We start from the raw sequence: 88,168 nt of genomic DNA, 5'->3' as shown, positions 1-88,168 counted from the left end.
AATAAATATAAGTACAACGGAAAAGAGTTGCAGGACGAGCTGGGGCTTAATGTATATGACTATAGTGCACGCAATTATGACCCTGCACTTGGTCGATGGATGAATATTGACCCATTAGCAGAACAAATGCGAAGATTTAGTCCTTATAATTATGCTTTTAATAATCCTGTTTATTTTATTGACCCTGACGGAATGGCTCCACGGGCGGGACAGTCTGGAATATATTATGATTATGATACAAATGAATATACAAATGAGAATACAGGAGAAATATCAGACCAAGCTTCTGCAATTGCTTATCATAGTAATTCCATTAATGGGAAACCACCAGTTTTTTTAAATGGTTTTCATAAGACATACTCAAAACGTACTGTAGCGGAACAAAGTTTGGTAAGAACAGCATATGCACTAATGGAGAATGTAACTGATGATGCTCTAAGATTTTTTGGACATGGATATAATGGACATTTAACTTATAGAGGAACCAAAAAAGATGGTACTAGAATATTTGCAGATGGTCTTGACAATTTTTTAACCAAATCATCAGTGGGTGAAAGATGGGTTGAAATAAAAAGAGATGGAGGAACTTTTATTTCTTATGCCTGTAGAAATGGAGCAAAAGGGGGCATTCTTGAGCAAGCTTCTGGTATTGAAGAATTATCGAATGTAATTTTTGTTGGACCAACTAGGAATGTTTCACCTTCAAGTGATAATGATTCTGGTATGTTTTTTAGTGGCTCAAATAAGCATGAAAAAGGAGTGTGGAATATATATAGAGGTGGTGAAAAGGTAGGTACTCGACCATGGAATTGGCAACCTGTAGAAATTGACCCAGTAACTTTAAAAGATATTGCAGAACCTAAGTAAGAAAAAATTAATTTAAAAAATCATGAAAAGAAAATTGTTTTTAAGCATTGCTCTTAGTCTAATAGTTTTAGTGATAGCATTAAAATACTATACTGATTATGTTACTAATTCAGCAGTTAGAGAATATGAAAAAAAGTATGTTGCTGAATTTAATGACACGCACCTAACTGAAGCACAAAGTGAGTACGATTTAAATCCAAAATTTAAAGAAAGGTTAATCGATAAGTTTGATAAAAACTTTTATGATAGTATAGTAAAGGTTGATACATATGATAATGTATTAATTTATTCAATCATCGTTTCAAACAAATGGAATTACTCAGAAGCATCATTAAATGTATTTATGGCATTAGCAGGATTGGATAAAAAAAATTCATCCACAAGCTTACCTGAAATTGATTTTTTAGATGAAGAGAGCAGAAAGATGGCTCTACATTATCTAGAAAAAGCTTCTGATAAGGAACATCCAAACGCCAAATATATTCTTGGTAAGTACTATTTAGAAGGTAAATATTTAGCTAAAAATGCCACACTTGGTAATTCCCTATTACAAGAAGCGAAGAAATTAAGTGGAGGAATTTTAGAATAACTCGACTTAAAGATAAACAAAGCCATTCCTAACGGAGTGGCTTTTGCTTTTATAACTTATATATGGAACATTGAAGCTTAAGATTAGCACGTATTTGTTCCTAAGTCCCCGAAAGAGACAAAATCAGAATTTACGAACCCTCCCTCTCCTGTATCGGCTATTTTAGTACTAAATTCCCTGATTTAAGTCTTCAGGTTACTTCCCCGTACTATAAATTGTACGCTTATTCTATTCAATACACTCGATGTGACAAACGATAATTCTGCTAATCTTCACGTCAGATTAACTCACTGTCTCATTTTGGAACACTGATTTACTCATCCAGAAAAATATTTTGAAAAAAAAAGTGCCAAAAAGCTACACTTTTGAAAGTTTGATAGTATTTATTGTAAAGATGCTTGATTAACCTCCTTGTATGGAGTTCTTGTATCTAAACAATAATTGAGATACTAATCAACTAATAAAAATGAAATATGAGAATTTAAAGAAATTTATAATAAGTACAAAATCAAGTAAAAGTACTATTTACAGATTCTACAAAAAAAATGAAGATTTATTCTTAGAAACTAAGCTAAGTACTGGAAAGAGAATGTTCCCTGTTGACCATGCAAGATATTTTGATTCTGAAATCATGTTTGATGAGAATAAAATCCTGAGACAAGAAAATAAATCCATGAGGAACCTCATAGACTGTTTAGCAGATAAAGAGAGCTTTCAGCATACATTCTGGCAGATGGACTGGAGTTTTTTCTTTACGGTTGCATATAAAGCAGACCGTCAGAAGATGAGCTGTTTTAAGCAGATGCACGGACTTTATGATTATCTGAATGAAAAGTATCAGGATTCTACTGAATTGAGAATGTTTTTTACAACGGAACCGTTCACAAATAGAAAAGGTTTTCATAATCACTTTGTTTTACATATTGAAGATAAAAAGCTCCATGAGAAGATTATAAATGATATTCAGGAGCATTTTAATTATGATAGAGTTGATGTAAGCGTTTACGACCGTTATAAAGCAGGATTGTTCTACATGTCCAAAGCTGGTCTAAACGGTGAGGACTGGGATTTTATCAATAACAGTACAAGCATCGCAGAAGATGAGAATTAAACTTAAACTTTCTCAATTGAAAAGAATTCTCAGTACGGAACCGCTGAAATTGCCTATTAGTTTTAAAATGGAAGATTTTACCGACCACGAATTTTCAGAGTTTCAAAAATTATTACAATCCAAAGAACGAGGCTAACATCTCGTTTTTTTGTGTTCCTCAAATTCAAAAAGCTTGTGAGCCCAGGAAAACCAGGATTTTTCTAGGATAATCCAAAATAGACCTGGACATTTGTTTCACTATTGATAAGAAGTGAAACAAACAGCAGAAACCCAACAAATACAAGGGTTCGCAAAGGTTGTTAAAATGACCGCTTTCATTTACATAGATATAGGTAGAAAAGTGAAACTTAAATTAAGCAAAATGGCATTAAAAGGACAAAAGACAACAAGTGATTTTTTAGAGTGGGACAAGATGCAAACTATCGTATTGAAATTGGAGCGGGACAATGACCTGAAATTTGCGCTACTCATTGCAACGGGTTCTTACATCGGTCTTAGGATTTCAGACCTGCTTCAACTAAGATGGAATCAGGTTTTGAATGAGGAGCATTTTACTATAACGGAGAAGAAAACCAAGAAAATCCGTAAAGTGACCATCAACCCAGAGCTACAAATTATACTTAAAAGATTATTTATCCAGCTGGAAGCCAAAGAAACTGACTTAATGTTTGTGAACCGTTTTGGAGATAAGCCGTTCAGCATCCAATACGTGAACAGCAAACTCAAAGATATATTCACAAAATACAATGTGAAAGGTCAGTATTCGAGCCACTTCATGCGTAAAACACTTGGAAGAAGAGTTTGGGAAGTAAACAAATACAGTGACCAAGCTCTATTATTGTTGTCTCAGATGTTCAATCATACGAGTGTATCTACTACAAAAATTTACCTAGGAATAAGGGAACAGGAGATAAGTAACCTATATTTGAGTATATAGCCAAAAAATTATTCGTAAAAATTTCATTGGTTTTAATGTTTTTTTTAAAAAAATATTCAAAAGAGTCAAATTTAAATCCATATAAATCTATATAAAATCCATAATATGTTGATATTTAATATGTTGACTTTTTAAATCCATATAAATCTATATGGGGTTATTAATTCAATAATTGTAGGTTTTTACGTATTTTTGAGTTGTGTTTAATTTCTCTACCTTTGTAAAAGAAATCTAAAAGGAAAAGATTCTTGCAAGGAAAATTTCGCCATTCTAATAGCTAAAGAATGGAAAAAGAGCGAGTTGTAAAGCTGAACAACTTGCTCAAAAATCAAATTTATATTTCAGATTACAGGTTCGGTGCAATATCCGAAGCAGGATTCTTGTGCCCAAAAATTACGTGTTAAACTTAAAAAAATGAAAGCTTATGCAAAACTTAGAATCGCTGTTCCAGTCTTTTGAAACTGGTATCAGAAGCGTAAAAGCGACCAAGCCGAAAGACTATCTAAACAAAATAGGTCTGGATTATGCGGAACTGAGAATAGGCTTTAATTCAGGACAGTTTCATCACAATAAAAGCCAAGAAGCCAAAGATGATTTTGAAGCTTTGGGAGTGCTTAAAAAGAGCGATGCGGGTGTAAGAAAGGAAGACCTGACAGCTTATACTGTTTTTGGAAGATACGGACTGATTTTTCCATTGTTGAGTGAGAAAAACGAGATTGTAAATTATTTCGCTTTACGGTTTGATTTGGATGCTCCTAAGGAAGAATACCTCAACAGCGAAGGCATTTATCCAGCTTATCCCAATGCTTTAACCAAACGGCTCTATATCGCTCCGACAGTTATTGACTGTGCAAGCCTGATTCAGTCCAAAGCGCTGGAGAATAGGGATGCCGTGATTGCACTGCACAACGGAGCGTTATTTCCCCAGCATCTGGAAGCTATTAAAACCCTGCACGAATTGGAAGAAATAATAATCATTAAACGTTAAGCACATGCAAAATATTAGAACACAAATACAAAATATAAGACCAGAATTGCCAGTAAGCATGATTCAGCTCCCAGAGGGTCACAGCATGAATGATATGTGGATAAACTACGGAACCGATGGAATTGTGGAGCTTTTACAGAATCCAGAAACAGAAAAAGCAGTCCCGACACTTGAAATCCACAGCGACTACAAAATCAGCTATAAAGGAAAAACAGGAACATTTTATGCCATTGGAAGTCTGCCAATGGATTTGGGGAACCTTAGAGTTTCACTACAGATTGTTGAAAAGGAGAGCCAGAAGAAACATCGAGTGAAAATTGACCTGTTTGATTTTACCAGTGTTGAGAACCAATGCAGGGAAATCAGCGAGAAACAAGGTTTTGACGGTAATTTGCTGGAAGCTGATTTGAAGCAGTTCACAGACCTGTTGGAAGATTATAGAGAAAACATCTTCAACGCTGAAATGAACCCCGTAACCGACCAATTTTCAGAAAAGGAACTCACGCCCCAAGCACATGAAAAAGCGATAGAATTCCTCTCCAAGCCGTGTGTTTTAGAACATGTAGATAAACTATTGGGACAAAGCGGAATTGTTGGAGAAGAAGACAACAGGCTTTTATTGTTTGTACTGGCATCCAGCTACAAAATGCCATATCTGATGCATGGACTCGTACAGGGAAGTTCAGGAGAAGGCAAGTCACACCTCATCAACGCTATAGCAGACTGCATGCCACAGGAAGATGTAATGAACATGACCAGAATTACCAGCAAATCGCTTTATCATTACAGAGATAAAGAGCTGATGAACAAGCTTATCATTGTTCAGGATTTTGACGGATTGGATGAAGAAGCGCAATTTGCATTCAGAGAAATGCAGACAGCTAAGTTTCTGACCAGTTCCACTGTGGTTAAGGATATGCAAGGCAATACCAGAGGAAAGATGAAAACGGTACAGTCACATTTTGCCAGTCTTATCGCTACTACAAGAGCAGAGGTCTATTATGACAATATGAGCCGTTCGGTAATCTTGGGAGTAGATGAGAGTCTGGAGCAGACACTTCGCATCATCAAGGCGCAGAACCTTAAAAACACTGGTCACAGTAGTACTGAAAGCGAACAGCACGCAAAACAGCTCCTTAGAAATTGTATGAGAGTTTTAAAGAGTTATGAAGTGGTTAATCCCTTTGCCGATAAGCTTATGTTACCGCTGGAGGCTAAAATGCTTCGAAGATTAAACAGCCAGTTTCAAAATTTTGTATCCCAGATAGCCATTTTAAATCAGTATCAACGAAAAAAAGACGATAAGGGAAGACTGATAGCTACCGAAGAAGATGTAAGAAAAGCCGTTGAGATATTCTTTAGTTCCATCATCATCAAAGTAGATGAACTCGATAAAAGTACCAGACAGTTTTTTGAAAATCTCAAAGGATTTGTCAGAAGCCAGCCAAACGGAACAACATGCCGATTCACAACCCGTGAGATACGGCAAGAGCTCAATATAAGCAAAACATCGGCTTTTAAATACATGCAGACCCTGCAGGAACTGGAATACATACAAGCTGTAGAAGGTTCCACAAACAAAGGATTTAAATATGTAGTGAGTTATTGGGACAATATGGAAAAGCTGAAAGCCAAGATAAAAACAGACATGGGAAGCCAGTTAGACCAGTTGAAAATCAGTTAAAAGAACACGTGAAGCCCTGTAAATACAAGTGATATAACACCAGTGTTCACAGTTTTGCCCAGTGCGCCTAAGGAACATTTACAGATGATGATTTTAAAACCTGCGAAAAGATGAAAAAAACAATACAGACCCCTGCATTTCAAAACCTTTTAAATGAGTTTGACAGCTATGTAAAAGTTAAGAATTACAAACAGGGAAAAGGCACAATGTACCAGAATGCCATATCAGAATTCCTTATCTGGCTGGAAGATTCGGGAATCACAAATATCAAAAGTGTAACTGGTAAAGAATCAGTAAGTTATTTTGAATATCTGATAAAAAGACCCAAACACCGAGGAAACGGAACACTGGCAGGAAAGACCATAAAATTTCATCTGTTTGCTTTAGGGCTCTTTGTTTTGAATCTACTGGAGAACAGACATATTGAAAACGCATATTACATTCCAAGTTATTCGGGAGAAATTGGAAAATCTCGAAATGCCCTGAGCGTTGATGAAGTCAGGAACATATACCAGCATTGCGTAAGTGATTTACAGCGGGCTTTGTTATCAGTTGCTTATGGATGCGGACTTCGAAGGTCAGAGATTACAGCTTTGAATGTAAGGGATATACAGCTATTCAAAGGTATTTTAATTGTCAGGAACGGAAAAGGAAGCAAAAGACGTGAGGTTCCTATGAGCAATATGGTCATTGAATATCTCAGAAAATACATAATTGATGAACGTTACCAGAAAGTAATAAGCAAAGATTTAATTCAAGATGCACTTTTTATCCACGATAACGGAAAACCGATGAATGGCGAATACCTCAACAATATGCTAAAGAAAATAATTGAACAAACCAATGATTATCAGCTTATACAGAAAGAGATAACGCTTCACTGCCTCAGACACAGCATTGCCAATCATCTAATGGAAAATAACGCAGGAATAGATTTTATACGTGGATTTTTAGGTCATTCGGGAATCAATACAACCTATATCTATGCGGTTCGGAATAAAAAACGAAAACCAGTAACAACCTTTTAAGTAATCAGCCTATGACTAAACTGACAATTGAAAACTACCTGCTTCAAGATTACAGCAGACAGACAGTAAAGAGTTATTTATTTGCAATAAACCATTTTTTAAAACGGAACCCCAAAGCTAAACGTTACAAATACAGGAACATCGTGCAGTATATGGAAGAAATCAGCCGAGAGCAACCCAATGGAAAATATCGAGTTGTCATTTTATCAGCAATCAAAAAATATTATGATTATCTGGTTATGAGCGGATACAGAACAGACCATCCGTGCAGGAAGCTCAATATCAAGGTTAACAGCAATCAGGCTGTTCAGGTTCAGGATTTGTTCAGCTCAGAAGAGCTAGAGCTTCTTTTGACCCGTGAGAATCGATACGAGAATTTGGACACCAGAAACAACGTTCTTTTGAATCTGCTGATTTACCAAGGTTTAACTAGTGACGAAATCATAAAGTTGAATGTTCAGGATATTGATTTGGACGCAGGAACAATTTATATCAAAGCATCCAGTAATTTGAATAGACGCAAATTATCATTGTTAGCTAAACAAATATTGCTATTTTCTAAATACATCAACGAAGTTAGACCCAAAATGCTCAGAGGAGCAACCGACAAACTGATTGTTGGCAAACTGGGCAAGCCTATTACTGTTAACAGTATTCATGCAATGATTGAGCCGTTAAAGCCGTTGTTTCCAGATAAGAACCTCAACCCCAGAACTATCCGAATGAGCGTTATTTGTAATTGTCTCAATGAAAAGAAACTGCCTTTGGAGCATGTTCAGGAGCTTGCAGGGCATAAGTGGCCTGGAACGACAGAGAAGTACATAAAAATAGATAGCTTAGAGCAACGGGAATTGATTAATAAGTTCTTTCCGTTATGACATGACAGTGACAAAAAATGATAACAATAAAAAAAGCTGTCAAAAAGACAGCTGTATAATGTAAAAATTTTAATATAATGAATTTGGTCTAATTTTTGTATTAATGAAATCTTAATCTTTTCCTAAGATTATCGAAAAAATGATTTTTAAATTTAATGTAAAATTAGAGCCTGTCAGAGGGTGCAAAAGTACATTTAATTTTTATAAATCAAAATTTTTTCAAAAGAATATTTTGTTAATTTAAAAATTAAAAAAGCATGACAAAGAAGAACGTACATGTAGTCAAGTCAAAAAGCGGAGATGAATGGTCCGTAAAAACAGAGAATAGCCAAAAGGCTTACAGGAATGTAAGTACTCAGCAAGAAGCTATTGAAATTGGTAAAAACGTTGCCAAAAATAACAGTTCTGAACTATTAATCCACGGTGTGAATGGTAAGATAAGAGAGAAGAATAGTTACGGTAACGATAATAATCCCCCAAGAGGCTAATGGTTAGAGGATGTAGTATCTCGTTAAATCAATTAGCTGATTTTTCGCAAAGCACACTTGCGAAGAAAAAAAGCATTATTAAACAGCAAAAAACGCCAAACTCTTTTAAAATTGCTTATTACCAATTAGCTAAGGCTAGAATTAAAAAGGTAATGGCTAATAAAGGAGACATCCAACCAGTGTTGGACGGTATGGAAATTTTGAAAAGTAAGACGTTAACGAAACCAAGGCAAATTAATGATAGAGTTGTTTCATTAGATGCTTTACAGCGATTCGTCAGTATTCAAATTCCTAGTTTGCTAAAAAACTATGATTACAAAGTTTTGAAAAATGTTGAATCAAAATCAATTGTTATTAAAGGTGTAGAAGTTATAGTATCGCCAGATTTAATTATTGAAATTGATATTGATGGAAAAAAATATTTAGGAGCAGTAAAGACGCATATTTCTAAAGGGAATAAGTTTGATAGAAAACAGCAAACGTATGTGGCTAGTACACTTCATAAATATTTAGAATCTCAAGTTGCCAAAAATGGAGAGATTGTTTTGCCTGAATTATGCATTTCAATTGATGTTTTTGGTGAAGGAATTGTTACCTCTCCTGTTAATATTACTGACAAGATAAAAGACATAGAAGTAATATGTGAGGAAATTAAAATGTTGTGGGACGCCACATAAATTATTAGGGAAAAGATTAATATTAAACCGAATCGTAAATGATTCGGTTTTTTTTATACATGATTATTTTAACTTTAGGATATTTCGCAAACTAGAGCTATTTTCGTATCAGTAACAAGTTCTTTGAATTATATCAATACTGGCACCCCAATAATTACGATTAAGGAAAATTTGTAAATCCTTATAAGTACAAGTACAACGGGAAAGAACTGCAGGATGAGCTGAGGCTTGGGATATACGATTATGGAGCGAGAAATTATGCCCCTGCACTTGGTCGTTGGATGAATATTGACCCTTTAGCTGAAAAAGCTTTTAATTTTTCCCCAAACACTTATGCTATTAATAATCCTGTTTATTTTATTGACCCTGATGGAAAAGAAATTGATATTAGCTTAATATATAAAAAAGATAAGAATGGAAAGGAAATTAGAGATAAAGATGGTAATAGAATATTAACAAATGTAAATATTACGATTACTGGAAAAATAATAAATTTTTCAGATAATAATGTTGACATGGATAAGGCTGTTTCTGATATTACAACATCATTAGAAAAATCATTTAGTGGAACCTTTGGTGATGACAAAGTCAAAGCAACTGCAAATTTTTCTGTTGCAAATTCTATGAAAGATGTCAAAGATAGTGACCATTTGCTGGTTTTAGCTCAAAAAATAAAACCACAATTTGATGAAAATGGACAGATGATAGGTGAGCCTTTTGGAATAAGTAATTTTTTTGATGGTAAAGTTGCTTTTGTTGATGCGGATTATTTTTCTGGCTTGTATGATAAATATATAGGAAATCAAGGAGAAAGAACTTCAGCTCATGAATTTGGGCATCTATTTGGGTTAGAACATGTAATGGGTGGCTTGATGCAAGGTGGTGGAGATGGAACAAATTTATCTCCGACGCAATTTGGTACAATCATTAAAAATTATAAAGAGGGTAAGCTTAATTATGGCACTAATTCAACAATTTTTGGGCTCCCAAATACGGGAATTATTGGTTCGGATAATGTTATATTGACAAATACCAATGGCAGAGAAAAGAAGAAAAGTTAATCATTAATTGTTTTTAATATTTAATTAAAATGAGAAAAAAAATTAAAATTATTTTATATTGTTTTATTATTCTAGGTCTATTTTACGAAGGCTATTATTATATTAGTTTCAAATCAAATTCTTATTTAGGTATTCGAGGAAGTGAGTTAAATAGTTATAAAGATGATTTTGTATTAATCGTTAACGACAAAAGAATAGATACTTTAAACATTAATATTCCTTTATCTTATTCAAAAGGACAAACATTATGTTTTGGTAAAAACATTATACAGCTAAAAGGTTTAAATTCTGCTAAAAGCTTTGAAACGAATATTTACTTTTATGGCTTATTTACTTGGAATATTTTAGAAGTAACCTCTAAAGATTTTATTTTCAATTCATACTATTCTGTACCTCCGATAGAATAGAAGTATTTATGTCAAAACAAAAAAAGGAGACCAAGTGAAGAAATATAAACAAGGAAAACCAAATAACCTTCGGGCTGCTTTTTCCTAGACATTCTAGATATGCAGTAATTACCTCGATTTGGATAGCGTAGTTTTGCAAAGGTGTCCACAAACGAGAAAAAGAAAACAAGTTAATACTACAAAAGCCACTTCTATAAATGGGGTGGCTTTTAGTTTTATAACATAAAAAAGGTTCAAAAGGTTGAATTTTGTGCTCAGATTATCCTGTAACCGCTGGATGACCCCGAAAATAATCAAAATCAAAACCCACGCCCCACCGCCTCCCTGTGTTGGCTATTTTGGTACAAAATTCCCCTCTATCTAGCGCGAGAATCTTGCTCGTGAACGCAAAGAGCATCGACAAACAATTATAAGTACAACGGTAAAGAGTTAAGCGGTTTTTATTAATAACCATCCTATCCATATTTTGCATTGAAAAAAAAGAAAGAAAAAAATTACACAAATATTGTAAATTGCCTATATTTGGAATGTATCAGAAAAAGGATCATCTTAAATCATTGAAGTTAACGTAAGAAATTCTGATGACAACAGAGCAATTCTAGGTTCAGGTTGGAGTCCAAGACCGATGGATGGATTATAATAGTTTGCTAATTACCTATAAAACATATTATTATATTTTAAATTAAAAAAATGTCACTAAAAAAAGCATACTATTATTTTTATTATCAATTATATAGATTTACAAATCCTTCTTCTATTTTTCCTCGTCAATTTGTAGCAATTCTATATTTAGGTATTTTACTAATATTTATAGGCGCTAGCATATTATATAACTATGGAACTTTTATTGATTTAAAATTTCAAATAGGAGATGGCAAATGGGCTACTATATTATATGTTGGTATAATATGTCTTCCTAATTTTTTTATTTTTGAATACAAAGACCAATGGAAAGAAATTGTAAATGAATTTGATAAATTACCTAAAAAAACAAATCGAATAGGTTCTTTTATAGTTTGGAGTATTGTAATTTTAATTATTGCAAATTTTATTTTTTCTATCTACTTAATGGATCAAAATGCAAAAGAAAATCATATAGGTCCTTATTCTAAAGAATATATTGAGAAACAAAAAGTAAAAGATAAAAAAAATGGTGGGTGGTAATGTTTTTTGTCTCTTGCATATGAGAAAAATTGTTTTATTATTTACGTGTTTGTGCTTGTTTTCTTGTGGTCCCAGATATAATTGTGATATACTTCAGCAGAAGATTTAAAAGGAGATGAATGTCTTTTGATTGTACATAAAATACCCAGTGATACAGATAGTAGGCTTGATTATAAAGGGATAAATCCAATTAATAATAAACAATGTGATTGCAATTCAGCAAGAAGTGGTAGATAATCGTGCCAATTATTTAAGAGCTAAAGAACAAAAAAATGCTAATAACCAAAAACTTCAAAGAAGACTTGATTACTATAAATAATAGTTATGAAAAATATAAAAATTACTTTTTTTACAATGTTGACATTTGTTTTTTTTAATTCTTGTAAAAAAGAGGTTGATAATAATAATAATAATAATAAAAGAAATGTCTTATATGCGGAAGCACAATTTAGTTTTGATTTTCCGGATACAGTTTTTGTTAATAAAATGTATGATGGAAACATTAATTACAAAAGTCATTTAGATACAATTACAACAAGTTTTGATGATACAAAAAAAAATAGATATATATATTACGCTTATACAAAACATCAAGATGTAAATTATAGTGAAGATTTTTTAAAGAAAAATACAAAAGATACATTTGGAGCACGAAACAATAGATTAATCCCTTTATATGGTATCCAATTTAATAAACTAGGATTGAACTACATTGATGGGATAATAATTGATGAAGTTATGATAGAAAACGGATCTAAAAATAGTAAAGGAGAAGCAATGACTAGAATAATAACTAATGAATTTAGAGCGACTCATAAAGTTGTTGTCATTGACAAACCCGCCAGACTAACAAAGTAAAGTGAAAAATCATTTCCTGCGGAATAAATGAGATCGACAAATAATAAAAAGTATTTTTAGAGACAGATTGTAAATATCACAAAAAGCCCCCTCTCCAAACAGTACAACTCAAAAGCTGCACAAATCTTTCTGGCCTTGAACCAATAAAGATTATCAATAAAAAAGAAACCTCGCATCCTAGCGAGATTTTGAGTTTTTAAAATGTCAGAAAGCAATTTTTTATTAATACCTCTATATCCATATTTTCCATTGAACAAAAATACTTTAAGATGTATTTTTTTTAAAATTATTTTTTTTCAAAAAAGAAAGAAAATAACTACATTGTATGTTTAATTCTCTATATTTGAAAGAAATGAAAAACAAGAAAGCGCATTTTTTGACAAAGCAATATAACGCTAGTCGAGAAGAAAAGTAATTTTAAAACCAATTGAGAATGATTTTTTTTGATTTAATTTTGATTAATATCTATAAGCTTTTAAAGATAACATATTGCAATATCTTTGAAAGAAATAATAGTGATATTAAAATTCATGCTTTTATAATATTTAGTGGACTTCAAAGCATAAATCTTTTTAGTATTATCGGTATAGTGTACTTTTTTCTTCTTGGAAAAGTTCAACCAGAAATTCTAATCTATATCGCTTTTATATTTCCCCTTATTTTTAATTATATTGTTTACTACAAAAGGAAAAGATATTATAAGATTATATTTTGAGTTTTTGAAACGTTAGAAAGTGGTTTTTATTAATAACCTTCCTATCCATATTTTACATCCAACCATAATGTTTTAAGAGGTATCTTTTTAAAATGAATTAATCATTTTTAAAATGAAAGTTATAAGATTAAGTCTTTTAAATAGTATTGCAATATTTTACTCTCTCTGAAGATTTCAATAACTAAATACTACTTTTTAAACAAAAAAAATCAGGTCTAGTAAATCATACTATTCCTGATTTTTCAATTATAACTAACCTATAATCTTATTTATCTTCGGCCTCTAAAGCCTCCGCCACCTCTAAAACCACCGCCACCTGAACGGTTTCCGTCACGTTGGAAGTTTTGAAAATTTCGGGTTTGAGATTCTCCGCGATCCCGGGATAAAGCAGAACGATCCAAATCGTTGGTAACATCAGGACGACCTGCCTCGCCAAGAGGTTTGTTGGGTTGACCAAGTGTTTGCTCCGGTTTTGGGAAATTATCGCGTTGGGTTCTGTCTCCCATTCGGGTTTCGCCTCCCAGATTTTGATTGGTTTTAGGCAGATTGTCACGTTGAATTCTTTCGCCTGCACCATTTCCGCCTGGCTTTTGATCCGGTCGCTGAATTGCTTCACCAGATTTTTTTGAAGAACCCAAAGTTCCTGCTTGTGTCCAGCCACCATTACCATTATTATAATGACTCCAGTTTCCGTTGGCATCCTTTTTATAAACATGTCCGTCATGCCCGGCATACACATTATTGTTGGTATGTATGGTGGTTCCTCCGCCTCTGCGATGTGTAATTACGCCTTTGTCACCGCCTGAAGTTTCATAACCAATTGCTGTTCCGCGTCTGGTGGTAACATGTCCGGTTTGTATCCATTGACTGCCATTTGTAGCGGCAGAATGTCCCCATTGCGCATACGCATTATGACCTTGGTTGGTTCTGGCATAATTTCCTGTCCACGGATTATAAGTACTTGCAGCCGTACGACCGCCATACCAGCCCTGAACACTTGCAGAACGTCCGTATCTTCCGGTTGCCGGATTATACCATGCCGATGTTCCCGCAGCTCCATAAGGTCCGTAAACCCTTCTTCCGGCAGCCCAGCCACCTGTCCACGGATTGTAAACTGCTCCGGCTCCATATGTATACGGCCACGGACGGTAAATTGGGTATAATCCGCCATAATAAACATAAGGCGGATAATAATATCCTGTACCATAAGTTAGTATAGCGCCTACTGTAGCACCAATAATAAAAGCACCTAAATAACCCGCTGTTGTACTGCTCTCTACAGTAGTATCGGTTGTGGTTTGCGTTACATAGGTTACATTATATACCGGAGAACTTGGCGGAATAGTATAGATTTCTTTTGGAACAGAATCAGCTGTTTTCCAGGGTCCGTTAGGGCTTGTTGACATAAACCAAACCGCCTGAAAACACAAATAATACAAATCGCCCACTTTTATCACTTTGTCCTGAGTATTGCTTGCATATTGCATTTTTGTACCCTCGATAGGTTTAAACTGTGGCGTTCCGTCATACGTCACTTTAGCTTTAGCTTCGGCATCAGCCTTCTTTATAATGGCTGTTGTAGGAACCTGAGACAGCATTACTGCATCTTTGGCTTCCTGTGTTCCCGGTACAGAGGCCAGCACATTTGCCCGTGGCGAATCTTTAGGGATTTTGGCAAAATCAGCAGGCAGGTTATTTCCTGCATACGTCCACGGTCCTGTTAGTCCTTTAGATCGAAACCATCTTCCTGACAGTAATACATAATACTGTCCATCAGCTTCATTGGCAAAAATATCATTTTCGGTATTGTCAATATATAACAATTTGGTTCCTTCTATTTTTACAAATTTAGGATTTCCATTTACTGCAATTAATTCTGCGGGTTTGTTGCTGTAGAAAACTTCCGGCGTTGTACCGTCAGACGGAGGCGGAATCATTTTTTTGACATCATCAAAATTTTGACCCGAAGGCAGATTATTAAAACCAGATGGCAGTTTGGTTGTTCTTGTCCATTTTTCATTTAAATTTTTAGAAGTAAGCCAGACATTATCCGCCAGTAAATAATAATCTTTTGCTGTTTTATCAAAAAACAAATCCCAATTGGTATTGACAACATATTGTATATCTGATTTTTCTACCGGTACTAAAACCGGTTCTCCTTGTATAATAAGTAAAACAGCGGGATTAGTGCTGTAAAAAATTACGGGAGGATCATTTTTAGCTACAATTCCTTTTGCCGGACTTTTGGTGTGGTTTAAATCTGCCAGAATACGATCTACCGAAATTGGATCTCCGCCTTTTGGCAGTGTTTCTTTAAACAATTTTTCCATTTCAGGGACTTTCTTTTCGTCAAGAGCAGGAAATCGTACATCTGTTACCTCAACGTTTTTAAAGAATACACTTCGGTTGTCTTTATCCACCAATGTTTCAGCCTTTAGCGAAGCTACGCCCAAAACTTGTTTCCCGTCTTTTGGAGTTAAAGAAAAGGCCAGTCTTGCGGTAAGATCTTTATAATCATTCCAGTCATCGACCTGAGGTTGGTAATAAACCAATTTTGCACCTTTATTTTCAGCTTCACGCGGCCAGCCATTATCGGCAATTAAAGTAGAATCGGATGCATTAGATTTTTCGGCTTCCGAATTTGATTGATCAGGGGTTTTCTCTTTTTTGCACGAGTAAAAAATGGAACTAACACAAACTACAATTATTAGAAGAGCTTTTTTCATAGATTTAAAAATTAGATTACTATTTATTGAAAGTTTATTTTTTTTCGGTTTCCTGTAAAAAATGTTTCGGATAAAATTAACTTTACAGAACATATAAAACTATTAATCAGCTACTTACTTGGTTTCAAATTCTAATTTGGAACAAAAAACAAGTCTACAGTTGTCTTATTTGCCTCTTTTTAATGATTTATTCGCTCAAAAAAGACAAAACTTTAAAAATTACCAGCCTTTTATTAAAATTCTGTAAATAATATTTATCCGGATAAATAAGACTTTCTTGTTGTTCCGATTGAAGTAAAATCCAGACCAGAGTCCAGTATCGAACGAGGTTACAGTTCATTATCACTTTAACATTATAAATTAATTTTATAACTACTAAAAATTATTAATTTGATTAATAACAACTGTCGCCATAAATTTGTCTCATCAAAATCAAACAACTGATTTGAGAATTTTAAAAAACAACTTAAAAAATAGAAATCATGAAATTTACAAGAAGAGCAAACGCAAACTGGAAAGGTACAGGAATGGAAGGAAAAGGAACTATTAGTACTCAAAGTACCACTTTAGACCATGCACAATTATCTTTTAAAACCCGTTTTGATCAGGGTGTAGGAACCAATCCTGAAGAATTAATCGCAGCAGCACATTCAGGCTGTTTTACAATGCAGTTGAGTTTTTTACTTTCGGAAGCAGGTTTTATACCGAAAGATTTAGATACGGTTGCCAAAGTAACTTTTGAAGACGGAACCATCACTTTAATTCAGTTAGAACTTACCGGAAAAGTTCCCGGAATCTCAGCAGAAGACTTTGAGAAAGCAGCACAAAAAGCAAAAGAAATTTGTCCTGTTTCTAAGTTACTAAATACAGAGATCACTTTAGCGGTTACTTTAAATTAAGTTCAAAATCAATTTCAATATTAAAAATCAATAACATTAAAACTTTAAAATTTAAAACAATGAAAACACAGTATTTAAGAGAACAATTGAATCGTTATTTCATGTTCGCAGCATTTATTTTTAGTTTGTTATTTGCAACAGCAAATGTTAATGCACAAAAAGCAGCCGCTACTGCTCCTATCAAAAATGTAGTATTGGTACATGGTGCTTTTGCAGATGGTTCCGGATGGAAAGCTTTATATCAGGTTTTGACCAAAAAAGGGTATAATGTTACGATCGTTCAGAATCCGTTAAGTTCACTGGAAGATGATGTAAGAGCAACAAATGTGGTATTAGACAAACAGGATGGTCCAACTGTTCTGGTAGGACACTCCTGGGGTGGCGCTGTGATTACAGAAGCCGGAAATCACCCAAAAGTAGCAGCATTGGTTTATGTAGCGGCTTTTCAGCCTGACAATGGTGAATCAGCATTACATTGGCTGCAAACTGCTCCTCCTGCGCCTGAAAATGGTGTATTAAATCCGGATGACAAAGGAATTGTATATTATGATAAAGCAAAATTTCATGCCGGTTTTGCTGCTGATATCAGTAAAGAAGAAGCTGATTTTATGTATGCTTCTCAAGGTGCATTTTATGCAAAAGGTTTTGCGACTCCAATAACCAAAGCAGCCTGGAAAGATAAACCTGCCTACGGAATTGTGGCGACTGAAGATAAAAGTATTGCTCCTGAAATTGAGCGTGCCATGTACAAACGTTCTAACACAAAAATTACCGAAATCAAAGGAAGTCACGTAGTTTTTATGTCTCAGCCTGAAGCAGTTGCCAAAGTAATCGTTGCAGCGTCTAAGAAACAGTAATTTATTACTTTCTAAATACTTAAAAAAGGCGTTTCACTTGTCTAAATACACATTGTTATGTGTACTAAATCAAGTGAAGCGCCTTTTGCTATGTTTTTGTGTATGCTAAAAACTGTATATCTGTTCTACATAAACTTACTAACAGACTTGACAAAATAGGGCGAATCATTCCAGCGTATTTTTCTGTAGGCAAAGTCTTTTTTAAGTGAATCCGGAAGACAGTTCCAGATTGCTTCATTCATTTTTTCAAGTAATAGTTTTTTCGAAAATGAATCTGAAACCACCAGACTAATTTCACGTACCGGAATTGGTTCTTTAAAAGGCTTAAAAAATCCCGATGCCGAATCATTCAAAATAGAAAGCTGCGGAATAATAGCAAATCCTAATTGGGCACGAACCAGATTTTTTAAGGTTTCGATCGAACTGATGTCATAAGTAAACTGTTCTTTTATTTTATCAGCTGTTTTTAATCCGCAGATATCCAAAAGTTGTGCATTATAGCAAAATTCATGATGTAGTAAAAGCAATTCAGTTTTATCACCCGGCTGCATCTCATAAAATTCATCATTTGCCATGGGATGCAATTCGTTCAGATAAGCCACAAAAGGTTCTTTAAAGATAGGATGTTCAATTAAATTAGGGTTTCCGGTGGGCGTTGCCATAATGACTACATCAAGTGCTCCGGTTTCTAAATCCTTCATTAATTGTCCTGTATTGGCTTCTCTTATAATAAAATGTACTTTGGGAGCAGCCTCTTTCATTGCTTTGATAAACAACGGAATAAGATAAGGCGATAAGGTTGAGATAATCCCTAATTTTAATTCTCCTTCTAATAGATTTTTTTCATTGACCACAAAATCCCGAATCTCATCTGCTTCACGAAGGATTTTTTTTGCTCTATTGATAATCTCCGTTCCAAGTATTGTAGGTGTTAGTGGTACTTTATTTCGGTCAAAGATTTTGATACCAATTTCTTCCTCCAGATTTTTAAGCTGGATCGTAAGTCCGGGTTGTGTTACCATACACACCTCAGCAGCTCTTGCAAAATGGCGTTCTTCGTCTAAAGCGACTATATATTTTAATTGCTGAATGGTCATGATTATAAATTTATTTTATAAAGATAAAGAAAAACCCCATTCTGCTTATAATTCAATTCTTTTATTTTAAATGCCCCTCAAAGAGATCCAGTTGGTTTGATAAGGATTTGCTCCAATATTCAGGATCGTGCGCGCCAGGAGACTCAATATATAAATGCTCCACCTTTTGCGCAGTCAGGAGTTTATGAAATTCGTTGTTCATATCAATCATCTGCGTATCTTCTGTTCCGCAATCCAGTATATAAAATTGATTTGACGAGATCATCTGATTGATTTTTTGGAATGTAAAATAGTCTTTCAGCAAACTTTTAAAATTACCCAAAACTTTATCTACCTGATAATTATGATAGTTTTCGCCAAAGCGATTAAAATCTAATGCTCCACAAGAACTTCCCACAATAGAGAAAGTATTCTGATAAGCAATTCCAATATTCATCGCTCCATATCCTCCCATACTCCACCCCAGAATTCCTCTCGAATTTCGGCTTTGTATGGTTGGATAATTGGCATCAATAAATTCAACCAGTTCTTTTCCGATAAAAGTTTGATATTGTGACGCTTTATCGACAGGACTGTCTACATACCAGCTGTTAAAATTTCCGTCGGGCAATATGTAAATGGTATTGTATTTTTGAGATTTTTCGGCAAGATTCGGAATATCCTCTTTGTAAGTCCTGTCAGGATTTCCGCTATAGCCATGAAGAATATAAACCGTTTTATAGTTTTTACCTTTAACGAATTTTGGGGTAACAATAACTGTGTTAATCTCCTTATTCATTTTTTTGCTGAATACTTTTTTATGAATAATATCCTGAGCCGAAACTGTTAACGTTAATACCAGAAAAATAGTGATACTGAATAATGTTTTCATTTTTATATATTTTAAAACTGATACAAAAGTCAGTCATTAAAAAAGTTTATGAATTTACATTTGTTGACTGAATAGTAAATTTATTTCCTTACAGGTATGAGATTATACCGTTTTTTGTGACTGTAAAAACGGGTCATTATATTGTAAATCAATCTTTTTTATCTGCTCTAAAATGATCTTTTGAATTTCATTTTTCAAAAAAATCAGTCAAAAAAAGTTACATTTTGTTACTTAAAATCTGATAAAAATCTTTAAATTTATGTTCTAAAATCTTAAAATATGAAAAATTACGTACTACTTTTCGTTTCAATTTTAGCTTTATCTTTTAACTCCTGTAAAACGATGAAAGACACTCCAAAAAATGCAGATCTTTACAATACAAGCTGGGAACTGGAATATATTACCGGTCCGCGTATTGCTTTTGAAGGTTTATATCCTGACAAAAAACCATTTATAAAATTTGACGAAGCTGCCAAACAGGTATTCGGAAATGCGGGCTGTAACGGATATAGCGCTCCTTATACCCTAAAAGGAAAATCACTTTCGTTTGGAGAACAAGGCCCGACTACTTTAATGTTTTGCGAAGGTGGCGGAGAGCAGACTTTTTTACAAACGATTAAAAAAGTTAACGCCTACTCTATCGATAAAGATGGCAAACTTAATTTATTGATGAATGAGGTGCCAATGATGAGATTCAAAAAAGTGAACAAATAATATTAATGCTGATAATTACCTAAAATTAAACATTTTACAAGCTATCATCATAATAAAATAATACAATAAAAAACTCCAAATTCAAATGAGAATTTGGAGTTTTTGTTTGATACAGTCTGTAATAAAAACTATTACGAACTCAATACCTTTATATTAGGTTAAGCCAGATCAAAGACATTTCCTAAATGATCTTCCATAATAAAATACGGATCATGAGTCTGGGTTACAGATCTGATATGAATTAAACTGGTTTTACTCATCATTCTGAGCATTTGACGGCGTTCGCATTTTACTATTTTTCCATTTTCTTCGCGCTGTCCGGCAACAAAAGCGCTACGGCCGTGGGCACATAAATGGTTGTTTACAAAAATCACATCGCCGGAATTAGGAATATAATCACTATTGATAAGTTCCTTTGCTTCGTTCCAGAATTCAGTCAGATTATAAAGTGCTTCAGGAGTTTGTCCGGCATTTTCGTTGAATATTTGTTCGGCAGCATCGAAGCGAATAAAAGGAAGTTCTTTATTTCCGTACAAAACAGAAGCCGTTGGTCCCGGAATAAGTGCTTCATCATCATAATTGGCATCTTTTGGACACTGATAAATCGGATCAAATAATTTTTCCATAACCGGATTTATCTTTCCATGCGAACGAATAGAATATAATGTTGATGGAACTCTTTCTTCATTTCTTAAATACAGAAAACTTAAAAAATCAGCCTGATTGAGTAAAAAAGCATCTTCTGTATGAACATACAAATCTGTTTTGGATCCTGATCCTGTTTGTGTTGTAGCCATTTTTTCATCAGGAATAACCGCATGCAAAAGCCCTCCTCCTTTTCTTTGAGCATAATATTGTACCGGTTTCGAAGGAACAGCACCATGAAGCAGCGAACAAATAAACCCGTATTTGTTGAGCTTTTCATGATCAGCGCCCTGCCAGTTTGGAGGCGTTGGTCCTAAATCTTCCTGATCTACCTCTAAAAGTCCCTTAAAAACAAGAGCCCCATATTGATTTGCTGAAAAATCTGTTCCAAACTGACTCAAGATTCGGCTGATTCGTTCCGGAAGCAATTGAAAGGCGTGCAAATGAAGTGCCGCTATGTAATCAGGGTTTTCATAATGCTCAAATGCTTTTACTAAAAGATTACCAACATTCGATAAAATATTCCTTTCCTGGGGTGTTATTTCTATAATTAATGGCTTTGTAGGAATATCGAAATTTAAAATATTTTTTACAGCTCTTTCTTCTGCAATTGTTGATTGTGATCTCATTTTTTTAATTCGTTTTTTAGTTATTAAAAGATGGGGTTTAAATTTAAATAAATTATTAAAAATCAATATAATACAAAAACAAACCCAAAAGATCAAATACCTATATGTACGGGCATTCGTATATTTTTTTTCGGATTTATTTTTTTTATTAAGATTAATTTATACATTTGTTCTGCACTATTTTTATTTGTTCTAAATAATAATTACTTACAAATATATTTTTTATTACTCTAAATAAAAAGATTTTTCTTAAAAAAATTTCAAAAATATATGAAAATTAAGAATGACCCCAGTAAAATCAAGGAGTCAGATTCATCTGATAAACTAAAAAAAATTTCGAGGAATATTCGGAACAGAAGAAGCATTTACGCCAATGAGTTTATCAGCAAAGAACTGCCCGAAAAATTACTCGAAGAAATACTGATTAATGCCACCTGGGCTCCAAATCATAAAATGACAGAGCCCTGGAGATTTATTGTTTTTAGAGGTAAATATTTAAAACATTATGGTGCCTATATGGCTCATTATTACAAAGACTTCTATCCTGATTTATCTATCGAAGCCCAAAAAGAGAAACTCAGTTATCTCGAAAACTATCCGTTAAATGCTGCTTGTCTTATTGGCGTAATTATGGTTCGCAATACCAAAATTAACCTGCCCGAATGGGAAGAAATAGCAGCCGTTTCATCTGCAGTGCAAAACATAGCCCTTACCTGCACAGCTCATAAGATTGGTAGTTATTGGAGTATCAAAGGAGTAGCAATCGATTATGTGGCTCAGTTTGATTTGGCAGAGAATGAAAAATCATTAGGACTTCTTTATCTGGGATATTACCCAAAAGATTTAAAAACGTCCCGCAAAAAGAGAACACCTTTATCCAAAAAGGTGACTTATCTCGAATAATAGTAACTAAACCCCTAAATACTTATTTTATGAATACCACATTGATCAATGAAGAAGTGTCTGACAAAGCGCTCTTGCCAGACCAGGATTTTTACAAAGATATTTTTCATCAAAATTCAGGTACAGAATATGCTCAGGCTGTTCAACTGGCACAGGAACGTGTATCTAATTTTCTGAAAAACAACCGCAAACCTTTTAGCGGAATCAAACCGGAAGCTATTAGATCTAAAGTCGAAGAAATAGATTTTAACTCTCCTCTGCCCGATTACGAAAGCCTGCTTAACGAAGTAGACGAATTGTATGTCAACCATGCTACTGCTTATCACCTGCCGGAATATATTGCGCATCTCAACTGTCCTGTCGTAATACCAGCATTGGCGGCAGAAGTTCTTATAAGCGCCATTAATTCCTCTCAGGATACCTACGATCAGAGCGCAGGAGGAACTTTTATGGAGCGTAAACTTATTGACTGGACAAGTGAGCAAATCGGGTATACACAAGGCGACGGAATCTTTACTGCAGGAGGTTCTCAAAGTAATTTAATGGGACTGCTGCTGGCACGTGATTTTTATTCTTTAGAATATAAAAAATGGAACATCAAACTTGACGGACTTCCACCGGATGCATCAAGATTCAGAGTTTTTGTTTCTGATAAAGCACATTTCAGCAATCATAAAAATGCGTGGATTTTAGGTTTGGGAGAACAGGCTATTGTACATGTTGGTGTTGACAAAAGGTATCGAATGGATCCTGAACAACTCGAAAAAGCTATTGCTCAGGAAATAGAAAAAGGCAATATTCCAATTGCAATTACGGCTACTGCCGGCACTACTGATTTTGGAAATGTTGATCCTCTAAAAGCTATTGCTGATATTGCCTCATGCAATAATTTATGGCTTCATGTTGATGCTGCTTATGGTTGCGGACTTTTATTGACCAATAAACACAGACATCTTTTAAACGGTATCGAACTGGCAGATTCTGTAACAATCGATTATCATAAATCATTTTTTCAGCCTATAAGCAGCAGTGCTTTTATTGTAAAAAACAAACTTCATCTTAACATTATCAAGCATCACGCTGATTATTTGAATCCAAAAGAGCAAAACTACGATGCACTTCCGGCTCAAATCAACAAATCGATTATACAAAGTACCCGCCGTTTTGATGCTTTGAAACTGTGGTTTACGCTTCGTTATCTGGGTAAAGAAAAGTTAGGTCAGTATACTGATACGATCATTGAAACCACTCAAAAAACAGCAGCATATATCGAATCTGATCAGAATTTTGAGCTTTTATGCCATTCTGATATGGGCGTTCTGGTGTTCAGATATCTTGATGGTCCTGCTGAATCTAACTCATGTAAAGTCAATCAGTATATAAAAGAAAAACTATTTTTTAGCGGCGAAGTCTTAGTAGCCAGCACTAAAGTAAACGGCGAATTCTACCTGAAGTTTACCATTTTTAATCCGCTTACAACCCTAAATGATATTAAAAACATTCTTAACCTCATAAAACAAAATGGAAATGAATACCACAGACTTAACTAATTTTAACCAACTGGCAGAACAGGTAAATTTTAAATCGCTGCTCAATTGTTATTGCAGGGAGTTTAGCAATTGGAGCCGCTACGAAGGTATTCCGAAATACGATCAGACTCTGGCTGATTTTATGCAAACAATAGAGCATAGCTCTTTTCTAAGGTTTGATTTTACTGCTATTGGTCAGGAAGTTTTTGCTCCTTTGACTTACTTTTCAGAAAGTGGTGTTCATTCTTTTAGTTTTCCGGTTGTAGCACGCAATACTGTTACAGATGAGTTTAAAGAACTAAATCCTATGGAGTTTCTTGAGCTTGTCAGTGCTTATGCCAAAGCAGATTATCCGGATATTGATGCAGTGCCTACGCAAAAAAGAATGCAAAACAGTATCGATAACCTCGCATTGTATCTCGAGCATTATCAAAATAGTGAACATACGGCAAATAGTCCGGAGCAAACCTTTATCGAATCAGAACAATCTTTGATTTTAGGACATACCGTTCATCCTTTACCTAAAAGCAGAGAAGGTTTTAGTAAAGAAGAACTTGTAAAATATTCGCCGGAAACCGGAGGTCAGTTTTCGCTACATTTTTTCCTGATTCACCCTGAAAATGTAATAGAAAAAAGTGCCGAAGATTATCTGATCACTCATTATTTACGAGAAGAAATCTCAAAATATGCTGATAAACACACTAAAGAATTACTGGATTTTTACACACAATACAAAGTAGTTCCTGTTCATCCATGGGAAGCGAATTATCTTTTAGACCAAAAGGAAGTAAAAGAAATGCAGGCAAAGCAACTTCTCTTTAGCTTGGGTCAGTTTGGTCCTTCGTATACAGCAACCTCTTCTGTTCGTACTGTTTATAATGCCGAAAGCGAATGGATGTACAAATTCTCTCTTCATGTTAAAATTACGAATTCGTTCCGTGTCAATTATCTTCATGAATTAAACCGTGGTTATGATGCTGCACAGCTCATGAAAACAGAATGGGGAGATAATATCCGTAAAGAATATCCTCAAATACAACTCATCACTGATCCTGCTTTTATTGCCGTTACGTATGAAGATAAAATTATTGACGGTTTTAGCACCAGTATACGACAAAACCCGTTTCATGGTGCAAATGCCAGCAAAAATGTAACAATGGTAGCTTCTTTATGTCAGGATGGAATTTTGGGCGAATCACCAAGAATCCTTAATCTCATTCAGGAAGCTGCCAAAAGACAAAATGCATTGGCAACAGATACTGCCCTTTCCTGGTTTAAACAATATCTAAATATTAGTATTACACCTTTGGTTGGTATTTTTAATAAATACGGATTTGGATCAGAGTTTCATCAGCAGAATATGCTTGTTGAATTTGATGACGATCTTTTTCCTTCAAAAATGTACTTCAGAGACAATCAGGGCTATTTTTTCCGTCAGGGAAAAGTCGAAGAACTGGAACAATTTATTCCTGATTTTGGAAAAGAAAGCAGGTCTTTTATAGCCGAAAGCAGAATTACTGATTTCTGGGGATATTATCTGTTAGTTAACCATTTGTTTGGAATTGTAAATGTTTTGGGCAAAAATAAACTTGCAGACGAAATCACGCTTCTTAATCTGATCTATGAAGCTATAAAAGAGCAGGAAGAATCAGATACAACAGGTCTAGTAGCTCATTTTACAAACAGTGTTAAGCTGGTCGTAAAAGGAAACTTGCTAACAAGCCTGAACAATATGGATGAAGCGAGCGCTCCGAGAACCAATCCGGCAGTGTACAAGAAATATCCAAATCCTTTAAACAAGCATTTTTTCTCTAAAAAACTAATTCAGCCAAAAGACCACAACACCGTATTCAGTCGTTTTTTTGAAAAAGAAAATGTAACCATAACACTGCGTCCGGTTGATATTGATAAAGATCTGGAGATGCTTCATGAATGGTTTCATCGTGAACATGCACTGAAAATATGGCAAATGAACTGGCCAATTCGCGAATTAGAAAGCTATTACAGAATGCTGCTTCCGGGAGATCATTCTCATAGTTATATCGGAGAAGCAAATGGTGTTGCCACTTTTAATATCGAGGTATATTGGGCAAGTCGTGATATTGTGGGCGATTATTATGAAGTATTGCCTTCAGATTACGGAACACATCAGTTTATAGCCCCTGTTGATCCTAAATTAAAATACGGTTCGCCTGCAACACAATCGATGATGGATTTTGTACTGGCAGAGCCAAAAGTTGGTAAAATGGTTGGCGAAGGTTCTGTTGACTCGATTGCATCAATGATGAATAAAGCGCATGTAGGTTTTAAAATCGAAAAGGTAATCGAAATGCCACATAAAAAAGCCAATCTAAACTTTTGTTACAGAGAATGGTATTGGGCCAAATTTCCTGCTGCCAAAGATTTTCAAAACAACACCGTTTCATCACCTCAACTTTAATTTATAACAAACAAAAATGAGTACAGAAAAAATATATTCAGTTATCGGAATCGGAATTGGTCCTTTTAATCTAGGGCTTGCCGCTCTTATCGAACCGGTAGAAGAGCTATCAGCTTTATTCTTTGATCAGGCAGAAGGTTTCGACTGGCATCCGGGACTTATGCTAAACAATGCCACACTTCAGGTTCCGTTTTTAGGAGATTTGGTTACGATGGCTGATCCGTCAAATAAGTATAGCTTTTTAAACTATATTAAACAAAGCGGACGTATCTATAAATTTTATATTCGTGAAAACTTCTTTATTTACAGAAGAGAATACAATGAATATTGCAAATGGGTGGCTTCGCAGCTTACCAATTGTAAATTCTCTCATAAAGTAGTTTCGGTTGACCATGTTGATGGTGTATATAAAATTATGGTAATCAATACTCAGACTTGTATAACCTCGACTTATTATGCACATAAAATTGTACTGGGAACAGGAACTTCACCGCATATTCCGGAGTTTATTGATGACGAAGCTTTACCAAATGTCATTCACGCTTCGAAATACCTTTATTTTAAATCCCATATTCCTAAAAATGCTTCGGTGACTATTATAGGTTCCGGACAAAGTGCAGCAGAAGTGTTTCGTGATCTTTTGCCTGATACTGAAAACGGTTTACAATTAAAATGGTTTACACGTTCTTCTCACTTTTTCCCGCTTGATAATAAATCCAAACTAACACTGGAGCTTACTTCTCCGGAATATGTCGATCACTTTTATAGTTTATCTGATGAAAAACGAAGACAGCTTTTGGCCAGACAACACGGACTTTATAAAGGAATTGATCAGGAATTAATAAACGAAATCTTTGATAGTTTGTATGAGATGAGTTTAGAAGATACGCCGCTGAATGTAGAATTGCGTTCGAATCTGCGCCTTACTTCTGTAAACGAAACAACTGATGGTTCTTATACTATGGATTTTATACATACTGAACTGGAAGAACCGTATGAAGATCAAAGCGATTATGTTATTCTGGCTACTGGTTATAAGTACAAAGAACCTGAAATTTTATCCGGAATTCAAGGAAAGATCAATCGTCTCGAAAATGGTTTATTGAATGTACACCGTAATTATACAATCGATAAAAACGGAACGGACATTTTTGTTCAGAATGCAGAGCTGCACACTCACGGTCTGTCTACTCCTGATTTAGGAATGGGTGCTTACCGAAATTCGATCATCATTAACCAGCTTGCAAATCGTGAAGTTTATAAAGTCGAAAAACGAATTGCTTTCCAGCAATTTGGGGTACAAAAAGAAACCGCTGCCTACGCTCCGGCAGATGTTATGGAACTTATAGACGAACAATCCATTTGATGCAATTCCCAAAATTTTTATTAAACACCCGGAAACATAGATTTTAAATGCAGAATAAAAAAGGAGATACATTTCTTTCACATAGCAAGATAAGCTCTGTGCATTTTAAATAAGTGAAACATCTTTTTTACAGTTCAAAACCTATGTTTCTATGTGTTAAAATCAATTACAGATTATGGAATTAAACAAGCAACTAAATAATTAGATTTTAATAACAACATTAGAATGACAACCCCAGAAAATACATTCAAAGACGCACAACATCTCTACGGCGCAATTTGGGATCAGGTAAACCGAAACCTGCTGGCCAAAAGTATTGCAGAATTAATGCGCGAAGATGTGGCAAAACCACAAATAATTAACCGTGAGGAAAATGGTCTTACTCATTTTATACTTGAAACTGATAAAGAGAATATTTATTACAGTTTTTCTGCTTATCCAAGATTCCTGAATTACTGGCATATTGTAAAAGAAAGCATTTATAAAATCGAAGACGAACTGAAACAGGACCGTATCGATGTTCCTAATTTTTTTATAGAACTTCAGGAAACTTTTGGCATCAATTCTTTTACTCTTGCTCATTATATTGAGGAACTATTGCATACTTTATATGCTGATGCTTTTATTCACTCTAAACGTCGTTTGTCTGCAGCAAAACTGGCAGATGCCGATTTTCAGACAATAGAACACAGCCTTGACGGACATCCGTGGGTAATTGTAAACAAAGGCCGTATTGGTTTTGACTCTAAAGATTATGAAGATTACACGCCTGAATCCGGTCAAAAAACTCGTTTGGTCTGGATTGCAGCCCATAAAAAAAGAGCCACTTTACGTTTGCAAACCAGTATGAGCGAACATTCTTTTTATGAAGATGAAATTGGTCATGAAAAAATAGCCGCATTCAAAGACAAGCTGTCACAATCAAAAGTTAATCCGGAAGATTATATTTTTATTCCTGTGCACTTATGGCAATGGCAAAACAAACTTGTTATGCAGTTTGCAAATGATATTGCCGCCAAAAATCTTATTCCTTTAGAATTAACAGAAGATATTTACAGTCCGCAGCAAAGTATTCGAACCTTTTTTAATCAGAGCAAACCCAACAAACATTATGTAAAAACATCGATGTCTATTTTAAACACAAGCCATATCAGAGGTTTATGTCCAAGGCAGTTATCGATCGCACCACGACTTACCGAATATCTAAAAGATATCCTTAAAAAAGACGAGCATTTACAAAAAATGGGCGTTGTTCTTTTGGGCGAAACCGTTTCTGTTACCTATACACATCCAAGTTATAGTAAAATTGTAAATCCGCCCTATCAGTACAATGAATATCTGGGTGCAATGTGGCGTGAGAGTCCGGTTAACTTTCTAAAACACGGAGAAAATTTAATGACCATGGCAGCATTGCTTTATGTAGACGATCATGGCAAAAGTCTTGTTGAAGAACTGATAGAAAAATCCGGACTTTCTACAGAACAATGGTTAAAAGCTTATATGACAGCTTATCTAAAACCTGTGCTTCAAATCTATTACCAACATGCTCTATGCATAGATCCTCACGGACAAAATGTGATTCTTATTTTAAAAGATTACATTCCAACACGCATCGCTTTACAGGACTTTGTGGGAGATATTTTAATTAATGAAGAAGGAAAGAAAAAACTTCCGCAAGAATTTATAGAGAATATGTTTGTAGCTTCTCCAAATCCGGAAAACGCACCATTAACCATTCTTATCGCTGTTTTTGATGCTTTTTTCAGGTATTTAAGCGATACATTAATTACAACTATGAACTATTCTGAAGCTTCTTTTTGGAATTGTGTTCATGATATCATTTTAGAGTATCAACAGGAACATCCGGAACTTAAGGATATGTTTGATAAATACAATTTATTCATTCCGGAATTTAAGCGTCTTATTTTTAACAGCCGACGTTTATATAATGGTTATGAAGAAACGGCCGGTTTTCCGCACATGAAAAAAAGTGGTTTTATTCCTAATCCCTTACATCAGTTAATAGCAGAAGAGTTACTAATAGAAAAAGAAAACTAATGAAAGAAGCAATTTTAAAAACACGCTCTTTCTTTAGCCTCTTAAGGCGTTCTTTAGCAGGAACTGAAAGTAATTTTACTTCAGGCAGCATCAATAAAACCATTATTTTATTGTCAGTGCCTATGGTGGCTGAGTTGCTGATGGAATCTTTATTTGTATGCTCCAACCTTTTCTTCGTAAGCAGATTAGGTACGAATGCTATTTCTATAGCGGGCGCTACCACAACATTTATCACCTTTTGTTATTCTGTTTCGATAGGTCTTGGTATTGCAGCATCAGCTATGATTTCGAGAAGAATTGGAGAAAAAAAATTCAAGGCAGCAGGTCAGACTGCAATGCAGGTTATTTATGTAACAACCCCAATTGCCATACTCATTAGTGTTGTTTGTTCCGTATGGACCACCGATATTATGAGTGCCATGGGACTTTCTGATGCTATGGTTCAGGAAGGAACTGATTATGGTGTCGTGATGTTTGCCTCCAGCGGATTCCTGATTCTAAGAATTGTAATAAACGGAATATTTCGCGGAGCGGGCGATGCTTCAACTGCCATGCGAATACTCTGGCTTTCTAACGCCCTGAATATCATTTTATGTCCTGTATTTATTTTTGGCTGGGGACCAATTCCCGCTTATGGTTTACTGGGTGTAGGATTAGCTACTCTAATTGCCAGAATTATTGGCGTATTGTATCAGGCATGGTTTCTTATAAGAGGCAAAACGGTGATGAAAATCGGAATGGCACAATTGGTTTTTCAGCTGGCTATTTTTAAACGAGTACTAAAACTAGCTTTTGGTGGTACGGTTCAGTTTATCATTCCTGCTTCAAGTTGGGTATTCATGATTAAAATTATGTCCCACTTTGGTCCTAATGCCCTGGCAGGATATATTCTCGCACAAAGAGTTACCTCTATTGCCACAATGCCCGCGTGGGGACTTGGAAATGCAGCCGGAATATTAACCGGACAAAATCTTGGGGCTAAACAACCTGAAAGAGCCGAAAAATCAGTCTGGAGAGCAGGAATGCTGAATATGGGTTTTCTGGTTTTGATTGGAATCTCCTGGATTTTTCTTGCCGTTCCGGTGGTTAAAATTTTTACAGATATTCCGGAAGTCATTTCTTTTAGTACCAGATATATTCATTTTATCTCCATGGCTTATATTCTTTTGGGTTATACCATGGTCATTTCAAGAGCACTTAATGCGGCAGGCGAAGTCAAAGTGGTAACCTGGCTTTATATCCTGATGTTTTATATTGTTCAGATCCCTCTTGCCTATGCCTTGGGAATTTCTTTTGAACTGGGATCAAACGGGGTTTTTACAGCCATTCTGGTTTCTGAAATTGTACTTGCAGTTGCCTGTATAATTGTTTTCCGAAAAGGAAAATGGAAACATACCAAAGTTTAATAAAAGTTATTCAACAGATAATATGTCACCCCGCTGGGGTTTAACGAAACAGCTACTTGATTTTCTATAAAGATTACGTCCCAATGGGACTTAACATGTATTAAAAGCTCCGGAGGAGTACCCTGTTTATAGAAAATTTATAATGCCATGTTTCCCAAAGCTCCAGCGGAGCGACAGCTATCATAATACATAATTTAAAAGTTTTTATTTCACGCAGATTTCAGAGATTACAGCAGATTTAATTTGAGATAATTATCTACATATATCTGCTTAAATCTTTTTAAAATCTACATGAAAAAACAAACACATACAAACATAATTACACCCTTAATCAATTTAATTTAAATAATAGAAAAATGAGTACAATAGAACAATTACACGGAGTATTTGCAAGAGCTTTTGAAATTCCTGTTGAAGCAGTAAACGATCAGTTAGAATATCAGGCTATAGCCGAATGGGATTCTATGAGCCATTTAGTGCTGGTTCAGGAACTGGAAAGTACTTATGATATTGCTATCGAAATGGAAGATATTCTGGAAATGGGAAGTGTAGCAAAAATAAAAGATATCCTTAAAAAATACGGATTTGAAATTAATTAGAATAGACCTTAACCTATGGAACTATACGATTTAATCAGGAAAAATGAAAAACTGACCTTTACAGATTCCAGTACAGGAGTTTCGAAATCTATTGCAGAAATGGATCAGTCACTGGATATCGAGAACCTGCGTTCGGTGGTTTTTATCTACAATGACAATCAGTTACCTGCAATTGAAGCTTTACTGAATTTTTATCAGAGCAGGTATACAATAGCCTTATTAGGAATGGGATTGCTGGAGGATTTTAAGGAGAATTTAGAGCAAAAATATACGCCTTATTATATCTATGATCCAACACGTACCAGTATTGAAGGTTACAGCGTGGTAAATGCCTCAGATACTATTGTTTTGTTCAAACGAAATGTAAATCTAATTTATCCGATACACGCTAAAATTAAACTTTTACTGAGTACATCCGGAACAACAGGTTCTCCAAAATTCGTCAGGCTTTCTGATGAAAATCTGGTTCAGAATGCAAAGTCTATTATGGAATATATGCCTATTCGAACAGATGATGTAGTACCATTGAATGTGCCCATTAATTTTGTGTATGGCTTATCTATTTTTACGACCAATTGCATAAAAGCGAATCAGATTATTTGTACTGATAAAGATGCTTTTCAGAAAGAATTCTGGTCAGATTTCAAAAAATACGGATATTCTACTCTGGGTGGTGTTCCTTATTTTTATGAAATGCTGTACAGTATTGGATTCTTCAAAAAAGATCACCCTTCACTCCGTTATCTTACGCATACCGGCGGAATGCTAAACCATAAACTCATCGAAGCAATTGCTGAATTTAGTAAAAAATTCGATAAACTATTCTTTGCTCAATATGGTCAGACTGAAGCTTGCGGAAGAATGGCTTATCTGCCTCCAAAGGATTTATTACGAAAAGGAACTTCAATTGGTTTGCCGGTAAAAAACGGACGTTTCGAAATCGACAATGAAACAGATGAACTAATCTATATTGGTCCAAATGTATTTGGTGGTTACGCTAACATCAGATCAGATCTTCAGTTTTTTGAACAACAGGAAAAACTCCATACAGGCGATAAAGCAAGAATCGACGATGAAGGTTATTATTATATTGTAGGCCGAATAAAACGAATTGTAAAATTATTTGGTGTCCGACTCAATCTCGATGAAACAGAATTGCTTCTAAAAGATGCTTTGGGCGGACAGACTTTTATTTGTTTAGGAATCAATGATAAACATTTAGCTGTTATGTATACAGATTCAAACCTGAACAAAGAATTAATTCTGAAAGTTTTAAAAGCCAAGCTAAATCTGCATGCCAGTTCTTTAAAAGTAATGCCTATACAAGATGTACCGCTTACTGCTAACGGAAAAGTAAATTACCCGATACTTAAAGAATGGCTTGAAATGGAAAGTCTTGTCTGATAACAATTTAAAAAGGCTGTCAAAATTTTGGCAGCCTTTTTTTATAATCACATTCGCAGCAAAAAAATATTTTGATAATTAGGATTAAAAAAAGGTTCCTGACAAAAAATCGCCAGAAACCTCTCAAATAAAAAAACAAAAAATCTTCTTTATTCTACCATCTTTTAAAAGCTATAACCAAGTGCGAGGTTAAATCTTGTACCGTTTCCTCTGGTATAATTTGCATTAGTTCCATAGAACTGAGAAGTTGTAGGATAATAATCTGTATTGAATATATTTTCGATTCCAAGTTTTACCCTGATACTATCTGTTACTTTATAAGCCGAAGCCAGATTCCATAAATTAAATGATTTTATTGGTCCTTCTCCAATCGCATAAGCACCTTTGGCATTAGGCTGAAAAAGATCACGATCACCAACCAGCATCCAGTATAATTCTACATTTAATCTCTTATCACCGTATTTAGCATAACCCGTTACTTTTACCGGAGGAATTCGGTTTGATTTTAAATATATATCATTATCTCCGTAAAAATGTCCGTCAGAATCTTTATCACCTCTACCTTGTACATAAGCATAATTTCCTCCTATTGTAAGTTGTTTGATGATTTGGTAATCTGCCTGTACTTCATATCCCCATACTCTTTCCGGTAAACGTTCAGCCACCAGATAACCATCAACCTGAACCAGATTTGTTCCAAGTTTAGAAGTACTGAAATAATAAGCAGCACTCAAATTAAATTTCCCTAACTGGCTGCTAAAACCTCCCTCATAATTATTTACAATAATAGGTTTTGTCTGTAATTTTGATATCGCATCTTCTTTAGCATTCGTAAGTACACGGCCCAGATCAAATACAGAGAAAGATTGAGAAAAACTCACAAAAGGATTAAAGAATTTAAATCTCGAATATCGAATACCGGTATTAAAAACAAACGCATCATAAGTAAGATCACCGCCTTTTACAGCAATACTTCCCGCTCCGTTTGCTCCTGTCGCAAGGGTATTATAATCGTCGATATTTATCTTTATATTCTCAGCACGCAAACCTGCTTTTACAGTCCAGTCGCCAAACAACTGAGTTGATAATTGTGCATAAGGAGCCAGATTAACCATATTTATATTAGGAACCCAAACTCGTCCGTCAACCAGTTTTTGGTTCGTTTTGTCATTAAGTAAATCAAAACCATACGTAACATCTCCGGTAAAGTTTGAAGAAACCGTAAATGGAGAATTCAGATAAACTCTTAAACCTTTTTTCGCAGATGCTGTCTGAGACTGGCCACTGCCGTAGAAAAAAGTAGAATTAGAAAATATCGTTAAGAAATCCTGAAAATAAACATTTGCCGTAAGTGACGTATTTCCAAAAATTTGTCGGTTTACATATTGCAGGTTCGCATTATGATTGTATCGTGTTCCTTCGTCAACCCCGGGTCTGTTTCCGAGAATTCCAATGGCAGGAGATACACCGTAAACACCATTTTTGAGGATAAAATCAGAATCCTGATTAGAACTGAAATAATTATACATCAGTTCAATTCTTTGTTTGTTTGTTAAATTGTAACCAACTTTAGTAAAAATATTATACGTTTTAGTCTCTCCTAGTCCATATTCCGGTGAGATCACCTGTCCTTCTCCATCACGAAAAACACCTGTTTTTTCATAAGTACCGGCAACCATATAATTAAAACGTTTAATTTTTCCGTAAAACTGCTGGTTAAATCTGTATCCAACTGTACTGTCTCCTTTTATGTTTCCTGTTGTTCCTGCTTCGCTGTATCCGGCAAATTTCTTTTCGGTTTTGCCTGATTTAGTGATATAATTAATCAGTCCGCCATCAGCTCCGTTACCATAAATAGCCGTTGCGCCTTTGATCACCTCGATACGTTCAATTACAGAAGGATCGATAGAACGAAGCTCTCTTCCTGCTGATTTTAGCGGAGTAGATTGCGGAATTCCGTCTATAAGAACCAGCGGATTTCTCCCTCGAAGAGTTTGTCCGTAATTCCCTGTATTATTAGTTGCAGATCCTAAACCCGGAACTGCATAAGCGACAACATTGGCAATGTTTGGACTTACTATAGATAAATCTTCAATATCTTTTGCGTTGATTACGGTTACCGAAGATGGCGTTTTTGATAATGTTTCTACTTTTCTGCTTGCTGAAACGATTATCTCATCCAGCTGATCGCCGCCTTTGTCTGAAGCTTCTTCTACTTCTTTTATATTGCCATTACCTGAAAATTTTAAAACTAAATTTACATTTGCCGTTTCATTATTTACAACAGTAATTTGCTGTTGGATAGTTTCATAGTTTGGCGAAGAGGTTTCTAAAGTATAAATGTTTTCAGCAACTTTATTAAATGTAAAACCTCCATTGCTGTTGGTTATGGTTTTGTAGTTGGAGTTTTTAAGTGTAATAGTTACTCCAGAAACTGGTTTTCCGTCAGAAGTTGTTATTTTTCCCTTTATTTTTCCGTTGGTTTGTTGTGCAAAAGAGAATGATATAGAAAATAAAAAACTCATAATAAATAAAAACCGTGGCGTTTTTAAACTAAAATATTTCATTGATTATTAAATTTGGTTAGTATTTGTTTTTATTTAGAATCAATAAAAACAGTGCAAAAATAAAAATTAATAATCGTTTAACAAGTAATATTTCTATTTATTCTATAGAATTGTTATTTGAGCATATCGTATAACACATACAAACTATCATTTTGAGTCTGTAAAAGATATTTAAAATTCACGTCAGTTTCTTTGTCAGCAAAAGATAAGGTCAAATGGTATGCTTAAAGTCATAGAAAAAAAATAGAACCCATTTTTAATTTCACCATTCCCTTGCAAATTTAATTTTCTATATGTTTATTCCTATTTTTTATCCTTTATCTTAAAAGCTTAACTAAATATTCCCTTAAGACTTTGCATACTTAGTCTAAATAAACATAAATTTGCGACGAAATTTTAGTGTTTCTATTATTAGGTTAAAAGAATCTTTACAGATCACTTTATAAGTTGTAATTCAGATATATTTTACGACTATAAAACAAATCTGCAAATTGGTATACATTATGAAGAAAGGATTTAAGAAAAATGTTGGTCTACTGCATTTATGGCTGGGGCTTGGTTCAGGTTTAATTGTTTTTATCGCTGCATTAACCGGCAGTATTTTAGTTTTTGAAAAAGAAATTGACAAAGCCATAAATCCAGAATATTATAATGTATCTGCCATAGGAACCACTAAAAAAACAATTGATTATTGTACAGATATCCTTCAGAAGCAATATTCCATAAAAAAAATAACCCGTATTTATACCTTTAATGATCCTGCGCGAACTATGCAGATTCTCGCAAAGGATTCTGACAAAAAAGCTCAGTTCTTTTCTATTGATCCTTATACCGGGAAAGTTCTGGCTACAACACCACAGGAAAGTCGCTTTTTTGTTGTTGTTTTATCCCTTCACAGACAATTATTGCTTGGTGATACAGGCCAGATAATTATGGGAACCTCATGTCTTATTTTTGTTTTTATGCTTATATCGGGTATTATTTTGTGGTGGCCAAAAAAGATAAAAAACCTAAAGCAAAGACTTACTGTAAAATGGAGCGGCTCTTTTAAAAGAGTCAATTGGGATTTTCATTCGACTTTTGGTTTTTACAGTTTCTTAGTATTATTAATTATCTCATTAACCGGATTATCTTTTGCTTTTGACTGGTTTCAGGACGGAGTTTATTTGCTGGCAGACGGAACAACAAAAAGACCATCAGCCAAAGTAAAAAATCCAACAAAAATAGATCCTAAGCTAAACAATACTGCCTTTTATCAAAGTATTTATGATAAAGCAGACAGTATTTTTCCGTATACCGGAAATATACAAATCAGAATGCCTGTTGATACGATTAACAGTATTTTGGTCCTGAAAGAAAATATCGAAAAAACGATTCCAAATCAGTCCAGTGCTGCCTATTTTGATAAATATACAGCTAAAGAAATTGAGGCAAGACCCTATGAAGCATTTTCTACAGGAGACAAATTAAAACGTCTTAACTACCCTATTCACACAGGAAGTATTTACGGATTACCGACTAAAATACTGGCTTTTTCAGTTTGTCTTTTTGCTTTGACATTACCTATTACAGGCTTATTAATCTGGTTAGGAAAGAAGAAAAAGAAAAAATCGTAATTGTTTCTTTTGACATTTTTTGAATGCTAAAATGCTTATAAACCAATTTATAAGCAAATTAGTTATTCCTGATTTTCACTTTTTAATTGCAAAGCACGCTGTAAAAAACTCTGATGTGTGATCTTCTTTTCGGCTTCGTTAATTGCCTGGAGTAAATTGTTCTCATTATCTGTAATCTCACTGAGAACAGTTGACATTACATCCCAGACCGGTTTCATTTTTTCAATAAGCTCCTGCCCTTTTGCAGTAAGCTGAATAAGTCTTTTACGCTCATCGATCTTATCTTTTTTAGAACGAATCAGTTTTTGTTTTTCCAGCTCTTTCAAAAGGCTAATAGTAGATGGATGTGTGTACCCTATTTCATTTGCAATTTCTACTACACTCAAAACTTCTTTATGATACAACGTATAAATGACCGGAAACCATTTGGGCTCAAAGTCAATTCCGTACGATTTATAAAACAATGCACCATCTTTTCGCAGCTGTTCGCTTAGACGCTGTAATCGTGTAGAAATAGCTAAAATTCCGGATTCGTCTATAATGTTCATCTCTATTATTTTAAGGTTAAATGACAAAATACATTGTCGGCACTCATTACCGGAAATGCAGCCGGAAGCGAGTCTTTTTCGATTCGCACAAAATGATTTCTTTCGTAAAAACGTAAAGCAGCTTCTAAAACTGATATTGTTCCCAAATATATATTATCAATTTTATTTACAGCGCAATAATCCAGTAAAGTGTCTAATAATTTTTGTGCAATACCAAACTCTTTTCCCCGGTATTCTTTCTTTACAAACATTTTTCTAATCGCAGCTTCTGTGTTGCTAAATTTAACTAAAGCAATTGTTCCTACCAGTTCATCATTAATAAAAGCACCCCAAAAATGCCCTCCGTCAGCATAATAAAAGTTAGTTATATTAAGTAAATCCGGCTGATCATTTATGGTAATGGCAATATTAAATTCTTTTTGCTGAATGTTTAAAATCAAATCAACAATAGCTTCTTCGTATTGATTTTCAATGGGAATAATAGTTGTATTCATATTCAATATTTTTTATTAAACAAAACTACGTAGTTAAATACATAAATAAAAATATTTTGCAGCAATTATGATTTCTTTTACATTTAATGCTTGTTTTATATCGGTCTTAAATGTGCATAAAAAACACATGAGAAACTTATTCATAGCCATTGAGTTAAGCGATTAGATTTACGTCTGGCTAAACCTGCAAAATCTGTATAAGAAAAGCAAAGAAGATATAAACACCTACAAACCAATAAAATAACTCAAAATAATCAACCTCAAAATGTGAAACTTATCATAAAAAATTAATTTAATTTGCACAAATGACCAATCGGTCATATATTTGTACCTGTAAAATGATATCGATCATGACAAAGGGAGAAGAAACCAAACAATTTATCATAGAAAAAGCAGCGCCAATATTCAATACAAAAGGGATTGCCGCTACTGCTATGAGTGATATTATGGAAGCTACCAAATTGTCTAAAGGAAGCATGTATGTTCATTTTGAAAATAAAGATGTTCTTGCCTGCGCTGCTGTCGATCATAATATGAAAATCCTGGGCGACAAACTTAAAGCTGAGTTAAGCAGATCAAAAACAGCAAAAGAAGAGTTATTTACGTATATAGATTTTTTCAGTGATCCTGTAAATCCGCCACTTGCCGGAGGTTGTCCGTTATTGAATTTCGGGACAGAGGCTGACGATACCAATCCGATTGTAAAGGAAAAAATTAATAAAGGCTGTAACTCTAATCAACAATTATTAGCTAATAGTGTAAACAAAGGAATTGCTCACGGAGAGTTTAAACCGGAATGGAATGCCAAAGAGTTTGCAGTCGTTATGTTTGCTATGATGGAAGGCGGTCATCTCATTTCGAGAGTATCAGGTAATAATGATAAAATGAAAATCATAATAAAAACATTAAAAAAAATTATAGAGGAAAACACACTCTAATTTTTTTTATTAAAAAAATGACCGATCAGTCACTTTTGTAAAACCCAAAACAACAAACAACAAACAACAAACAACAAACAACAAACAACAAACAACAAACAACAAACAACAAACACAATAATTTAAAACAAATAACACAATGTCAAAAACAATTTTAATTACAGGAGCATCTAAAGGTTTTGGAAAAGCCTGGACAGAAGCATTTTTAGAAAAAGGATATCAAGTAGCGGCAGCAGCCAGAAATGTAGCTACGCTTAATGATTTAAAAGCAAAATATGGTGATGCTATTTTGCCTTTAACACTAGATGTAAACAAGCGGGAAGATTCGTTTGCAATAGTAGAAAAAGTACGACAACATTTCGGAAGAATTGATATTCTGGTTAATAATGCAGGGTATGCTTTGAACGGAGCTGTAGAAGAAGCAAGCGAAAAAGAAGCCAGAGCACAGTTCGAAACCAATTTTTTTGGCACACTTTGGTTAACTCAGGCGGTTTTACCTATTATGAGAAATCAAAAAAGCGGTCATATCATACAAGTTTCTTCTATTTTAGGAATCACCACTTTACCTAACATAGGTCTTTATAATGCCTCTAAATTTGCCGTAGAAGGTCTTACAGAAACACTCGCTCAGGAAGTAAAACAATTCGGGATCAATGTTACTTTGGTAGAACCAAACGGTTATATTACCGATATTTGGGGTAACGGATTTAACAGCGAGCGTATTGATGCTTATGACGGAATCAAAAAAGCAATTGAAGAAGGCCATAATCCTGATTCTTTCGGAAAAATAAGCGCAACAGTTCCTGCAATTATTAAATTAATCGAAGCTGAAAACCCTCCCCTACGTCTGTTTTTAGGAAAAGTTGCCTTACCATTTGCCAAACAAACTTACGAACAAAAACTGGCTACATGGGAAGAATGGGCTGATGTTTCTGTAGCAGCACATGGTTAATTAATAAAAACATTGAATAAAATTAAAGCCTCCAAAATCAACTGACTTTGGAGGTTTTTAAATTTTAAATTCTATTCATATTTCAAATACTTCAAAACATTAATTCTGGTAGCCTGATAAGCTCTTGTAAGTACAACTAATAATGTTAATGTCAACAAAGCAACAAACCCAATTATAAAAGGATAAATTGAGATACTAATTCTGTAGGCAAAATTCTCCAGCCATTTATTTAGTAAATAATAGACCGGAAATAAAGCGATTAAAAAACCAATTATACTAAAGATCACATATTGTTTACAAAGTTCTTTTAATAAAACATTCGTTTCTGCTCCCAGTGTTTTTCGAATCGCAATTTCTTTCATTCGTCTTTCGATGGAATATGAAGCCAGCGCAAATAAACCGAAAAGGGCAATTATAATAACAATGACATTGAGTAAAGAAAAAAGATTCTTCTGTTTCACATAATTACTATAAGATCTTTTATAGCCTTTATCAACAAAATCATATGAAAACGGATATTCGGTATCTATTTTTTTTGTCCAGAGATTTTCTATATCTGTTAAAGTTTCCTGCATATTTTCAGAATCAGCTGTGATATAAATATTATTTAAAAGTGATGAAAACCAGGGCACTGTTTTAAAATGCAAAAAAGACATTGGCGGAATGGGTTCACCGGGATTTAAAAGATTAAAATCTTTTACTATTCCCACAATAATGACTTCTTTGCCGTTCCAGTTTACCTTTTTACCTATTGGATTTTTTTCATTTAATAATTTTAAAGCGGTCTCGTTAATCAACATGGTATTTATGGTATCCTGAGCAAATTTCGGACTCAGATAACGTCCTTTCACCATTTTAATTTTCAGCATTTCCAGCAACCCAAAGTCTATTGGTACATTGTTCCCGTCAATACTTCTATCCTTATATTGATAGGATATAATAGATCTTGAGCCATATCCTAAAACAAAACCACCACCAGAAACTTCTTTAACGCCTTTTATGTGCAATAATTGATTCTTGATAATATCATATTGGTTTAATCGATCTTTATCCGTAATGTTTTGACCATAAATATTTTTGTATGAAATATTTAGGATTTGTTTTCCATTAAAACCTAAATCCTTTGAGTTCATATGCTCTATTTGCTGATAAACAATATAAGATCCGATAATGAAGAAAGCCGCCACGCCAAATTGAAATATCAACATTCCGTTTCGAAGCCAGATCCCGTTTTTACTACGTCCAAAATTTCCTTTCAGTACTTTTAACGGCTCAAAATTAGCAACATAAACAGCCGGAAATATTCCTGCCATTACAACAATTATAAAAAATATAACCACAAGTTGCAAATAAAACTGACCACTTTGCAGAACAAGCGATTTCTCTAAAAAAGTATTATAATATGGTAAAGAAATCTCGACAATAACAAGCGATATTAAAATCGAAAACAACGAAATCAAAGCAGTTTCAAAAATAAATTGCTGGATTATAGAAAATTTTGAAGCCCCGATAATCTTTCGAACCCCAACTTCTTTGGCTCTTTTTATAGCATCTGCTGTAGCAGAATTTACATAATTTACAATAGACAGCAACAGGATTAAAACTGATAATCCAGCCATAATAAGTAAAAATTGCAGATTACCTTTTGCTTCTATTAAACCGCTCGTTTTGGTATGCAAACGAACTGATGATAAAGATTCTAACACAGGTTTTACTTCACCAAATTTTCGAATAAACTCTTTAGGAGTAATGCCTTGCTCTTTTGCCCGGCGAAGTGTTAAGTTTTCTAAATATAACTTCTCCAGATTGCCGGTTACTCGTTTTTGATCTTCAGTTTTTTTTAATTTTAGCAATAAAATAAAATCAAAATTTCCCCAAAACTGAATATTTGCCTGTATTCTTTCATCCATAAAATTAACTACACAAGAAGGATTATAGGCTGATTTTCCATCCAGTTTATATACGCCCCTGACCATCAAAACCTTCTTTTTCAAAATTACTTTTTTACCCAAAGCCGTTTCGTTTCCAAAAAGCTTATAAGCCAGATCTTTTGATAAACAAATACTATTTACATCCGGTAATGCATTTTTTTGACTTCCCTCGATAAACGTATAAGGAAAATATTCAAAAAAGTTTTTTTGAGCTATTGTTATCTTGTCAGACTGTACTTTTTTATCGTTAAAGTACAGTATATCGTCATCGTAATTGCCACTTAAATAACAAAACGATTCGACTTTAGGGCTTATTGTTTGTATAGCAGATCCTACTGCTGCTGAACTGACAGACCAATAAGTCGTGGGATTCATTTTATTTGCAACTAAAAAAATCTTATCCTTATTAGGATTCCACTGATCATAAGAGTGCTCATCATTCCAATACAAAGTGGCAAAAATTAATCCTGCAATTCCAATACTCAATCCTAAAACATTCAAAGCCGTAAAAAGCTTATTGTTTTTGATATGATAAATAAATATGTTGATCCAGTTCTTTAGCATGATTAATTTATTGAATTCGTTACTAAAACATCTACATTTCTATTGTTCATTTTCTCAGAAAGAATGATTCCGTCTTTCATAACAATTGTTCTTTGCGAAAACGAAGCGTCGTAATCGGAGTGCGTCACCATCAAAATTGTAGCACCGCTCGCATGAAGATCCGTTAATAATTCCATTACTTCATTTCCATTTTTACTGTCCAGGTTTCCTGTAGGTTCATCGGCAAGAATAATTTTCGGACTATTGATTAAAACTCTTGCAACAGCTACACGTTGTTGCTGTCCTCCGGAAAGTTGCTGCGGATAATGTTTCAAACGATGTGAAATCCCTAATATCGTGGCAATATTTTCTACTTTTTTCTTTCTTTCTGATGATGGAATATTATTGTAAATCAACGGCAATTCGATATTGTCATAAACTGATAATTCATCGATTAAATTAAAATTCTGAAAAATGAAACCTATATTCTCTTTTCTGGCTTTTGATTTTGATTTCTCTTTTAGCCCAATCATTTCCTGTCCTAATAATTCATAACTTCCGCCAGAAGCACTGTCTAATAATCCGATGATATTTAACAAAGTTGATTTTCCGCTTCCGGATGGTCCCATGATCGACACAAAATCGCCTTCGTTTACGGTTAATGAAATTTCGCTTAAAGCATTTGTTTCTACTTCTTCGGTCCTAAAAGTTTTTGAAAGCTTTTTAATCCTGATCATAATAATTTGTTTTTGATGTTTGTTTTCTTTCTGAGAATTTTATTGCCGAAGTAAAAAACAGATCCTAAATTAAGATAATTGATAACATAATCTATGAATATCTATTTTTGTTACATTTACCAGCAATAACGATTCTTCTATTTGATGATTTGCTAATGGTAATGTGATTTTCATGCCAAAAATTTAAAATTTGTAACTGTCTTATTTTAAATTTTTTATTATTGAATAGAATTTAAAAGTGTCCGGAAATGGACAGCTTTCGTCCAAAACTGAACAAAAATGAAAAAGACAAATGCCTCAATTTTAATCATAGACGATCAGGAAGACATCCTTTTTGCGTCGAAAGTGTTCCTGAAAAAGTATTTTGAAGACATTTATACACTCAATAATCCGAAAAATATTGTCGAATTATTGTCGAAAAAAAGCATTGATGTCGTTTTACTCGACATGAATTACAGAATAGGTTTTGAAGACGGAAAAGAAGGCTTGTATTTATTGAAAGAAATAAAAACGCTTTCGCCTAAAACCGTTGTCATTTTAATGACCGCTTTTGGCAAAGTTGAAACCGCTGTTGAAGGTTTAAAATCCGGAGCTTTTGATTATATTTTAAAACCCTGGGAAAATAAAAAACTACTGGAATCTGTAAAACAGGCTGTTGACAAATCACGCAAAGAGCAGAAGAAGGAAAAAAATATGGAGATAAAAGACGACTTTTTTATCGGTACTTCCGAAATCATAAAAAAAGCCTATTCTTTAGCCGATAAAGTAGCCAAAACCGATGCAAATGTTTTGATTCTTGGTGAAAACGGAACCGGAAAATTTGTTCTGGCGCATCATATCTACAAACAATCTGAAAGGAAAAACAATCCTTTTATAGCCGTTGATTTAGGTTCTTTAAATTCGAATATATTCGAAAGTGAATTGTTTGGCTACGTAAAAGGTGCTTTTACAGATGCCAAAACAGATACTCCAGGACGTTTTGAGATGGCACAAAACGGAACTATATTTTTAGACGAAATCGGAAATGTTCCGCTGCATTTACAATCAAAATTGCTGCAGGTTATCCAAACCAAAACAGTAACAAGATTGGGCGAAACAAAAGCAAGGCCTTTAAATGTTCGTATTATTACTGCAACCAACTTAAACCTGAAACTAGAAGTTGCGGACAAAAGCTTTCGGGAAGATTTATATTACCGCATCAATACCATGGAGATTGTTTTACCTGCACTAAGAGAACGCAACGAAGATAAAATTCCTCTGGCTGAATATCTTTTAAATAAAATGATCGAAAAATACAGCAGGGACGAAATTACTTTTGATAAAAAAGTGCCGGAACAAATCGAAAAACATGCCTGGAACGGAAACATTCGCGAGATGGAAAATAAGATTGAACGCGCTGTTATTCTTTGCGAAAACAATACGATTACGGTTGCTGATTTAGATTTGGAAAACATAACGGCTTATGAAGAAAATCCGGCTGATATTCAGCTTTCTTCAGTTGAAAAAGCTGCTATCGAAAAAGTATTACACAAGAACAATAATAATATCAGTAAAACTGCCGAAGAACTGGGATTATCAAGAGGTTCTTTATACCGTCGTTTAGAAAAATATAACATCAGCATTAATTAATATGTTTCAGTCTTTTAAAACATACAAACTTTTATTTCTGAGATTAATTCTTATTGTCGCAGCAATCGAAGTTTCGATTTTATTCTTTAAAAAAGATTTGCTTTTTACTGGAATATTTGGAATTTTCATTGTTTTTCTGCTGTTGCGCGAAATGTATTTTTATGTCCGGAATTTTGTTTTGGTTTATAACAAAACAATCGCTTCAATTTTACAAAATGATTTTAGTTCAGATTTTTCGAAACAGAAATTCAATAAAAACTATACTGATTTATTTCTTTTATATGAGACTTTAAAGGACAAACAAAACGAACAAACTTCACGGGATATTATTTATCGTTCGATCCTGAACAATATTGATATCGGAATTATCATTTTGCAAAAACAGGATAAAGAATGGAATGTTTTTTTAATGAACAACTATTTTTCGACTCATTTTAATGTTCCGAAAATATCGAAATGGAAATATCTAAAAAACCGATTGCCTGCTTTATGTGAGATTATCGAAAAAGATAATTTTGAAGAAATTAAAACTACAATTGAAATTCAGGCACACGAACAAAACAGACAGACTTTTGTTTTACAGGCATCCAGAACAGAAATTTTTGAACAGGATTATAGTATTGTTTTACTGGATTCGATTCAGAGTGTAGTCGAGAAAAAAGAAAAAGAAGCCTGGGTCAATTTGATGAAAGTTATCTCGCACGAACTTTTAAATTCTATAACTCCTATTCGTTCTATTTGCCAGAATCTGCAGGATTTAGTCGAACAGGATTCTATGTCTGATGAAGATTTAGAAGATGTTAAAAACAGCGTCGAAACGATGTTAAGGCGAAGTGATCATTTACAAAAATTTGTCGAAGGATATCGAAAACTTGCCATGCTGCCTTCTCCTAAAAAAGAAAAAACAGAATTACAGCAATTGATCGATAATAGTCTTGAGGTCATGCATTTGTTATTGAAACAAAAAAATATTGAGGTTATCAATACAATAGATTTCAAAAGATACATCAATGTTGATGCTCAACAAATTGAACAAGTCGTAATTAATCTGTTAACCAATAGCATGTATGCATTGAAAGACAGTTTGCACAAACAGATTTTTATTTCGGCGGAAGCCAAAGAAAACCGCTTCTTCATTAGAATCACCGATACCGGAAATGGTATAGAAAAAGAAATCGAAAACAAAATATTTCTGCCGTTTTTTACCACCAGAACAGAAGGTGCCGGAATTGGACTGACTTTATCAAAAAACATTATTGAAGCTCATGGAGGTTACATAAACCATAAATACGAGGACCAAAAAACAGTTTTTGAGATTTGTCTGATTGAGGACTAAATATTCATATTATGTCACATCTGAGTGAAATTCTATAACTCTGTTTTCCTGATTTTAAAATAATTAAAAGAATATTCTAATCCTTATTTAAAAATCTAAGACTCCTATATAGTTAAATTGGATTATTGAGAAGATATAAAGTAAAATCATTTTTGAGAAAATTAAATAAATTCTCATTACCAGATTTTTTCTTTTTGTTATTGCTTAACACTTTCCATTGATAAAAAAATTTCTTTATAAAATTTTGTTGAAAACATATAAAAATTAGTTAAATAAACTATAAAATTGAAACGAACAGCAGTCTAAAAACAATTAATTTATTAAGATTACATTAAATACTTTTTTTTATAAATTTTAATAAATGAATCATTTTTATTAAAATTTATGAAGTATTATAACATTAATCGCATTAAAAACAAAATAAGTTAAAAACCCCTTGCTCTATAAAAATGTTAATTTTTGGCATTAAAATTTAAATCAATTTATCATGAATTATTGTTCTTACGTGAAACCTCAATAAACAGATTGTTTCGATTACGAATTTTACATCATAACCCTAAAAACATAATCATGATAACTGGAAAATTAGAATACATTAGAATGATCCGCAAATTATATTTTGAAGAAAAAATATGTATTAAATTACTAGAAGCACTATTAATATTTGAAAAAGAATTACTTAACTAATTTTTTTTACCAAATATTTTTTTTTTACCAACAAAGAAAGCCCTTATCTATCTTCAGGTATTGGGCTTTTTTTTCTACAATACCAAAGTTCAATTATATTACAGGACATTTTTCAAAATCTTAACAGTAGAAATACTTGTAAAAAAACTGTACTCAATTATCTAAAAAAGCTACATGATGAGATTATCGAAGTTAACTTGCTTTACACTTTTGTAAAGCAATGGAACATAACTGTATAACCATCTTACATCTATTTTTTTAAGCCCCACTTTCGAGCAATCTTTGCAATCTTAAAAAGAAACAATAACTTAAATGAAAGATGAAAAAATCCCTGTTATTAAAGTTTACAGTTTTTTCCATTAAGAATAAAAAATAGAATTTCTTATAATAAACATTGAATGGAACAATTTATCTACCCAACTCTTACCGCATTTTTTGCTGCTTTTATCACCTGGTTATTCTCTATGAGAAAATCATTAGCCCAAGATCGGGCTGCAGAACTTGACAACGCTGTAAATGCTGTAAAATATTATCGCGACCTGCTTGATGATATTACAGCAAGATTGACAGCAGCAACAGAAACCATTAAAAAAATGGAAATACAGCATAGAGAACTAATGGTTGTAAATCAACAATTAGTTGATGAGTTACAAAAATTTAAACAATTAAACGGAAAGCAACAATGACATTAGCTCAAAAAACATTAGAAATTGCCATTGCGCAAATTGGCGTTCAGGAAATTCCGAAATATAGTAATTCAGGTCCTGAAGTTGAAATTTACTTAAAAAGTGTTGGTCTTACAAGAGGATATTCCTGGTGCATGGCCTTTGTATACTGGTGTGCTCAAAATGCTGCTCTCCAGACCAAACTTAAAAATCCTTTAAAGAAAACTGGTGGTGTATTAGATCAATACAATTCAAGTCCGCTTTTAGTTCAAAAAGTTCCTGAAATAGGCGACATCTTTATTCTGGACTTAGGAAAGGGATTAGGACATACCGGGATAATTGAAAAAATAGCAGGAAATATTATTCATACCATTGAAGGAAATACTAATGACACCGGAAGCCGTGAAGGATATAAGGTTTGCAGAAGAAAAAGAGAAATCAAAACAATAAAAGGCTTTTTAAGACTATAAATAATTTGACCATTTCTAATATAGAAAACTATAAAAGTATTTATGTGTTACTCAAGCCGAATCAGGGTGTAGATTAAAAAACCTAAAGATTCGTCTTGAGAACTATAAATTTATTATCAAAAAAATACTAAAAATTTAGGTATGGTGATTAATTGTGGCCACAATAAGGAGTGAAAAAAAATGATATTGAAAACTTCATTCTCTGTTCCTAATCGTACTATTCCCAGGAGCCAAATATAAAATCCTTATATACAGACGTAATCTTTTATCATTATGCTTTTCACTCCTTATAATCATCTATAAATTAAAAAATATATAATCTTTAAATCCATGTTTTAAAATCTGATTTTAAAGATATAATCAAAAAATGACAATATTGAATTACTGTAAGTTTATCTTAGAAAATCCATAGGTAGTTTAACCTATTTTAGATTTTGCGGCATCGATTTTGTTATAAAACTTAAAACTCATTGTGGTTTATTTGTTCCTGCAGGTAATGCAATAACAGTTGCCTCAGGAACAAAAACCAACAGAAAACCATTAAAATATATTATGTTTTTTTGTACAAATTATGATGATATATAGTACAATATTTATATCAAATTTTAGTTAGATATGCTACATAACATTATTTCTAAAAAACATAAATGAGCATTTTCGGGTTCTACTTTTCAATTAAAGTATGACCCTTTTTTGATATAAAATGATAGCTATAATGCTACTTTAAATTTGAATGAAAATGAAAGAACAAGTATTAAAACTTCCATTTATTTAAAAAAATGAAAAAGACAATTTTAGTATTCAAACTTACTATTCCATTATAACAGTAAAAAAATGGTTCAATTTCCATAAATTTTCTTTTTTCAATAAGACTTTAAATAACATTATCTCTCACTAATAAAAAATAAAAAATGCCTCAAAGAAAGCTGGAATATATTAAATTATTACGTAAATTATTTTTAGAAGGAAAAATAACAATTGAGTTATTAGAAGCTTTACTTATTTGTGAAAAAGAATCATTTAATTGATTTTCTCGATTTTTTTAATGAAATACTTTCAATTTCATCAATGATATTTAGCCCGCTCTCAATTTCTTTTGGACTCATAACCTTATTTACGGGATTTTGTGAAGTTAAAAAATCAATATTGTTTTTATAAAATTCAATTTGTTCCTGTTGAAACTTTAATCTTTCTTTTAGTAAATCGTTTTCTAAACTTAACAATTTATATTCTGCTGTTTCTATATCTAAACATTCAATTTTTGTTTTATCAGACGAAAATTCATCATTTTTATCCAGCAAAAGCCACTCGAAACTTATACCGAATACCTCATGCAACTTGATTATAAAGTCAAGTTTGGGTATAATACCTTTTCTGTAATTTCGAATATTAGCTTCACTTGTCCCCATAGCCTTTGCAAAAGCACTGTTGTTTCCTTTGTATTCTTTAATAGCCAGGTCGTCAATTTTTTCATTTATAGTACTCATATATAACACATTATAAATAATATCGAAAAAAGTTTCGTTTTTTATTTTTATATTCGAAATAAATTTCGATATTTGTTTTCGAATTTAAAACAAAGTTACTAAAAATTAATTGCCCATAATACTAAATAACAACCTAAAACTATGTTTAAAGATAACTGCATATCTCTGATAAACGAATAAAAAAACAAAGAAAGTGCTACAAAAAATCTATCAAATAAATCAGAAGCTTAACTTAAATCATAATTGTATCGTGAAAGTCTATAGCTAAAAACAAAAAACGAATAAATTGAATCATACTTAAACTTGCAGCAAAAAAATGACAAACTCTCAAATTAAAATCAAAATTCAAGAATTAGAAACCTGGCTAATAGAAAATCCAAATAATTCTGAACGCAATTTAATAGAATCAGATTTAAAGAAATTAAGAACTTTATTAGAAGTAAACCATGAATAAAATTCAAATAAACGATCGAATTAATCTACTATACTTATCTCTCCAATTTTGTACTGATCAAATCAAAACATTTACAGTTGGAGAAAGAATCTGTATCAATCAGGAGAGATTTCAATGGTTACATATACTTTCTAATCCTGAAGCAGAACCAAGGCTGGTTTCTGTTGTAATAGAAGAAAAAATAGAGCAAACTAAAAAACTAATTGCAATGTATAATTATAAACCAATACATCAAAATCCATTTGATTTTGAAAAAACAGAAACTGAATTTTAATATGGAACCAAATTACAACTTTAGCACAATACTTTTATTAGCTTTTTTACTTATCATTACTAATCTAAAACCCATACTAATATTTAGGGAATGGTTAAATTTTAAAATAAATACAACTTTTAAACAATACAAAAATGAACGTAAAAATAAAGTCAATTAAAATCTAAATAAACTTAAAATATTCCGCCTTCCTATCTAAACCTGTTGTTTTCTTTTGAGAAATTATGTTTTTGAAATAAATGTAAAAAAGAAGATTTTACAAGTAATTTCGCGATAAGGAATCCTTATCAAATCAAACTCTTTATCATAAAATCATTAAAACTGTTTTAAAAAATCTTTTTAAAACCTAAGGAATTTCTATGTCCAAAACTAAACAATAATCTAACTGTAAATACAAATTAACCACATGTCTATATCAACAAACAGAAGTCTTGGTACACAAAGAAATAAACTATTACGTTACAAACTTATTAAAGATCTTTATTACAAACACAAGACAGAAGATATTCCAACTACTGTGGTCTGGAGAAAATATATTTGTCCAGTTTATCCTATTTCACGCACCACTTTATATGAAATTTTATGCACTTCTGTAACTATAGAATTAAAAAAAATAGAAGAAGCTATTAGTAAACAAACCAAACTTTAATTGTACAACTAAATATTATTTTTTCACCTCATCAATTGTACTAATTTTTTAAATACTATATGTATAATTCAAATACTTTACAACTCTGTACAATCTTTGAACACAACCGTACAACCTCCTAGCATCTTTTTTTTTAGCAATCATTTTAAGTCAATCTTTGCTCTCACAAAAAAATCTCCGCAATACATACAAATTAGTAGTCCTCTCTTTTTCAAAATCATTAAAAACAAATATATCCTATGAGAAGAAATTTAAACAGTATTATTTTTTTGTTTTTTTCTGCCTTAGTTCTGGTCTCGTGCCGCAGCCCGAAACCGGTTCTAAGTGAAGAGAAGGCAAAAACTATTACTATCAAAGAAACAGTACACGATACTGTTTTTAAAATTCAGAAAGACAGCAGCTCTTATAGAGCATTTCTTGAATGTCAAAACGGAAAAATAGTTGTTAAGAATGTTACTCAGGCCGAACCAGGGCGTACATTAAAAAGCCCAAAGGTTCGTCTTGAGAACAACAAACTCAACGTAGACTGCGAACTCAAAGAGCAGGAACTCTATGCTCGCTGGAAATCTCAACAGGTTAAGGAAATCGAAGTAAAAACCATCAACACCACAAAATTTGTGAACTATTTGACTTTTTGGCAAAAGGTGCAGATTTGGCTGGGGAGGATTTTTCTTTTGGTGTTGGTTTATTATGTAGTCAAACCAATTGCAAGATTCTATAGGCTAGTCTAGAACCAGGTAAACAATTTTAAAAATAATTCATTCTAAAATTTTCAAATGGATTTTAGATTATAAAAATAAACACATGTCAAAAATATATTTTTTTACAAAAGAAAGTTCAATAGAAACGGATCAATTAGCAGAATTGGCTTTTGGACAACAACCTGAAGTAGGGAGTGTTGAAAAATACAATTTAGATAATAATTTTTCGGTATCTGAGGATGCTCCAGCCTATGCAATTACGAAATCTTTAGTATTTGCAATGCCAAGTAATGCCAATTATTCATTATTAAACATTGCATTGCTTCCATTAAATACTTATGTGAGTGGCTTCCCTGTAAAAATGTTTATTTACAGAGGAATTAAAAAATCATCATTAGTTGATAGCCTTCAAAACATTCCAGAATCTGATGGAACATGGGATTCAAGCAATATTCTTAAAGTCATAAAAGAGGTACAGGATAAACTGAATTCAAAAAATGGCACCAATTTAATTGCTAAGCCAGACTGCTTAGGCCTAAACTTTTCTGAACTTCCAGATACTACTTTTATCGAAAAAATATTTTTTGATGACACAGACAGCTTCCATCCGCTTATTGTTGAAGCTGGATGCCAAATTGGAAAATTTACTGGTGGATCAACTCTTGCAGGAATTGAAGTTGTTCTTGATATGATTGGTTATGAGCCAACATTAAAACTATTAAAAGCTTCAAATCATACTTTAGAAATTGACAAGCTAACTATTAATGAGAACTTAACTGACGTCGAAAAACTTAAGCTAAAATTCAACAACCGATTTAAGAAAGAAGAAATATTAAACTATGTTGATATTACTGCATTTTATGGCGCTACAAAAAATCAGGGATTAAGAATAAAAGGTGCCGATAGCGGTGAAAACTTCTTAAAGAAGTTTTACAATAAGAATACGGTTTATATTGATATCAGAGATGATTGGGGTTTTTCATACAATCACTTCTTTAAGTTCAAAGACGAACTAAGGGTTGGTTTTTACTCAGCAGACAGTGCTGTCAAGGATCCTGTATATACTGATATGAATTATTATACTGATTGGCCAATCCTTAAAATTACTAATCAAATTTATAACAATAGTAAGAAGTGGTTTCATATCAAAATTCCAATATATATAGGAAGTCCGATAAACGCAAATTTCCTATCCTCTTACGTAGGCAAAATCTCAACAGAAATAGATACTACCCAAAAGAAACATTTTATAATTGCAGATGGAGACGGAAGTAATAAAATACTACTCAAAGAGTCAGAGGCTGTTAAATTAAAAAACTGGAAATATAATGACAATAAACTAGGTAGTAACTATATTCTTTTAAAAAAATCCACGAAAGGAGATACAAATAACACGCAGAATATTTCATCTATATGGAACAATTTTTTCTCTTTAAAGATGAATAATATTTTTGGTTTCAATGATTTAATTGATGGAGATTTTAGAATTTACACTTATTCTTCAATAAATTTTCCATTAATAATTGACTCTAAAAAAGGTGAAGCTTATTTACCAACTGCAGGAATTGCTATTGATAAAAATCATGTCACCTTTTTTTCTTACAAAGACGAAGTCGCCTTTAAAAGTGTAAGTAATAAAGCTGACAATCCAGTTGCTATAATTGGAAAAGGTAAATTCAATATAAAATTTAATACTGCAGATTATGATTATGAAAACACTACGAATCCACATACTGGATTTTTAAATCAGATCGTTAAAACATCAAAAATTGGAAACTTTGAATTAACTAAGTTTTCAATTTCTGATACCGAAAATACATCTGATACTGTTAAGTTTCTTACTTATTCAAAAACAGGGGATACGAGTATTAATGATGCAATATTTAAAACTTTTGAGTCGATTACTTTAACTCATAATGAATACAATTCTTTAAAAGCATATCAACTAAGTGTAAATAGTGATTTTCCTAACCAACCACTATTTATAAAATGCAAAAAATATACTTCTAAAGCTTATCAAACTTTTACACTTGAAGAATATACCTTAACATTAGGAATTCCAACTTTTGTTGATAATAAAAATTCTGATCTAAATTTTATGACAATTGCTGATTCACTGGAAGAAATCACTTACGATGACTTGCCCATTACCTTAACAAGCATTAACTAATCTTCAATCCTTATAAATTATGTCTTTACATATATCCAAAAACGCAATTAACAATATACCATTAACAGATGAAAATCTCACTAATGACAACATTGGAGGAATCCTGTTAAATGAACCACTATCGACTAGTAAATATTTAGTAAAATTAGCTAAAAACGATGTCGCTAATCAAAAACTTGGACTTAAATACAAATCTTTTGGTCAGCATATTACAATTTTAAAAATGGCCTTAACAGCCATTGATGCAATATACGATGAATATACAATTCCAAATGAATTAATCGCAACAGGAATTTTTGATATCAATCTAGAAAATGCAATAAAAACTTTCCAAGGAACTACAATTTTTACGGCAAATAGATCTATTGATATCAATGGAATTGTTGATTCAAAAACTTTATTAGCAATTGATGCTGCATTGAGCCGAGATAACATTTTTGACTACGAAAAGAAAAAATATGTTGGAAAAGTAAACTCGAGATCATCTTTTTATATTGGCAGTGATATATCTAATCCGCATCCCAATTATAAAATTATAATAGAAGGTGGTGATGAAATTACAATTGAGGCCAAACCAGAATTTGGTTTCTCTTATATCAATTCTGGAAATGATGGTAAACATGTATATGGTGTTCCAAATGAAAAATTTCAAACTGAAATTGACAAGCATCCCTTAGTAATTGCAAAAAATTCAAAACGAGCAATTGAAGGAATTCCTCCCATAAAAAGTATTGGTTTAGCAAAATTAGATTATAATTTGGAATTTGCTAATGCAAGTGTTCCAATGACAAATATTCAAAACGAATTAAGCAAAACTGCTCCCTTATTATTTGATGATAACGGTGCTAAATTGTACAAACTAAAAGAAGGTGATACTATATCTAAAATAGTATTAGACAATTATTACGGAGGTGGAGATTATGCTATTATGGATCCATACAACAATGTTCCAATCTTTACTTTAAAAGAAAGAATCCCGTTCCCGGAAGACAAAAGAGGAGATGATGCTCGTTTTCAATTTTATCATAATTTATTGTACTATTACAATTCTGAAAAAAAAGGAAGTGAACCCGTAAATGAGTGGGGATTTCGAACTAACAATTACGAAAGATATACAATTGATCATTTGGACATGGTGGATATTTTTGATAATGAGTATAAAGAAGAGGATCCAAATACGGCATTACCAAATTATTACCGTTTTTTAAAAAAAATGGAAGAATTAAATGCAAATAGTAAAATGATTTTTAATCCTCTAGGAATTACAACTTCTTTTACAACTGTTCCAGGAGAAAACATAAGAATTCCTTCCAGACAATTTGCAGACACCATGTATTATTTTTTAAATTTTAGACATGATGAAATGCTAGTTAAAAAAGAACCGGAAGATGAAGCTTCAACCGTTATGGACTATATTAAAAATGAAGCTTTAGGTGATATTGTTGATCTTATGTCTGATTCCATGGACGCCCTATCTGAAATAGCAGAAGAAGTAAAAGAAGATGCAGTTTCTTTATACCATGAAACTTTAGATTTTTTTGTCTCTGCATATAATTTTGTTATACAGACATTGGTCGATTACTGGCCTAGAGGACTTGGTGGGAAATTTGGGGTCGGCGTAGGGATAACATGGGGAATTCCTGTAAAAACTAAGGCAGATGTAGAAAAAAGTATTTCTCGTAAAATGACAAAAGCAACTGAACTTACTTTAATATACACTGATGAACAGGTTTTTGAACTAAGTGTGGAACATGCAGAAGGATTTAGTTATGGTATTGGTCAATATTCTGGACATGGTCGTTCAAAAAAACTGTTTGGTGCTTTTGCAGGTTTTGAAGCTACAGCCGGATTAACATTAACCCAAAGTTCAGAGTATGAATTTCCTATAAGGCAAAATGAAACAGCTCTATTAACAATGGTCATGAATGTTTTTGTTGGACAAGTACTACAATCAGCATCTAAAATTTTTACATGCTTGGAATCTTTAAATCTCGACCCTAAACACTATATAACCAAACTAGAAGTAAAATACAATTTAGGAATTGATGCAGAAGTTGGAGCACTGATCGGTACCAAGTTAAAAAAAGGATTAGATATACCTAATTCTAATGTTGAAGATCCTACGATTCAAAATGCGACTAAAAGCTATGGTTCTGTGTCTAACATTTTTGAAAAAATCCCCTCAATTGGTGTTCATGGAGATATAAGCATAAATGCAGGAGCAGCTTATAGCTATGAAGCAGAATATGATGATGCCCCATATACAAAAGGAAATAAGGGACGGGTATTTTCGAAAATAAAAATTGAAAATCAATATTATATTGATGGAAAAATTGATCTTTCACTAATAAATAATATCTTTAAAAGTCTCATCCCTGGCTCTGAAATTCAACCCACTTATATAGGAAAACTTTTTGACAAAATAGAATTTGATAAAAAGGGAATTATGCTAGGAACTTTATATGAATTTACAAGAACAGGTTCACCAGACTCCCTTACTAGTGATGATTTTAATTTTAGTGACATTACTTACGATGAAGACGATTTTACGTTAAAATATTTAAGTGGTAGTAATGTATCTAAAGAAGTCTCGTTACATATTGGAGCTTATTCAGGTGATGCAGATTCTCCTAAAACTGACGGAAAATATCGTCTACATATGCCTACATTTCATGATATGTGGATAGCAGGACTTAATTTCGCTTTTACTTCTGTCGTGGCTTTTAAACTTTTTAAAGGACTCGAACTTCACAAACAAGTTGGAATCTTTGATTTTGATGGAAAAGCAAACAATGTAACAATAAGTGACAACTCTATATGTGACAAAATAATTCAGGCAATGAAAAAGGCTAATATTGTAAAAATGGAAGCAAAAACAATTGTTGCATTTGTAGAAAAATTTCTTAATCATACAAAAACAGAATTGAACTTAGATCTAAAAATGAACATTGATTTTAATGAAGATTCTTTACTAAAAAATTTACTTGAATTTCAATTAAAAAAATTATATCAGAAATATGTAACTTTCGAAGGTAACTACGCTTTGGGTCAAATATTGGAGAAAGATATTGAAACCAAAAAAGCTGAAATTTTCAAAGAATTGAAAAGGCAGAAAATCGAAGAAGGAAAAAAACAATTTGAGCTTATATATAGTAAAAACAAAATTCCAGAAAGTAATCTCGATAGTTTAAATTTGTTTATAGACAAAGAGATTAGTTCCAAAGGAGATCCTCATGGGAATTATTTTACTGTTGCTGCGAGATTTCTTATGGGAATTTTTAATGCTAATTCTTATATGAACAATTACAAACTCGATAAAGATGAAGATTATGCAATAACTGAAATCATAAATCTTTTCAGTTTTATAGCGTCCTTAACAGGATTTGAAGCTAAACTTGATAGTAGTTTAAACTTTGGATTAGATGCAGAATTTAAAGGTGGTTTATTTGGAGCAGTTGTTGGCGGTTCGGTAGAGGGTTTTGTTGAAATAAATTATAAGCCTACTTTGTATGAAAATGGCAAAATAACTTTTCTAGAATCGAACGATCCTTTAAAAGCAGTCTTTACAGAAATTGAAAATATACTTGAAAACATAACCGATGATAAACGAATTAAAGCAAAAACATTATTTCAAGTGCTTTAAATAATATTCTATAAAAAAAGATGACAATCACATCTAAAAATACAGTAAATTTCCTTCCTTTACTGAGAACTAAATTTTTATGAAAACAACAATTAGCTTTTTGATTTTTATTAGCTCATTACTATTATCAAATATTGTCAACGCTCAAAACAGTCTAAATTACAATAACTTATTTTATGAAAAATACAATGCGATTAGTAATCAAAACTTAAAAGATTCTGTAAAATCTGTTCATCTCAAAATAAGTAAACCAAAAGAGGATATTCCAGAATATAAAAAAACAGATGCTATCTTTAATAATGGAATTAGAGGTCCTGTTTATTTCTATTTTGATAAATTTCAAAGGCTTCAAAAAAGATCAGGTATTGTTTTTCCACGTCTAAACTATCTAGAAGATGATTCTAAAACAGAAAACGAATATGAATATAATGAAGCCGACTGGGTAGAAAAAAAGGAATTAAGATCTACTTTAAAAAAGTATTATCCTGTGATGGATTATAATTTATTAATCAAATTAAATCAAATTAGCATTCCTAAAGCAGATGAAATATCTGAAGAAGATGGTAAGATTTGGCCTCATTATAGAGAAGATAAATTTGAATACGAAATTGACGATGCAGGAAGAATTATTAATGCGAAAGAGTATTTTGTATATAGGACTGGTAAAGAAACCATGAACAAAAAAGTCAATGATAATGATTTGGTAAATCAAACAACATTTATCTATAATGAGAAAGGGCAAGTTACAAATCAAAAAATTACAGTTGGTTTATATGCTCAGAATAAAATAGCATATCACTTTTTAGGTACTGAGTGTTCTTATTGTAAAGACTTACAATTACAATATGAATATGACTCAAAATCACGCATTATCAAGATAATTATGTTTGGATGTGGAAAAGTTGTTGCGCAACAAGATTATAGCTACAATTCCATTAAAGATTATGTAGAAACTGTAAAATATTATGTGACAGGAAATGGAGGAATAGCCAATCCTACTAGAAATTTCGTCAAAACATTTAATGAACAGGGTGATATTATAAAAAGAGAATACATTCCTGATTATCCAGACCAAGATATCATTCAAAAGATAAGTTACTACACCTACCAATACGACAGCCATAACAACTGGATAAAATGCAACATATTCCTTGAAGGAACACCAGATAGAGAACCGACTTTGGTTGCAGAAAGAAAAATCGAATATTACAATTAGTCTTTTACAAAATACTATCCCAATACTGCGCTTTATTTTAAGCGCAGTAAAAGGTAGCTTTCATTTACTTTAAAGCATAGACATCTTTTCTGATGCCATCGTTCTGTAAGCGTATTTAAAATCGTTATTTGTATTGAGATTTATATCTCTAACTTTCTAAAAAAGGCTTAATTCAAGCTCACAATCTCAATTTCTAAATATTGAGAAATTTCCCTTTTCTTTTCATTCAAAGACTAATTTTTTCGCCTTGAAAAAAGTATAGCTGTCCACTTTCTGTACAACTCTGTTAAGTATTACAATACAAGTGTTCAACAACCTTGCAGTTGTTTTTTAAAGCACTTTTTTTTGTAAATCTTTGCAATGTCAAAAAGAAACAAATATCTAATTAAGAGCAACATGCATCAAAAAAACTACTTCAACATTCAGTAGTAAAACAAAATCAAAAATACTTTTCAAAACTCTTCCTGTCCTCTCTCTCAAGAAAGGAATACAGAATACTTATGCCTTTTTCAAAAGATAAACCATTACGGCATAATAGAAGATAAATTTTGAATTGTAATCGACAAACCATTAACAAAGAAATAAACTTAAAAATATGTCAAATCAAATAATGCACCCGTCATTAAGCCAATTATTACCGTTGGACAAGATTCCAAATGAGCTCGAGGCAATTAGAGATGCACTTGCCAGTCTTTTTGATTCTGTATTTGTAAAAAATCTTATTGCCAGTCAAAGCTATGACAACTCTTCTGGTTTTTACAGCATGACATTAACCACGTACAATTCTCTTGGACTTGATATTCCTCTTGCACAAGATTTAAAATTAGTTTTGAATCCAACCGTAAATGGCAATACCGAAATTCCAATCAGTTTTGATTATTCTTGGATTATTCTAAAATACATCAATGATTTCAATTTTGAATCATTTGATAATACTGTTGAGTCCGTTTTACGCATTCTTTTTGAATTAGCAGAAATAAACGAAAAAACATTTTTAAATGAACTTATCAATACATTTTATCCAGGCGCAAATGCATTAGTTGATTTCGTTGATCAGTTCAATACAGTACATACAGATGCTTTAGCAACTATAAACGATGTAAATGCATCTTTCGACAATCAAGTTGAACACTTATCACAACAAATTGGAAGTCTTGACATTGACTTACTAAAATTTGCTTACGAAAACCTCTTAAATGTAGGCAGCGAAGGACTAGACCGTTTAAAGAAATTATTTGTACATTATTTCGATAATATCGAAAAAAACATAAAAGAAGCTTTAACGCTTCAGTTTAGAATGGCTATTAACGAAATTAGCGTAGGGCTTCAATTTCCTCATAAATGGTTACGACCAGTTTATACAGGTACCGAAAATGTTACCACCGATATAGTTTTGGATCAGCCGTTACCAGATAATTATTTTAGCTACTTAAAATTTGATGTCGGCAGTTTAGAATATTCTTCTAATCGCGGATTTATCTTTAATAATATCTCTAGTTTTAGCTTAAATAGATCTATGATCGGAAACACTGGATTAATCGCAGAGTTTTCAGGATTAAAAGTAGATTTAAGTAGAGATAAAAATATTCCTGAAGCAGATGCTGACGGAAGAGGGGCTGCATTTAGAGGTGTGTATGCTGAAAAAGCAGCAATTACATTACCTAAAAAATGGTTCAAAAAAGAAAATGGCGCTACACTGCAAATTACTGGAAAACAGCTATTAATTGGTACTGAAGGTGGAATTTCTGGAACAATTGGATTAGAATCCTTAATTGTAGGAAATCCTGTTAGCGAAACTGATTACATGTGGTTCAAGTTAGGTAATAGTTTCAAAGTTGGTTTTAACAAGTTTGATATTTCCTTCAAACAAAATAGAGTTATCTCTTCTAAAATAAAGGGCGCATTAGAAATTCCAAAATTTAAGAAAGGTAATAATTCATTTGTTGTAGATATTGAAGGACACTTATACGATGACGGAGATTTTAACCTAACGGCCTCATTTGATAAAGCAAACGAACCTAAAGCTACTTTACTCAATTTAGTAAATTTCGATTTTCATAGTTTCGAACTTGGAAAACAGGATGATGACTATTTTGTAGGTACTTCTTGTTATGTTTCGTTCCCTCCTGGATTAATGAACACTTTGATGAAAGGTCAAGGGTTTGATATTGAAAAACTTCGAATTTATAGTGATGGAAGCATAGAAGTGGAAGGCGGATCTATTCCTATTCCTATTAATTTACCTCCTCTAAATCTTGGACCAGTTCAGATGGCGGTGAGCAACATTAACTTTGGTTCAACTCAAATTAATGGACATAAATACAATTTCTGGGGATTTGACGGCGCCATCAGTGTCAATCCGCTAGGGCTTGACGCACGAGGTGAAGGTATTAAATACTATTACTCTACAGAAGAAGGTTTTAAAGATTCTTTCATCAGAATCCAGACTATCGAAGTCGATTTGATGATTCCAGGAACTGCAACAGAAGAATCTGCGATGGCAATTATTCATGGTATGATTTCGCTTCCTGAACCTGGAGTTTCTCCAGAATTCATGGGAGAGGTTTCATTAAAGTTACCAAAAGCAAAAATTACAGGAAGCGTAGGAATGCGTTTTGCTCCTAAATATCCAGCTTTCTTAGTTGATGCAAGTATTGAATTGCCTACCGGAATTCCGCTTGGATTTTTGTCGATTACCGGTTTTAGAGGTTTATTAGGATTTAGATATGTTGCTACCAAAAAAGCTGCCGGTTTAACAGTAGATAATTCTTGGTACGAATATTACAAACATCCGAAAGCAGGAATTAATATTAGAAAATTCAGTGGACCACCAGATTCCTTACAGTATGATTCACCATTTTCTATTGGAGCTGGAGCAACCTTTGAATCTACGGGAGGTACCATTTTAAATATGAGAGCAATGTTATTGCTTTCTCTACCTACTTTATTTTACATCGAAGCGGGATTAAATGTTCTTGGTGATCGACTAGGTCCTATTGAGAAAGATCAAAGCACTCCCCCATTCTTTGCAATGGTTGCCTTTGGAGATAACTCTCTTGAACTTGCTGCTGGAGCAGACTTCCAAATGCCTAAAGACGGTGGAGAAATTATCCAATTGCATGCCTTATTAGAAGCTGGTTTTTTCTTTAAAAACCAAAAACCTTGGTATATCAATCTTGGTTCTAAAAAAGATCCAATTACAGCGAGAATTCTAACTCTTTTTACTGCAAAAGCATTTCTTATGCTATCTGCTCAGGGAATCGAAGCCGGTGCCAGATTAGACTTTAAACTCGAGAAAAGTTTCGGGCCTGCTAAGGTTAAATTATGGGCTTACTTAGAAATGGGCGGAAAAATTTCGTTCAAACGTCCTCAAATGGGTGGTTACATCGCTGCTGGTGGAGGAATTCAGATTAAAATCTGGATTATCAATGTTGAAATTGTTTTAGATACCATTTTCTCTGTAGAATCATTTAAACCATTCCTGATTTATGCCAAATTAGAATTAAGCGTACGTGTCAAAATTGCTTTTGTCAGAGTCCGCAAGACATTCTTAATCGAGTTACAATGGGATATTAACAGAATTGTTGACCGAACACCTTACAGCCCACTTCCTAAGGGGACTCACGGAGATGTTAATGATAACAAAACTGCCGATTCTGTAAAAGGAGTTCACATGCTAACCAATGAGGCTTTCTTACTGAATTATTTTAATACAATGCCTAAACCGGGTGAAATTTCTAAAATAATTCCATTAGATACCTACATTGATATTAAACTGACTAAAGGAGTATTGCCTAATTCTAGTCTTTCTAAAATAATTGGAGGATATACAGCTGATGCGAAAAATTATACTGATTTAATGCCTCCTGAAGCGACATCGAAAGCGGGTAGAAAACTCCGTCAAGTAAAACATCAATATTCTATTGAATCAATTGAGATAAGCTCTGCCAATGGAAATTCTTGGGTGCCTTATCATCCTTTTGCAGCTGTTGTAGATTCAGATTCAAGAGCGAGTGTAGAAAATTTGCCTTGGGCGCAATGGCAAAAAGTGATAGATCAATATGACAGTATTCGTGTTTTGGCAACAAATCCATTCTCTTATTTAAGTGCAGGTGAACCTGGCTGGCATGTTCCTGAACAATTTGGAATTACTCCTTCTAAATTATTCTGTGTCTCTAATAGCATTGAAGAAGAGTCTGTCAATTTTTTAAATAAAAAAATAGGAAAACGTTACTATGTACCTACTCAATATGAAGCAGATAGAATCAATGGTCTGTTCTTTAAACTCGTTGGTGAAACTCCTGAAATCGTGGATGGCAAGCTTTCTGGGGGAGATTTTATGAGCGTTTCTGCAGAAAGTAATCCTTTTGGTTTTAGAAGATCTCTTTCGTTCAAAAACTATAACAAACTAGAAATTATTTTCCCTGAAGCTGCGATTGAACCAACTTTAAAACTTACAACTCAAGCCAAAACAGTAAATATAACTGCCTATACTTCTGTTTTCGATAAAGGCGCTAAGCTACCTCGATATGAACAAGTTAAAATATGCAAGACTAAAAATTCGCCAGCTTTAAATGAGATTGCCTACACTAAAGCTGAACTAAGATCGCCAATAACTTTATTTGATGAAAACGGAGATGTTTTATTGAAAAAGAAAATTGATAGAATTGTCATTAGTCCTGTAGCTGCAAATGCTGATGCTATTTTAGATGTTAGAAATAAAATTGCTGCTTTATTTAACGATACATATGCTTCAACAGATGGAGAATTTATTGTGTCAGAACCAAGCAATATAGCTGAATACGATCGCTTAGTGACATTATTAGCTGAATTAAAAGCAAATGCTGGTAACGATAATCCAACTGGAATTCCTACTCCATTAACATTTACACATTTTTATGGATATAACGGAAACACAAATTATGCTTTTGATAAAGTTTTCAAATACAATGACACTTATTTAGTTTCATTTCATCCGAGTCCAAATACGACTGTCATTGCACAAATTGATGGCAAAGGAAATCTGGTAAGAGAGCGTTTATTGAATGGTTTAATGACATCAATGCAGGTTGTAAATAATAATTTATTAATTACTCAAGCTTTAGATGCTACTCAGTGCAAAGGAATTGGAGAAGCTGTTATCGATGATACTTTTATTGTAGGTTGCGTAGCTCCAACTAAAACAACTGCAATTGTTGAACTTGATTCTGAATTAAACAGAACTTTCGGAATGCAGTATCTAAATACTTATTCTACAGGTTTCAATAAATTATTGCCATTATCAAATAATGAATTGCTTTGGATTAATGCGCTAGAAACGGAAACTCAAATTAACTGGGTTAACGGAACTGATCGCTCTATTATTCATCGCATAAAGATTGATGAAGTAGCGCTAAAAGTGCTTCAGCATAGTAATACTGATTTTAGTCTAATTACAAAAAACAAAAAAATCGTTCACTTTGGTATTAATCCAAGTACAAAAGCAATTACGATTACAGATGCCAAATTAGTTTCTGAACCATCAATTTTTGAAGTTATCGATGCAGTAATCTCAAATGACAAAGTCTTGCTTACTGTTAAACTAACAAACGGAAAATTCGGATTGGCTCAAGTTGACGGAACTGCAGTTACTGTTGTTAAAAATGATGCAATTTTTGATTCTCCAGTTTATTTATCAAATAAAACGCTGGCTGACAATTCAGTTATCGCTTACAATGAAAAATATCTGTTTGTATTGAATACTTCATTACAGCTTGTCCGCTTAATTGAAAGAGGAAGCACAAATGATAAAACCACAGTCCTTCATATTCAGAACGAGCCATCAGTGAATGAAATTTTAATGCTCTCGTCTAGGCAAAATGAAAAAGGAATTTATTTCTCTCTATTTGATGATCAGTTTGATAACTGTTCTTTACATCCGACAGAAACTGTTTCTGTAGTTTCGTCTGCATCTGCTTTGACTAATTCAACTGCTAATCTGAGTGAATTAGAAACTGTTACAAAATCGGAATACATAAGAGCAATTAAGTCTTCAAAATTATTGACAATTAATGCTATTCTATGTTCCGCAGGAGGAAATCCAGATGAAGACAATGAATTAGGATATACTACTTACGTTCAAGAAATTAAATGGCTGACAAAGGAAAGCGCAGAACACAATTTAACTATTCCTGGTGCTACAGCTGTAGCTGAAGATAATAAAGCGATGGAAGCTGCAATTCAAAATACGGCTCAGCCAATTTGGAGACCAAATTCAACTTACTGCTTAAAATTTACTTTAGCAGATAAAGTAGATGATGGGGCGCCAGTTAAATTCGATTACTATTATGGTTTCAAAACATTAGGACCTGTTGGCCACTACCCTGTTCCTGACGAAGATCTTGCTCCAGGTCAAAAACCATATGTTAAAAATGAACTGACAGAATTATCAAAATCGCCACTGACTTCATTAAGACAGTATTTAGATTATAACCGTTCTTACCCAAATGCTGATGGAAGTTTATTGTTATCTAAACCTTCATTCTATGGAAACGAACAGTGTAAGATCACAATGTTCTTCAAGAATCCTTATGTATATCATATGTTCACAGATTGGGACGATTATGGAGCAGGAAGACCAAAAATTAAAGGGCTGATGAATCTTATTATCAAAGATCCTTTAAATGATGTTCTTATTAAGTATCCATTACCAACAGAAGCAACGCCATATCCTAAAGCAGAGGAAAAAAATATAAAATGGGTGGATGATAATGATCCTCGAATTCCTTTAAACATTAAAATGTTGCAAAACATGATTCAGGGAAGCAGACCTGAATTGAGGTGTTCAATTCAAATTGGAGATATTATTAAACCAAAATCATATGGATATGAAGTAAAACTAACCGATTTAAAACCTTCAAAACTGTACACGGTTTTAGTTAAAAATTATTTTGATGAAAATCAGGATAACAAGCCAACTGATAATGAAAATGTATTAGTACATCAATTCGGATTCCAAACATCACGATACAGAGACTTTGCAGAGCAGGTAAACAGTTATAAATTAAGCACTGAACCAGTACGTAACGCTTTATTCGATGTTCCGTTAAGCTTAAGTCAAGATCAGATTACTTCTCTAAACAATATCATTTTTGGTGAAGAAGATCCATTAAGCGATGCATTTGCTTTGAAATATCAGCATTTATTTGATCGCGCTGTTGAGGGAGTTTTAAAAATGTCTCCTCTTGATCCTGCTCAATCTACAGAAGTGAACCGAATTATTGATAGCAATACAGGTGAAGTAATAGCGCTTTTAGTTCGTAATCCTGAACCGTTCAATATTCCTAAAATTCCGTTAGAAGAAATTCAAAAAACTATTTCTGTAGTTGACGATGCTGGTGTAATGAAAGCAAACTATAAAGTACTTCATTCTAAAGACTATGCTCAGGTATTAATCATGAATGACAGTAAAAAAATTACTGATACAAGTTTAAAACTGAAGTTTGAATACAGAATGTGGAATAACAATGGAATCGTTGGACCTAACGCCACTGCATTAACAGTTCGTGCTGCTGAGCCGGTAACTTTAACTATTGAAAATATAAATCTTTAAAAAACAATAAAAATGAGTTCTATAAATCTTCAAGAAAGCCAATCCACAGGTTGCGAAACATATATCGCTATCGTTGTCGATGAGTCGGGTTCGATAAATGGTAATGAAGCGCAGCAAATACGTGAAGGGTTGACTTCATTTATCAATTCTCAGGCTCAGAGCAAAATTACGCTTTCGTTAATCGGAATGTCTAATAGCGATAGCAATTCTAGATCAGAGCATGTTATTCAAAAAAGAATTTCTGGCTATACTTCCAGTTTTTTAAGTTGGATTAATGGTTTTGGTTCAAGATCTACCGATCCTCAATCTGATCACTGGGCATCTGGTTTAGAGGTTGTAAACAGCTTAACCGTAACTCCAGATATCATTGTGGTTGTTACAGATGGTTTACAAGTCAACGACATTGATTCTCTAAAAAGCTTATATCAGAATCTCAATGATAAATCACATATTTTTGTTTACGGTGTTACAAGCACCGTAAACAATGCTTCTGAATTAGTAACGCCAATTACTACCTTTTTAGGAAAAGCTCCTGTTGTAAAAAACGGCAGTCTTTCAATGCTGGATACAGATTATATCAGAGTTCCAGATTTCAGCACTTTAGGGTCTGAATTAAATCAATTAGGCAGTGCTTTATCTATTGCTCAAATTGGATGTTTGTCTAATGTAATTATTAGCCAAAATAAATTAGCTTATCCTGTCTTGAAAAAAGGACTTGCCGTAAACGAAAGTGCAGGAACTTTGGTTCTTAGAAACAAAAGCCGTGTCGCTCTTACTTTGCCTGCTGGAACTAGAATTCACAACACGAGCAATCTAGGCGGACTAGTTTTTAAACTTCAAGATACAATTGTTGTACCTGCTCTTTCAAATATAGATGCAGCAGTTCGGGTACAAGGAACACCCAATGCACTTGGCAGTTATTCTACTAAGATTACTTTGCCAAATGTTAGTAACCTAAGCGGATTTCAAATCAATTTTAATGTTGGTAAAGAACTTTATATTGTTGATCTTAATTCAGGAAAAACTGCTTTACAATCTACTAGTTTACAAATTTCAGCTGCCGGTTCTAAAGGTATTGACAGTACAAAAGGAATTCATCTTCGCTGGCTTTTGGCTGGAGAATTAGGAACAAACCATCTTCCAAAAGGTCAATTGTATAAAGGTGCTAATTCTGGTTCTAACTTTAACAAACCCGAAGATTTCGTTAAAGTATACAGAGCTGCTTATACTAAAGTCGCTCATAAATTAGATTTAACAAAAAAACCAAAGTCAGTAGATATTCAAAAGGCATTGTGGATTTATAAAACAACAGATCCGCAAAGATCAATTTATGTTTACTTCAAAAACAAAGCAAAATATCTGTTAGCAAGAGCGAGCATTGATCCGATGCTAAACCCATCTGGTTTCATTCAGGCTTACGGAAATGAAATTATCGAGATTGAAAATAAAAGCGAATTATTTTTTGCCGCTGAACTTAAATTCAGTTATGCAAATAACTCTGGTACTGTTAAATTAGAAACATTATCTGTTGCTGAAAATACCTTTGTAGCATCAAAGAGAGTTACAAATCGTAAAACCTACTCTTCTACAGAAGTTAATTCAATTCGCGTTGTAGCAGAAAATGGAAGAAGTATTCGATTTAAAGCGAGTAATTGCCTTGTAAGCGAAATCAATTTTGAATTTTACGGAGATTTCATCCAACATGCAAATGATAATGGAGTTTGGGATTTTAAAGGAAGCTATGCTTTGACTCTTGATGATAATAAGGCATTTGAACAGTTAGAACCTAAATTAAATTGCGTTCACGGAAAATGGCTGAAATTTAATGATGATGAATACGTAAACGTAAATAACTATAAAGATAAATGGAAACGAGTAACAGATGAAGAGGATAAAAACATTAAGGAAGTTATTCAAAGTTACATTGGCTTAAGTGCTGACGGCACTAATCCGACTGCTTTAGAAACTATCCAGTTTAATGATAACATTCCTGTCAATGACCCTCAACCTGGAGAAGAAGCAGAATTTGCTAAAAATTCAACTCAAATATCAAATCTCGATTTATTAAACATTGCAGCCAATGATTATCATGTTGCCAGAATGTTAGGTTTAGGATGCATTGATATTGATGAAACTGTTCTTTCTGGAGAATATATCTATCTAGCAGAGTACATTACGTTTAAAAATTTAGAAGGAGATTCTACAAAAAAAGAAGTGCAACACCTTTCTATGAGTATTCCAACTTCTGTTAACACAGAACGTTTGCCTCTTCCGGTACAATTAAGTAATTTTTTACCAGGTCTAAATGCAGGTTCAGACGAAGACAATCAAACCCCAAAAATTACAGATCCTGAAGGATACAGTTTTGATGGCAAAAAAAGATATGTGAGTTTATTTATGAGTGACATAAAAGATTACAGTGTAGATACTGCATTCTTTAATTCTACAGAAGAATATGATGGAAGCTCTTTTACATTCCCTATTTATGCAGGAGTAGATTATAAATTTAAAGACGAAGCCAATTGGCAAAAACCAGAATTATCATCTGATACGGCATATTTCAATGTTAAAAAAGATTTGACCACTGGTTCTTTTGAGCCGGCTCCTATTATTATTCCAGATTCAGGGAAATCATTTTTAAATGTTCGTCAGGAGAAAACAGGTTTGCAGACGTATGTATATCAAGGTTATGGTATCAATATTTTCTCAAGAGCAACATCTGGAAGACAATTGGAAATTACTTCTCATATTAAGCCGAAAAATACGTTGTTGCCTCCAACTGGTATTAATTCGTTGTTAATTACTGAAGAAAATCCGTTGATGTTCACCTCAATGAGCGAACAGCTTAAACTTAAAGCAATATTAGATAATAAATCTATAAAAGATAAAACTTATATCCGACTTCTTTTCGAATATTATGCGATTCAGGAATTATTAAGCTATACAATTCCCGATGGAGTAACGAATGCAGAAGCTTTACTTTCTGATAAAATTTATCCAGACAATGAAGAACTGTTTGCAGATTATTTTAAACTTTATTTCAGGGATAGTCTTCCTCAGATTGAACATGCAAAAATCACTGATATTCAAGACAGTCCAACAAGTGAACTTACTTCAATTATTACAATTCAGGAATACAAAATTTTTAGCAGTGGCGAAGAAATTAAAATTGGTCTGACTAAGACTAATAAAGACCGATTTATTGGAGGGATTTTAACGGTTGGAGAACAAAACTATGTCATTCAAAATATTAATGTTGTCCGTACTGGCGAAACATTTAATTATGCTACAGTTGAAGTACTTAAAAAAGAAGTGACTGACCGCCTTGTTTCCGATGGTGATGCTACAATCGATTCTGAGCAAATTAAGGAGATTAAAAAACCCGTAAACGAATTATGTTCTTTGGTTGAGAATATGTTAACGCCAGAAAACTGGAATCAGCCAAGTCCAATTAGCATGCAGATTCAGTTACCAGAAGCTTTAAAAACAGTTCACAGAGAACTTGTTCTGCAAAAAGACAGCCAAGGTAACGATAGTTTACAGGTAGAAAAAACTCGAGGAATCTGGAGTAAGAGAGTAGTAATCGAAAAGGTTCTGGAAAAAGCCTTTAAGGTTGATGAAAACGGCAAATATGTATTAGATAAAAATGAAAATCCAATTCCACTGCCTAACAACGAACAAAAACATTTTGGTTTATACAAACTTACTTTCAAAGGGTTAAAATTAGCTCAGCATCCTCAATACAATCAAAATAATGGAAATTCAGTTGAATGGGCAAACGGTACTGTCCGTTTATTTACTAAGAGCTGTTTTGTGGGTTCTAATCCAATTCCTGTAAAATCTAGAAAAGAGTTTAAAGTTGTACGCGCAGATAATATTGGAACAAATCAAGATTTGGAATTAATTATTACTGATCCTAATTTCAAAATAAAAGAAGACATAACTCAGGAAATGGATCCTGCTTATGATCATATCATTATTAAAGAGAATGAATTGCATCAGCCACAAGAGCAGGAAATAAATTATTATCCAAGTTATAAAGTTTATCTTTTTGCCGATCCTTCAAACGGAATTACAGCGGCAAAAATTCAGCCTAGAGAAGGAGAAAACACTCATTACTCAATTTTTGGAATCAGCAGCCATTCAAATTTATATGACTATGATTCTAAGATTAGTGTACCAAATCCAATGTATGCAGTTAGAATTGAAAAACCTGTTAAACCTGAAGATGTAAAAGGGCCGTTATACGCAACCAGACCTGACTTTTTCAACAGATCTACATATACCATTACAACCAGATATACCCGCAAACCTTATGGTATGCTATATTACAGGGCGAGTGACGATGCTTTATTAAATGTTTTGTATAAAACCGAAACGGTTAAAACAATTCGTGAAGAACTAAGTAAACTAGGCGGAAACAATGAGAAGTATTTTACCAACAGATGGCAGAATTTCTTAAATTTTGAAGAATTATTAGATAAAAACAATCTCCTGAATCCAACTGATTTATTAGGTCCTGATAAACAACCAAATGTTTTGCCTCCAAGAAAATCAATAAGTTATGAAGTATATCCATCAGATGTTGAGCCATTGGCTACTTATCGTTTTCCAACACCGGACAGCCAGTGGTTAATTGATTCGATCAATGAGTTTATTAAATGGCATAATGAATCACAACCTGCACAAACACCTGTTGAGAAAATTACGGCTCTTACTCATCTAAATGATATCATTATTTCGACAAAACAAGGAATTGAAAGAAACTTGCTGGCAATTCACTTTATTGAACAAGCCATTCATTCTGTTTTTGTGCCACTAACAGAAGTTCCAATTATTTACGAATACATCAGGGATAATGACTATGTGCCTATTAATAAAAAACAAACGATTAAAGATAAAAATGGAAATATTCTAAAATATCCTAATCCTGATCTGGACATTGCACCGATGATGAAAATCACAAATGCTGCCGAATTTAGAACACAATTTACAGATTTTAATCTAGATGGAAACTCACAAAGCACTTATTTCTATGGTGTTCGTGAAATGGATATTAAATTGAATTTCAGCCCATTTAGTACGTTTCTAGGTCCTGTAAAACTCGTTCCTTCAAATCCGCCACAGACACCAGAAATCAAGCGAATTATGCCTGTGTTGGAAAATCAGGTTTTAGGAATCAAACCTTCTATTCAAATAGAATTAAATGCTTACAAACCAGAATATAACATCAGAAAAATAAATATCTATCGTGCCAAGAATATGCTTGATGCACAATCAATTAGAACCATGACTCCTGTCAAAGAAATTTTGATTAATGAGGATACTTTATCTACTGAGTTTAATAGCGTTTGGACTGTTTACGATGAGTTTGAAGATTTAGAAAGTGTTCCTTTTGGAGATGGTCTTTTTTACAGAGTTACCGTTTCTAGAGAAATTGAGTATGCCGATCCAAGTTCAACAGAGCTTAATCCTATTGTTAATATTGATTATACGCCATCTCAGCCATCAAAAATTACTGCAACAGTAATTGCAGATGCTGTTGCTCCAGAATCTCCTGTATTAACAGCTTCTGGAGATGTAACAGGAGCAAATGAATCTGTCTTGAAACCAATTGTTTTCAGTTGGGAGAAAACGATTCATAATGGTAAATATCATTTATACAAAATGAACAATCAAGGAAATTGGGATAAAATTCAGGAAAAAGTTTCTAACGAAGAGATCGTAACATTATCATTACTGGAAACCAAACTTGGAACCGATGAATTGACTATTAAAAATGATGATGGAGATAGAATCTACCACCATTTCAAAGTACTTGCAGAGAACTCTTCAGGTATGTACAGTAGTGAAGAAAAAATACTAACACTTTAATTTTTAATGAATCCCAATGCTTAACTGCCATTGGGATTCAAAAATCAAGCTAATCAAAAATAATATTTACAGAAAGAAAATAAATTTCAAACAACATGGCAACAGACAGAACTAACATTGGCTACAAATTCGAAAAAGGAGATATTCCATCGCAGGAAGACTTCCAAGAGGTGTTTAAAAGTTTCGTTCATATTGACGAAGACAAAGCCGATTTTCAAATGGTCGAAGCAGGAACCGATAATCAGCATTATGTAACTCCTGCCCTTTTGTATACTGGTTTAAAAAATATTGGTATCATTACTGGAAATAACTATATGCCACGTAAAGAGCATTTTGACTCATTTGTTGGCGATACCATTACTTTGCAATATGCGCCAGTTAATTACAGCGTTAAAGTATTTAAAAACGGGCAATTATTACTAGAGAAAGAAGGCCAAGGAAATGATGGAGATTACATCATCAATTACGAAATGGCCAAAATTACCTTTTCGGGCAATATTGACAATAGAAACATTGAAGTCGATTATTGGTATAAAAATTTAGCTCCAAATACAAATCCAGGAGGCGGTTCTGGTCAACAAATTGACTTTACAAGTTTTTTACATACCACAGGAAATGAAACTAAAAATGGAATCTTAACTTTCAACAACACTACTCCTACCTCAACCAGCGGAATTGTATTAACAAATAGTGGTACCGATGTTGGCGCAAAAGTGCTGGACGTAACAGTTAGTGGAACTGGAAGCGGTATTGCGGTTCAAAATACGGCAACAGGAACAGGTATTAAATTATCCAATTCCGGAGCCGGAACCGGTATACAAGTAAACTCAACTACAACATCCACAGGTGATTCTTTAAAAGTAACCAAAGATAATGTTGTAAAAGCTAAAATTGATTCAGAGGGAATTGTAAGTGCTGAAAAATTTGTTTCTGCTCGCGGTCAGCGTACAGAATTTGTAAAAGGAGATGGTTTTCTTGATCCTACAACATACGCAGAGGATAATAAAGTAATTCATACTTCTGGTAATGAAAGTAAAGATGGAGCATTAAAATTAAAACACGATAATTCTGTAGAAGATGTTTTAACCATCACCAAAAACAATAGTGCTAATTGCTTAAAATTAGTTCAGAATTCTACTTCTAACGCTACCACATCTACTTTTTATACCAGTACTGATGATGTAAACAGAAAAGCCATTAGCGTTCAAAAAAAGGAACAAGAAAATGCATTTATTACACATGATGGAAACGTATCCGGAACTTCTTTTACAACCTTAAACGAAAAGGCAGATATTACAGATGGATTATTAACCTTAGCGGGTTCTACTTCTCAAACTGCAACAGCTGGTCATGCAAAATTATACGCCAAAACTGACGGTACTACTGATTTGTATGTAATGGGTAGTGATGGGATTGAGAAGAAGATTGGTGGTGAGGTTGATTTGTCAGGAAAAGAAAACACTATTGCTACAGGAACTACTGCTCAATATTTCAGAGGTGATAAAACTTGGCAGACTCTTGATAAAACAGCTGTTGGACTTGCTAATGTTGATAATACTAGCGATTTGAATAAGCCGGTTTCTACTGCTACGCAGACGGCTTTAGATAATGTATTACACAAAACTGGTTATGCAACAGAGACTAAAAATGGTGAGTTGGTTATTGATAGCGGCGTAAGTGATGTTAGTGGGTTAAAACTAAAAAAAATTCTCTCAAGTTCCTTTTCTTCAGGATCAGCAGAAAATTTTTCAGCAGCAAAGGGCAGTGGCATAATAAAGGCTAATGATGGATTCTTTTATTCTGTGGAAAATAGTTTAAATAAAATTCAGCGTATTTCACCCGATGGTTTAACAATAACTGATTTCGTTACAACAGGTTTAAATAATCCTATAAAAATAATACAAGGGAATGATAATTTTTTATACGTTACTTGTATTAGTGGCGCGCCTTTAAGGAAAATTGATATTGTCACTGGTGCTGTAAGTATCGTTACTACAACAGGTGTTTCAATCAATGTGCCTCAAGGTCTTGTTCAAGGGATAGATGGTAATTTGTATATTATATTATGGAGTGATAATAAAATTGTAAAAGTTGATATGATTACTTTTAAAGTTACTGATTTTTGTACTTCATTACTAAATAATGCTAGAGAAATAATCAAAGCATCAAATGGATTTTTCTATGTTATTAATCAATCTGATGGTAATATAATAAAAGTAGATTCAAATACTGGTAATGCTTCAGTCTTAAAAGTGAATGTTGGTAATATGCCATCTAGTATTACTCAAGGTATTGATAGTAACTTATACGTTACAAGAGTCTATGCAAATACAGTACAAGCTATTAATATTTCTACTGGAGAAAATGTTGGTACAGGAGTTTATATGACTAATGGTCCACAAGATATTGTAAGTGTAAATGACACATTATATTCTATCGGTACTACCATTCAATCTATAAAAATCCTTACTGACAGAAAAGTTTTAAAAACAGATTCAACAGGTCTTATAATAAAAACGACATTCTTGGAAGATATCCAATATTTAAAAGCTACTGATGTTGATTTATCAAACCTTGTAACTAAAAATAATCTTAAAACCATAAATGGTGTATCCATTCTTGGATCTGGAGATATTGTTACAGCATCAGAGCCTTCTCAAATTACCATTACTACAACTACAAGTATTACAACCGATACACCTGATACCAATGGCAAAAAACAAATTGATAAAAACGTCATCATTAATAATGGAACAAGTGCAATAAACATTACTGTAAATGGTGGCACAGATTTTAATGCATCATACTTAAAACATGGTACAGGCGCAATAACATTTGTACAAGCAGCAGAAAGAACATTAGTTCAGGTTAATGCAACTGCAACACTAAACGGAGCAGCTGGAAGTACTGCCACAATTTCTAGTATTGGCACGACTGATTATTTAAGAATTTCAAACGTATAATTATGAATCCATTATTATTTTACGAATATGGACTAAGCAAAACTCCGCCTGCTCTTCCATTTGTTTCCACTTGGAAAACTGATAATGTCTCCACAGGTTCTAGTAATGCATCCCAAATAAAACTGCCTTTGATTAGCTCTGGTACTTATTCTTTTAATGTAGATTGGGGTGATGGTATGTCAAATTCCATAACTTCATATGATCAAATTGAAATTATGCATACATACGCTACTTCTGGTACTTACACGATTACGATCACAGGAACTTGTAAAGGCTGGAAATTTAATAATACGGGAGATAAATTAAAAATATTAACCATTTCTAAATGGGGAACATTAAAACTAGGCAAAAATGAAGGAGGTTATTTTAATGGATGTGCAAATCTTAGTTTATCATCAGTTGAAGACATATTAGATTTAAGTGAAACCACCTCGTTATCTAATGCATTCAGTTCCTGCACAATACTTTCAACTATAAATAGAGCAAATGAATGGAATGTTAGTACAGTTACTGATATGAGTTCTTTGTTTTACAGTGCAAAAGCATTTAATCAAGACATCTCAAACTGGGATACTAGCTCTGTTACCAATATGAGTGGCATGTTTTTATTTGCGTTTGTATTCAATCAACCTATTGGAAACTGGAATACTAGTAAAGTTACAAATATGATAGAAATGTTTCATACTAATGGTGAGTTCAATCAGCCTATCGGAAATTGGAATACTAGTAATGTTACAAATATGAGTGGTATGTTTGGCTCTTCATATGTAAATTTTACAAAATTCAACCAGGATATTGCATCATGGGACACTAGTAATGTTACAGATATGTCAAGGATGTTTTATCAAGCATTTTCATTCAATAAACCTATTGGAAATTGGAATACAAGTAAGGTTACAACCATGTATAGCATGTTTCAAAATGCCAATGTATTCAATCAAGCTATAGGAAATTGGGATACCACTAAAGTTACTAATATGAGATTAATGTTCTACTCGGCATATTCATTTAATCAACCTATAGGAACCTGGAATACATCTTCAATTACTAACATGAGTTATATGTTCACAAATGCTTATGTCTTTAATCAACCTATTGGAACTTGGGACACATCTAAAGTTAGTGATATGACAGCTATGTTTAGTCAGGCATTTGCATTTAATCAACCTATCGGAGATTGGAATACAGGAGCATTAACTAATATATATCAAATGTTCTCTAATTCACGTACATTCAACCAGCCTATTGGAAACTGGGACACAAGCAAAATTACTAATATGGCAGGTGTATTTAGTTCCAGCAGCAATTTTAATCAAAATATCGGTTCTTGGAATATATCGAATGTCACTAATTTTTCAGATTTTATGTATGGTAAAGATACTACAACTTTATCTTCCACAAATTTAGATGCCATTTACAACGGATGGAGTTCCAGACCAGTAAAACCCTCAATATCAATTACATTTGGAGCCGCTAAGTACACGTCAGCTAGTGCAGCTGCACGAGCAATTCTTACAGGAACTCCAAACACTTGGAGAATTACAGATGGAGGAATCGTAGCATAACATTCATATTTCTAACAATTTTAATAAAAACAAAAAGCTAAGTAATAAAAAAAATGGAAAACGTAACAATCAATAAAGGAGAAGCAAAAACAATCAACGCAGAGCAATTAAAGAAATTACAAGATTTTAATCTCTTTATGGATAAGGCGAGATTGTCATTGGGAGAATTGTCTATTCAGTACGAGTTTCAAAAAGCAGATATTTTAAGTCAGATTGCCGTTCAGCAGCAAAACTTTAATGAATTGGAAAAAGTCATTAAAGAAGAATACGGAGATATTCGTGTAAACATTGAAACCGGCGAAATTGTAAAGCAAGGACAAGAATAATCCTTGAAGATAATTTTTAAATAGTTATTTAGGAACCACAAATTTATCAGCCTGTCTGGCGTGGTTCCTATTAACTTTTATTAGGTCTACGGCTTGAATTTGTAAAAATCAAGTTCAAATAAAATAATAATACTTCCTATCGCAGTCTTCGTCTATTTACTTCAAGACAATCTACTTCATTTAATTATTGCTCTTTTATAAAATTCAATTTTCTAGCGATAAAATAAATTAATAGCACTTCAAAAAGGTGAAATCAAAAGCACATAAAATGGCTTTTCACTTCATCAAACCTAGCTTTTGCTTAAAGCAATTCTTCGCTAAGTTGAGACAAATCATAATCAATTATAAACAAAGTATGGAATATTACAATATAGCCAGGTCATTGACTGCGGCAAAAAATGATTGCGCTGCCGGAGTCATAGGTACTTCCGTCACGCTTATTGCAAATGCAAATCAGTTTGCCTCGACCATTAGTGTGGAAGATGCAAATGCAAAAGCGGATGCGTGGTTGGCAGCAAATGTTCAGGCATATGCTAATAACACAGGTTCCTGTAGAATTACAGCCTGGAGGGGAGTAAACCCTTCTTGTGTAGTTGAACCAACAGTAACATTATCACCTTTTAACTATATGGTTATTAGGTATAAATGGGCATTAGGAGCAGGTCAGGATTTCGACACTTATACCGGAATCATCAACTCCGGAACTTCTCTGGACAACAAATGGATGGGCTGGGGACATGGATTTAATAATGAAATTCCTGTAAATGCTTTAGCCGCTGATTCATATATTATGTGGGCAGGTGATAATACTCAGGCAAATGGTGTAGAAAGTTGTTTGGTAAATTTTAGTAAAATAACAACAGACTACCCTACTCTCAATACAGTTCAGTTAAGAATGGCTGGATCATGGTATAGAACTGTAGGTACGGGAAATATTGATGTTGAAATCGTAACGTATCTTGGTGGTGCAATGGAAAAATCAGGATACGACATTATTAACGTTGGTGGAACTCTGGTTGATCAAAAAAACTTCTCCAAAAAAGTACCAATCCAGGGTACCAATCTGGCTAAGAACATTGAAGCTGTTACTAATCTTGGGTACATCACCTATATTAAAGATTCATCTACTGGACAAATCGTAATTAAATATTAAAAAACAACACTATGGGAAATACAGGATATAAATCTTTTGCTTCACTCGAATTATACTATGTCGATGATGGAAGTCCGACAGGACAACCAACTAAACCAAATGTCGTTACAGACCCTGATTATATTGCACCGGTTTTAGATACTACTAATTGTACTCCAAGTACGAGATATTATAGCTCAGAAAAGAAATTAAGCGCAAAAAGAAACAACTGCGGAAGTGGATATAGCGGAAGTACCGTTACGCTTACTTCTTACCCTAATCAATTTTTCTCCACCATAAGTCTTGCAGATGCAAATGCACAAGCAGATGTATGGTTAGCTGCAAATGTTCAAACATATGCAAATAATGCAGGAACATGTGAAGTTATTTATACTCCACCTTCCAGTGGAGGTGGTGGAGGTAGCGGAGGCTGCTTTGTGGAAGGTACCTTAATTACATTACCTGATGGATCAAAAAAACCAATCGAAGAATTACAACTGAATCAATTACTTCTTTCTGCTGAAATTGAAACACTAATCGACACCAATGATGCCAGTGAATTGTACAAATGGTCTTCTGAATATTTATCAGAAAACAGAATAATATCACCAATAACACAAATTTCAGAGAAACTTGCCTATAAAACAATGATAATAAATGGTGGTTTATTAGAGGCTACTCCTACTCATCTACAATTAATTCAGCGAGATGGTTTTTGGAAATTTATCCCTTTAGGAAATATTCAGGTCGGAGACAATTTATACACTATCAATAATGAAATTATACCAGTTATAGCTGTTACAGTTAATTTAGAAGAAAGAAGAATCTATCCTTTAACATTGAATCCGTTTCATACTTATTTCGCAAATGGAATTTTAACCCATAACTACAAACAACCAATGGCAAATGATTATTAAAACGGTATGTCAACTTGATAAATAAAAAGAGTTCTTTCCTACAAAATCCTTATAAGTATTAATCCAAATTCCACAGAAAATTTTTCTTTTAAGATTGATAATCAAAAATAGTGTGGAATTTGGATTGACGTTTATAATTTTTTCCTACAAAAAATTCAATCAGTTTGTAATTATCAAAACAAAATAAAAAATGGACACTAATCATAACAGAATAAAAGTCGTCGACTTAGAAATAAATGAACCAAACAAAATTTTAACGACCAACAATAGTGGTGAATTAGAATTTAACGATATAAACAATATCAAAATAGACAGTTATAACGCCCTTGACTATATTGTCTCCGGGAAAGCCTTAGATGCAAGACAGGGGAAAGTTTTAAAGGACTTAATTGATGATGTAAACGAATTACTGGCTTCGGATAATGTCGATTTAAATACACTTCAGAAATTAGGTGATACAATTGAAGTGATCCGTAATTCTTTAAATATATTATTAGTAAATGATTTAAGCACGGGTGGCACTACAAAAGCTTTAACTGCAGAAATGGGGAAGATTTTGCAAAATAGTAAAGTTGATAAAATTACAGGTAAAAGTTTACTTTCTGATACTGAAATCACGCGCTTAGGAACACTCTCCAATTATGTTCATCCAGTAAATCATCCTGCTAATATTATTACTCAGGATTCTTCCAATAGATTTGTATCAGATACAGAGAAATCTTCATGGAATTCAAAAGCAGAAGTAATATCTCCAACATTTACCGGAGTACCTGCAGCCCCAACTGCGGCAGCTGGAACAAATACTTCACAATTAGCAACAACTGCCTTTGTTAGAAATGCTACTTCAGCAGCTTCAAACAATTCTGTTTTATTAAGTGGTGATCAGGCAAAAAGGGGGATTCTTTCATTTGATAATGGTCCAAATCCCTCCTTAATTAATGGTATACGAACAAATTCAGGAGCTAATACATTTAGCATAGGAGCTATTTTTGATGCTGAGGGCGGTACAGCAGTTTCAACTACTGTTGCTATAGCAGCAACCGGATATAAAATAGAAACGGAAGGATTTAACGGTATATTAATAAATTCAAAATCTATATATCCAGGAAGTTCAGGAATTAAGCTAAATGGAGCTACTGGATCTACTGCTATGCTTTTTAAAGGTCAAAACAATGGAATTGATACTTATACTCTTAATAAAACAGGAGATATTGTAGCGAATACATTTACCGGAGGAGCAACTCTGATAGGAATTCCAACTGCACCAACTGCGCCAACCGGAACCAATACTAGTCAGATTGCAACTACCGCTTTTGTCCAAAATATTGCCAGACCGTACAAAGTATATACTGCTTTATTAAGTCAATCCGGCACAAATGCACCAATTGCAACTGTCTTAGAAAACACTTTAGGTGGTTTACCTGTTTGGTCAAGAAATTCGATAGGCTTATATATAGCTAACTTATCAGGAGTATTTACAACAAATAAAACAGTATTTTTCATAACGGGGTCATTTGGCGGAATTGTAACAAATGGTGCCAGAACAAGTGAAAACGAATGCACAATCACTACCGTCAAATCAGACACATCAGTATATACTGATGGGGTAATGTATGGTACTACGATAGAAATCCGAGTATACAATTAAAAATAAAATTAACTGATAGTATTTATTACTATTTCTTTTGAATCTAACTATAAGTGAAATATAAAAAATTTATTGTTACTGATATTTTGCTTGAGATTACTCCTTTACACTTAATAATTACTTTAGAGAGATTTATTCTTTTTAAAGGAAAAAATTTATGAACGATGGATAACAAAATTCAACCTGTTATACTGCTGTCAATTTAGAAAAACAAACCACCTATCAAATCGCTTTAAATCTATTTAACGCCTTGTATGTTAATGAATTTTATAACTCATAACTACAATATCCTTAAAATGTTCTATAAAGGAACATCTACTTAATAAACAAAACAGTTCCTTTTTTTTTAAAGTTATACAAGTATTTAATCCAAATTCCACAGAAAAATCATTTTTAAAATTGACAACCAAAAAATTATGGTAAAAAAATAGTATGGAATTTGGATTTACATGTATAATTTTTTCTCAAAGAAAAACTTAAACAGTTTATAATTATCAAAACAAAACTAATAAATGCACACCAATCATAACAGAATAAAAGTCGCTGACTTAGAAAAAAATGAACCAAACAAAATTTTAACGACCAATAATAGTGGTGAATTAGAATTTAGCCATATAAACAATATCAAAACAGACATTTATAACGCACTGGATTATATTGTTGCTGGTAAAGCTTTAGATGCAAGACAAGGAAAGGTTTTAAAAGATTTAATTGATGATGCAAACGAGTTACTGACTTCTGATAATACTGACTTAAATACGCTTCAGAAATTAGGTGATACAATTAAAGTTCTACATACTTCTATAAGTACAATTTCGAATGATCTAAACAACATTAAGGCAAGCAATTATAACGCACTTGATTACATTGTTCCTGGTAAAACTCTGGACGCAAGGCAGGGAAAAGTTTTAAAAGATCTAATTGATGATGCAAACGAGTTGCTGGCTTCAGATAATGCTGATTTAAATACGCTTCAGAAATTAGGTGATTCAATTAAAGCGTTACGTAATTCTTTAAGTACAATATTAGTAAATGATTTAAGTACCGGCGGCACGACAAAAGCTTTAACTGCTGAAATGGGAAAAACTTTACAAAGCAATAAAGTGGATAAAGTAAACGGTAAAAGTTTACTCTCTGATACTGAAATTGCTCGTCTGGGTACACTATCAAATTATACACATCCTGCAAATCATCCTGCAAGCATTATTAATCAGGATCCTGGCAACAGGTTTGTAAGCGATACGGAAAAAGTCATCTGGAATGCCAAGCAATCTTTTTTAGGCTTTACTCCCGAGAATACAGCTGATAAAAATGCAGCCAACGGATATGCAGGACTTGGTGCTGACGGAAAATTAATTTCTTCTCAGCTCCCATCCATTACTGTAAACGATACCTTTGTAATTGCTTCCGAGGTGGCCATGCTGGCATTAACAGCTGAGACTGGAGATATTGCTGTTAGAACCGATTTAAGTAAATCTTTTATTTTAAAAGGTTCAAACTCCGCAGCTTTAGCTGACTGGCAGGAACTACTAACCCCTACCAGTGCCGTAACAACCGTTTTTGGGCGTAATGGAGCAATTACTTCTCAAACAGGAGATTATTCAACTGATCAAATTAATGAAACAACAACAAGAAAATTTCAATCTGCTAATCAACAAATTTTTAATGATGCGACTTCTAGCATTCAAACACAACTAAATTCAAAAGTTTCTTCAACGGGATCAGGAGCATCAGGTACATGGTCTATTAATGTAACAGGAAATTCAAATACCGTAGGTGGACTTCCTGTTCATCCAGACAGAAACAATGAACCAAATAAAATTGTAAGAACAGACAATCTTGGCTATATTCAAGCTGGGTGGATCAATACAATTTCTGGTAATAATGGAACAAATTCCATCAACAGAATCTATGCATCAGATGATCAATATCTAAGATATTACACCCCAGCAAATTTCATTAGTACTTTAGGATTAGCGACCACCGCGTCAACAATTCCTTCAAATCTATATAGTGGGACTCCAGTCGCAACATATTTCACTACAAATGGTAGTGTAAGTGGTTTAAAAATTAAGCTTCCCTTCGGTACAAATTCAGGTAAAATGGTGTCTTTTACTGTAAGATTGTATCAATCTTATGAAGCCTATGATATACAGTTTTCAGGTTATTTATATGAAACCATTGATAACTGGTATTCACCTAAAGCATTAATGATTTGCGGTACAAGTCCTCTTAATGTCATTATGGGGAAAGATTCTGATGGAAAAGCCTATGTATGGTTATCAGGAGGAAGTTATTCAGGCGCAGCAGTATTTGATGTTGTAGGTGGATATAATACCGCAGACTGGAATACAGGATGGACCATAACAAACGATGCATCTGCACCAAATCAGGCATTAAATACAAATGTTTACCCTACAATAAATACTAATAGTTACAAAAATTATTCTTCATTTTCAGGCCTTGTATCCTCTGGTACTGGATTTCAAACTGCAAATTATGCTGTTAACACCCGAAACAGAGTTTGGTCATTTGGTGATGCTGATGGATATGGTTTGAGTTATTTTCAAGGATCTTCCGGCCAATATGGTACAGATTCAATAGGACTTCATTTTGGTACTGCTACAAATGCTGCATCAAAATTTATTTTTGCCAGCAATGGTGATTTAATTACAACCGGATTAACAACTAGTTCTGCTTTAGGAGTCGCTCAAACAACAGGATCTGGTCAGGGAATATCCTTATATGCAGGAGCAGTAAATGGAATGCCTTCTTATGGATTAATGTTTGCTACAACATCAAATTATGGAGGATACGGATCTGTAAGTGGAGATTGGGCAACCTATTTTACAATGGCTGGAGCGACAAACAGAGGTTGGATTTTTCGTTCAACCAGTAGCAATGTAGCAAGTATTAGTGCAACAGGCGTATTTACCGGTTCTAGCTTTGTTGGTACTTTATCAGGAAATGCAGATAGCTCAACTTTGACCAGCCAACTTAGATGGAATAACTACGGTAATGGTCATACGATTTTTGACGCATCATCATCATTATCTCCTAGTGGTACAACAGTGAGCAATGCTAATGCGGAAATAGCCTGGAATTCAACTTATCCTTCTCTTATGGGCTGGAATGGTGCAAATACTTATGGTTTGCGAGTTGATTCAGCCAGAATTGCTGATAGATCATCTAGGGCAAATGGAAATTTTTACATTGATGATAATTATGGTAATGGAGTTGTAGGTGTATACTCATCAACAAGATACCAAGGCATCTATGCTATGGGAGATGCTTATAAATTAGCAGCTGATGGTACAGCAACTAACAATTGTTACGGATTAGTCTGGACACATCCTAACGTTGGTGGTCAGTCTATTCCCGGATTAAGCCACCAATTATTGGTTATGGAAGCCGGTGGAACTAAAACAGCAATTGGTACAGGGATCTGGACTTCAGGATCTGTTACTGCATCAAGATTCGCAGCGGGATATGATTCCGGAGTTGCTAACTCATTTTCTTGTGATGGATGGTTTAGATCCGGAGGCACTTCAGGTTGGTATAATTCAACCTATGGAGGCGGAATTTGGATGCAAAATAGTACTAATGTCGAAATTTACGGAAACAAGCAACTTTTAGTAAATAATAATATTATGTCTACCGGAGATGTAATAGCATATTATTCTGATGAAAGATTAAAAACTAAAAAAGGCAGCATTACTAATGCTTTAGATAAAGTCGCAAAATTAAACGGTTTTTATTATGAAAATAATGATTTGGCAAAAAGCTTTGGATATAAATCTGATGATTTACAATTAGGACTCTCTGCTCAGGAAGTTCAGGCCGTACTGCCAGAAATTGTTACAAGAGCACCTTTTGATAGAGAAATAATGGAAGATGGAACTGAAACATCAAAATCGGGGGAAAACTACTTGACTGTAAATTATGCAAAAGTGGTTCCTCTGTTAATTGAAGCGATAAAAGAGCAGCAATCTCAGATAAAGTATTTATTAACCAAAATAAACAAATAAATGCTTTAAAAATTCAACAGTTTTTTATTAGAAGTTGCTAGAAATACTTATAGAAAGGGTAATGTTAGGTATGTTTTACATCTTCTTAAAAAAAATCATCAATCCACTTTGATTCAAATAGTTTTATTCGATGAAATGACTGATCTAAACCGATATACTGAAATTGACCGATTCATAACAAATTAAAAACAATTAAAGAATAATGACAAAACTAATTCAACATAGCAAAGAAAATATACATGTAAAGCTTGAAACCAGTAATTATACAGCAGTAAGCAATGATTTAAAAGGTCACCTTCAAGGTATTGACGATGCATTAGAAAATAATACTGGAAATGGAGAGATAAATGAACAAAATAATTTCGTTAGAAATTTATATATAAACTTATTTGACTTATACGCTTTTGGGTTAGAAGACGATATGTTAGCCGCAATTAATGCTTACATAGCGACATTACCAAGTGCTAAAAAAACAATATTAGATACTGAAAGCAAAGTTAATATTGTCTTGTATGAAGGAAGATATAGTTAATGCGAAAATAGTGTACATCTGTTCCTATTTTAATGGAAACTCAATTCGCAAAAGCTATTTTGCGAGAAATATAGCCTTATATACCAAACTAGGATACAATATAATTGTTTGTTGGATGAATAAAGAAGAAGATCTAATAATTCAAGAGAATATAAGGTATATAAATTCAAAGATAGTAAATGCCTCTACTGCGAGAAATAAATTATTAAAACTATTTTATAAATCAGAATATAGGGAAGCATTATTTAGTGATGATGATACAATAATTCTTAACAATGCAATATTAGAGAAGCCAATAGGTACTTTCGACATTTTAAGTTATATAATTAATTTGAATAACAGATTACTTGATAAACCTATATTTCTATCTGGAATATTTAAAATAAAAAACTTAAGACTTAATAATAAGAAAATGATCTTTTTTGATGAAACATTAGAATCAAATCAAGATGTAGACTTTGGGTATAATGCAAATCATAATGAGATAAAAATCAAGAATGTATTTACAAAAGACATTTTTAATGATCAGCAGAATTCCGTCATGTTTAGCAGTAAAGAAGATAGAGAGAAAAAAAAGGAGCAAAGCATAAAAATTATAATTAAAAAATGGAACAATTATGGAAAACACATATCCCCAATATCCTATAATGGACATTAAATTTGTTTATGAATTAACAGATATAGGTAAAGGATTAATACCAATACTTGAAGCTCAAAACTTAACTTTAATTTATACATACATAGAGATTCCGGGAATACCTTCTTGGCAGCAAACATTAGGTACGGATCCAGTACTTTACGGTTCTGTTGCAATAAAAACATTTAATAGTGTTTTCAAACATTATGCAACAATAAACGCTTCTTTTAATTCAAACTATAATCGAGGGTTTTATATGATTGATGGTTCAGATGAAACTACTTTTAATGATAAAGATGTAGTTGGAATTGGTACAGAAACTTATAACGAAGTTTTACAAAAAGGAATATTCTTTTCCAAAGTTAAATCAAGAATTGTAGATAATTATACTCAAAAAGGTCTTGAGAATGAGGGCGATTATGAAGCAAACTTCACTTCACGAAGTTTAGTTACCAAGCAATACGTTGATAATAAAACTGTAACTAACAATACTTTGACAGCTCTAAGTAAAAACCAACTCAATACACTTTATCCATTAGCAAGTATAGGTTTCAAAGTTCAGTGTTTAAGTATCGCCAGTGGGGCTTTGATGTATGAAAAAACAGCTAGTAACTGGCTACAGTATACCATACAAATTGTTCTATAAATAAATTACCATATTTAAATCCTAACTTTTTATGAACTCTCTTTATTAATTACGATTTTTTTATCCAAGAATTAATAACAAAACTTCTACATAGAAAAATCAGCACATCCCGTTTTCAAAAAAAATTAAAATTAATAATTTCAATCAATTCAGATGAATACAAATCATAATAGAATAAAAGTATCCGACTTAGAAACCAATTTGCCAAACAAAATCTTGATTACAAATCAAAATGGAGAATTGACTTTCAATGATCCTAGTGATATAGGATTGGGAACAAGTAAATTCCGAAAAGAAAACTTTGAATTTACAGGTCCAAAAACATTTACTTTATCCGAACCGGCACTAAATGTTTTATCTGTAGTTGTAGATGGTATCACCTTAAATGGCACATCAGGTGCACCACTACAATATCGCATGAACACTCCTACTTCATTAGAGATCCTTGACGAAATGATTGTGGGTGAAGACTTTTGGGTGAGCATTACTTATAATTATGCAGGATCAATTACTGGTGAGCCTGTAAACGGGAATTACACAGCAGATCAGATTACAGAAACAGCGACCAGAAAATTTCAATCAGCAGATCAACAGGCTTTCAACGATGCTACATCAAGTATTCAAACTCAATTAAATTCAAAAGAAACATCAATACCAGTAGGTACAAATTTTCAATACTTTAGAGGAGATAAAACTTGGCAGACTCTTGATAAATCTGCGGCAGGATTAAGCAACGTAAATAATACCTCAGATGCAACAAAAAATGTTTTATCTGCAACTAAATTAACAGCCTCTAGAACAATTAATGGAGTTTCTTTTGACGGAACTACAAATATTACTATCAATGCAGTAGATGCAACACCAAGAATTGCTTCAAGCGAAAAAGGAGTCGCTAATGGAGTCGCTACTCTTGATGCCAACGGAATTATCCTAACAACGCAATTACCAAGTTATGTTGATGATGTATTAGAATTTACAAACCTGGCTGGTTTTCCTGCAACAGGTGA

The 88,168-nt window shown here is 33.3% G+C and carries 62 protein-coding genes; 52 read left to right on the top strand and 10 right to left on the bottom strand.

Annotation, left to right across the window (positions count from 1 at the left end; genetic code table 11):
- From A4F88_RS25805 to A4F88_RS24045, 14 genes are all read left to right on the top strand, one after another.
- Nucleotides 1-867, top strand: an 867-nt coding sequence (locus A4F88_RS25805; protein WP_245179214.1) for an RHS repeat-associated core domain-containing protein, incomplete at its 5' end; no start/stop codon positions are given.
- 22 nt (nt 868-889) lie between these two features.
- On the top strand, nt 890-1,456 hold the full coding sequence (locus tag A4F88_RS24110; RefSeq protein ID WP_068845588.1) for an SEL1-like repeat protein: 567 nt from the start codon (nt 890-892) through the stop codon (nt 1,454-1,456).
- 673 nt (nt 1,457-2,129) lie between these two features.
- Complete coding sequence (locus tag A4F88_RS24105; protein WP_245179211.1) at nt 2,130-2,567, top strand: hypothetical protein; 438 nt, start codon at nt 2,130-2,132, stop codon at nt 2,565-2,567.
- Between the two features lie 361 nt (nt 2,568-2,928).
- On the top strand, nt 2,929-3,504 hold the full coding sequence (locus A4F88_RS24100; RefSeq protein ID WP_068845597.1) for a tyrosine-type recombinase/integrase: 576 nt from the start codon (nt 2,929-2,931) through the stop codon (nt 3,502-3,504).
- Between the two features lie 424 nt (nt 3,505-3,928).
- The gene (locus A4F88_RS24095) at nt 3,929-4,492 is read left to right on the top strand and encodes a hypothetical protein (protein WP_068845584.1); all 564 of its coding nucleotides are present in this window, start codon (nt 3,929-3,931) and stop codon (nt 4,490-4,492) included.
- 4 nt (nt 4,493-4,496) lie between these two features.
- A complete protein-coding gene (locus tag A4F88_RS24090) occupies nt 4,497-6,176 on the top strand; it encodes a hypothetical protein (RefSeq protein WP_068845582.1) in 1,680 nt (559 codons plus the stop codon).
- Nucleotides 6,177-6,286: 110 nt separating this feature from the next.
- The gene (locus A4F88_RS24085) at nt 6,287-7,204 is read left to right on the top strand and encodes a tyrosine-type recombinase/integrase (protein ID WP_068845579.1); all 918 of its coding nucleotides are present in this window, start codon (nt 6,287-6,289) and stop codon (nt 7,202-7,204) included.
- Nucleotides 7,205-7,215: 11 nt separating this feature from the next.
- Nucleotides 7,216-8,082, top strand: coding sequence for a tyrosine-type recombinase/integrase (locus A4F88_RS24080; protein ID WP_068845577.1), 867 nt, complete (start codon nt 7,216-7,218; stop codon nt 8,080-8,082).
- 257 nt (nt 8,083-8,339) lie between these two features.
- Entirely contained in the window at nt 8,340-8,570 is a 231-nt protein-coding gene (locus A4F88_RS24075) for a DUF2188 domain-containing protein (protein ID WP_068845575.1), read from the top strand.
- The gene (locus A4F88_RS24070) at nt 8,570-9,247 is read left to right on the top strand and encodes a hypothetical protein (protein ID WP_068845573.1); all 678 of its coding nucleotides are present in this window, start codon (nt 8,570-8,572) and stop codon (nt 9,245-9,247) included. The genes A4F88_RS24075 and A4F88_RS24070 overlap by 1 nt, the downstream gene beginning before the upstream one ends.
- A gap of 209 nt (nt 9,248-9,456) precedes the next feature.
- Nucleotides 9,457-10,308, top strand: coding sequence for an RHS repeat domain-containing protein (locus A4F88_RS24065; protein WP_082815844.1), 852 nt, complete (start codon nt 9,457-9,459; stop codon nt 10,306-10,308).
- A gap of 29 nt (nt 10,309-10,337) precedes the next feature.
- A complete protein-coding gene (locus tag A4F88_RS24060; RefSeq protein WP_068845564.1) occupies nt 10,338-10,715 on the top strand; it encodes a hypothetical protein in 378 nt (125 codons plus the stop codon).
- A 690-nt stretch (nt 10,716-11,405) separates the two neighbouring features.
- On the top strand, nt 11,406-11,879 hold the full coding sequence (locus tag A4F88_RS24050) for a hypothetical protein (RefSeq protein ID WP_068845561.1): 474 nt from the start codon (nt 11,406-11,408) through the stop codon (nt 11,877-11,879).
- Between the two features lie 324 nt (nt 11,880-12,203).
- On the top strand, nt 12,204-12,737 hold the full coding sequence (locus A4F88_RS24045) for a hypothetical protein (protein WP_068845559.1): 534 nt from the start codon (nt 12,204-12,206) through the stop codon (nt 12,735-12,737).
- Between the two features lie 984 nt (nt 12,738-13,721).
- Here A4F88_RS24045 and A4F88_RS24035 read toward each other — a convergent pair.
- The gene (locus A4F88_RS24035) at nt 13,722-16,178 is read right to left on the bottom strand and encodes a hypothetical protein (RefSeq protein WP_068845596.1); all 2,457 of its coding nucleotides are present in this window, start codon (nt 16,176-16,178) and stop codon (nt 13,722-13,724) included.
- A 482-nt stretch (nt 16,179-16,660) separates the two neighbouring features.
- Between A4F88_RS24035 and A4F88_RS24030 the strand changes: the two genes are divergently transcribed.
- Complete coding sequence (locus A4F88_RS24030; RefSeq protein WP_068845555.1) at nt 16,661-17,077, top strand: OsmC family protein; 417 nt, start codon at nt 16,661-16,663, stop codon at nt 17,075-17,077.
- Nucleotides 17,078-17,136: 59 nt separating this feature from the next.
- Nucleotides 17,137-17,934, top strand: coding sequence for an alpha/beta hydrolase (locus tag A4F88_RS24025; protein ID WP_245179209.1), 798 nt, complete (start codon nt 17,137-17,139; stop codon nt 17,932-17,934).
- Nucleotides 17,935-18,059: 125 nt separating this feature from the next.
- On the opposite strand, the gene A4F88_RS24020 is transcribed toward A4F88_RS24025, so the two are convergent.
- Entirely contained in the window at nt 18,060-19,031 is a 972-nt protein-coding gene (locus tag A4F88_RS24020) for a hydrogen peroxide-inducible genes activator (protein WP_068845553.1), read from the bottom strand.
- A 61-nt stretch (nt 19,032-19,092) separates the two neighbouring features.
- A complete protein-coding gene (locus A4F88_RS24015) occupies nt 19,093-19,902 on the bottom strand; it encodes an alpha/beta hydrolase (protein ID WP_068845552.1) in 810 nt (269 codons plus the stop codon).
- Nucleotides 19,903-20,181: 279 nt separating this feature from the next.
- On the opposite strand from A4F88_RS24015, the gene A4F88_RS24010 reads away from it, so the two are divergent.
- Nucleotides 20,182-20,616: an META domain-containing protein gene (locus A4F88_RS24010; RefSeq protein ID WP_068845551.1), complete on the top strand. Its 435-nt coding sequence runs from the start codon at nt 20,182-20,184 to the stop codon at nt 20,614-20,616.
- A gap of 158 nt (nt 20,617-20,774) precedes the next feature.
- Here A4F88_RS24010 and A4F88_RS24005 read toward each other — a convergent pair whose 3' ends face one another.
- On the bottom strand, nt 20,775-21,890 hold the full coding sequence (locus tag A4F88_RS24005) for a Fe(II)-2OG oxygenase family protein (RefSeq protein ID WP_068845546.1): 1,116 nt from the start codon (nt 21,888-21,890) through the stop codon (nt 20,775-20,777).
- Nucleotides 21,891-22,160: 270 nt separating this feature from the next.
- Here A4F88_RS24005 and A4F88_RS24000 point away from each other — a divergent pair, with 270 nt between their 5' ends.
- From A4F88_RS24000 to A4F88_RS23965, 8 genes are all read left to right on the top strand, one after another.
- Nucleotides 22,161-22,793 carry a nitroreductase family protein gene (locus A4F88_RS24000; protein WP_068845544.1) on the top strand — a complete coding sequence of 211 codons (633 nt, stop codon included), beginning with the start codon at nt 22,161-22,163 and terminating at the stop codon, nt 22,791-22,793.
- A 29-nt stretch (nt 22,794-22,822) separates the two neighbouring features.
- Entirely contained in the window at nt 22,823-24,343 is a 1,521-nt protein-coding gene (locus tag A4F88_RS23995) for a pyridoxal phosphate-dependent decarboxylase family protein (protein ID WP_082815843.1), read from the top strand.
- On the top strand, nt 24,321-26,762 hold the full coding sequence (locus A4F88_RS23990; RefSeq protein WP_068845592.1) for a GNAT family N-acetyltransferase: 2,442 nt from the start codon (nt 24,321-24,323) through the stop codon (nt 26,760-26,762). The genes A4F88_RS23995 and A4F88_RS23990 overlap by 23 nt, the downstream gene beginning before the upstream one ends.
- A 16-nt stretch (nt 26,763-26,778) precedes the next feature.
- The gene (locus tag A4F88_RS23985) at nt 26,779-28,128 is read left to right on the top strand and encodes a lysine N(6)-hydroxylase/L-ornithine N(5)-oxygenase family protein (RefSeq protein ID WP_068845542.1); all 1,350 of its coding nucleotides are present in this window, start codon (nt 26,779-26,781) and stop codon (nt 28,126-28,128) included.
- 225 nt (nt 28,129-28,353) lie between these two features.
- Nucleotides 28,354-30,186 carry an IucA/IucC family protein gene (locus A4F88_RS23980; protein WP_068845540.1) on the top strand — a complete coding sequence of 611 codons (1,833 nt, stop codon included), beginning with the start codon at nt 28,354-28,356 and terminating at the stop codon, nt 30,184-30,186.
- Nucleotides 30,186-31,592 (top strand): MATE family efflux transporter, encoded by a 1,407-nt coding sequence (locus A4F88_RS23975; protein ID WP_068845538.1) that lies wholly within the window; start codon nt 30,186-30,188, stop codon nt 31,590-31,592. The genes A4F88_RS23980 and A4F88_RS23975 overlap by 1 nt, the downstream gene beginning before the upstream one ends.
- Nucleotides 31,593-31,948: 356 nt before the next feature.
- Entirely contained in the window at nt 31,949-32,191 is a 243-nt protein-coding gene (locus tag A4F88_RS23970) for an acyl carrier protein (RefSeq protein WP_068845537.1), read from the top strand.
- A gap of 15 nt (nt 32,192-32,206) precedes the next feature.
- Nucleotides 32,207-33,595 (top strand): AMP-binding protein, encoded by a 1,389-nt coding sequence (locus tag A4F88_RS23965; RefSeq protein ID WP_068845536.1) that lies wholly within the window; start codon nt 32,207-32,209, stop codon nt 33,593-33,595.
- 164 nt (nt 33,596-33,759) lie between these two features.
- Here the strand turns inward: A4F88_RS23965 and A4F88_RS25865 are convergent, their stop codons facing one another.
- Nucleotides 33,760-36,162: a TonB-dependent receptor gene (locus A4F88_RS25865; protein WP_068845531.1), complete on the bottom strand. Its 2,403-nt coding sequence runs from the start codon at nt 36,160-36,162 to the stop codon at nt 33,760-33,762.
- A gap of 503 nt (nt 36,163-36,665) precedes the next feature.
- Between A4F88_RS25865 and A4F88_RS23955 the strand changes: the two genes are divergently transcribed.
- A complete protein-coding gene (locus tag A4F88_RS23955; RefSeq protein WP_068845529.1) occupies nt 36,666-37,778 on the top strand; it encodes a PepSY-associated TM helix domain-containing protein in 1,113 nt (370 codons plus the stop codon).
- A 62-nt stretch (nt 37,779-37,840) separates the two neighbouring features.
- Here the strand turns inward: A4F88_RS23955 and A4F88_RS23950 are convergent, their stop codons facing one another.
- Both A4F88_RS23950 and A4F88_RS23945 read right to left on the bottom strand, forming a co-directional pair.
- Nucleotides 37,841-38,326 (bottom strand): MarR family winged helix-turn-helix transcriptional regulator, encoded by a 486-nt coding sequence (locus tag A4F88_RS23950; protein ID WP_068845527.1) that lies wholly within the window; start codon nt 38,324-38,326, stop codon nt 37,841-37,843.
- A gap of 5 nt (nt 38,327-38,331) precedes the next feature.
- Entirely contained in the window at nt 38,332-38,820 is a 489-nt protein-coding gene (locus tag A4F88_RS23945; RefSeq protein ID WP_068845525.1) for a GNAT family N-acetyltransferase, read from the bottom strand.
- 350 nt (nt 38,821-39,170) lie between these two features.
- Here A4F88_RS23945 and A4F88_RS23940 point away from each other — a divergent pair, with 350 nt between their 5' ends.
- Nucleotides 39,171-39,758: a TetR/AcrR family transcriptional regulator gene (locus tag A4F88_RS23940; RefSeq protein ID WP_068845523.1), complete on the top strand. Its 588-nt coding sequence runs from the start codon at nt 39,171-39,173 to the stop codon at nt 39,756-39,758.
- A gap of 139 nt (nt 39,759-39,897) precedes the next feature.
- A complete protein-coding gene (locus tag A4F88_RS23935; protein WP_068845520.1) occupies nt 39,898-40,710 on the top strand; it encodes an SDR family NAD(P)-dependent oxidoreductase in 813 nt (270 codons plus the stop codon).
- A gap of 71 nt (nt 40,711-40,781) precedes the next feature.
- On the opposite strand, the gene A4F88_RS23930 is transcribed toward A4F88_RS23935, so the two are convergent.
- Nucleotides 40,782-43,205, bottom strand: coding sequence for an ABC transporter permease (locus A4F88_RS23930; protein ID WP_068845518.1), 2,424 nt, complete (start codon nt 43,203-43,205; stop codon nt 40,782-40,784).
- Between the two features lie 2 nt (nt 43,206-43,207).
- A complete protein-coding gene (locus A4F88_RS23925) occupies nt 43,208-43,921 on the bottom strand; it encodes an ABC transporter ATP-binding protein (protein ID WP_068845515.1) in 714 nt (237 codons plus the stop codon).
- Nucleotides 43,922-44,200: 279 nt separating this feature from the next.
- Between A4F88_RS23925 and A4F88_RS23920 the strand changes: the two genes are divergently transcribed.
- From A4F88_RS23920 to A4F88_RS23905, 4 genes are all read left to right on the top strand, one after another.
- The gene (locus A4F88_RS23920) at nt 44,201-45,550 is read left to right on the top strand and encodes a sigma-54-dependent transcriptional regulator (protein ID WP_068845513.1); all 1,350 of its coding nucleotides are present in this window, start codon (nt 44,201-44,203) and stop codon (nt 45,548-45,550) included.
- A 1-nt stretch (nt 45,551) separates the two neighbouring features.
- Nucleotides 45,552-46,886: a sensor histidine kinase gene (locus A4F88_RS23915; protein WP_068845511.1), complete on the top strand. Its 1,335-nt coding sequence runs from the start codon at nt 45,552-45,554 to the stop codon at nt 46,884-46,886.
- A gap of 1,085 nt (nt 46,887-47,971) precedes the next feature.
- Entirely contained in the window at nt 47,972-48,259 is a 288-nt protein-coding gene (locus A4F88_RS23910) for a methyl-accepting chemotaxis protein (RefSeq protein ID WP_068845510.1), read from the top strand.
- On the top strand, nt 48,256-48,708 hold the full coding sequence (locus A4F88_RS23905; protein WP_068845509.1) for a CHAP domain-containing protein: 453 nt from the start codon (nt 48,256-48,258) through the stop codon (nt 48,706-48,708). The genes A4F88_RS23910 and A4F88_RS23905 overlap by 4 nt, the downstream gene beginning before the upstream one ends.
- 1,016 nt (nt 48,709-49,724) lie before the next feature.
- Here A4F88_RS23905 and A4F88_RS23900 read toward each other — a convergent pair.
- The gene (locus A4F88_RS23900) at nt 49,725-50,195 is read right to left on the bottom strand and encodes a helix-turn-helix domain-containing protein (RefSeq protein WP_068845508.1); all 471 of its coding nucleotides are present in this window, start codon (nt 50,193-50,195) and stop codon (nt 49,725-49,727) included.
- A gap of 316 nt (nt 50,196-50,511) precedes the next feature.
- Between A4F88_RS23900 and A4F88_RS25540 the strand changes: the two genes are divergently transcribed.
- The 20 genes from A4F88_RS25540 to A4F88_RS23805 form a co-directional block, all read left to right on the top strand.
- Nucleotides 50,512-50,649, top strand: a complete 138-nt coding sequence (locus A4F88_RS25540) for a hypothetical protein (protein ID WP_156062679.1) — start codon at nt 50,512-50,514, stop codon at nt 50,647-50,649.
- Nucleotides 50,642-50,923, top strand: a complete 282-nt coding sequence (locus A4F88_RS23895; protein ID WP_068845507.1) for a hypothetical protein — start codon at nt 50,642-50,644, stop codon at nt 50,921-50,923. Before A4F88_RS25540 ends, A4F88_RS23895 begins: the two co-directional genes overlap by 8 nt.
- A 406-nt stretch (nt 50,924-51,329) precedes the next feature.
- Nucleotides 51,330-51,572, top strand: coding sequence for a hypothetical protein (locus A4F88_RS23890; RefSeq protein WP_068845505.1), 243 nt, complete (start codon nt 51,330-51,332; stop codon nt 51,570-51,572).
- A 239-nt stretch (nt 51,573-51,811) separates the two neighbouring features.
- Nucleotides 51,812-52,303: a hypothetical protein gene (locus A4F88_RS23885; protein WP_068845502.1), complete on the top strand. Its 492-nt coding sequence runs from the start codon at nt 51,812-51,814 to the stop codon at nt 52,301-52,303.
- A 73-nt stretch (nt 52,304-52,376) separates the two neighbouring features.
- Nucleotides 52,377-54,443, top strand: a complete 2,067-nt coding sequence (locus A4F88_RS23880; RefSeq protein ID WP_068845501.1) for a hypothetical protein — start codon at nt 52,377-52,379, stop codon at nt 54,441-54,443.
- Nucleotides 54,444-54,462: 19 nt separating this feature from the next.
- Nucleotides 54,463-58,086 carry a peptidoglycan-binding domain-containing protein gene (locus A4F88_RS23875; protein ID WP_068845500.1) on the top strand — a complete coding sequence of 1,208 codons (3,624 nt, stop codon included), beginning with the start codon at nt 54,463-54,465 and terminating at the stop codon, nt 58,084-58,086.
- Nucleotides 58,087-58,165: 79 nt separating this feature from the next.
- Nucleotides 58,166-59,302, top strand: a complete 1,137-nt coding sequence (locus tag A4F88_RS23870; protein ID WP_068845498.1) for a hypothetical protein — start codon at nt 58,166-58,168, stop codon at nt 59,300-59,302.
- A 595-nt stretch (nt 59,303-59,897) separates the two neighbouring features.
- Nucleotides 59,898-66,893 (top strand): hypothetical protein, encoded by a 6,996-nt coding sequence (locus tag A4F88_RS23865; protein ID WP_068845496.1) that lies wholly within the window; start codon nt 59,898-59,900, stop codon nt 66,891-66,893.
- Nucleotides 66,894-66,905: 12 nt separating this feature from the next.
- Nucleotides 66,906-72,767, top strand: coding sequence for a vWA domain-containing protein (locus A4F88_RS23860; protein ID WP_068845494.1), 5,862 nt, complete (start codon nt 66,906-66,908; stop codon nt 72,765-72,767).
- A gap of 95 nt (nt 72,768-72,862) precedes the next feature.
- Nucleotides 72,863-75,730: an NHL repeat-containing protein gene (locus A4F88_RS23855; RefSeq protein WP_068845492.1), complete on the top strand. Its 2,868-nt coding sequence runs from the start codon at nt 72,863-72,865 to the stop codon at nt 75,728-75,730.
- Nucleotides 75,731-75,858: 128 nt separating this feature from the next.
- Nucleotides 75,859-77,295 carry a BspA family leucine-rich repeat surface protein gene (locus tag A4F88_RS23850; RefSeq protein ID WP_162268812.1) on the top strand — a complete coding sequence of 479 codons (1,437 nt, stop codon included), beginning with the start codon at nt 75,859-75,861 and terminating at the stop codon, nt 77,293-77,295.
- Between the two features lie 53 nt (nt 77,296-77,348).
- Nucleotides 77,349-77,621 (top strand): hypothetical protein, encoded by a 273-nt coding sequence (locus A4F88_RS23845; RefSeq protein ID WP_068845488.1) that lies wholly within the window; start codon nt 77,349-77,351, stop codon nt 77,619-77,621.
- A 355-nt stretch (nt 77,622-77,976) separates the two neighbouring features.
- Nucleotides 77,977-78,774 carry a DUF5977 domain-containing protein gene (locus A4F88_RS23840; protein ID WP_068845486.1) on the top strand — a complete coding sequence of 266 codons (798 nt, stop codon included), beginning with the start codon at nt 77,977-77,979 and terminating at the stop codon, nt 78,772-78,774.
- A gap of 11 nt (nt 78,775-78,785) precedes the next feature.
- On the top strand, nt 78,786-79,670 hold the full coding sequence (locus A4F88_RS23835; protein ID WP_068845484.1) for a DUF5977 domain-containing protein: 885 nt from the start codon (nt 78,786-78,788) through the stop codon (nt 79,668-79,670).
- A 190-nt stretch (nt 79,671-79,860) separates the two neighbouring features.
- Nucleotides 79,861-81,318, top strand: a complete 1,458-nt coding sequence (locus A4F88_RS23830; protein WP_068845482.1) for a hypothetical protein — start codon at nt 79,861-79,863, stop codon at nt 81,316-81,318.
- Nucleotides 81,319-81,830: 512 nt separating this feature from the next.
- Nucleotides 81,831-85,346 carry a tail fiber domain-containing protein gene (locus A4F88_RS23825; RefSeq protein WP_068845480.1) on the top strand — a complete coding sequence of 1,172 codons (3,516 nt, stop codon included), beginning with the start codon at nt 81,831-81,833 and terminating at the stop codon, nt 85,344-85,346.
- 202 nt (nt 85,347-85,548) lie between these two features.
- Nucleotides 85,549-85,878, top strand: coding sequence for a hypothetical protein (locus tag A4F88_RS23820; RefSeq protein ID WP_068845478.1), 330 nt, complete (start codon nt 85,549-85,551; stop codon nt 85,876-85,878).
- A 115-nt stretch (nt 85,879-85,993) separates the two neighbouring features.
- On the top strand, nt 85,994-86,536 hold the full coding sequence (locus A4F88_RS23815) for a hypothetical protein (protein ID WP_162268811.1): 543 nt from the start codon (nt 85,994-85,996) through the stop codon (nt 86,534-86,536).
- Complete coding sequence (locus tag A4F88_RS23810; protein ID WP_143155027.1) at nt 86,496-87,161, top strand: hypothetical protein; 666 nt, start codon at nt 86,496-86,498, stop codon at nt 87,159-87,161. The genes A4F88_RS23815 and A4F88_RS23810 overlap by 41 nt, the downstream gene beginning before the upstream one ends.
- A 153-nt stretch (nt 87,162-87,314) precedes the next feature.
- Nucleotides 87,315-88,168: hypothetical protein (locus A4F88_RS23805; RefSeq protein WP_209442836.1), on the top strand; the 854-nt coding region annotated here is incomplete at its 3' end.

The organism is Flavobacterium chilense (assembly GCF_001602525.1).
GTDB lineage: Bacteria > Bacteroidota > Bacteroidia > Flavobacteriales > Flavobacteriaceae > Flavobacterium > Flavobacterium chilense.
This window is presented reverse-complemented; position numbering and strand designations above follow the sequence as displayed.

Excerpts from the sequence above, each read along its gene's own strand:
- A4F88_RS24110 (WP_068845588.1), top strand. The coding sequence starts at position 890 with ATGAAAAGAAAATTGTTTTTAAGCATTGCTCTTAGTCTAATAGTTTTA.
- A4F88_RS24105 (WP_245179211.1), top strand. The coding sequence starts at position 2,130 with ATGAGGAACCTCATAGACTGTTTAGCAGATAAAGAGAGCTTTCAGCAT.
- A4F88_RS24100 (WP_068845597.1), top strand. The coding sequence starts at position 2,929 with ATGGCATTAAAAGGACAAAAGACAACAAGTGATTTTTTAGAGTGGGAC.
- A4F88_RS24095 (WP_068845584.1), top strand. The coding sequence starts at position 3,929 with ATGCAAAACTTAGAATCGCTGTTCCAGTCTTTTGAAACTGGTATCAGA.
- A4F88_RS24090 (WP_068845582.1), top strand. The coding sequence starts at position 4,497 with ATGCAAAATATTAGAACACAAATACAAAATATAAGACCAGAATTGCCA.
- A4F88_RS24085 (WP_068845579.1), top strand. The coding sequence starts at position 6,287 with ATGAAAAAAACAATACAGACCCCTGCATTTCAAAACCTTTTAAATGAG.
- A4F88_RS24080 (WP_068845577.1), top strand. The coding sequence starts at position 7,216 with ATGACTAAACTGACAATTGAAAACTACCTGCTTCAAGATTACAGCAGA.
- A4F88_RS24075 (WP_068845575.1), top strand. The coding sequence starts at position 8,340 with ATGACAAAGAAGAACGTACATGTAGTCAAGTCAAAAAGCGGAGATGAA.
- A4F88_RS24070 (WP_068845573.1), top strand. The coding sequence starts at position 8,570 with ATGGTTAGAGGATGTAGTATCTCGTTAAATCAATTAGCTGATTTTTCG.
- A4F88_RS24060 (WP_068845564.1), top strand. The coding sequence starts at position 10,338 with ATGAGAAAAAAAATTAAAATTATTTTATATTGTTTTATTATTCTAGGT.
- A4F88_RS24050 (WP_068845561.1), top strand. The coding sequence starts at position 11,406 with ATGTCACTAAAAAAAGCATACTATTATTTTTATTATCAATTATATAGA.
- A4F88_RS24045 (WP_068845559.1), top strand. The coding sequence starts at position 12,204 with ATGAAAAATATAAAAATTACTTTTTTTACAATGTTGACATTTGTTTTT.
- A4F88_RS24035 (WP_068845596.1), bottom strand. The coding sequence starts at position 16,178 with ATGAAAAAAGCTCTTCTAATAATTGTAGTTTGTGTTAGTTCCATTTTT.
- A4F88_RS24030 (WP_068845555.1), top strand. The coding sequence starts at position 16,661 with ATGAAATTTACAAGAAGAGCAAACGCAAACTGGAAAGGTACAGGAATG.
- A4F88_RS24025 (WP_245179209.1), top strand. The coding sequence starts at position 17,137 with ATGAAAACACAGTATTTAAGAGAACAATTGAATCGTTATTTCATGTTC.
- A4F88_RS24020 (WP_068845553.1), bottom strand. The coding sequence starts at position 19,031 with ATGACCATTCAGCAATTAAAATATATAGTCGCTTTAGACGAAGAACGC.
- A4F88_RS24015 (WP_068845552.1), bottom strand. The coding sequence starts at position 19,902 with ATGAAAACATTATTCAGTATCACTATTTTTCTGGTATTAACGTTAACA.
- A4F88_RS24010 (WP_068845551.1), top strand. The coding sequence starts at position 20,182 with ATGAAAAATTACGTACTACTTTTCGTTTCAATTTTAGCTTTATCTTTT.
- A4F88_RS24005 (WP_068845546.1), bottom strand. The coding sequence starts at position 21,890 with ATGAGATCACAATCAACAATTGCAGAAGAAAGAGCTGTAAAAAATATT.
- A4F88_RS24000 (WP_068845544.1), top strand. The coding sequence starts at position 22,161 with ATGAAAATTAAGAATGACCCCAGTAAAATCAAGGAGTCAGATTCATCT.
- A4F88_RS23995 (WP_082815843.1), top strand. The coding sequence starts at position 22,823 with ATGAATACCACATTGATCAATGAAGAAGTGTCTGACAAAGCGCTCTTG.
- A4F88_RS23990 (WP_068845592.1), top strand. The coding sequence starts at position 24,321 with ATGAATACCACAGACTTAACTAATTTTAACCAACTGGCAGAACAGGTA.
- A4F88_RS23985 (WP_068845542.1), top strand. The coding sequence starts at position 26,779 with ATGAGTACAGAAAAAATATATTCAGTTATCGGAATCGGAATTGGTCCT.
- A4F88_RS23980 (WP_068845540.1), top strand. The coding sequence starts at position 28,354 with ATGACAACCCCAGAAAATACATTCAAAGACGCACAACATCTCTACGGC.
- A4F88_RS23975 (WP_068845538.1), top strand. The coding sequence starts at position 30,186 with ATGAAAGAAGCAATTTTAAAAACACGCTCTTTCTTTAGCCTCTTAAGG.
- A4F88_RS23970 (WP_068845537.1), top strand. The coding sequence starts at position 31,949 with ATGAGTACAATAGAACAATTACACGGAGTATTTGCAAGAGCTTTTGAA.
- A4F88_RS23965 (WP_068845536.1), top strand. The coding sequence starts at position 32,207 with ATGGAACTATACGATTTAATCAGGAAAAATGAAAAACTGACCTTTACA.
- A4F88_RS25865 (WP_068845531.1), bottom strand. The coding sequence starts at position 36,162 with ATGAAATATTTTAGTTTAAAAACGCCACGGTTTTTATTTATTATGAGT.
- A4F88_RS23955 (WP_068845529.1), top strand. The coding sequence starts at position 36,666 with ATGAAGAAAGGATTTAAGAAAAATGTTGGTCTACTGCATTTATGGCTG.
- A4F88_RS23950 (WP_068845527.1), bottom strand. The coding sequence starts at position 38,326 with ATGAACATTATAGACGAATCCGGAATTTTAGCTATTTCTACACGATTA.
- A4F88_RS23945 (WP_068845525.1), bottom strand. The coding sequence starts at position 38,820 with ATGAATACAACTATTATTCCCATTGAAAATCAATACGAAGAAGCTATT.
- A4F88_RS23940 (WP_068845523.1), top strand. The coding sequence starts at position 39,171 with ATGACAAAGGGAGAAGAAACCAAACAATTTATCATAGAAAAAGCAGCG.
- A4F88_RS23935 (WP_068845520.1), top strand. The coding sequence starts at position 39,898 with ATGTCAAAAACAATTTTAATTACAGGAGCATCTAAAGGTTTTGGAAAA.
- A4F88_RS23930 (WP_068845518.1), bottom strand. The coding sequence starts at position 43,205 with ATGCTAAAGAACTGGATCAACATATTTATTTATCATATCAAAAACAAT.
- A4F88_RS23925 (WP_068845515.1), bottom strand. The coding sequence starts at position 43,921 with ATGATCAGGATTAAAAAGCTTTCAAAAACTTTTAGGACCGAAGAAGTA.
- A4F88_RS23920 (WP_068845513.1), top strand. The coding sequence starts at position 44,201 with ATGAAAAAGACAAATGCCTCAATTTTAATCATAGACGATCAGGAAGAC.
- A4F88_RS23915 (WP_068845511.1), top strand. The coding sequence starts at position 45,552 with ATGTTTCAGTCTTTTAAAACATACAAACTTTTATTTCTGAGATTAATT.
- A4F88_RS23910 (WP_068845510.1), top strand. The coding sequence starts at position 47,972 with ATGGAACAATTTATCTACCCAACTCTTACCGCATTTTTTGCTGCTTTT.
- A4F88_RS23905 (WP_068845509.1), top strand. The coding sequence starts at position 48,256 with ATGACATTAGCTCAAAAAACATTAGAAATTGCCATTGCGCAAATTGGC.
- A4F88_RS23900 (WP_068845508.1), bottom strand. The coding sequence starts at position 50,195 with ATGAGTACTATAAATGAAAAAATTGACGACCTGGCTATTAAAGAATAC.
- A4F88_RS25540 (WP_156062679.1), top strand. The coding sequence starts at position 50,512 with ATGACAAACTCTCAAATTAAAATCAAAATTCAAGAATTAGAAACCTGG.
- A4F88_RS23895 (WP_068845507.1), top strand. The coding sequence starts at position 50,642 with ATGAATAAAATTCAAATAAACGATCGAATTAATCTACTATACTTATCT.
- A4F88_RS23890 (WP_068845505.1), top strand. The coding sequence starts at position 51,330 with ATGTCTATATCAACAAACAGAAGTCTTGGTACACAAAGAAATAAACTA.
- A4F88_RS23885 (WP_068845502.1), top strand. The coding sequence starts at position 51,812 with ATGAGAAGAAATTTAAACAGTATTATTTTTTTGTTTTTTTCTGCCTTA.
- A4F88_RS23880 (WP_068845501.1), top strand. The coding sequence starts at position 52,377 with ATGTCAAAAATATATTTTTTTACAAAAGAAAGTTCAATAGAAACGGAT.
- A4F88_RS23875 (WP_068845500.1), top strand. The coding sequence starts at position 54,463 with ATGTCTTTACATATATCCAAAAACGCAATTAACAATATACCATTAACA.
- A4F88_RS23870 (WP_068845498.1), top strand. The coding sequence starts at position 58,166 with ATGAAAACAACAATTAGCTTTTTGATTTTTATTAGCTCATTACTATTA.
- A4F88_RS23865 (WP_068845496.1), top strand. The coding sequence starts at position 59,898 with ATGTCAAATCAAATAATGCACCCGTCATTAAGCCAATTATTACCGTTG.
- A4F88_RS23860 (WP_068845494.1), top strand. The coding sequence starts at position 66,906 with ATGAGTTCTATAAATCTTCAAGAAAGCCAATCCACAGGTTGCGAAACA.
- A4F88_RS23855 (WP_068845492.1), top strand. The coding sequence starts at position 72,863 with ATGGCAACAGACAGAACTAACATTGGCTACAAATTCGAAAAAGGAGAT.
- A4F88_RS23845 (WP_068845488.1), top strand. The coding sequence starts at position 77,349 with ATGGAAAACGTAACAATCAATAAAGGAGAAGCAAAAACAATCAACGCA.
- A4F88_RS23840 (WP_068845486.1), top strand. The coding sequence starts at position 77,977 with ATGGAATATTACAATATAGCCAGGTCATTGACTGCGGCAAAAAATGAT.
- A4F88_RS23835 (WP_068845484.1), top strand. The coding sequence starts at position 78,786 with ATGGGAAATACAGGATATAAATCTTTTGCTTCACTCGAATTATACTAT.
- A4F88_RS23830 (WP_068845482.1), top strand. The coding sequence starts at position 79,861 with ATGGACACTAATCATAACAGAATAAAAGTCGTCGACTTAGAAATAAAT.
- A4F88_RS23825 (WP_068845480.1), top strand. The coding sequence starts at position 81,831 with ATGCACACCAATCATAACAGAATAAAAGTCGCTGACTTAGAAAAAAAT.
- A4F88_RS23820 (WP_068845478.1), top strand. The coding sequence starts at position 85,549 with ATGACAAAACTAATTCAACATAGCAAAGAAAATATACATGTAAAGCTT.
- A4F88_RS23815 (WP_162268811.1), top strand. The coding sequence starts at position 85,994 with ATGAATAAAGAAGAAGATCTAATAATTCAAGAGAATATAAGGTATATA.
- A4F88_RS23810 (WP_143155027.1), top strand. The coding sequence starts at position 86,496 with ATGGAAAACACATATCCCCAATATCCTATAATGGACATTAAATTTGTT.